This is a genomic window from Pseudomonas sp. BRG-100 (assembly GCF_000737955.1).
Classification (GTDB): Bacteria; Pseudomonadota; Gammaproteobacteria; order Pseudomonadales; family Pseudomonadaceae; genus Aquipseudomonas; species Aquipseudomonas synxantha_A.
On record NZ_JPRX01000001.1, the window covers coordinates 4,926,032 to 5,041,102 of the forward strand.

Below are 115,071 nucleotides of genomic sequence, written 5' to 3' on the forward strand. Positions count from 1 at the left end.
TCGCCAATGCCGGTGATATGGCCACCTGTGCCGATGCCGCTGACGAAGTAGTCCACGCGCTGATCACCGAAGGCGCGGATGATCTCCGGCGCGGTGGTGTCGCGGTGGGTCTGCGGGTTGGCGCCGTTGCGCTGCTGGTTGAGCATCACGAAGTTGGGGTTTTCCAACTGCAGTTCCATGCACTTTTCGCCGTGGGAGTTGTTGCCCAGGCGGCTGTCTGACAGCACCACTTTGGCACCATACAGGCGTAGCAATTTCTGCTTTTCGGTGCTGTAGTTGTCAGGGATCACCAGCACCACTTTATAGCCCAGGACATTGCCGGCCATCACCAGGCCAATGCCGGTGTTGCCGCCGCTGGGTTCGATGATGGTTTGCCCGGAGTCGCGGATCAGTACGCCACGGCGCTCGGCATCGAGGATCATGCCCAGGGCGATGCGCGCCTTGTGGCTGCCACCGGGGTTGAGGGATTCCAGCTTGGCGTAGACCTCGATGCCGAGGTCTTCGGAAAACTGGGCCAGGCGCACGATAGGCGTTTGGCCGATGACGTCGAGAATGGAGTTATGCAGCATCAGCAAGTCTCCACGATCAGTACAGAGGCATGTCGGGTTCGACGTCGCGAACCCAGTGCTTCATGCCGCCCTGCAGGACTTTGGTGTTCGCGAACCCGGCTGCCAGCAGGGTGCTGGCGGCTTGTTCGGCTCGGGTGCCCGCGTAGCAGATCAGGTAATGGGTGTTGTCGCGGCTGAGGTTGTCGAGTTGCCCATCCAGTTCGGCCAGGGGAATGTGCAACACGCCTGGCAGCTTGCACACTTCCAATTCGCTGGCGTCGCGCACGTCCAGCAATACATCGGCGCTGTTGGGGTGCTCAAGCACCTGCTTGAGGTTCTGAGGCTTGATGTAGCGTTCTGCCGCCAGCGACGGTTGGCTCGGTACGGCATCGGCACATGCCGTGGGGGCGGCGCTTTCGCTGCTGCGCAGCTCCGAGCAGCAGGGGCAGTCGAGGCGGCGCTTGAAGCGGATCTCGCTGAACTTCATCGCCAGCGCGTCAAAGCGCATCAAGCGGCCGGATAAAGGTTCGCCAATGCCGATCAGCAATTTGATCGCCTCGGTGGCCTGGATCATTCCTACCACACCCGGCAGCACGCCGATCACGCCGCCGGCGCTGCAATTGGGCGCCAGTTCTGCGGGCGGGGCCTTGGGAAACAGGCAGCGATAGCACGGCCCGCCTTTGTAGTTGAGCACGCTGATCTGCCCGTCGAAACGGTAGATGGCGCCATAGACCAAAGGTTTGCCCAACTGTACGCAAGCATCGTTGACCAGGTAGCGGGTATCGAAATTATCGGTACCGTCGATCACCAGGTCATAGGCGCCCACCAGTTCCAGAGCGTTGTCGGTGTCAAGCGCGGTGTTGTGCGCATTGATCCGGATATGAGGGTTTAGGTCCAGCAGGCGTTGTTTGGCGGACTCGACCTTGGGCATTCCCAGTGTGCTGTTGCCATGGACAATCTGGCGCTGCAGGTTGCTGCTTTCCACCACGTCAAAATCCACCAGCCCCAGGGTGCCGATGCCTGCCGCTGCCAGGTACAGGCTGATGGGCGAGCCCAGGCCCCCGGTGCCGATGACCAGAACTTTGGCTTTCTTCAGGTTCAATTGGCCTTCGCGGCCGACGCCCGGCAGGGTGATGTGGCGCACGTAGCGCTGCACTTCTTCGTTGCTCAGGGTGTCGATGTCCATGCCGCCTGAGGTGGCGAGCAACACTTCGATCCGGGATTTTGGCGGCAGGACTTCATCGGCTTCGATCAGCGCCTCCTCGGCGGTAAACAGGAAGTGTTCCTTGAGCTGGTTGTTCTTTTCATGGAACAGGTACTGACGCAATTGGGGGTGATTGGTGCAGAGATTTTCAATGACTTCGCGCAATGTCGATCCGACGCCCTCAAGGGTCGATTCCGGCAGCTTGGCCACGCGAACCAGAATGTCGGGGAAAGAGACAGCGTTCATGGACAACTCCGTGTGCAGGTCGTTGAAGGGTTGAGGTGCGAAATGCTTGCCATCCCAGGCAAACAGTTTTGAGCCCAGGACCTGGCTCTGGCGAACATCCACCACCAGATAGCTGACGGGGTAGATCGGCTCCCCCATGAACAGCGCCTTGTCCTGGTCTTCATCACTGAAATAGGCGCCGACATCCGGGTGGGAGTGATAGATCACCACCACCGGGTTGTCGCTGCGAAACGCCTTGTTCAGCAGCAGGGTATCGGCCACCGAGAAGGTGTAGCCGTTGGCCGCGCTGCGGGGGTACATCTGGGAGTTCTTGTGGTGCAGCTCGTTCTGGATATTGCTGCCCAGGTACACACTGCCGTCGGCGAAGACGAAGCCGCAGCACTCTTCTGGGTAGCTGCGGCTGGCGTGGGCGTAGATCTGTTCCAGGGCGGTGGGGCGGAGGACTTCCATGTTTCTCTCGCGTTGGTTGAGGGTCATTTTTTCTTGGCCAGGAGTTTTTCAACCGGCAGCTTGGTGATCGCAAAGCCGGCCAGCAGAATCGCCGAATACAGCATAAGGTCGCGGGAAATTTCCACGCCTTCGTACCAGGCACCGATGATCACCGCGAACACCGGGAAGATGATGAAGACGAACGACAGGATGATCGGGCTCAGGCGCTTGAGCAGCATGAAATACACAATAAACCCGCCTACCGAGGCCACCAGCCCGAGGTAGAACAGTGCAGTCCAGGAGCGCAGGGTGATGTCATTGAAGGCTGGCGTTTCAAACCACAGGCCGGCGACGAACAACATCAGCCCGGCGATGCCGATGGGCAGGGTGTTGTAGGTAATCACGCTGATGGCACTGCCTTTCTGCTTGGTAATCACGTAGCACAACGCGTGCATGATCGCGGCGCTCAGTATCGCCAACACCCCGAAGAACTCGGCGTGGTCCAGGTGCAGGCCCTGGCTCTTGATGATCATGTAGAGGCTGCCAAACCCGATACCGATGCCAACGACCTGGGAGAAGTAGATGCGCTCACGCAGGAACAGCGCCGAAAAGATCAGGATGAATACCGGCATGCAGCTGAACAGCAGGGCCGTCAGGCCGGATGACACGTGCATCTCGCCATAGTTGAGCAGGTAGTAGGGAACGCTGAAGTACGACAGGGTCACAAACACAAAGAACCAGCGGCTTTCCCGTGGGAACAGGATCGGCTCGCGACGCACCATGGCAAAACACAGGAACAGCGGAAACGCGATCAGAAAGCGCAGCCCGGCGGATGTCAGCGGCGGCACGCTCTCTACGGCGATCTTGATGCCCAGCCACGTAGTGCCCCAACTCAGGCACACGATCAGAAACATCAAGCTGGTCACCAGCCCGGCGAGCCACTGTTTTTGAGTTTTTGTTTTTGCAGTGTTTTCGAGAACGGCTGACATTGGCATCTTTTATTGCTTCCCTGAGCCGGAATTGAACTCTATATTGAACTTGTAATGAGTTATGTTTATCGGCGATTGAACCCGTAAAAGCACACTATTAGGGCGAAAGATGGCTGTCAAAACAAATATTGACATGGTGTCAATTATGCGTGAGGGCCTGTCCAATGGGCAGGGCGTGAAGTACAAGCGCCTGTCTGATGTGATGGAGCGGGGCATCCTCGAAGGCTTGATTGAGCCGGGACGAAAACTGCCGCCCCATCGGGTGCTGTCCGACAACCTGGGGGTGACCATTGGCACCATCAGCCGGGCCTACGGTGAGTTGGAGCGCCTGGGCTTGGTGGTTGCGCGGGTCGGTGACGGAACCTTCGTGCGCAAGCGTGGGATGGAGCGTCAACGTGATGAAGGCTTTCGCAATTTCAGCGAGGAGCCGCGCCAGTACTTCGACATGAGTCGCAACATGCACATTCCGGGGCAGGAAACGGTGTTTCTTGCCCAGAGCTTCCAAACGCTGTCGACCAACGCCAAGTTCCTGCAGGACATCAGCGCCTATACCCCCGACGCCGGCTTGCCGCGTTACCGTGAAGCCGGGGCGCAATGGCTGGTGCAGCGCGATTTTCATCCGATTCCAGAGCAGGTCATCTGCGTCAACGGCGGCCAGCACGGTTTGCTGTGCGCGATGATGGCGCTGCTGCGTGCTGGCGATACGGTAGTCACCGAGCAACTGACTTATCCTGGGCTGATTACGGCTGCGCGCATGTTGGGCGTGCGCCTGATTGGCCTGGAAATGGATGAAGAAGGCGTGTTGCCCACGGCGCTGGATGAGGTCTGTCGTAATCACCGCATTTCGGCGTTGTACTGCACGCCGACTATTCAGAATCCCACGACGGCGGTGTTGTCGGTGGCGCGTCGCGAAGCCTTGGCCAAGGTGTGTCGTGAGCACAACCTGCTGATTCTCGAGGACGAAGCCCACGGCGTGCTGGTTGAGGATCGCCCGCCGCCCCTCAGCTATTTCGCGCCTGAGCGTACGATTTTGATCAGCAGTCTGAGCAAAGCGGTGTCGGCAGGGTTGCGGGTAGGCTACGTCCACGCACCGCCCGCGCTGGTCAGTCGCATTTCCGCGGCGTTGCGCTCGACCTGCTGGATGGCGACGCCTGTGACCCTGGAACTGGCCACCCAGTGGATCGAAAACGGCACGGCGGAATATCTGTTGCGCCAACAAATCAACGAAATCAGCCGCCGCAAAACCTTGGTCGAGGATTTATTGACCGGGCTGGCGTATCGCACCCACCTCAACAGCCCGCATTTCTGGATCGAAGTGCCGGAGCCATGGCGTGCGTCGGAAATCGAGGCAGAGCTCAGGCAGAACAATTACCTGATCGCCACCGCCGAGGCGTTTGCCGTGGGGCAGACGGCGGTGCCGCAGTTTATTCGGGCGAGTATCTGCAATACTTCTGGCGATGATCAGTTACTGCGCGAGGGGTTTGATGCGCTGGCGACGGCGTTGGGGCAGGGGGGGGGGCGGTTTCATCTGTAAATCCGCGTTACCGTTCATCGCAGGCAAGCCAGCTCCCACAGGGGAACGCATTCCAACTGTGGGAGCTGGCTTGCCTGCGATAGCGTCAGATCAGGCGACAGAGATCACTTGAAGCGCCGCTCCACACCCTTCTCAACCAAAATCTTTGCCGAAATCTCTTCCACCGAAAAATGCGTGGAATTGATGTGTGCAATATTCTCGCGACGGAACAGATTTTCCACTTCACGCACTTCGAATTCGCACTGCGCATAGCTGGAGTAGCGGCTGTTGGGCTTGCGTTCGTTACGGATGGCGGTCAGGCGGTCCGGGTCGATGGTCAGGCCGAACAGTTTGTGCGAGTGGGCGCGCAGGGCGGCGGGCAGCGTCAGGTGCTCCATATCGTCTTCGGTCAGCGGGTAGTTGGCCGCACGGATACCGAATTGCATGGCCATGTAAAGACAGGTCGGGGTCTTGCCGCAACGCGACACGCCCACCAGGATCAGGTCGGCCTTGTCGTAGTAGTGGGTGCGGGCGCCATCATCGTTGTCGAGGGCAAAGTTCACCGCCTCGATGCGCTCCATATAGTTGGAGTTATGCCCGATGGAATGGGACTTTCCGACAGAGTATGAAGAATGCTCACTCAACTCCTGTTCCAATGGCGCCAGGAAGGTCGAGAAAATGTCGATCATGAAACCATTCGACGTTGCGAGAATCTCACGAATGTCTTGATTGACGATGGTGTCGAAAATGATCGGGCGAAAACCGTCTTTTTCAGCCGCCAGATTGATTTGTTGTACCATGGCCCGCGCTTTATCCACGCTGTCTATATAAGGCCGGGTGAATTTGGCGAAGGTAATGTTTTCGAACTGCGCAAGCAGGCTCTGGCCCAGTGTTTCGGCTGTGATGCCGGTGCCGTCGGAAATAAAGAAAGCAGATCGTTTCATTTGAGCCCTGGGCCTTAAGCTGATGGCGAATCTTGGATATGATAGGCGCGATTTTGCCGTCCCGCAGTGGGCCGCATTCTCACTTATTTTCCAGGTCCAGGCCACAAGCGCTGGCGTTAGCTCCTACTGAGCAACCCGCGTCCTGAGCTTTTCCAACACAGAAAGTGGAGAGATCACCTTGGTAGAGTACGTAGTTTCCCTCGATAAGCTCGGCGTCCATGATGTAGAGCATGTGGGGGGCAAGAACGCATCCCTCGGCGAGATGATCAGTAATCTTGCAGGCGCTGGTGTCTCGGTGCCCGGTGGTTTCGCCACCACGGCCCAGGCTTACCGAGACTTCCTCGAGCTGAGCGGCCTCAACGCCCAGATCCACGCCGCGCTGGATGCCTTGGACGTCGACGACGTCAACGCCCTGGCCAAGACCGGCGCCCAGATCCGTCAGTGGATCATGGAAGCCGAGTTCCCCGAGAAGCTCAACGAAGAAATTCGCACCGCCTTCGCCACCCTGTCCGCCGGCAACCCGGACATGGCTGTCGCCGTACGCTCCTCGGCCACCGCCGAAGACTTGCCGGACGCTTCCTTTGCCGGCCAGCAGGAAACCTTCCTGAATATCCGTGGCGTGGAAAACGTCATTCGCGCGGCCAAGGAAGTATTCGCCTCGCTGTTCAACGACCGCGCTATTTCCTACCGTGTACACCAGGGTTTCGACCACAAGCTGGTGGCCTTGTCTGCTGGTGTGCAGCGCATGGTGCGTTCGGAAACCGGCACTGCTGGCGTGATGTTCACCCTGGACACTGAGTCGGGCTTCCGTGATGTGGTATTCATTACCGGTGCCTACGGCCTGGGCGAAACCGTCGTACAAGGCGCGGTCAACCCTGACGAATTCTACGTGCACAAGCACACCCTTGAGGCCGGCCGCCCGGCCATCCTGCGCCGCAACCTGGGCAGCAAGGCGATCAAGATGATCTACGGCGACGAAGCCAAGGCCGGTCGCTCGGTGAAAACCGTTGACGTCGACAAGGCCGAGCGCGCGCGTTTCTGCCTGACCGATGCTGAAGTCAGCGAACTGGCCAAACAGGCGATGATCATCGAGAAGCACTACAAGTGCCCGATGGACATCGAGTGGGCCAAGGACGGTGACGACGGCAAGCTATATATCGTGCAAGCGCGTCCGGAAACCGTGAAGAGCCGCACTTCGGCCAATGTCATGGAGCGTTACCTGCTCAAGGAAACCGGCACCGTACTGGTGGAAGGCCGTGCCATTGGTCAGCGCATCGGTGCTGGCAAGGTGCGGATCATCAAGGACGTGTCCGAGATGGACAAGGTCCAGCCCGGCGACGTGCTGGTTTCCGACATGACCGACCCGGACTGGGAGCCGGTGATGAAGCGCGCCAGCGCCATCGTCACCAACCGAGGCGGGCGTACTTGCCACGCGGCGATCATCGCCCGTGAACTGGGGATCCCGGCGGTAGTCGGTTGCGGCAACGCCACCCAACTGCTCAAGGAGGGCCAGGGTGTCACCGTGTCCTGCGCCGAAGGCGATACCGGTTTCATCTTTGAAGGTGAACTGGGCTTCGACATCAAGCAAAACTCCATCGACGCCATGCCGGACCTGCCGTTCAAGATCATGATGAACGTCGGCAACCCGGACCGCGCCTTCGATTTCGCGCAGTTGCCGAACGCCGGGGTGGGCCTGGCCCGCCTGGAGTTCATCATCAATCGCATGATCGGCGTGCACCCAAAGGCCTTGTTGAACTATGACGGCCTGCCGCTGGACATCAAGGAAAGCGTCGACAAGCGCATCGCCGGCTACAACGACCCGGTGGGCTTCTATGTCGAGAAGCTGGTGGAAGGCATCAGTACGCTGGCCGCGGCGTTCTACCCGAAAAAGGTCATCGTGCGCCTGTCGGACTTCAAGTCCAACGAGTACGCCAACCTGATCGGCGGCAAGCTCTACGAGCCGGAAGAAGAAAACCCGATGCTGGGCTTCCGTGGCGCCTCGCGTTACATCAGCGAAGCGTTCCGCGACTGCTTCGAGCTTGAGTGCCGTGCCCTGAAGCGCGTGCGCAACGAGATGGGCCTGACCAACGTCGAGATCATGGTGCCGTTCGTACGCACCTTGGGCGAAGCAAGCCAAGTGGTCGATCTGCTGGCCGAAAACGGCTTGACCCGTGGCGAGAACGGCTTGCGCGTGATCATGATGTGCGAATTGCCGTCCAACGCCATCCTCGCAGAAGAGTTCCTGGAGTTCTTCGACGGTTTCTCCATCGGCTCCAACGACCTGACCCAGCTGACCCTGGGCCTGGACCGCGACTCCGGGATCATCGCTCACCTGTTCGACGAGCGTAACCCGGCGGTCAAAAAGCTGCTGGCCAATGCCATCCAGGCGTGTAACAAGGCCGGCAAGTACATTGGTATCTGTGGCCAAGGCCCTTCCGACCACCCTGACCTGGCCAAATGGCTGATGGAGCAGGGCATTGAAAGCGTCTCGCTGAACCCGGACTCTGTGCTGGAAACCTGGTTCTTCCTGGCGGAAGGCCAAGCGTCCGCTTAAAGTCGCAACGTCAAAAGTGCCGGTCACTCGTGAGGGTGACCGGCATTCTTATCTGTACTGGGCGGGAACTCCTTGCGGACGCCGCCCTTTTTTGTGCAAGAGCATTATGCAAAGCAGCAGCAACCTGTTTCCCGTCGCCTTGATCAGCGCTGAACGTCGTGGCGACCTGAGTGAAGACGTCTACCGGCTCAAGCCCGGCAATAGCCCTGATGGCACCGTCGAGCTGGCGGTTACCCGTTTGGGCCTGGCCGATGTCCCGGAAAACCGGGGCACGCCGATTATTTTGTTGCATGGCAGCTTTTCCAATCGGCGCTTCTGGTACTCGCCCAAGGGGATCGGCCTGGGCGCGTACCTGGCGCGCCGGGGTTTTGATGTGTGGATCCCGGAAATGCGCGGCCATGGGCTGTCCAAGCGCAACCATGAGTACGCCAGAAACCGCGTCGCCGATTACGCCCGCTACGATTTGCCGGCCATGGGGGCCTTTGTGCGTGAGCAAAGCGGGCAGGTCCCGCACTGGATCGGGCATTCCCTCGGTGCCACGACCTTGGCTGCGGCCCTGGGCGGGCAACATTTGGGGGCGCCTGAGGTGGCTTCGGTGGCATTGTTCGGCTGCCAGGTCAGCCGCACCCATTGGCCGTTGAAAATTCCACCCGTGGAGTGGGGTACTCGGTTGATCCTCAAGCGCCTTGCCCATGTGTCTGGCCCACGCTTCAAGCGCGGCCCCGAGGATGAGCCGGCGGGAGTGATGATCGAAGCGATGCGCTGGAATGGCCTGTTCGGCCGCTTCGGCGATGCCGAATGTGACTGGTGGAAGGGCTTGGCGCAGATCGATGTGCCGTTGCTCGCGGTCAGCGCGGCGGGCGATCGGCAAGACCCGGACTGGGCGTGTCGCAAGCTCTTCGAGCAGGTCGGCAGCGAGCATCGCCAGTATCTGTGCCTGGGGCGCGAGCAGGGTTTCAGCGAGGACTTCGGGCATGTGCAGATGCTGGTCAGCAAAGCCGCGCAGGCCGAAGTATGGCCATTGGTGGAACGGTGGTTGAACGACCCACTGACACCATTATTCGGGACTCGACCCCAAGTGGCCGCAGCAGTTTGAGCAAACGCTCTACCAAGGGCGTTTCACTCTTGAGTGGTTGCGGCTAAGATATGACGCGCTGGGCGCTTCTGGTCATATTCAGTCGCGCAACGTGTATTGCGTTGCGCTGATGCGGGTCCGATCATGGCGGCTCACCACTGGCAGGCACTTAAAGAATGCCTGTCGCGGCGCGTTTTTCTGATGTACACCGTGGATGTTCGATCTCTTCTTTGACGACAGGAGCTTCTCGATGAACCATTACGTGACCCCCGACCTGTGTGACGCCTACCCGGAACTGGTGCAGGTAGTGGAGCCGATGTTCAGCAACTTCGGTGGCCGAGATTCTTTTGGGGGTGAGATCGTCACCATCAAATGCTTCGAAGATAATTCCCTGGTAAAGGAACAGGCTGACCAGCCGGGCGCTGGCAAAGTGATGGTCGTTGACGGCGGAGGCTCACTGCGCCGCGCGTTGCTGGGCGATCTGATTGCCGATAAAGCTGCGAAAAATGGCTGGGAAGGGCTGGTGATCTATGGTTGCGTCCGGGATGTGGATGTTCTCGCCCAGACCGACTTGGGTGTGCAGGCACTGGCCTCCCACCCGATGAAAACCGACAAGCGTGGCCTCGGTGACCTGAACGTCGTTGTGACGTTCGCGGGTGTGACGTTCCGTCCGGGTGAGTACATCTACGCCGACAATAACGGCGTGATCGTGTCGCCCAGCCCGCTGAAAATGCCTGAATAAACCCAAGGAGTCTGGATGTTCGAGGAAGAGAACGCGCAATGGGGGCTGGTACATGCCCTGGTGCTGGATGGTAAAGGCGGTGCGCGTTCGATTGCCCGGACTGAGCTCGACGATCTGCAGTTGCAACCCCAGGAAAGCCTGTGGCTGCATTGGGATCGCAGCCATCCCCAGACCCAGACCTGGCTGCGCAAATCCAGCGGCCTGAGCGAATTTGCCTGCGACCTGCTGCTGGAGGAGAACACCCGCCCACGGTTGTTGCCGTTGCCCGACGCCGAATTGCTGTTGTTTCTGCGCGGGATCAATCTCAACCCCGGGGCAGAGCCGGAGGACATGGTTTCGGTGCGTATCTTCGCCGCCGCCAATCGTGTGATCTCCCTGCGTTTGCGCCCGTTGCGCGCCACCGATGAGCTATTGGTGCAACTGGCGGACGGCAAAGGCCCAAAAACGGCGTCTGAACTCATCCTTTATATGGCTCAGTACCTGACCAACAAAGTGCAGGATCTGGTTACAGGGTTGTCTGAAATCGTCGATTCCGAGGAAGAAAAACTCGATGCCGACGAACGGTATACCCCAGAGCACGGCAGCGTTTTGCAGATCCGTCGGCGCGCGGCCGGGCTCAAGCGGTTTTTGGCACCACAGCGGGATATTTTTGCCCAGCTGACGCGAATAAAATTGGCATGGTTTTGCGATGACGATGCTGACTATTGGAACGAGTTGCACAACAGTCTGACCCGTTACCTGGAAGAGCTGGAACTGGCCAGAGAGCGCGTGGGGCTTGTGCTTGAGGCCGAAGACCGGCGCTTGAGCCTGCGCATGAACCGCACCATGTATCGCTTCGGGATCATCACCGGGATCTTCTTGCCGATGAGTTTTCTCACCGGTTTGCTCGGTATAAATGTGGGTGGCATTCCGTTCTCCGAGAGCCCCTACGGATTCATGATTGCGTGCCTGTTGATGGTCTCGGTGGCCCTGGGACAATGGTGGCTATTTCGACGATTACGATGGGTTTGAGCTGAATATGACCTGAACGTAGGAAAGGGTCGATGTGACCCGATGAATTTTACCCTCGTCTTTTAATTCACTTGCGAGAGGTCTCTATGCACGATCCGTTCGAACAGTCTTTGCGTGACATGCTCAATGCTTCGCCATCCAACCGTGATGACGATGCTTGCCTGGGTCGCGTATTGAAAACCGCCAACCGTCAGGTCGGTGCGGGTGATCTGTTCGGGCTGCTCGGGCGTTGGTTGCCGGCATTGATGATGGCCCTGAACAACGGTTCGGCCCATGTGTCACCGGTTTCGCGCCGTAAACCTCTTGCTCGCACTGCTGATAAGGCTGATTGAATATGGAACTTGATCTCTGGACCCAGAGCCTGGTCACCGCGATGACCGCATTGTGGACCAAGGTTGCGAATTTCATTCCCAACCTGTTTGGTGCCCTGGTCCTGGTGTTGCTGGGCTTTGTCGTGGCCAAGTTGCTCGACACCCTGTTGTCCAAGCTGCTCGCCAAACTCGGGCTGGATCGCCTGATGGCCGGCACCGGTTTGACCAAATTGCTGGGTCGCGCCGGGCTGCAGGTGCCGATTTCTACCTTGATCGGCAAGATCGTCTACTGGTTTGTTCTACTTATTTTTCTGGTTTCTGCAGCGCAATCCCTTGGACTTGAGCGAGTTTCAGCTACGCTCGACATGCTGGCACTGTATTTGCCGAAAGTTTTCGGCGGCGCGCTGGTGTTGCTGGTAGGTGTTTTACTCGCGCAATTGGCCAATGGGCTGGTGCGCGGGGCCGCTGAAGGCGTGGGGTTGGACTACGCGGCAGGCTTGGGGCGAATCGCACAGGGGCTGGTGATCATCATCAGTATTTCCGTCGCGATCAGCCAGTTGGAAGTCAAGACTGACCTGCTGAACCACGTTATTGTGATTGTTTTGATTACCGTTGGTCTGGCCGTTGCACTGGCCATGGGTTTGGGAAGCCGGGAAATTGCCGGTCAGATTCTTGCGGGAATCTATGTGCGTGAGCTATATCAGGTTGGGCAACAAGTGCGTGTGGGCGAGGTTGAAGGGCAGATCGAGGAGATCGGCACGGTCAAGACGACAGTGCTGACCGATGACGGAGAACTGGTTTCGCTGTCCAACCGGATTCTCCTGGAGCAGCAGGTCAGTAGCCGCTAATCCGGCAAACCCTGCTAATGTACGCCGCCGCAAACCCGGGTGACCGGGTTGCAACGGACATTGACCTGACTGCCGGCACGACTTGTTTTGAATAAAGCCCAAACGCTGTCCACGCGCTATGACCCCCGTGAGCTCTCTGATGAGGAGTTGGTCGCGCGCTCGCACACGGAGCTGTTTCACGTAACACGCGCGTACGAAGAATTGATGCGCAGGTATCAACGCACTCTGTTCAACGTTTGTTCAAGGTATTTGGGGAACGATAGAGACGCGGACGATGTCTGTCAGGAAGTGATGCTCAAGGTGCTATATGGCCTGAAGAACTTCGAGGGCAAATCGAAGTTCAAGACCTGGCTGTACAGCATCACGTACAACGAGTGCATCACGCAGTATCGGAAGGAACGGCGAAAGCGTCGCTTGATGGACGCTTTGAGTCTGGACCCCCTTGAGGAGGCGTCTGAAGAAAAGGCGCCGGCACCCGAGGAGAAGGGCGGACTTGATCGCTGGTTGGTGCATGTGAACCCGATTGACCGGGAAATTCTGGTGCTTCGCTTTGTCGCAGAGCTGGAATTCCAGGAAATCGCTGACATCATGCATATGGGCTTGAGTGCTACAAAAATGCGGTACAAACGTGCTCTTGATAAATTACGTGAGAAATTTGCGGGCGAGACTGAAACTTAGTGCGTAGCAAATATCTCTTACGTGTAGGCAAGTTCTGTTAGACTTGTCGCCGAGTTGTCCCCCGGTTTGTGGGACTGCTTTACAATCACCAGATGGGGATTTAACGGATGAAACTGAAAAACACCTTGGGCTTGGCCATTGGTTCTCTTATTGCCGCTACTTCTTTCGGCGTTCTGGCACAAGGCCAAGGCGCAGTTGAAGGCGAGCTGTTCTACAAGAAGCAGTACAACGATAGCGTTAAGCACATCGAAGACGGCTTCAACCCAGGCGCTCGCATTGGTTACTTCCTGACCGACGATCTGTCGTTGAATCTGTCGTACGACAAGACCAACCACACCCGTTCGAACGACGGCACTGGCAACCAGAAGATCAAAGGTGACACTGGCAGCCTCGTTGCTCAGTACCACTTCGGTCAGGCTGGCGTTGATAGCCTGCGTCCATACGTTGAAGGCGGTTTCGGCCACCAGAGCCGTACCAACGTCAAGGCTGACGGCCACAGCGGTCGCGACCAGACCACTTTCGCCACCATCGGTACTGGCGTGAAGTACTACTTCACCAACAACCTGTACGCTCGTGCTGGTGTTGAAGCTGACTACGGTCTGGACAACGGCAAGTGGGACTACTCCGCACTGGTTGGCCTGGGCGTGAACTTCGGCGGTAACGCTGGCGCAGCTGCTCCAGCTCCTACCCCAGCACCAGCTCCAGAGCCAGTTCCAGAGCCAGAAGCTCCGGTTGCTCAGGTTGTTCGTGTTGAGCTGGACGTTAAGTTCGACTTCGACAAGTCGGTTGTTAAGCCTAACAGCTACGGCGACGTGAAAAACCTGGCCGACTTCATGGCTCAGTACCCAGACACCAACGTAGAAGTTGCTGGTCACACTGACTCCGTCGGTCCAGACGCTTACAACCAGAAGCTGTCCCAGCGTCGTGCTGACGCTGTTAAGCAAGTCCTGGTTAAAGATGGCGTAGCTCCTAGCCGCATCACTTCCGTTGGTTACGGTGAGTCCCGCCCAGTTGCTGACAACGCAACTGAAGCTGGCCGCGCTGTTAACCGTCGCGTAGAAGCAGCTGTTGAAGCCACCGCTAAGTAATTAGCCTGGCTTTACAAAAAAACCCGGCTTAGGCCGGGTTTTTTTCGCCTGGAATTTGCCTCAGGCACTGGCCGCCGTCGCCAGGCAAGCCGCCTGCGCAGCACCAGCAACGCTACCAATCACCAGGATAGCCGGGCTTTTCAGGGCGAACGCTTGCGCATCCTCATGCATCCGCGCCAGATCACTGCGGCATTCGCGCTGCTGGGGCAGCGAAGCATTTTCGATCATCGCCACGGGCATGTCCGGGGCCATGCCGCCTTCGAGCAACTGCTGACGAATCTCCTCCAGCTTCGCCACGCCCATGTACACCACCAGTGTGGTTCCACTTTCCGCCAGTGCGCGCCAGTTCAACGCGCTGTCGTCCTGAGTATGAGCAGTGACCAGCGTCACCCCACGGCTCACACCGCGTAACGTCAGGGGAATATCGCAGCTCGTCGCCCCGGCTAACCCCGACGTGATGCCGTTGACCAACTCCACCTCAATGCCACGTTCGCGCAGCCACAGCGCCTCTTCGCCACCGCGACCAAAAATGCACGGGTCGCCGCCCTTGAGCCGCACCACGCATTTGCCCTGGCGGGCATAACGCAGCATCAGGCGATGGATAAAATCCTGGGGCGTGGAGCGGCAGCCACCGCGTTTACCGACGGTAATCACGCGTGCATCGCCGCAGTGTTCGAGCACGGCCGGGTTGACCAGGTCATCAATCAGCACCACGTCCGCTTCATGCAGGGCTCTGACTGCCTTGAGGGTCAGCAACTCCGGATCACCGGGCCCAGCGCCTACCAGCCACACTTTTGCGCTCATGTTGTTCCCCTTACACACTGATGGCGATTGGCTGCGGTTTGCTGGCCAAAAGACGTTTGATTTCCGGCACGCAGGAGCCGCATTGGGTGCCGCAACCCAGTTCCCGTTTAAGTCCATCCAGGTCCAGGCCACGTCCAACGCCCGCACACACGGCGTTTTCGCTGACGTTCTTGCAGTTGCACACAATCTTGTTGCTGGCCGTTGCGGCACCGGGTGGCGCGCTTAAAGGTGCCAACAGCCAGCGTCGCAGTTGCTCGTCGGCGCGGCCTTCCAGCCACAGGCTTTGCAACCAGTGGCGGGCCAGGGTTTCGCCGGCCAGGCGCAGGGCGGTGATACGGCCTTTTTCGATTTTCACGCGCTTGCCGATCGAGCGGCGCGGGTCGTCGTAGGCCATGACCGGACCGTCGTTCAGGCCCAGCAAGTGGTCAATCCGAGTCAACAAATGCAGGTCCGGCGCCTCGGTATGGGCTGCCCGTACCAGCAACGCAGGGCGTTCACGGCCGGCCAGGCTAAGGCTGACGTAGGCAAATTCCTCACACAGCGGGCGCAGCGCTTCGAAATGCTGCTGCACATTGCCCTCGATCAACGCGAACAGCTGCCACGGCAGTTGCACGGCTTCCAGACGCACCCCGCTGTGCTTGAGTTCAGGCTGTTTGGACAGTGGGTCAAACGCCGGTTGGGTGATCACATTGACGCCGCCCTTGAGAAAGCGGTCGCCCCAATGCATCGGCAGAAATGCCTGGCCGGGCCGTACGCTGTCATCGCTGCTGACAGCGACGATCACGCTGCCGCGACGGCTTTTCAGGCTGACCAGGTCACCTTCCTGGAAGCGGTGGCGGCGAAGCTCGTCCGGGTGCAGGCTCAACAGCGCTTCACTGACATGCCCGAACAACTGTGCGGCCGTGCCGGTGCGGCTCATACCGTGCCACTGGTCACGCAGACGGCCGGTGATCAAGGTCAGGGGGAAGCGCGCGTCCCGTTGTTCCTTGGCCGCGCGGTAAGGGTCGGCCACAAACCGCGCCCGGCCATTGTCGGTGGGGAAGATGCCATCGCTATAAAGGCGCGCTGTGCCTGTCTGTGCGCCTGTGGGAAACGGCCATTGCTGCGGGCCGAGTTGGTCGAGCAGGCCATGGCTGATACCGGACAAGTCGAGGTCACGCCCTTGAGTGAGCCCCTTGAACTCGTCAAACAGCTGCGCCGGCTGTGCAAAGGCGAACAGGCTGGGCAACCCTGGCCGTAGGCGACGCTCCAGGCGCTGTGCGAAATCTACGGTAATTGCCCAGTCCGCCCGCGCCTCTCCCGGTGGGCTGATGGCGCGGCGTACGTGGGAAATACGCCGCTCGGAGTTGGTGACCGTGCCGTCTTTTTCGCCCCAACTGGCGGCAGGCAACAGCAGGTCGGCATAAGTGGCGGTTTCGGTGGTGCGAAAAGCCTCCTGCAACACCACGAACGGGCACGCCGCCAAGGCCGCACGCACGGCGTTCTGGTCGGGCAAGGATTGTGCAGGGTTGGTGCAGGCGATCCACAGGGCCTTGATCTTGCCTGCCTGCATCTGTTCAAACAGTTCGATCGCGGTAAGGCCGGCGGGTGCAGGCAGTTGCTCCACACCCCAATAGGTGGCCACTTCAGCGCGATGTGCCGGGTTGGACGCCTCGCGGTGGCCCGGCAGCAGGTTGGACAGGCTGCCGGTTTCGCGACCGCCCATGGCATTCGGTTGACCGGTCAGGGAAAACGGCCCGCACCCCGGCCTGCCAATGGTGCCCGTGGCCAAGTGCAGGTTGATCAACGCGCTGTTTTTTGCGCTGCCGGCAGTGGATTGGTTGAGGCCCATGCACCATAGCGACAAAAAGCTGCTGGATGTGCCGACCCACTGCGCACATAGGCGCAGTTGTTCGACGCTGATCCCGCACAACTGCGTGACCATCTGCGGCGTGTAGTCATGCACCAGGCGTTTGAGCTCGGCCAGGCCATCGGTGTGGGCCTGGATGAACGCACGATCAATCCAGTCTTCCCACAGCAGCAAATGCAAAATCCCGTGAAACAACGCCACGTCCGTCCCCGGCAAGATTGCCAGGTGCAGATCAGCCAAATCGCAGGTGTCTGTACGCCGAGGATCAATCACCAGCACTTTCATCTGCGGGCGCTGCGCCTTGGCCTGCTCCAGGCGTCGGAACAATACCGGGTGGGCGTAGGCCATATTGCTGCCGACGATCATCACGCAGTCGCTGTTTTCCAGGTCTTCATAACTGCACGGCGGCGCATCGGCGCCCAGGCTGCGTTTGTAGCCGACCACCGCCGATGACATGCACAGCCGAGAATTGCTGTCGATATTGTTGGTGCCCACCAACGCCCGGGCCAGCTTGTTGAAGCTGTAGTAATCCTCGGTCAATAGTTGCCCCGAGATATAGAACGCCACGCTGTCCGGGCCGTGTTCGGCGATGGTCTCGGCGAACACGTTGGCGGCGTGATCCAGGGCGGTGTCCCAGTCGGTACGGGTACGGGCCAAACCTTTGCCCAGGCGCAACTCCGGATACAGGGCGCGTGCGCTCACGTCGCCGGTCAGGTGCAGGCTGGCGCCTTTGCTGCACAATTTGCCGAAGTTGGCCGGATGGCTCGGATCGCCTTGTACCCCCAGGATCTGCTCGCCGTCATGCTCGATCAGCACGCCGCAGCCCACGCCGCAATAACAGCAGGTGGACGCAGTGGTCTGGCGGTTCATCAACCCGCGTCCCGCAGGGCCAGCATCACCCGGCCGTTTTCTACCCGGGCCTGATGATGGTGGGCGCAGCCGATATCCGGCGCCTGGGCTTCGCCGGACGCCAGGTCAATCTGCCAGTTGTGCAGCGGGCAGGCGACGCGCTTGCCATAGATTAAGCCTTGGGAGAGCGGGCCGCCCTTGTGCGGGCAACGGTCGTCAAGGGCGAAGACTTCGTCGTCACTGGTACGAAAAATCGCGATGTCGCCTTTGGGCCCACTGATGATGCGCGAGCCCAGGGTATTGATTTCATCAAGGGCGCAGATATCCAGCCAGTTCATAGCGACACCTCCAGTTGTTTGACCGGGATAACGTCGAACTCCTTTTTCAGCAGCGGCTGTTCCAGGCGTTCCTTCCACGGGTCCTGTTCGAATGACAGCGAGAACTGCAAACGCTCATTGAGCGCCTGGCGGCGGGCCGGGTCTTCCAGAACGGCCTTCTTGATGTGCTCCATGCCCACCCGTTGCAGGTAGTGCACCGTGCGTTCCAGGTAGAACGCTTCTTCGCGGTACAGCTGCAGAAATGCGCCGTTGTATTCGCGCACTTCATCGGCGGTCTTGAGCTTGACGAAAAACTCCGCGACTTCGGTCTTGATGCCGCCGTTGCCACCGATATACATCTCCCAACCGGAGTCGACACCGATAATTCCCACGTCCTTGATGCCCGCTTCCGAACAGTTGCGTGGGCAACCGGACACCGCCAGCTTGACCTTGTGCGGTGACCACATATTGAACAGGTCATGCTCCAGTTCGATGCCCAGTTGGGTGGAATTCTGCGTGCCGAAACGGCAGAACTCGCTGCCCACGCAGGTTTTCACGGTGCGGATGGATTTGCCGTAGGCATGGCCGGACGGCATGTCCAGGTCCTTCCACACCCCTGGCAAGTCCTGCTTCTTGATGCCGAGCAAGTCGATGCGCTGGCCGCCGGTGACTTTCACCATCGGCACGTTGTACTTGTCGGCCACATCGGCGATGCGGCGCAGCTCCGAAGGATTGGTCACGCCGCCCCACATCCGTGGGACTACAGAGTAGGTGCCGTCTTTCTGAATATTGGCGTGGGCCCGTTCGTTGATCAGTCGTGATTGCGGGTCGTCCTTGGCCTCGCCCGGCCAGGTTGAAATCAGGTAGTAGTTGAGCGCGGGGCGGCAGGTGGCGCAGCCATTGGGGGTACGCCAGTTCAGGTAGCGCATGGTGCTGTCGATAGTCAGCAAGTGCTGCTCGCGGATAGCCTGACGGATCTGCCCGTGATTAAGGTCGCTGCACCCACAGATGGCCTTTTCGCTTTTGGGTTTGACGTCAGCCGCGCCGCCCACGGTGTTGATCAGGATCTGCTCAACCAGCCCGGCACAGGAACCGCAGGAGCTGGCGGCCTTGGTGTGTTTTTTCACCTCATCGACGCTGAACAGCCCTTGTTCCTGGATTGCCTTGACGATGGTGCCTTTGCACACGCCGTTGCAGCCGCAGACTTCGGCGCTGTCGGCCATGCTCATGGCTTTGTCCTGGCCTTGATGGCCCACATCGCCCAAGGCGTTCTCACCGAACATCAGGTGATCGCGGATCTCGCCAATTGCGTGGTTCTCACGGATCTGGCGGAAGTACCAACCACCATCCGCGGTATCGCCGTACAGGCACGCACCGACCAGGATGTCGTCCTTGATTACCAGCTTCTTGTATACGCCGCCGATCGGGTCGGAGAGGGTGATGGTCTCGGTGCCTTCACCGCCCATGAAGTCGCCGGCAGAAAAGAGGTCGATGCCGGTCACCTTCAGCTTGGTCGAGGTCACCGAGCCTTTGTAAGTGGCAAAGCCCAGTTGGGCCAAGTGGTTGGCGCAGACCTTGGCTTGTTCGAACAGCGGCGCCACCAGGCCATAGGCGATCCCGCGATGGCTGGCGCATTCGCCGATCGCGTAGATGCGCGGGTCGTAGGTTTGCATCGTGTCGTTGACCAGGATCCCACGGTTGCAGGGGATGCCGGACTTCTCCGCCAGTTCGGTGTTGGGGCGGATACCGGCGGCCATCACCACCAGGTCGGCGGGGATGATGTCGCCATTTTTGAATTGCACCGAGCCGACGCGACCATTACCGGCATCATGCAAGGCCTGGGTTTGCTCGCACAGGCGAAACACCAGGCCACGGCTTTCCAGTTCGGTTTGCAGCAACTGGCCGCTGGTCTTGTCCAGTTGGCGTTCCAGCAGCCATTCACCGAGATGCACCACCGTCACGTGCATACCGCGCAGCATCAGGCCGTTGGCCGCTTCCAGGCCGAGCAGGCCACCACCGATCACCACCGCGTGCTTGTGGGTCTTGGCGGTGTCGATCATCGCCTGGGTATCGGCAATGTCGCGGTAGCCAATCACGCCCTGCAAGGTGTTGCCGGGAATCGGCAGGATAAACGGCGTAGAACCGGTGGCGATCAGCAGGCGATCGTACTCGGCCTCGGTGCCGTCTTCGGCGATGACTTTGCGCTTGACCCGGTCGATCTGCACCACCTTGCGGTTGAGCAGTAGCTTGACGTTGTTATCCAGGTACCAGTCGAGGTCGTTGAGCACGATCTCTTCGAAGGTTTGCTCACCGGCCAGCACCGGCGACAGCAGGATGCGGTTGTAGTTGGTGTGGGGCTCGGCGCCGAACACGGTGATGTCGTACAGCTCGCTGCTCAGCTTGAGCAATTCTTCAAGGGTGCGAACCCCGGCCATGCCGTTGCCGATCATCACCAGTTTGAGTTTTTTCATGTCGTTCTCCGCAATGGCTCGACAAATCATGCGCAAACAAAAAAAGGCGTCCCCGCTAGTCAGCTAGCGAGGACGCCTTTGTCCTGGTCCCGTTCTCTCGGGAAGCTCGACCCTTCGACGTTGAAGGGGCGGCTATATGTGGGTTGTTGGAAGACCTAATGCAGCAGCTGTGCCAAGTTGCATACCCCCAGTTTTATTGGGCGTTTAAACAGGAGAGAGGTGGATTTTGCTCGTTAGTGGTGCAGCAGCCAGTACAGCAGCACCAGATTGATCAACAGTGAGGCCACTGCCAGGGTTTGCCAGACCTTCAGCGGCTCGCGCTCCAGCAGCGGCCGTGGCCGTACGCTCAGTTCGCGGCGGTCGGCCTGTTCCAGTACCAGCAGCCATTCTTCGGCAGTTTCATAGCGCTGTGCGGGCAGGGCGGCCACGGCGCGCTCCAGGCTGTGGGGCAACCAATCCGGCAGATCAGGGCGATAGCGGCTGGCGCTGACAGGCTGGTTGAAACGCGGGCGTTGGAAGGCTTCGATTTCGCCGTAGGGGTAATGCCCAGTCAGCAGGTAATACAAGGTCACACCGACACTATACAAATCCTGTTGCGCAGTAGGATGCTCGCCTGCGAAAGCTTCGGGCGCGATAAAACTCGGGGTGCCGGGCAGTAAGTGGGCACGGTCTTCAGAAAGGCCAGGGCAGTAGGCCAGGCCGAAGTCCAGCACCCGCAGTTCCCCGTCATCGCCCAGCAGCAGGTTTTCCGGCTTGATGTCGCGGTGCAGAATCTGTCGGCGATGCAGCAGGCCCACGGCTCGCAGCAAGCGTTCGGCGATTGACTGCCATTGCGCCAGCGGCAGCGGGCCTTGTTGTTGAAACAGCTGGGCGAGGGTCTGCCCGGGGTATTCGCGCATCACGTAGTACAAATGCTGACGACCACTGGCGGCATGCACCTCCGGAAAGGCACGGCCAGCGACGCGGCGCAGAAACCATTCCTCCGATAACAAGGCTTGGGCGGCGTCGGTGTCATCGTGGCGCAAGGGCAAGGTCTTGAGCAGCCAGGGTTGCCGCTGCGCATCGTGCACGCGGTACAGCAACGATTGCCGACTCTGCGCGAGCACGCTTTGCACCTCCCAGCCTTCAAAGATCTGCCCAACCTTCAGCGGCGGCGGCGTTGGCCATTGCTGCAACTGCACCAAGGCGTCGCCGAGGGTGGCGGCGCCGAGTTGGTCGATGCGCACCAGCAAGGCGCTGGCGTTGTCTTGGCTGCCGGCCAGGTGGGCGGCGCTGACCAGGGTGCTGACGGCCAGGTCGAGGTCGTCTTGCTCACGCAGAATCGCGCCGATGCTGTGATCGCCCAACGTCGCCCACACCCCGTCGCTGAGCAAGAGGAAACATTCGCCCTCGCGCAATTGGCCGTCGAGGAAGTCCAGCACCAGGTGCTGATCCAGGCCAAGGGCGCGTTTGAGTACGTGCTGCATACCCGGCTGTTCCCACACATGGTCTTCGCTGAGGCGTTGCAACTCGCCGTCGAACCAGCGATATGCACGGCAATCACCGACATGGGCCAGCGTGAAGCGTTGGCCGCGAAACACCAGGGCGCTGAGGGTGGTGAGCAACGGTTGCCCACCACCGTTGGCTTGCAGCCAGCGATTTTGCGCGACCAACAGACGTTCGAGCGCCTGGGCCACCCCCCAGGTCTGCGGCGTGGCGTAGTAGTCCAGCGCCAGCGCCTGCAAGGTCGAGCGCGCGGCCAGGCCACCGTCGGCGCATTGGCTGACGCCATCGGCCAGTGCGCACAGGTAGCCTTTGCTCGCCGCCAGTTCCGCCATGGGCGTGACCACCCGCAGCGCGTCCTGGTTTTCACTGCGTGGGCCAATGGCGCTGGCCTGGGCGACGCTCAGTCGAAGGCTCATCAGACGCGGGCAGCGGTGACCGCAGCCGAGCCCCAGGTGGTTCTCCAGCGGCGCTTGACGCCATGCAGGCCAAACCAGGCCAGCACTCCGAGGCTGGCGAACAACCACAGCGCCAACTGGTAACTGCCGGTGCTCTGTTTGATCGCGCCCATGCCGGCGGCGAGGGCGAAGCCGCCGATGCCACCGGCCATGCCGATCAAGCCGGTCATTACGCCGATCTCAGTGCGAAAACGCTGCGGCACCAATTGGAATACCGCGCCATTTCCGGCACCCAGGCCGAGCATGGTGCAGACGAAAAGCGCCAGCGCCGCGTAGGAGCTGGGCAGGTTGAAACCCACTGCGGCAATACAGATCACCGCCACGCTGTACATGCCGAGCAGGGTCTTGATCCCGCCAAAACGGTCGGCCAGGGCGCCGCCCAGCGGGCGCATCAGGCTGCCACCGAACACGCAGGCCGCGGTGTAGTAACCGGCGGTCACCGGGCTCAGGCCGTATTGGTCGTTGAAGTAGCCGGGCAGGGCGCTGGCCAGGCCGATGAAGCCACCAAAGGTCACGCTGTAGAAGAACATGAACCACCAGCTGTCGCGGTCGCCCAGGGCCTTGAAGTAGTCGGCCATGGACTTGGCTTTCGGACGTTGTGGCGCGTTGCGTGCGAGCCAGGCGAATACGATCAGGGTAAGGACCAGCGGAATCAGCGCAAAGCCGAACACATTGCTCCAGCCGAACGCAGCCGCCAGCACCGGTGCCAGCAAGGCGGCAAATACGGTGCCGGAATTACCGGCACCGGCGATGCCCATGGCCTTGCCCTGGTGCTCTGCGGGATACCACTGCGATGCCAGGGGCAGAGCCACGGCAAAGGAGGCACCGGCCATGCCCAGAAACACGCCCAGCAGCAAGGCTTGCTCGTAACTGTGGATCCCCAGCTTCCAGGCGCAGAACAGCGCCACGATCACAATCACTTGGCCTATCAGCCCAGCGGTCTTGGGTGACAGCTTGTCGGCCAACATGCCCATCAGAAAACGCAGGACCGCGCCCGCCAGGATCGGCGTGGCCACCACCAGGCCGCGCTGCTGGGTGGTCAGGTGCAGGTCGGCGGCAATTTGCACCGCCAGCGGGCCCAACAGGTACCAGACCATGAAACTCAGGTCGAAATACAGGAACGCGGCAAACAGGGTCGGGGTATGCCCGGATTTCCAGAAGCTTGATTTCATCACGCACCTCAACGGTTGGGGGTCTGAAACGAAAAAACGCCGCCACCGGGTTCGCGAGGGCAAACCGGGTGGGCGACGTCTTTGTCGTGGAGGGGCAACCGCCGTTGGTTACCTGTGAGGATTCTTTAGCAAGAGCTGAGCCAGATCAGCCGAGCAACTCGCTCATGGCAATAATCTGCTCTGCCACCTGGATCAGTTTCTGCTGGCGACTCATGGCCTGACGGCGCATCAGGGTGTACGCCTCTTCTTCATTACAGCTCTTCATTTTCATCAGCAGGCCCTTGGCCAACTCGATGCGTTTACGTTCGGCCAATTGCAGGTCGCGGGCCTGCAACTGCGCGCGCAGGGCCTGGTCACTCTCGAAGCGGGCCATGGCCACATCAAGGATCGGTTGCAGGCGTTGGGCCTGAATGCCTTCGACGATATAGGCACTGACGCCGGACTTGATTGCCTGGCGCATCACATTCGGGTCATGCTCATCGGTAAACATCACGATAGGCCGGGGCTGGTCGCGGCTGACCAACACCACTTGCTCCATCACATCGCGGCCGGGTGACTCGGTATCGATCAGGATCACGTCCGGGCGCACTGTTTCGACGCGTGCGGGCAGGTCGATGGTCAGGCCGGATTCATCGATCACCTCGAAGCCGGCTTCGGTCAGGGCGGCCTTGAGGCGCCCGACCTTGCGCGGGGTGTCATTGATCAACAGGATTCGTAGCATCATTGAGCTCCTGTCAGCGCAGCGCTTGACGGTGGTTGTCATCGCCCAGGGCATTGAGGCGGAAGCTGCGGGCGTAACCGGCGGGGTCGGAGCCGTCCCAGATTTTGCCGTCGATCAATTGACTGCTGCGCATCGGCGCGTCGCCAACGCTGAGGCCCAGCGCATCGGCGGCCTGGCGATACAGTGCCAATTGCTGGACCTGGCAGGCGACGCCGAGGTAGTCAGGGTCTTCACGCAACAAGCCCCAACGCCGGAACTGGGTCATGAACCACATGCCGTCGCTGAGGTAGGGCAAATTCACCTCGCCACCGGCGAAAAAGCGCAAAGCATGGGGATCCTGCCACTGGTTACCCAAGCCGTCCTCGTAATGACCCAGCAGACGCGGCTCGATGCAGTCCAACGGGGCGTCGAGGTAGTCGCGAGCGCTGAGCAACTGCGCGGTGGAACGGCGGTTTTCAATGCTCTGTTCGATAAACCGGCTGGCCTCGAGGATCGCCATGACCAATAGGCGGGCGGTATTGGGAAACGCGTCGACGAACGCCTGGGTGCAGCCCAGGACCTTTTCCGGATGATTGGGCCAGATCGCCTGGGTGGTCGCCAGAGTAAAGCCTTGATGATGTTGCACTGCACTGGCACTCCAAGGCTCGCCGACACAAAAACCGTCGATGCGTCCGGCCTGCAGGTGCGCCACCATTTGCGGCGGCGGCACCACCACGCTGTTCACATCCTGCAATGGATGAATGCCTTGGCTCGCCAGCCAGTAATACAACCACATGGCGTGGGTGCCCGTGGGAAATGTCTGGGCGAAGGTCAGTTTTGTCCGGCTTTGGTGCACGTGGCGTTCCAGCGCTTCAGGAGTGACCACTCCCTGGTGTTGCAGGCCGTGGGACAGGTTGATGCTCTGACCGTTCTGGTTGAGGCCCATCAGTACGGCCATGTCGGTAGGCGCAACGCCGCCGATGCCCAGATGCACGGCATAGATCAGCCCGTACAGACCGTGGGCGGCGTCCAGCTCGCCACTGACCAGCTTGTCCCGCAGGTTGGCCCAGGATGATTGGCGCTTGAGGTTCAGTGTGAGGCCGTAGGGCTGGGCGAAGCCCTGGGTGGCAGCGACCACCAGCGACGCGCAATCGGTCAGGGCCATGAACCCCAGGTCAAGGCTGCTCTTTTCCGGGGCATCGCTGCCGTTTACCCAAGCCAGCGGATCGTTCATCAATACCTGCCTTTTCTGAAAAAAAAACGCGTCGTTTCCCGGCTTGGCGTGACAGGCCATTGCCGGGTAACGACGCCTTTGTCCGTAGGCCCGCGCCGCCTTTGGTGCGGGCCTGATACAAAGTGCGAAGCAAGGCACATGCCACGGGGGCGTGGTGCAGTCTGCCGTCAACTTTCCATCATGATTGAACCTCTTGCGCCTCGCAGTATGGCCGCTTCTTCAGGCCAGATCGCCCAGGAATACCCACGGTGCACACTGATTCCCCGAACCCCATGAACTGCCGCTGGCTGCACTGCGGGTTACTGTGTGCCGCCCTGTTGCTGGGTAGCCGCGCAGCCTGGGGCCAGGCCTACCAGGCGCAGGATGAAGGTCTGGATACTTTCTTTACCGCGCTCTCGGGGCCATTGGGCCTGCCTGTGGTCACCAGCCGTGCGGTGGCGCGCAGGCACATCAGCGGAACCTTCGACTTTGCAGCGCCGCAACGGGTCCTGGAAACCCTCGCTGAGCAGCAAGACCTGATCTGGCACCGCAGCGGGCAAGTGGTGCATCTCTACACCGCCGATGAGGTGCGTAGTTCTGCGGTAGTGCTGCGGCATATCTCGGTCAGTCGGCTGCGCGGCATCATGCGGCGTGCGGGGCTGGATGAGCCGCGCTACCCATTGCGTGAGAGCGGGGCACGTACGTTCTACGTTTACGGGCCACCGAGCTATGTCGATCATGTCTTGCGGCTGGCCAGCCTGATGGACCAGCCACGCCGCAAGCAGCCCGAAGGCGCAACGGCATTCGGCGTTGTCCAGGTGATCAATGCAGCTGTTCAGGACCGCCAGCAAGGAGAGGGTGCCAATAAGGTCCGCGTACCGGGTATGGCTGCCATGATCGAAGCCCGGCTATCCCCTGAGCAGAAAGGTCAATTGGCAGACGGTAGCCTGGTGTTGGTGGCCTATTCGGATACCAACAGTTTGTTGATCAAGGGCCAGCCTGCCCAGGTGAGTCTTATCGAAAAACTGGTGGCGGAGCTGGATAGCGCCACGGTCCAGGATGACGTTTCGTCAGGCCCTGACCCATTACCGCCACCTCCCGCGCCTGCGCAATTGAGCACAGCACAACATGAGCGTGTGCAGCGTGCGTTCCTGCGCACCGATCGTGAGTTTTCCCCATGAAAAAGGCGTTTGTCCATGCACCTGGAAATACTGCTGCAGGAGCAATTGATCAGCCGCAAGCGTTTGGCTGCGTTCGCACCGGGGAAGGTGCTGCCTCTGGATCCAGGGGCGACTCGATGTGTGGAGGTACGGGTCAATGGGCAACTGATGGCGTTGGGTGAGCTGGTGCAACTGGAGGATCGGCTGGGGGTTGAGTTGCAGGAGACGTATCAGGAATGGCTACCCCAATAAGTGCGTCAGGAGAATTGTCTGACCGAAAGTTTCCAAAAAAGGGCGCCCGAATGGGCTTTGTCCTAGCGCGAGCCGTAGGCCGGTTTTTTATAGTCGTGACATTGGCAGGTGAGCCGGTACGGAAACTAAGGATGTGAATGTCAGTAGTAAAAAGCAGAGGTGCGTATGGCCGTCGTGATTGATGAATCGACGACCTCCCTGGTCTTCGCTCGCTGGACCTTGCATGGCGATGGCCGGTTGACGGGCGGCGATGCGGATATTCAGTTGCCGCCCAAGGAGTGGCATGTGCTGCGATTGTTGCTGGCCTCCGGTGGCACGCTGATGACCAAGGATCGCCTGCTGGAGCTGGCCTGGCCCCGGGGAGAGGTGGCCGATGAGTCACTGACGCGCTGTATCTATTCCCTGCGCAAACATTTGAGGGCCGACAAAGGGTTTATCAAGACGATTTATGGCAAGGGGTATCGCTTTACGTGCCCGGTGCGGGTGGGGGAACCACCACGGGGTGTCGTGCATGTGTGCTCTGTGTGTGGCCAGGCCAGCAATGCTTAAGGTTTGGAGCGTGGTACTGCTGCTCAGTGGGCTGATGGGCAGTCACCAGGTACTGGCCTATTGCTGGGACGAGGCGGCCAGCCGGTACGATCTCGAACCGGAACTGTTGCAGGCTATCGCTGATGTCGAATCGGGTTTGCGCGTGCAGGCGATCAACTACGCCAACCGCAATGGCACGCGTGATATCGGCTTGATGCAGATCAACAGCATCCACCTGCCGCGTTTGCTCAAACAGGGCATTACCGAGGAGCGGTTGTTGAGCGAACCTTGTTTGTCGGTGCAAGTCGGTGCCTCGATTCTGGCCGAGTTTATTCAGCGTTTCGGCTACAACTGGATGGCGGTGGGTTCCTACAATGTTGGACCGGGCCCTGGCCCGCAGCGTGAGGCGTTGCGCCAGCGCTACGCCGAAAGGATCTGGGTGCGTTATCAGGCGTTGATTGCTCAGCGCCGATGACCGCAGCACGCCTCGCATGAGGCCCGCCACCCCGGCTATAATCGCGTCACCTTTTGCCGCCATCCGAGTCTAGCCCGCCCATGTATACCTTGGCCCGCCAGCTGTTGTTCAAACTCTCCCCGGAAACCTCCCACGATCTGTCCCTGGACTTGATCGGTGCCGGTGGCCGCCTGGGGCTCAATGGCCTGGTATGCAAGGCTGCGGCGAAAGTGCCGGTGTCGGTGATGGGCCTGGATTTTCCCAATCCGGTCGGCCTGGCAGCCGGCCTGGACAAAAACGGCGCGGCCATCGACGGGTTTGCACAGTTGGGGTTCGGCTTCGTTGAAATCGGCACCGTGACGCCACGGCCACAGCCGGGAAATCCCAAGCCACGCATTTTCCGCCTGCCGGACGCAGAGGCGATCATCAATCGCATGGGTTTCAACAACCTCGGCGTCGATCACCTGTTATCGCGGGTTCAAGCGGCAAAATACACAGGCATCCTCGGGATCAATATCGGCAAGAACTTTGACACGCCGGTGGAGCGTGCAGTGGACGATTACCTGATCTGCCTGGACAAGGTTTATGCCCACGCCAGCTACGTCACCGTCAACGTCAGCTCGCCCAATACCCCGGGCCTGCGTAGCCTGCAATTCGGTGACTCCCTCAAACAACTGCTCGAAGCCTTGCGCCAGCGTCAGGAAGACTTGGCCGTGCGTCATGGCAAGCGCGTACCCCTGGCAATCAAGATCGCCCCGGACATGAGCGATGAAGAAACCGTACTGGTGGCCCAGGCCCTGGTGGATGCGGGCATGGACGCAGTGATTGCGACCAACACCACCCTCAGCCGCGTGGGCGTCGAGGGGCTGGCCCATGGCGACGAGGCGGGCGGCCTGTCCGGCGCGCCGGTACGGGACAAGAGCACCCATATCGTCAAGGTGCTGGCGGCCGAGTTGGCCGGGCGTTTGCCGATCATCGCGGTGGGCGGTATTACCGAAGGCAAGCACGCGGCCGAGAAGATCGCGGCTGGCGCCAGCCTGGTGCAGTTGTACTCCGGCTTTATCTATAAGGGGCCGGCGTTGATTCGCGAGTCGGTGGATGCCATCGCTGCCCTGCGCTGACAATCTGCCAGGCAATAAAAAGGGCTCCATAAAGGAGCCCCTGGGCCGAAGCCCGCCGCCCGGATGGGGCGCGCGTGGTTAAGTCGTTACTCATTCAAAGATGTGTGTCGGAATAAAATGCCCCTGATTAGCCGACGGCGTGAAGTTCGTTGAGTCTGTGGATGCCCGCAGTGCCAGTCATACCGTCCCAATTGTCGCCGCGTCCTTCTCGCCAGCCGTTGATCCAGGCTTGGCGTACCGACGGTAGAGTAAATGGGCAAAGCTCACGGGATTTTCCATGAACGCCATATTGATATCCGCGTAAAAATGCTCTTTCCAACGGATCACGCTTAAGTCTTCTCATAGGGTGTTTCCCTCACTTGTTGACTGTCTAGATATCCTTCGGCCTTGTCCAAGGCCGGGCAGAGTTTTTCTGCCGTTGGTGGGCTCGCTGCCGGCGTGGCGAGCCGATGTGTCGGCGTCGTTACGGCGCCAACCTGTGTTGAGTTCTAACCAATAGGTCACATGTATTCAATGATCGTTTTGTCATAAGCACGTAACGATAACGATGCTATAGCCATAAGCTGGGATGGTTTTTCGCCCCTTTTATGCAGCAAAGCCAGCTATGATGTGCCCTGCACAGCGAAGCGGGTTAATCCTTTAGTGAGAATGCCCGCCTGTTGCAGTCGGTTATTATTCGACGAAGGGTCTGAATATTTCCTTTTGTTGCTTCACATTGTTTCTCTGCCCCGTCAAACAAGGCTCAACGGCCCGGAAAGCGGGGTGGGACGGCACATTCGTGCCACGCGAGCACTCTTCAAGAAAAGTGCTTGATTGAAAACCGAACCGGCGATGCGTCGCCGGTTCACTTATTGCTGAAAAGCCTGGAATGCCCCATGTCGGACCGTTTTGAACTCTTCCTCACCTGCCCCAAGGGCCTCGAAGGCCTGCTGATCGAGGAAGCCGTCGGGCTTGGCCTTGAGGAAGCCCGCGAGCACACCTCGGCCGTGCGCGGCATGGCCGACATGGAAACCGCCTACCGCTTGTGCCTCTGGTCGCGCCTGGCCAACCGCGTGTTGCTGGTACTCAAGCGTTTCCCGATGAAAGACGCCGAGGATCTTTACCACGGCGTGCTGGACATCGAATGGGCTGACCACATGGTCCCCGACGGTACCCTCGCGGTGGAGTTCAGCGGTCACGGCTCGGGCATCGACAACACCCACTTCGGCGCGCTGAAGGTCAAGGATGCGATCGTCGACAAGCTGCGCACCCCAACCGGCGAGCGTCCATCCATCGACAAGATCAACCCGGACCTGCGCATTCACCTGCGCCTGGACCGTGGCGAAGCGATCCTGTCCCTGGACCTTTCCGGCCACAGCCTGCACCAGCGTGGCTACCGCCTGCAGCAGGGCGCGGCACCGCTGAAGGAAAACCTGGCAGCGGCGATCCTGATTCGTGCCGGCTGGCCACGCATTGCTGCCGAAGGCGGCGCGCTGACCGACCCGATGTGCGGCGTCGGCACCTTCCTGGTTGAAGGCGCGATGATCGCCGCCGACATGGCCCCCAACCTCAACCGCGAGCTGTGGGGTTTCACCACGTGGCTGGGCCACGTCCCGGCGCTGTGGAAAAAGCTGCACACCGAGGCCAGCGAGCGTGCGGCCATTGGTATGAACAAGCCACCGTTGTGGGTCCGCGGTTACGAAGCCGACCCGCGCCTGATTCAACCCGCCCGCAATAACATCGAACGCGCCGGCCTGAGCCACTGGATCAAGGTGTACCAGGGCGAAGTGGGCACGTTCGAGCCGCGCCCGGACCAGAACCAGAAAGGCCTGGTGATCTGCAACCCACCCTACGGTGAGCGCCTGGGTGACGAAGCCAGCCTGTTGTACCTCTACCAGAACCTCGGCGAGCGCCTGCGCCAGGCCTGCATGGGCTGGGAAGCCGCGGTGTTCACCGGCGCGCCGGACCTGGGCAAGCGCATGGGCATCCGCAGCCACAAACAGTATTCGTTCTGGAACGGCGCGCTGCCGTGCAAATTGCTGCTGATCAAGGTCAACCCGGATCAGTTCGTCACCGGCGAACGTCGCACGCCGGAGCAGCGCCAGGCTGAGCGTGAGCAAGCGGCTTACGACCAGGCGCCGACCGAGCCCGTTGAGCGCCAGTACAACAAGAACGGCAACCCGATCAAGCCAGCCCCGGCCCCGGTGGTCGAACAGGCGCGCTTGAGCGAAGGCGGGCAGATGTTTGCCAACCGCCTGCAAAAGAACCTCAAGCTGCTGGGCAAATGGGCCAAGCGTGAAGGCGTGGATTGCTACCGTGTGTATGACGCCGACATGCCCGAGTACTCCATGGCCATCGACCTGTACCACGATTGGGTTCACGTACAGGAATACGCGGCACCAAAATCCATCGACCCGGAAAAAGCTTCGGCGCGCATGTTCGACGCCCTGGCAGCGATTCCCCAGGCCCTGAACGTCGACAAGAGCCGCGTGGTGGTCAAGCGTCGCGAGCGTCAGAGCGGCACCAAGCAATACGAACGCCAGAGCGCCCAGGGCAAGTTCACCGAGGTCAGCGAAGGTGGCGTGAAGCTGCTGGTCAACCTCACCGACTACCTGGATACCGGCCTGTTCCTCGACCACCGCCCGATGCGTATGCGCATCCAGAAAGAAGCGGCCGGCAAGCGCTTCCTCAACCTGTATTGCTACACCGCCACCGCCAGCGTCCATGCTGCCAAGGGTGGAGCGCGCAGCACCACCAGCGTCGACCTGTCCAAAACCTATCTGGACTGGGCGCGTCGCAACTTCTCCCTTAACGGTTTCTCCGACAAGAACCGCCTGGAGCAGGGTGATGTCATGGCGTGGCTGGAGGCCAGTCGCGATGAGTTCGATATGATTTTCATCGATCCGCCGACCTTCTCCAACTCCAAGCGCATGGAAGGTATCTTCGACGTGCAGCGTGACCACGTGCAGTTGCTCGACCTGGCCATGGCGCGCCTGGCGCCGGGTGGCGTGCTGTACTTCTCCAACAACTTCCGCAAGTTCCAGTTGGAAGACAACCTCAGCGAACGCTATGCGGTCGAAGAGATCAGCGACAAGACCATCGACCCGGATTTTGCGCGCAATGCGAAGATCCACCGGGCCTGGAAAATCACTGCTCGCTGATTAATATCAGCAGTTCTGAATGCGCCGAGTATCCAGTGTGGGAGGGGGCTTGCTCCCGATAGCAGAGTATCAGTCACCAATGGAATGGCTGATCCACCGCTATCGGGAGCAAGCCCCCTCCCACATTAAGCCCCTGCAGTTTTTAGGCTGGTCAAACACCCGACCAATGGCTATAACTTAAACCCCAGCCAACGTGACACCCCCGCACACTGGCGTTGTGAGTGTTGCCTATGCCGATGCAAGCTGTCCGCCCAAAAATCCTTGGTTTTATCAGTGAACAGGCGTCGGCTTGGCTGGTGGCATTGGTGGTGTTGTTGGCTGGCAGCGCGTTGACGATGGTTGTCGCGTGGGCGACTGCCGACCTGTATCAGCAACAGGTGCGCCAGCGTTTCCAGTTGCTGGTCAATGAGCGCTACACCCGCATCCAGGAGCGTTTTGAGGATCAGGAGCTACGCCTGGGTAGCCTGCAGCGTTTCTTCATCAACTCCGGCGATGTCTCCCGTGCCGAGTTCGACGGCTTCGCCCAGCCACTGCTGCTCAATGCGCGTGCCTACGCCTGGGCACCGCGCATATTTCGTGAGCAGCGCAGGGCGTTCGAGCGAGAGATTTCCCGTCAGCGTGGCATCCCTTTCAGCATCCGTGAACTCAATGGCTTGGGTGAGTTGGCGCCCGCGCCCGAGCGCGATGAATACGTACCGGTGTTGTACAGCCAGACGCAGAGCTTGCTGGGTTCGCCCTTGGGGTTTGACCTGCTGGCCCAGCCCTTGCGCCGTTCAGCCCTGGAGCGTGCGCAAAAAAACGCCAGGCCGGCAGTGTCACAGCCCATGCAATTGGTGGGCGTGGAGCCTGCCTACGCGGCCGGCGTGCTGCTGGTGGCGCCAGTGAGCAAAGCTGTTGGCAGCGAGCCCTACGGATTTGTCATGGCGGTGCTCAGCATGCGCCAACTGGTGGCCGATGGGTTGCCCAAACCGAATCGCGATAATCTGGTCATGCAGATCGTCGACACCTCCGATACGCAGCAACGGGTGTTGTATGCATCCAGCAATACGGTGGGCAACAGCGACCTGACGGCGACACGCCGCCTCACCCTTGGCGATCACGTCTATGCCCTGAGCCTGCGTGCCAGCGAGGTGTTCGACAAGGCCAATCATTCCTCGATGAATACCATTCTGGGCATGGGTGTGCTGCTCAGCGCCTTGCTCAGTGCCTTGCTCTACGTGCTGGTCAGCCAGCGCCAGCGTGCGCTGAAACTGGTGGAACAGCGCACCGTGCAGTTGCGCTTGCGTGAGCAAGAGTTGCGTGGGGCTCACGGGCAATTACGCAGTGTGCTGAATGCGGCGACTCAGGTCGCGATCATCGCCACCGATTTGCGCGGTGTGATCAACACCTTCAATGCTGGCGCCGAACAGATGTTGGGTTTCAAGGCAGAAGAGGTGCTGGGTCGCCTGACCCTGGAAAGCCTGCACCTGGCGGTGGAGCTCGAAGCGCGGGCTGTGCCGTTGAGCCTGGCGCTAGGCAAGCGTATTGCGCCGAGCCAGGCAATGCTGGTGGAGAGCCCTGACAGCCTGCATGAAGCTCGCGAGTGGACGCTGGTGCGCAAGGACGGTACCCAACTGACGGTCAACATGCTGGCCACCGTGCTCCTGGACGACTTTGGCCTGTGGGTCGGACACTTGGCAATTTACCTGGATATCACCGAGCAAAAGCGCGCCTATGAAGCCCTGGCCGCCCGGGACCGTCTGCTGAAAAAACTCAGTGCTCATGTGCCTGGCGGGATTTTCCAGTTCACCCAGGACCTGCAGGGCAATGGGCGTTTCATCTACGCCAGCGAAGGTATGCGCGATATCTATGAAATCGAACTTGGCGCATTACAGCAGGATGCAGGCAAGGTCATGGAACGCATTCACCCCTTGGACATCGAGCGGGTGCGTGCCTCGATACGTTTGTCGGCATTGCAATTGAGCCATTGGCGCGAAGAGTATCGCGTGCAATTGCCCCAGCGGGGCCTGCGCTGGATTCGCGGCGAAGCGACACCCGAGGAGCTGCCTGGAGGCGGTACGCTTTGGCACGGCTATGTGTCGGATATTTCCGATCTCAAACGGGTCGAGGAAGAACTGCGCGCGCTCTCCATCACTGACTCTCTGACGGGCATCTATAACCGGCGTTATTTTCAGGATCGGCTCAAGGGCGAGATGCTGCGGATCAACCGCACCTCGGGTGCGTTGTCGTTGATCATGCTCGATATCGATCACTTCAAGCGCATCAACGACCAGCATGGTCACGCCGTGGGCGACGGGGTGTTGCAGGAGTTGTGCAAGCGCATAGGCCAGCGCTTGCGCCGTACCGACGTGTTTTGCCGCCTGGGTGGGGAAGAATTCGTGGTGCTGTGCCCAAGCACCAATGGTGCCCAGGCCTATAGCCTGGCATCTCAGTTGTGGCAGTCGTTGCGCGATACGCCGATGGAACCGGTGGGCATCGTCACTGCCAGCTTTGGCGTGGCCAGTTGGCGGACCGATGAAGATATCGATGGGTTGCTGCTGCGCGCTGATTCGGCAGTGTATGTGGCCAAGCAGGCGGGCAGGGACCGGGTCGAGGCGTGTGGGAGCGAGCAAGCCCTACTGACTGTAGGAGCGAGCTTGCTCGCGAAAAAACCATAGACGCCGCGTGTACTCAGGAAACACGCGTGATCGTTGACGTTTTTCGCGAGCAAGCTCGCTCCTGCAGGGTAGTGTGATGCTTTACAGAACCGGCGCGGCTGCAACGGCCTTCGGCTGGCGATACAGGTCCAGGAGCACCTGGTCCAACACCGATGACGCGCCCCAAGGCTTGGAGTCGTTGAGAATCGCCACCACCGCCCAAGTGTTGCCGTTGTTGTCACGGCTGAACCCGGCAATGGCGCGCACGGTGTTCAGGGTACCGGTTTTCACGTGAGCTTCACCGCGCATCGCTGTGGTCTTCAGGCGTTTGCGCATGGTGCCGTCAGTGCCGGCGATTGGCATCGAACTGATGTACTCCGCCGCGTAGGGGCTTTTCCAGGCGGCTTGCAGCATGGCCGCCATTTCGCGAGCGCTGACCCGTTCGGCGCGGGACAGGCCGGAGCCGTTCTCCATTACCAGGTGCGGTGCGGTGATGCCTTTTTTGGCCAGCCATTGGCGCACGACGCGTTGCGCGGCCTTGGCATCGTCGCCATCGGCATCGTTGCGAAATTGCGCGCCCAGGCTCAGGAACAGTTGCTGGGCCATGGTGTTGTTGCTGTATTTGTTGATGTCGCGAATGATTTCCGCCAGGTCCGGCGAGAATGCGCGGGCCAGCACCTTGGCATCCTTGGGCACTGGCGCCTGGATATCGCGGCCCTGGATGGTGCCGCCCAGCTCCTTCCAGATCGCACGCACGGCGCCGGCGGTGTAGGTGGCGTGGTCGAGCAGTGACAGGTAAGTCTGCGAGCTGCAGCCATCAGCCAGTTGGCCGCTGACGGTCACGGTCACACTGCCGTCGGCGGCGGTCACCGGGTTGTAACGCACGTCACCGGTGCACTGTTTGGCGTTGGTGACTTTCACCTGGTTGTCGATGCGAATGCTGGCAATCGGCGGTTCGACCGACACGATCACGCGTCCCGAATCATTACGGGTCACGAAGCGCAGGGCCTTGAGGTTGACCAGCAAGGCATCGGGCTTGACCAGGAACGGCTTGTTCTCGTCGTTGCCGTCGTCATTGAAATCAGGCAACAGCGGCTGGTTGAAGAAGTTGCGATCCAGTACCAGGTCGCCGGTGACCTGCTGCACGCCATTGGCACGCAGGTCGCGCATCAGCAGCCAGAGCTTTTCCATGTTCAGCTTGGGATCGCCGCCGCCCTTGAGGTACAGGTTGCCGCGCAACACGCCACCGCTGAGGGTGCCGTCGGTGTAGAACTCGGTCTTCCACTGGTGGTTGGGGCCGAGCATCTCCAGGGCCGCGTAAGTGGTCACCAGCTTCATGGTAGAGGCCGGGTTCACCGATACGTCGGCATTGAATACGGTTGGCGTACCGGGGCCGTTCAGAGGCAGCATTACCAGAGACAACGCGGTATTGGGCAGTTTGGCTTTCTGCAAGGCCTGCGCGACGCTGGGGGGCAGGGCAGTATTGATGGGGGCGGCAGTGGCCGAAAGGGCCAAAGGCAAAAGGACACTGGCAAGTAATACAGAACGCAACGATTTGATCATAAGAAATAAAACCCTACTGCTGAGAAGGGTGAAAAAGGCGAGGGGTATATAAGAAAATCCCTCAATGGTCACGAAAGTGTCGGCATTATGCCCCAAGGTGGCTTCACTTGTAGCTGAACGATAGCCGCTAATCAGGTTTTTTTAACTGCCGATGCGCCGCCCGTCCCAGAGAGTCGGGCAATTGCCGCCTTAAACTGCTAAAGTGCCGCCCGTTATTACTTATGAGGATTGTTCCAATGGCGACTAACCGTTCCCAGCGTCTGCGCAAAAAACTGTGCGTTGATGAATTTCAAGAGCTGGGTTTCGAACTGAACCTGGACTTCAACGAAGGCCTGAGTGAAGAAGCTATCGACGCTTTCCTCGAAGCATTCATCAAAGAAGCCATGGAAGCCAATGGTCTGGGCTATGTCGGCGGCGATGACTACGGTCTGGTTTGCCTGCAGAAGCGTGGCTCGGTGTCCGAAGAGCAGCGCGCTGCTGTCGAAGCCTGGCTGAAAACCCGTTCCGAGCTGACCAAGGCTGAAGTCAGCCCGTTGCTGGACGTGTGGTATCCGGAAAAGCCGATCAACGCGGCTAAGTGATACTAAACAAAACGGCGACCTGAGGGTCGCCGTTTTTTTATGCCTTGCGCCAATTCAGAATCAACAGCGTCAACACCCCCGCCACAATCCCCCAGAACGCCGACCCGATGGAAAACAACGTCAAGCCTGACGCGGTGACCATAAAGGTGATCAGCGCCGCTTCGCGCTCCTTCGGCTCATTCATGGCAATGCTCAGGCCGTTGATGATCGAGCCAAACAACGCCAGCGCCGCAATCGATAGCACCAGTTCCTTGGGCAGGGCTGCGAACAATGCTGCCAGCGTGGCGCCGAATACCCCGGCAATCCCATAGAACACCCCACACCACACCGCAGCGGTGTAGCGCTTGTTGCGGTCTTCATGGGCGTGCGGCCCGGTGCAGATCGCCGCGCTGATCGCCGCCAGGTTGATGCCGTGGGAGCCGAACGGTGCCAACACCAGCGAGGCCAGGCCGGTGGTGGTGATCAGCGGCGAAGCCGGCACGGTGTAGCCGTCGGCCCGCAGCACGGCGACCCCGGGCATGTTCTGCGAGGTCATGGCCACCACAAACAGCGGGATACCGATGCTGATGGTCGCCGCCAGTGAGAAATGCGGTGTGGTCCATACGGGCGTCGCCACTTCCAGATGAAAACCGCTGAAGTCCAGCAACCCCATCAGCCCCGACAGCGCGGTGCCTATCAGTAGCGCGGCAAGCACGGCATAGCGCGGCGACAGGCGCTTGATGATCAGGTAGGTGAAAAACATCCCCAGTACCAGACCGGTGCGATGCTGCGCAGCGACGAAGATTTCGCTGCCGATCTTGAACAGGATCCCCGCCAGCAACGCCGCCGCCAGCGATGCAGGGATGCGCTTGACCAGTTTTTCAAAGCTGCCGGTCATCCCGCATAGGGTCACCAGCACTGCGCAGGTGATGTAGGCGCCGATGGCTTCGCCATAACTCACGCCGCCTAAACTGGTGATCAACAGCGCCGCGCCGGGTGTGGACCAGGCGATGGTGATGGGTGTGCGATAGCGCAGGGACAGGCCGATGCTGCATACCGCCATGCCGATGGAAATCGCCCAGATCCACGAAGAAATCTGTGCGGTGGTCAAACCGGCGGCTTGGCCGGCCTGGAACATCAGCACCAGGGAGCTGGTGTAGCCGGTCATCATGGCGATAAAACCGGCGACGATGGCCGAGGGGGAGGTGTCGGCCAGCGGGCGCAAGGGCGCTTGGGTGGCGTCGGTCATGGAAGGGTGTTCCTTTTACCTGGGATTTGCCGGTGACGGCGCAGATTCAAGCCTAAACTCAAACGTAACGAGTCATTGCAATACAGCCGGGGCCGCAAACAGCCGTACAGTGTGTTGGCGCATTGGGTTGTGTACAATGTGCGCTGTTTTTAGGTGATACTTGCCAGCGACCCGTAGTTGCCGTATTACCTTGAATTTGCCGTATTACCGTTAATTCGCCGCCGTTCTCCCTACCCGAGTGCCCATGAACGAACAGTTGCAACCTCTCAAGAAACAACCGCGAGCCGGCAAGACCGGTCGCAGCGGAACCCAGGACGATATCGTCTACGCGCATATCTTCGAGGCGATCCTCGAACAACGCCTGGCACCCGGAACCAAATTGAGTGAAGAGGCACTGGGCGAGATCTTTGGCGTTAGCCGCACCATCATTCGCCGCGCACTGTCGCGCCTGGCCCATGAAGGCGTGGTACTGCTGCGGCCCAATCGCGGCGCAGTGGTTGCCAGCCCCAGTGTGGAAGAAGCGCGCCAGGTGTTCATGGCCCGGCGTCTGGTGGAGCGCGCGATCACGGAGTTGGCGGTGCAGCACGCTACCGCTGAGCAATTGGCCGAGTTGCGCCAGATGGTCAATGACGAGCGCGACAGTTTCTCCCGCGGTGATCGCGGTGCCGGTATCCGTCTTTCGGGCGAGTTCCACCTGAAACTGGCCGAAGCGGCCAAGAACGCGCCGTTGATCAGCTTCCAGCGCAGCCTGGTGTCCCAGACCTCATTGATCATCGCCCAGTACGAAAGCGGCAACCGCTCGCACTGTTCCTACGATGAGCACACCCAGTTGATCGACGCGATCGAAGCCCGCGATGCGGTGCTGGCGGTGAACTTGATGATGCATCATATGGATCATATCGACAGCAAGCTCAACCTCGATGAAGAGAGCGCGTCGGATGATTTGCATGCGGTGTTTTCGCACCTTCTACAGACTAAAAAACCTGGGCGCACGTCTGTAAAGTTGTAAACCCAATCAAATGTGGGAGCCGGGCTTGCCCGCGATGCAGGCGCCGCGGTGTATCAGTTACACCGCGGTGATGCTATCGCAGGCAAGCCAGCTCCCACATTGGTTTTGTGGTGTCTCTGAGATCAGCGCTGGTGCACCAGCTGGCCGGCTGCATAGGTTTGCAACACTGCCCGATCATCCCCCAGCGTCATCAGCACAAACAACGTCTCGGCAATGTTATTGGCCTGCTTCAAGCGATAGCTGAGCAGTGGCGTGGCGTTGTAGTCCAGCACCAGGAAGTCCGCATCCGTCCCCGGCTGCAATGTGCCGATCCTGTCTTCCAGGCGCAACGCGCGCGCACCGCCCAGGGTCGCCAGATAGAGCGACTTGAACGGGCTCAACCGCGCTCCCTGCAACTGCATGACCTTATAGGCTTCATTCAGTGTTTGCAGGAGCGAGAAGCTGGTGCCGCCGCCCACGTCGGTGCCCAGGCCTACGTTCAATTTGTGTTTCTCGGCCATCGGCAAGTTGAACAACCCACTGCCGAGGAAGAAGTTCGACGTTGGGCAGAACGCCACCGCCGAGCCGGTCTCCGCCAGCCGTGCGCATTCGTCGTCACACAGGTGCACGCCGTGGGCAAACACCGAGCGCTCGCCGAGCAGTTTGTAATGGTCGTACACGTCCAGGTAGCCGTTGCGCTCGGGAAACAGCTCGTTTACCCACTCGACTTCCTGCTTGTTCTCACTGATGTGGGTCTGCATGTACAGATCTGGGTATTCGCCCAGCAATTGCCCTGCCAGCGCCAGTTGCTCAGGCGTGCTGGTGGGGGCGAAGCGTGGCGTAACGGCATAATGCAGGCGGCCTTTGCCGTGCCAGCGTTCGATCAACGCCTTGCTTTCCTGATAGCCGGATTCAGGTGTGTCGGTCAGGTAGTCCGGCGCGTTGCGGTCCATCATCACTTTGCCGGCGATCATGCGCAGGTCGAGTTTCTCGGCCGCTTCAAAAAACGAGTTCACCGATTGCGGGTGTACGCTGCCGAAGACCAGTGCGGTGGTGGTGCCGTTGCGCAGCAACTCCTTGATGAAGATATCCGCGACGTTATCGGCGTGGGCCTTGTCGGCGAACTGGCTTTCACAGGGGAAGGTGTAGGTGTTGAGCCAATCCAGCAATTGCTCGCCGTAGGCGCCGACCATGCCGGTTTGCGGCAGATGGATATGGGTGTCGATCAGGCCGGGGGTGATCAATGCGTCCTGGTAGTGCGTGATGTCGATGTCGGCGGGCAGCGTCGGCAGCAGGTCGCTGGCGTGGCCGAGCGCACTGATCTGGCCGTTATCGATCACCAGCAGGCCGTCTTCGAAATACTCGTAGGAGGCGTCGATGCCAACGATGGCAGGGTCGTCGATGCTGTGCAGGATGGCGGCGCGGTAGGCTTTGCGAGTCAAAGGCATGGTTATCTCAATTGATAGCTTGGCTGCGGCGCGAAGCCGGCAGCAGTTTGGCAATGGGTTCGGCGCCGGCAGTGTGCTGGCCGAAATTGGCGTTATAGGTGGCGATGATTTCGCCGGCGATGGAGATGGCGATCTCTACCGGCAACTTGCCCTTCACCTCGGTGAGGCCCATGGGGCAGCGCATGCGTTGCAACCGTGCGGTGTCGAAGCCGCGGTCACGCAGGCGGTGTTCGAATTTGACGCGTTTGGTTTTCGAGCCGATCAGGCCGAAGTAGGCGAAGTCATTGCGCTTGAGCAGGGCGGCGGTGAGTTCCAGGTCCAGCGCGTGATTGTGGGTCATGACGATGCAGTAACTGCCCGCGGGCAGGTCGGCAATTTCATCGACCGGTTCTTCACTGACGATTTTACGCACGCCTTGCGGGATGTGCTCCGGAAACTCCTGCTCACGGGAATCGATCCAGCGTACGCGGCAGGGCAAGCTTGCCAGTAACGGCACCAGCGCACGCCCGACATGGCCGGCGCCAAACACCGCGATCTGCGCCTGCACCTGGCCCATGGGTTCGAACAGCAATACCGCCACGCCACCGCAGCACTGGCCCAGGCTCGCGCCGAGGCTGAAGCGCTCCAGATGAGTGGTTTGCTGGCCGCGCACGAGCATGTCGTGAGCGAGCTGCATTGCCTTGTATTCCAGGTGCCCGCCGCCGATGGTGTCGAAGGTGCGCGCGGTACTGATCACCATCTTGGAACCGGCATTACGTGGCGTGGAGCCCAGCTCTTCGATGATGGTCACCAGTACGCAGGGTTCGCCCTGGTTTTGCAGGGTGGCGAGGGCGCTGATCCAGTTGTCCATGTCTACCTCAACATTTCTGCTGTTAGTTCGGCCGCTATCGCAGGCAAGCCAGCTCCCACATTTGATCGGGTTAGCACCTCAAAATGTGGGAGCCGGGCTTGCCCGCGATGGCAGCGCCTGGGTCTAGAGCGAAGCCAATTCAGTGTCAGCCTCGACAGCCTTCGCCGCCCGCAATTGCCGCATCTGCTCACACCCCCACAACACCCGCTCGGGCGTGGCCGGCGCATCGATCTTTGGTTGCTGGCGATAGTCAGCCAAACTCGCCACCGCATCTTTGATCGCGCACCACGAAGCAATCCCGAGCATGAACGGCGGCTCACCCACGGCCTTGGAATGGAATACTGTGTCCTCCGGGTTCTTGCGGTTCTCCACCAGTTTCACCCGCAGGTCCAGCGGCATGTCCGCTACGGCCGGGATCTTGTAGCTGGCCGGGCCGTTAGTCATGAGCTTGCCCTTGTTGTTCCACACCAGTTCTTCCATGGTCAGCCAACCCATGCCCTGGATAAAGCCGCCTTCGACCTGGCCGATGTCAATGGCCGGGTTCAACGAAGCGCCCACATCGTGGAGGATGTCGGTGCGCAGCATCTTGTATTCGCCGGTCAGGGTGTCGACGATCACTTCGCAACACGCGGCGCCGAACGCGTAGTAGTAGAACGGTCGTCCGCGCGACTGGCTGCGGTCGTAAAAGATTTTCGGGGTCTTGTAGAAACCGGTGCTCGACAGCGAGACCTGGCCGAAATACGCCTGCTGGATCAACGATTCGAACGTTAGGATGTGCTCGCGCACGCGCACATGGCCGTTGCGGAACTCTACGTCCGCTTCACTGACGTCGTACTTGCGCGCAGCGAACTCCACCAGGCGCTGCTTGATGGTCTCGGCGGCATTCTGTGCCGCCTTGCCGTTCAGGTCGGCGCCGCTGGAAGCCGCAGTGGGCGAGGTGTTGGGCACCTTGTCGGTGTTGGTGGCGGTGATCTGCACGCGGTCGATGTCCACCTGGAACACTTCGGCCACCACTTGCGCGACCTTGGTATTCAAGCCTTGGCCCATCTCGGTGCCACCGTGGTTCAGGTGGATGCTGCCATCGGTGTAGATATGGATCAGCGCGCCGGCCTGATTCAGGAAGCTTGCGGTGAAAGAAATGCCGAATTTCACCGGGGTCAGCGCCAGGCCCTTTTTCAGGATCGGGCTGTGGGCGTTATACAGGCGGATCGCTTCGCGGCGTTCGGCATATTGGCTGCTGGCTTCGAGTTCGGCGGTCATCTCTTCGAGCATGTTGTGCTCGACGGTCTGGTAGTAGTGGGTGACGTTGCGCTCGGTCTTGCCGTAGTAGTTGGCCTTGCGTACCGCCAGTGGGTCTTGGCCTAAATGGCGGGCGATGGCGTCCATCACTTCCTCGATGGCGACCATGCCTTGGGGGCCGCCGAAGCCGCGATAGGCGGTGTTGGAGGCCGTGTTGGTCTTGCAGCGATGGCCGTTGACCGTCGCATCGCCCAGGTAATACGAATTGTCGGCGTGGAACATGGCGCGGTCGACAATCGAGTTGGACAGGTCTGGCGAACAGCCGCAGTTACCCGCCAGTTCCAGGTTGATCCCGTGCAGGCGACCGTTGTCGTTGAAGCCCACGTCGTACTCGATATAGAACGGGTGACGCTTGCCCGTCATCAGCATGTCTTCAACCCGCGGCAAACGCATCTTGGTCGGCTGGCCGGTCAAGCGTGCTACCACCGCGCACAGGCAGGCGGGGCTGGCGGCCTGGGTTTCCTTGCCGCCGAACCCGCCGCCCATGCGACGCATGTCCACGACAATCTTGTTCATCGACACGTCAAGCACTTCGGCCACCAGCTTCTGCACTTCGGTGGGGTTTTGCGTAGAGCAATAGACGATCATGCCGCCGTCTTCGGTGGGCATTACCGAAGAGATCTGGGTTTCCAGATAGAAGTGTTCCTGGCCGCCGATATGCAGGGTCCCCTGGATACGGTGCTTGGCACTCGCCAGCGCAGACGCCGAATCGCCGCGTTGGTGCGTGTGGCTGTCGAGCACGAAATGCTTGTTGCGAAAAGCCTCGACCACATCCAGCACTGGCTCCAGGTCTTCGTATTCGATCACTGCCGCCATCGCCGCCTTGCGCGCGGTCTCCAGGTCACGGGCCGCCACGGCCAGCACCACCTGGCCGACGAACTGCACAGTGTCGATGGCCAGCAATGGGTCGCCGGGCATCAACGGCCCGATGTCTTTCAGGCCTGGTACATCTTCGTGGGTAATCGCAATGCGCACGCCGTCGAAGGCGTAGCAGGGCGCAGTGTCGATACTGAGGATGCGGGCGTGGGCACGGTCGGACAGGCGCGCATACAGGTGCAACTGGTTGGGAAATTCCAGGCGGTCATCGATGTACTGCGCTTCGCCGCTGACGTGCTTGGCGGCGCTGTCATGCTTGACGCTGCGCCCGACCCCGGAGGTGAGATCCCGGGCAAACAGTTCGGCAAGTTCGGCCTGGGTCTTTACGACGGCGTGATGGTTAGACATAAGCGGTCACCCGAGTCTCGATGTGCGGCGTTTGCAGTTCGATGAAGTATTTGCGCAGCAGGTTCTGCGCGCTGAGCAGGCGATACTCCTTGCTGGCGCGGAAGTCCGACAGCGGGGTGAAGTCCTGTGCCAGGGCGGCGCAGGCTTTCTCGACCGTGGCCGAGTTCCAGATGGCGCCCACCAGCGCGGCCTCGCAACTTTTTGCGCGTTTTGGTGTGGCAGCCATGCCGCCGAAGGCAACGCGCGCCGCGCTGATCACACCGTTGTCGATGTTGAGGTTGAACGCCGCGCACACGGCTGAAATATCATCGTCCAGGCGCTTGGACACCTTATAGGCACGGAACAGTGCGTGGCCCTTGGGCACGATGATCTTCTCGATGAACTCGCTGTCCTGGCGGGCGGTGACACGGTAATCGATGAAATAGTCTTCCAGCGCCAGCGTGCGGCGGGTGTTGCCTTTGCACAGTACGATCTGGGCGCCGAGCGCAATCAACAGTGGCGGCGAATCCCCAATCGGTGAGGCGTTGCCGATATTGCCGCCCAGGGTGCCCTGGTTGCGGATTTGCAGGGAGGCGAAGCGCTGCAGCAGTTCGCCGAAGTCCGGGTATTCATGGTGTAGCGCGGTGTAGCAATCGGAGAGAACGGTGGCCGCGCCGATCTCCAGGCGGTCGTCGAAATGTTCGATGCGCTTCATGTCTTCAATGTTGCCGACGTAGATCATCACCGGCAGGGTGCGGTGGAACTGGGTCACTTCCAGCGCCAGGTCGGTGCCGCCGGCCAGCAGGCGGGCTTGCGGATAGGCGTCGTAGAGGTCGGCCAGGTCGGCGACGGTCAAGGGCACCAAGCAGCGTTTGTCACCGCTGTTGAGCTCGCCGGTCTGAGTGGGCGCGATGCTTTTAAGGCGGGCGATGGTGTCGGCCTCGCGGCAGTCGAACTGATCCTGAGGCTTGTTGCAGCAGGCTTGTTCGGCGGCGGCCAGGATCGGGCGATAACCTGTGCAGCGGCACAGGTTGCCGGCCAGGGCTTCATGGGCTCTGTGGCTGTCGGGGGCGTCACTGTTTTTTTGCAGGGCAAACAACGACATCACGAAACCCGGGGTGCAAAAGCCGCACTGCGAGCCATGGCACTCAACCATGGCCTGTTGCACGCTGTGCAGTTGGCCCTGGTGCTTGAGATCTTCAACGCTGATCAGTTGTTTGCCGTGCAGCGACGACACGAAAGTCAGGCAGGAGTTGAGGCTGCGGTAACGAATCTGCTCGGTGCCTTGGCCATCGGTATGCAGCTCACCGACCACCACCGTGCACGCACCGCAGTCGCCGCTGGCGCAGCCTTCCTTGGTACCGGATTTGCCCACATGCTCACGCAGATAGTTGAGCACGGTCAGGTTGGGGTCCAGGGCGTGCTCGCTACGGAGTTCCTGGTTGAGTAAAAACTGGATCACGGAAGGCCTCGCAGACTCATTATTGTTGTTAACCGCTTTGCGCCGAATCTAGTCATGTCTGACTTTTCGGTCAATGGTTTTCTGACCTATGGGTCAAGAAAATGCGATCGCAACACTTTCAATTATGGTTCAGTCTTCTGGAACCGGTGTTTTTGGCGGCGTGTGGGCTGTTAACGTTGCTTATTTCATGCCAAATTCGCCACGGTGGGCGTAGCGCCATCAGCGGGCCAATGCGCTACACTGCCGCGCTTGTACCGATAGAAGATTTTGAAGGGAAAACATGACGTTCAAGGCGCCGGACAGTCTCGCCGAGCAAATCGCTCACCACCTCGCCGAACGTATCATTCGCGGCGAACTCAAGCCTGGGGAGCGGATCCAGGAACAGAAGGTCACGCTGGCGCTCAACGTCAGTCGCGGTTCCGTGCGCGAAGCCTTGCTGATCCTCGAACGCCGCCATCTGATCGCGATCCTGCCGCGCCGTGGCGCCCACGTCACCGAGCTCACCGCGCACAAGGTGCAGAGCCTGTGTACGTTGATGGGCGAGATGTACATCCTGCTCGGCAATGCAGTGGCCGAAGGCTGGCAGACCCAGGCCGATATGGCGCCGTTCTTGCAGATCCAGCAACGCCTGCAGCTGAGCTTGGAGCGCGAGGACATCCGCGCCTTCGTCGAAGAAAGCTTCAGCGTGATGCGCGCCGCGTATCCCTTCGCCAACAACCCTTATTTGCAGGAAACCGTTGAAAACCTGCAGCCGGCGATGAACCGCGCTTATTACCTGGCCCTGGATCAGCGCAAGGCGTCCATGAGCGAGTTCCAGGCACTGTTCGAGCAATTGCTCGCCGCGGTGCTCGCCCGTGATCTGGTGCAGATTCGCCTGGTGCTGTCGGCCTACTGCCAGCGCAGTAGCTCGCTGGTCATCGCTGCGTTGGCGGACGCCTAAGCGTGCGGCTCAAGTGCATCAAGTTGGCGGGGTTCAAATCCTTCGTCGACCCGACTACCGTGAACTTCCCCAGCAACATGGCAGCGGTAGTGGGACCCAATGGCTGCGGCAAGTCGAACATCATCGACGCCGTACGCTGGGTGATGGGCGAGAGCTCGGCGAAGAACCTGCGTGGCGAGTCGATGACCGATGTCATCTTCAACGGCTCCACCAGCCGCAAGCCGGTGAGCCAGGCCAGCATCGAACTGGTGTTCGACAACTCCGACGGTACCCTGGTCGGCGAATACGCCGCCTACGCAGAGATCTCCATTCGCCGCAAAGTGACGCGCGACAGCCAGAACAGTTACTTCCTCAACGGCACCAAGTGTCGCCGCCGGGACATCACCGATATTTTCCTCGGCACAGGTTTGGGCCCGCGCAGCTATTCGATCATCGAACAGGGCATGATCTCCAAGCTGATCGAAGCCAAGCCCGAAGACCTGCGCAACTTTATCGAAGAAGCGGCCGGCATCTCCAAGTACAAGGAGCGCCGCCGCGAAACTGAAAACCGCATCCGCCGTACCCATGAAAACCTCGCCCGCCTGACCGACCTGCGCGAAGAGCTGGAGCGCCAGTTGGAGCGTCTGCACCGCCAGGCCCAGGCCGCCGAGAAGTATCAGGAATACAAGGGCGAAGAGCGCCAGCTCAAGGCGCAACTGTCGGCCCTGCGTTGGCAGGCACTGAACGATCAAGTGGGCCAGCGCGAAGCGATCATTGGCACCCAGGAGGTCAGCTTTGAGGCGCTGGTGGCCGAGCAACGCAATGCTGACGCCAGCATCGAACGCTTGCGTGACGGGCACCATGAACTGTCCGAACGCTTCAATCTGGTGCAGGGCCGCTTCTATTCGGTGGGGGGCGATATCGCTCGGGTCGAGCAGAGCATCCAGCACGGCCAGCAGCGTTTGCGCCAGTTGCAGGATGACTTGAAGGAGGCCGAGCGCGCTCGCCTGGAAACCGAGTCGCACCTGGGTCATGACCGCACCTTGCTGCTGACCCTCGGCGAAGAGCTGGACATGCTCACCCCCGAGCAGGAAATCACCAACGCCGCCGCCGAAGAGGCCGCCGCCGCGCTGGAAGAATCCGAAACCACCATGCACGCCTGGCAGGAGCAGTGGGATACCTTCAACCTGCGATCGGCCGAGCCGCGTCGCCAGGCCGAGGTGCAGCAGTCGCGCATTCAGCAACTGGAAACCAGCATGGAGCGCCTGGCCGAACGCCAGCGTCGCCTGCAGGAAGAACGTGTATTGCTCGCCGCCGACCCCGAAGACGCGGCGATCATGGCGCTGAGCGAGCAACTGGCCGAAAGCGAAATGACGCTGGAAGAGTTGGAAGCCAGCGAGGAACAACAGGTGGAACGCCTGGAGCAATTGCGTCAGCAACTGCATACGGCAACCCAGGCGCAGCAGCAGGCCCAGGGCGATCTGCAACGGCTCAATGGGCGCCTGGCATCTCTTGAAGCCTTGCAGCAAGCTGCGCTGGACCCTGGCACCGGCACCGCCGAGTGGCTGCGCGACCAGCATCTGGCCGAGCGCCCGCGCCTGGCCGAAGGCTTGAAGGTAGAAGCCGGTTGGGAGCTGGCGGTGGAAACCGTACTCGGCGCCGATCTGCAAGCGGTGCTGGTGGACGATTTTGGCGGCTTCGACCTGGCCGGTTTCGCCCAGGGCGATTTGCGTTTGCTCAGCCCGGCGGCCGACGGCACGCGGGTACCGGGCAGCCTGCTGGACAAGGTCGAGGCGGCGATTGATTTGTCGCCATGGCTGGGCCAGGTCAAGCCGGTTGAGTCACTTGAACAGGCCCTGGCCCAGCGCGGTCAACTGAGCGCCGGCGAAAGCCTGATCAGTCGCGACGGTTATTGGATCGGCCGACATTTCCTGCGCGTGCGCCGTGCCAGCGAAGCGGAAAGTGGCGTATTGGCCCGCGGCCAGGAAATCGTCAACCTGATCGCCGAACGCGAAGAGCGCGAAGCCACCCTCGAAAGTCTGGAAACCGAACTGCAAACCCTGCGCGCCACCCAGCGCCAGCAAGAGACCGGCCGCGAACACCTGCGCCGCTTGTTGCAAGACGAAGCGCGCCAGCAAGGCGAATTGAAAGCCCAACTGTCGGCGAGCAAAGCCAAGGTCGAACAACTGACCCTGCGCCGCACCCGCCTTGACGAAGAAGTGGCCGAGATGGGCGAACAGCGCGCCCTTGAACATGAGCAGGTTGGCGAAGCGCGCCTGCAATTGCAGGAAGCCCTCGACAGCATGGCGCTGGATACCGAGCAGCGCGAGTTGCTGCTGGCCCAGCGTGACAGCCTGCGCGAACGCCTCGACCGCGTGCGCCAGGAAGCTCGCCAGCACAAGGATCACGCTCACCAGTTGGCGGTGCGCCTGGGCTCTCTGCGGGCCCAGCATGATTCCACGCGCCAGGCCCTTGAGCGCCTGGAGATGCAGTCCGAACGCCTCACCGAAAAACGTGAGCAACTGAGCCTCAACCTGGAGGAGGGCGAGGCGCCGTTGGAAGAGCTGCGCCTCAAGCTTGAGGAACTGCTCGACAAGCGCATGACCGTCGACGTAGAGCTCAAGACCGCGCAGATCGCCCTGGAAGATGCCGACCGCGAACTGCGTGACGCTGAAAAGCGCCGTACCATGGCCGAGCAGCAATCCCAATTGATCCGCGGCCAACTCGAACAACAGCGCATGGAGTGGCAAGCCCTCACCGTGCGCCGCAAGACCTTGCAAGACCAGTTGCTCGAAGACGGTTATGACCTGCATGGCGTGCTCAACACCCTGACCGCCCAGGCCAACGAGAAGGAAGCCGAAGAAGAACTTGAGCGGATTGCCGCACGCATTCAACGCCTTGGCGCCATCAACCTTGCGGCGATCGATGAGTACCAGCAGCAGTCCGAGCGCAAACGTTATCTGGATGCTCAGGATGCCGATCTGGTCGAAGCCCTGGACACCCTGGAAAACGTGATCCGCAAGATCGACAAGGAAACCCGCAACCGCTTCAAAGATACCTTTGATCAGATTAATGGCGGTTTACAGGCGTTATTCCCAAAAGTTTTCGGTGGTGGCAGTGCCTACTTGGAACTGACGGGCGAAGATCTACTCGATACAGGGGTAACGATCATGGCGCGGCCTCCGGGCAAGAAGAACAGCACCATCCATTTGTTGTCCGGTGGCGAAAAAGCCCTGACCGCATTGGCCCTGGTATTTGCCATCTTCAAGTTGAACCCGGCGCCGTTCTGTATGCTCGACGAAGTTGACGCGCCGCTGGATGACGCTAACGTTGGACGCTACGCTCGGTTGGTCAAAGAGATGTCCCAGACTGTGCAGTTCATCTACATCACCCACAACAAGATCGCCATGGAAATGGCGGACCAGTTGATGGGGGTCACGATGCACGAGCCGGGCTGTTCGCGTTTGGTCGCAGTGGATGTGGAAGAGGCGATGGCAATGGTGGAATCCTGAACCATGCCAGGAGAGAGAATTTACGGCACGTCGTAGGGCGATTTACCGGTCTGGCGAAAGTGGCAAATGGACATATTTGTTCAAGGCATTTTGACAGACGGTGTAAAGTTATCTTTGGTCGTGCTAGTTTAATGTCAATTTTTCGTATGCGTGGGCAAAACGTCAGTCAGAACATAGAGTTGGCGCCACGTTTTAAAGCGGTTTGCACGGTGCTAAACCCCTTATTTTTCAGCATTTTTTATTAGAGGCACGGGATTACATGGAAATCGGTCTGCGCGAGTGGCTGATCGTCATCGGCATCATTGTCATTGCCGGTATTCTTTTCGATGGCTGGCGCCGCATGCGCGGTGGCAAGGGCAAGCTCAAGTTCCGCTTGGACCGAAACCTGTCCAACTTGCCTGACGACGACGGCGCCGCCGAGCTGCTGGGGCCGCCCCGTGTGCTGGATACCCACAAAGAGCCGCAACTGGACGAGCATGATTTGCCGTCAATGAGCGCGCCGTTGCGGGAAGCCCGCGAGCCGTCCTCCAAGCGCGGCAAGCGTGGTGGCGCGGCGGTTGCCGAGCCGCATCAAGGCGACCTGAACCTGGACGTCGATGACGGCCCGAGCTTCAGCAGCCGTGATGACGACTTCCCCGACGAGACCCCGACCAAAAGCGCGCCACGCCAATCGGTAAACGATCAGCCGGCCGCCGAGGAAGTCCTGGTTATCAGTGTGATCTGCCGCGATGCCGGCGGCTTCAAGGGCCCTGCGCTGTTGCAGAACATCCTTGAGAGCGGCCTGCGCTTTGGCGAGATGGATATATTCCACCGTCACGAGAGCATGGCCGGTAATGGCGAAGTGCTGTTCTCCATGGCCAATGCGGTCAAACCCGGCACTTTCGATCTGGACGATATCGACCTGTTCAGCACCCCGGCGGTGAGTTTCTTCCTCGGTTTGCCAGGCCCGCGTCACCCCAAGCAAGCGTTTGATGTGATGGTGGCCGCAGCTCGCAAGCTGTCCCAGGAATTGAACGGCGAGCTCAAGGACGACCAGCGCAGCGTCCTGACCGCCCAGACCATCGAGCATTATCGTCAGCGCATCGTCGAGTTCGAGCGTCGTGCCCTGACACAGAAACGCTGAGGTTCGATCATAAGCGTTGTCTGTAGAATCCATGCACTAACATATTGAGCAGCTTCGGCTGCTCTTTTGCTTTATGAGAGAACACCCATGACCGCCGCCCACACCCGCATTCTCGAACTGCGCGCTGAACTGGATCAGCACAACTATCGCTACCACGTGCTTGACGAGCCGAGCATTCCGGACGCCGAGTACGATCGCTTGTACCACGAGCTCAAGGCCCTGGAAGCCGAGCATCCGGAGCTGGTGACGCGTGATTCACCGACACAGCGGGTCGGCAGTGCGGCGCTGTCGGCATTCACCCAGGTCAAGCATGAGATCCCGATGCTCAGCCTGGGCAACGCCTTTGATGAAACCACCATGCTGGAGTTTGATCGCCGGGTGACCGAGGGCCTCGACCTGCCGGTAGGCGATCTGTTTGGCGCGGGTGCGGCAGTGGAGTACAGCTGCGAGCCAAAGCTCGATGGCCTGGCGGTCAGCCTGCTGTATCAGGACGGCGAACTGGTACGCGGCGCTACCCGGGGTGACGGCACTACCGGTGAGGACATCAGCGTCAACGTGCGCACCGTGCGCAATATTCCGCTCAAGCTGCACGGCAGCGGCTGGCCGGCTACTCTGGAAGTCCGTGGCGAAGTGTTCATGTCCAAGGCCGGGTTCGAACGCCTGAATGCCTCGCAGCTGGAAGTTGGCGGCAAGACCTTCGCCAACCCGCGCAACGCCGCGGCGGGCAGCCTGCGCCAACTGGACTCGAAGATCACTGCCAGCCGCCCGCTGGAATTCTGCTGCTATGGCATCGGCCAGGTGACCGCGGATATCAGCGATACCCATATCGGCAACCTCAAGCAGTTGCAGAAGTGGGGCATGCCGATCAGCCACGAACTGAAGTTGGCCAAGGGTATCCAGGAGTGCCTGGACTACTACCGCGACATTGGCGAGCGCCGTAATTCGCTGGGCTATGAAATCGACGGCGTGGTGTTCAAGGTCAACAGCATCGCGTCCCAGCGTGAACTGGGCTTCCGCGCCCGCGAGCCGCGTTGGGCGATTGCGCATAAATTTCCGGCGATGGAAGAGCTGACCGAGTTGCTCGACGTGGAATTCCAGGTTGGCCGCACCGGTGCTGTGACCCCGGTGGCGCGCTTGAAGCCGGTCAAGGTGGCTGGCGTGACGGTGTCCAACGCGACCCTGCACAACATGGACGAAGTGGCGCGCCTGGGGCTGATGATCGGTGACACGGTGATCATCCGCCGCGCCGGTGATGTGATTCCGCAGGTGGTCTCGGTGGTCACCGAGCGTCGCCCGGAGCACGCCCGTGCGGTGCAGATCCCCGAGAACTGCCCGGTGTGCGGCTCCCATGTGGAGCGCACGCAACTGGTCAAGCGCAGCAAAGGCAAGGAAACCGTCAGCGAAGGCGCGGTGTACCGTTGCGTCGGGCGCCTGGCCTGTGGCGCGCAGCTCAAGCAGGCGATCATCCATTTCGTCTCGCGGCGTGCCATGGACATCGACGGCCTGGGCGACAAGACCATCGAGCAATTGGTGGATGAGAAACTCATCGGTTCGCCGGCAGACCTCTACAAGCTCAAGTACGAACAGATCATCGACCTGGAAGGCTTTGCCGATATCTCCAGCAAGAAGCTGATCAGCGCCATCGAAAACAGCAAGACCCCGACCCTGGCGCGTTTTATCTACGCCCTGGGTATTCCCGATGTGGGCGAAGAGACCGCCAAGGTGCTGGCACGCTCGCTGGCGTCCCTGGAGCGTGTGCAGAAGGCTTTGCCTGAAGTGCTGACCTACTTGCCCGACGTCGGCCTGGAAGTGGCGCACGAGATTCATAGCTTCTTTGAAGACAGCCATAACCAGGATGTGATCGGTGCACTGTTGTCGCCGGACGAATGCGGCCTGCAATTGCAGGAGCAAGGCGAACTCAGCGCAGAATTCGCCGCCAGCACCACCTTGGGCGGCTTGCTCGACAAGCTGCATGTACCTTCCGTCGGGCCGGGAGCTGCGCAGAAACTGGCAGACAAGTTCGGTTCGCTGGAAGGCGTGATCAAGGCCGATTGGCTGGATATGCGCCAGGCCCTGCCCGAGAAGCAAGCCAAGGCCGTGCGCGAATTCTTCGACAACCCTGACAACGCCCATCATGCCCTGGCCATCGAGCAGCAGCTCAAGGACTTCGGCATGCACTGGCAGAGCGAGAAAAAGGTCGTTGAAGGCTTGCCCGAAGCCGGGCACACCTGGGTACTCACCGGCTCCCTGGAGTTGATGAGCCGCGACGTCGCCAAGGACAAGCTCGAAAGCCTGGGCGCCAAGGTGGCCGGTTCCGTCTCGGCGAAAACCCACTGCGTGGTCGCCGGGCCGGGAGCCGGTTCCAAATTGGCCAAGGCCAGCGAGCTGGGCCTTAAAGTGCTGGATGAGGAGGCCTTCGTCGCCTTCCTGGCCAGCCACAACATCAGCGTCTGACCTCTTCCTGTGGCGAGGGAGCTTGCTCCCGTCGGGCTGCGCAGCAGCCCCTCAAGAAAGCGGAACGATCTCGAGCGAGAAATGATCTAGTCTCTGTCACCCCAGGGAGAGCCCGCCATGTTCCGTTACTTCGAGCAACTCAGTTCGCGCATCGCCGCCCCGTTCATGGCTCAAACCTCGCGCAACAGCAAGGTGTGGCAATGCCGCTGCGGCCAGTCTTTATTCTTTCGCAACAGCCAATGCCTGGCCTGCCAGGCGGTGCTGGGTTATCTGCCGCAGCAAAGCCGTTTGTCTTCCCTGCAACCCGGCCCTGTCGTTGACACTTGGCTGGCGGATGACGCACTCGATGCCGGGGCCTGGCGTCGCTGTGCCAACCTCGACTCACCGGCCGCGTGCAACTGGCTGATCCCCGCCCACACCACTGCGTCGCTGTGCGTGGCCTGTAGCCTGAATCGCACTATTCCTGATCTATCCATCCCGGAAAACCCCGAACGCTGGCGCAAGGTCGAAACTGCCAAGCGTCGGCTAGTGGCACAACTGATCAGCCTGGGCCTGCAGGTGGTGCCCAAGAGCGTTGACGAAGACACCGGGCTGGCCTTCGACTTCATCGGGACTGACCTGGCAGGCAATGCGCCGACCACTGGCCATGCCAACGGCCTGATCACCCTCGATATCAAGGAAGCCGACGATGCTCACCGCGAAAAAGTCCGCGTACAGATGCGTGAGCCTTACCGCACCTTGCTCGGTCATTTTCGCCATGAAGTCGGCCACTATTACTGGGATCGGCTGATTGCCAACAGCCACTGGCTTGACGCTTTTCGCACCTTGTTCGGCGATGAGCACGCCAGTTACGCCGAAGCGCTCGACCAGCATTATCAGAACGGCCCGCGTCCGGACTGGCAGCAAACCTGCGTCAGCGCCTACGCCACCATGCATCCCTGGGAAGACTGGGCTGAAACCTGGGCCCATTACCTGCACATGATGGACGCGGTGGACACCGCGTTGGGCTTTGGCATGAGCGCCCGCGAGATGGACCTGGACTACCAACCGTTCCCGCTGACAACGCTGTATGACCCGGCACACCCCGGCGGCCCGGCGTTCCTCTCGTTCGTCAATGCCTGGATCGAGCTGGCCGGTATGCTCAACGAACTGTCCCGCGCCATGGGCCAGCCGGATTTCTACCCCTTCGTGCTGCCGCCGGGGGTGATAGCCAAGTTGCACTTTATCCACCTGGTCATCCAGGAAGAGGGTGGCAGAGCGGACGAGGTTCTGCAGGCTCAGTGATTGCCCCTGTGGGAGGGGTAATTGCAGAGGGCCATGGCAAGTACTTGAAGCTTCTCATTTTTTACGGTTGTAACTTCCGATCAGATCGGTACAATGGCGCGGCTTGCCGAGAGGCTTGCGTCGTTATGGTGACCCCATCGGTCCCCCCGCAACGATTACCCGTGAACCTGGTCAGAGCCGGAAGGCAGCAGCCACAGCGGGAACATTGTGTGCCGGGGTGTGGCTGGTGGGGTTGCCTCCATAACGCTCCCTTCTGTTTTACCTATTCCTGAATCCATATAGTCAGCCAGTCATCTGTGACCCTTATCGCACAGTGCACGACGGCCACTCCACGACTAGTGGCATACTCCCAAGCGTGTCTTTCCCCTGGCTACGAGGCTGTATGCACTCGGAACATTTTGATTTGTCCAGCCCTGTGTTCTTGCCGATCACCGAGCAAACCTGTGTGGGTTTGTTGAGCGGTGAGGGTTTCGATGCGCTCGTAGCCCTGAGTGAGCCGGAGTTGGCGGCGGTGCTGGTGATCCAGAACCTGGCGCAGGTGCCCGAAAGCGACCTGAGCGCCAATGGTGCCGAAAAAGTGTTGGCCAAGCTGATTGACTGGGCGGTAGAGGCCAGCCATTCGGCAAGCGTCTCCCTACTCTCCGAGGCGCAGCGGCTGTTCGACCAAAGGAAGCTGTACTTCGGCCTCAATGTGGTCAAAAGCCTGAAGCTGCGTTTTCTGTTAGCGGAGGAAGTGCAGGCGCGCGACTATCTGTTGCCCAGCGGCAAGTGGGACGTAGAGTACAAAGTCCGCCATCTCAAGACCAATGATCCCTTCAGCAAGCAGATGGTCACGCCCAGGCATCGCGAGCGCTGGTTGAGTGCCGAGCAAGACAAGTTGGTCAGAACCTTCCGTGCCAACTTGAACGAAGACCTGCATGTTCAGGGCTATGCAGGTATCGGCAAGAGTCACCTGCTGGTGGCCCTGATGGAGCATCTGCGCCCGGAAAAGACCTTGTTGCTGGCACGTACCCCGGCAAAGCTGGAAACCCTGCGTGCCCGTATGGTGGGCGTACGCGAGCGAAAGGCCGGGCATACCTTCCATGCATTCGCCCACGCCTTGATGCAGGGTCCCAGGCCCAAGCCGCTGACTGCGCAGGTGAGGGCGCCGAGCAAGCAGGCACTGGCTCAGGAGCTGAATATCTTCGGCTTTCGTGGCCTGCAAGGGCAGGCTGTGGTCGACGTTTGCCTCAACGTATTGCAAGCCTACTGCCGCTCCTGGGAATACAGCCTGTCGGCGAAGCACTTGCCGCATTTCAAACAGCCGCTGTCCAGCGTTGATGCCAGGGCACTGCTCGAATATGCCAGCCGGCTATGGAGCTATCTCGAAGCGAATCCGGCCTGGGGCAGCCAGACTGGGTTTGAAGCCTTGCTGATGATCAAGCGCGCCAGCCTCGCCGGCTGCGTGGTGCCCGAGCGCTATACCCACGTCCTTATCGACGAGAGCCAGGATATTCCGGCGCCGCTGCTGCAAATCATCGAGCGGGGCCGGCAGGTGCTGATAACCCTGGGGGATGAGTATCAGCAGGCCAGTGGAGTCATGGTCAGGCGCGCCCGTGAGGTGCGCCATACGGATGTGTGTTACTCCGTGCGCTCCGGACGCAATGTCGAGCGCCTGGTCAATCCCTTGATCAGCCAGCATTCGGATAAGAACAAAGTGCTTTTCGAGGGGGCTCGGGATGCCGACGTCGGTATCGAGTTTTATCCGCTGGGCTTTGTACCGCCGCAAGGCTGCGTGGTATTGACCGCATCCCACTGGGACACAATGAAGTGGGCCATCCAGTTGAGCGAAGCCCGTTGTGCGTTCAGCCTGGCCGGTAAAGAAGCGCAGCAGTCGCTCAAGTACTTTATGGACACCGTGGTCGCGTTGTTCAAGCCTGACTTCTACAGCAGCGAGTTCAATGACAGCGGGCCCCACCCGTTTTTCAGCGATATGGCCGATTGGCAGCAAGTACGCGAGGCCTGCCAGTTCGATGAGGCGTTTCTCTGGGTCGAAGCTGAGCTGCAAAAAGGCTTTAATCTGGCGGATGTCACGCGCTTGAACAGGCAAAGCGGCCATCCGGATGAGCGCTGCCTCTTGATGTTGGCGCAAGACGCCGGTGGCATGGAGTTCAACCGGGTGTTGCTCACACCAGCGTTGTTGACCAACGTAAAGTTCCAGGATGCCTACGCGTTCGACCAGCGACTGTGTGCGGTGTATATCGCAATTTCGCGAGCAACCCAGCAGCTCTATCTGCCCTACGATGTGGTTGAGTGGCTCGACTATCACAAGTATCAGAAAACCCGCGAATTACACGGTTACTGAAGGATTTAATCCAGCTGTTTCACAACTTTGGAAAAGCCCTCTGGACAACCCCCAGACCGCCTTGTTAGCTTGCGCCGGCCACTTGTTTCAGAGCATGACAAGGGCATGGACTTGATATTGAAGTGCTATCGCTTCTCTAACTTACAAGGATGTCTGTCATGAAAAGCCTGCAAGGGTTGCCTCGACTTATCAGTGCCTCAGTCGGCGCTCCCGGCAAAGCCCGCAACTTGCCCGCCGATGTGCAGTGCATCCAATATTTATTCAACCTGATCATTCCCAAAATGGGCTTTGCCTTGCTGGAAAACGGCAAGTGCGATGGCCAGTTGGTGCAGTGCATCAGCCAGTATCAGTTCCGCCATCTCAAATATGCTCATCCCGATGGGGTGATCGACCCCACGGGGCGTACGTTCAACAGCTTGATCGAGGAAGCGGTGAAAGTACCCGTACGGGCCTTCCCGACCATGCGTATTCCGAGCTTTCTCAACGCATTGGGCAATAACAACGTCGATGCGGTGCAAGCCACGGTCAATGTCTACCTGAACCAGGTGCGTGCGGTGATCGAGGCCGAGCGGCGCAACCGCCAATTAATGCTGCAGGCCACCTGCGACGGCGGCACGACGCTGAGCGATACGGACTTCCAGAATGCTGCCAAGCAATTGGGAAACGGCATCTCGGTGAATGTGGTCAAGGCGTTCGCCACCATCGAGTCGGGCGGGAAAGTGGGGTTCGGGCCGGCCAAGCTGCCGATCATCGCCTTCGAAGGTCATCACTTTCGCAAGTACACCAAGCATATCTACGACCAGTCGCACCCGCTGCTGTCGTACGTCTACAAGAAAAAAGCCGGGCCGCAGTGGCAGACCAACAACAAGGACCAGGTCAAGGCCTGGGAAACCATGGCCACCGCTTTTGCTCTCGACCAGGAAGCGGCACTGATGTCGGCGTCCTGGGGGATGTTTCAGGTCATGGGGTTCAACTTCGCGTCGTGCGGGTTCAAGACGGTGTTCGAGTTTGCAGCGGCGTTAAAAGTAAACGCTGGTAATCAACTCAAGGCCTACCTCAGTTTTTGCAGCAAGAGCACGGCGCTGATGAGTGCGATGAAAAACAAGGATTTCACAGCCATGGCTCGTAACTATAACGGCGAGGACTACGGCAACTATGACGTGCTGATGAAACAAGCCTACGAAGCCTTTGAAGGGAAGAAATAAGATGATTCGTTTTCTGGCGATGGGAATGCTGTCGTTGTGCGCCGTGGCCCCCGCGTTTGCTGGTTCGGCCGCTTTGCATTCAGGCAAGTACGAAGGGTTGATGCTGGCGGTGACGCCCGGTAACCAGGTTGAAGGCTTTTATTCCGAAGCGATGGGCGAGGGCGTTAGCCGCCGTTGCACCTTCTACCTGCAAGGCAAGCCAGAGACGCTTACCACCTGGCTGGATGCTGCCTACCCTGGGAGTGTGGCAGTGGCGTCCGACGGTGTGGTCCTGACAGTGGAGCAGGGCCGGCAACACCCCGGCTGCATCAACGTGTTGATGCCGGAAATCGCCACGGGCCTGGACCTGACCCAGACTGCCAGCAAAAAGTGGATCGGGCTGGTGACGGTGTCTGCCGACAAGGCTTACCTGTTGAAAACTCCGGGGGGCAAGGCGGTCAAGCGTCCCTATATCGTCAAGGGTGACGTAGTGGGTGTGCTGGCGTTCAAGGACGGCTGGGCGCAGGTGGAGTTTATCAATGCGCACGACCGTTCCTTCACGGGCTGGATCAGCCAGGGCCAGTACGCACGGTTGGCTGCACCGAAGCTCTGAGAAGCTCTGAAATGTGGGAGGGGGCTTGCTCCCGATGAGGAAGCGTCAGCTAGCACCTATATTGATTGACCCACCGCTATCGGGAGCAAGCCCCCTCCCACATTTTGGCGGTGTTAGCCGAAGGTTTCGCGCAGTAGCCCGGAGAATGCATCCCGTGCAAGATGCCGCTGGGTATCTTTGTGCCAGAACAGCAAGTTGTCTACCGCTGCCAGTTCGTCGAACCGATACGATGCCAGCTGATTGGCCTGCTCATAACGCGCCAGGATGCCCTCCGGCGCCAAAGCCACGCCAATCCCCGCGCTGACGCAGCCGATGATCGTGCCCCAGCTGGTATAGCTGGCAATCGCTGGCTTGAAGTCCTGGGGCTTGAGCCAGTTTTCCAGTGCTGCGCGGTAGGGGCAGCCGGGCGGCCACACCAATAATGTGCGGCCAGCCAGGTCTTCGGGGCTGTGGATGGGCGCGCTGCACGCGCTGGCGATCAGTACCAGGCGTTCGCTGTAGACCACGCTGTGCTCCAGCTTCGTGTGTTTGCCACTGGCGGCCACGAGGGCCACATCCAGACGATGGTGTTGCAGGTCGTCCAATAGTTGCGCCCAGGCGCCGGTCACCAACTCCAGGCTGACCTCGGGATAACGCCGGTGATACTCCGCCAACAGCGGCGGCAGGCGGCCGCTGGCGCTGGATTCCACCGCGCCGATGCGCAAGGTGCCACGGGGAATCGCGCTGGCATCCACCGCACGCTTGGACTCATCCACCAACGCCAGGATGCGCTCGCAGTAATCCAGGAAGATCTCACCCGCAGCACTGATCGCCAGCCCGCGGCCGGCGCGGATAAACAACGGTGTGCCCAACTCACTTTCCAGCTGCTTGATGCGGGTGGTGATGTTGGACGGCACACAGTGCAGTTGCAGGGCGGCCTGGGCCACGCTGCCGGTTTGCGCCACGGCTCGCACCATTTTCAGTTGGGCCAGTTCCATTGCTCAGTTCCAGTGATTTCAGAAGTCAGAAACGCTTAATTGTCCTACGCCTGGCCCGGGCCAAGACTGACGGCACTCCTTCTTTTATGGATGCCATCGATGAGTACCCCGTCACCGCTCAAGCTTACGCTAGTCATTGCCAGCGTCATCCTCTGTTGGGCTTATTCACCCATAGGCGTGCATATGGGGCTGCACAGCTACAGCCCTGGCCAATTGGCGCTGCTGCGTTTCTTGATTGCGTCGCTATTCATGGCGGCTGTGGCCTGGGTAGTCGGCATTGGCCGGCCCCAGGTGCGCGACCTGCCGTGGCTGCTGGTGCTGGGTTTCTTCGGGGTGTTCCTGCACCACACCAGCCTCAATCACGGGCAGCAATGGGTGACAGCGGCGGCGTCGAGTGTGTTGGCACAGTCGGCGCCGCTGTTCAGTGTGTTGATCGCTTTTTTCTGTTTGCAGGAGCGCGTCAGCATCTGGCGTTGGAGCTGTGTACTGTTGGGGTTGGCCGGCGTGCTGGTGGTGATCTGGGGCGATCATGGTGTAGGCGATATCGACCCGCGCGGCTTGTTGATCCTGCTGGCGGCCTGCTCATGGAGCGTGTACTTCGCCATCCAGAGGCATTTCGCCCATCGCTACAGTCCATTGACGATGGCGTGCTACATGGTCTGGTCCGGCACCTTGATGCTGTGCGTGAACCTGCCGGGCCTGCCTGCCGCTATCGTGCAGGCGCCGTTGCGGGAGAACCTCGCGGTGCTGGTGTTGGGTATTTTTCCCAGTGCGTTGGCCTATCTGGCCTGGGGTTATGTGCTCAAGCACGTCGAAGTCAGCCGCGCTTCGGTGGCGATGTACCTGATTCCGCCGGTTGCCATGGTGATGGCCGCCACGCTGCTCGGTGAACAGGTGACCCTGCAGGTGATGCTGGGTGCGGTGATCGTGCTGACCAGCGTCGCCGCTATCAGCCTGGAGGGACGCTGGCGCTCAATCGTGCGGCCGGGACACCCGCAGACGCCATCTGGACGGGCAATCAAGCCAGCTTCGTCAGATTAGACGAGCGTGCCGGATGCAATTTCCCCCCTGCTCCGCTAGCATTACCGGCTTCCGCTTCCCAGTTGCGACGGTTTTCGATGAGTTATCAGGTTCTTGCACGTAAATGGCGCCCGCGCTCGTTCCGCGAAATGGTCGGCCAGACCCATGTGCTCAAGGCTCTGATCAATGCCTTGGACAGCCAGCGGCTGCACCACGCCTATCTGTTCACCGGTACTCGCGGGGTGGGCAAGACCACCATTGCGCGCATCATCGCCAAGTGCCTGAACTGTGAGACCGGTATCACGTCAACGCCTTGCGGCACCTGTTCGGTCTGCCGCGAGATCGACGAAGGGCGTTTCGTCGACCTGATCGAGATCGACGCCGCAAGCCGCACCAAGGTCGAAGACACCCGCGAGCTGCTCGACAACGTGCAGTACGCGCCGAGCCGTGGGCGCTTCAAGGTCTACCTGATCGACGAAGTGCACATGCTGTCCAGCCACTCCTTCAATGCGCTGTTGAAAACCCTGGAAGAGCCGCCGCCCTACGTTAAGTTCATCCTGGCCACCACCGACCCGCAGAAACTTCCTGCAACCATTTTGTCGCGGTGCCTGCAGTTCTCGCTGAAGAACATGACGCCCGAGCGCGTGGTCGAGCATTTGACCCATGTGCTGGGTGTCGAGAACGTACCGTTCGAAGACGACGCCCTGTGGTTGCTGGGCCGCGCTGCCGACGGTTCGATGCGCGACGCCATGAGCCTCACCGACCAGGCCATCGCTTTTGGCGAAGGCAAGGTGATGGCTGCCGATGTGCGCGCCATGCTCGGTACCCTGGACCACGGCCAGGTCTTCGACGTGCTGCACGCGCTGATCGAGGGCGACGCCAAGGCATTGCTTGAGGCCGTGCGCCACCTGTCGGAGCAAGGCCCGGACTGGAATGGCGTACTCTCGGAAATCCTCAATGTGCTGCATCGCGTCGCTATCGCCCAGGCCCTGCCGGAAGGCGTGGATAACGGCCATGGCGATCGCGACCGCGTGTTGGCCCTGGCCCAGGCATTACCGGCCGAGGATGTGCAGTTTTACTACCAGATGGGCCTGATCGGCCGCCGCGACCTGCCCCTGGCGCCGGACCCGCGGGGTGGCTTTGAAATGGTGCTGCTGCGGATGCTGGCGTTCCGGCCGGCGGATTCGGCAGACGCGCCGAGACAGCCGCTAAAGCCAGTGGGGATCAGCCAGGCCACAGTTGATTCCGCCAAACCAGTGGCTGGCGCGGCCGTTGTCGCGCCAGTAGTGGCTGCGCCTGCGCCGGTGGCGCCGGCACCTGAGCCCGAACCTGCGCCGGCTGCAGTGGCACCTGTGGTTGAGCCCGAGCCGGTTATCGAGCCCGCCCCCGTGGTCGACCTGCCCTGGAACGATCCGGTCGAAGCAGAGACTGAGCCCGAGGCTGAGCAACAGCCCGCCGTAGAACCTGTACTGGAAACTGCCGGCGAGCAGCCGGAGCTGACGCCGATGCCTGCGCCGACCCCGGACAGCGTGGTGCCGGATGCCCCTGAGTGGGTATCGGCGCCGGTTCCCGAGCCGACGGTAGCCCAGGTCGAGGCCGCGACCCCCGGCATCGACCTGGACGACGAACCGCCGCTGGACGAAGACTACATCGAGCCGGACATGGATTCGGCCTACAGCTACCTGGACGAATTGGCCAGCGAGCACACCGCCGAGCCAGCGCCCGAGCCCGAGGCAGAACCGGCTGCGGCCCCGGCCACCGGCCTGGCCCTGCAATGGCTGGAATTGTTTCCGAAATTGCCGATCTCCGGCATGACCGGGAGTATCGCCGCCAACTGCACACTGATCTCCATCGAGGGCGACCATTGGCTGCTGCACCTGGATCCGGCCCACAGCGCCTTGTTCAATGCGACCCAGCAGCGTCGGCTCAACGATGCGCTCAACCAATACCATGGGCGCACGCTGACCATCGCCATCGAACTGATCAAGCCCGAGCAGGAAACCCCGGCCCAGGCCGCGACCCGTCGGCGTCTGAACCGCCAGCGCGAGGCTGAGGATTCGATCCACGCTGATCCGCTTATCCAACAAATGATGCAACAGTTCGGTGCGGTCGTCCGCCACGATACTATTGAACCTGTCGAAGCCCCGGTGCCCCAAGCGTCATGACACCGGGCTATTTATTGATCCACGTACTTTTGAGGTGATTCCCATGATGAAAGGTGGCATGGCCGGCCTGATGAAGCAGGCACAGCAGATGCAGGAAAAAATGGCCAAGATGCAGGAAGAACTGGCCAACGCCGAAGTCACCGGTAAAGCCGGTGGCGATATGGTCAGCGTGGTGATGACCGGTCGTCACGACATCAAGCGTGTCAGCATCGACCCGAGCGTGTTGCCTGGCGTGGGCGAAGATGACCTGGAAATGCTCGAAGCGTTGTTCGCCGCAGCCGTCAACGATGCTGTGCGCAAGATCGAAGCCAATAGCCAGGACAAAATGTCCGGCGTGACGGCTGGCATGCAGCTGCCACCGGGCATGAAACTGCCGTTCTGATACAAACGTTGGCTAGACTCAAATGCCGGGCATTGCGCCTGGCATTTTTTTTGCGCGCACGAAACATCGAACCCCGGCCCGTTGCCTATGGTCTGCACCCTATACCGCTGAATTCTCATCGATAAAAGGAGCCCCGCTGATGCCTCAAGAAATGACGCTCAACCAACGCATCGTTCTGGTCTCACGCCCTCAAGGCGCACCCACGCCGGAAAACTTCCGCCTGGAACGTGTAAGCCTGCCGGATCTGGCAGACGGTCAGGTGCTGCTCAAGACGCTGTACCTGTCTTTGGACCCCTACATGCGTGGACGCATGAGTGACGCGCCGTCCTACGCCGCACCCGTGGAAATCGGCGAAGTGATGACCGGCGGTGCTGTCAGCCGTGTCGAGCAATCACGCAACCCGAAATTCGAGGTAGGTGATCTGGTGGTCGGTGCCACCGGCTGGCAGAGCCACAGTATCTGCGACGGCAAGAACCTGATGCCATTGCCCAAGGGGCTTGCGAGCCCGTCGATGGCTCTGGGCGTGTTGGGTATGCCAGGCATGACCGCTTACATGGGCCTGATGGATATCGGCCAGCCGAAAGCCGGGGAAACCCTGGTGGTGGCGGCTGCGTCCGGCGCGGTGGGCTCGGTGGTGGGGCAGGTGGCCAAGCTCAAGGGCTTGCGCGTGGTGGGGGTTGCTGGCGGTGCCGACAAGTGCCGCTATGTGGTGGATGAGCTGGGCTTTGACGCCTGTATCGACCACAAGAGCGCAGACTTCGCCCATGAGTTGGCCCTGGCCTGTTTCAAAGGCGTGGACATTTATTTCGAAAACGTCGGCGGTAAGGTCTTCGATGCGGTGCTGCCGCTGCTCAATGCCAAGGCGCGCGTGCCGCTGTGCGGGTTGATCGCCGGCTATAACGCCCATGAAACCCCCAGCGGCCCTGATCGCCTGCCGGCACTGCAACGCACCTTGCTGACCAAGCGTGTGCGTATCCAGGGCTTTATCGTGTTCGACGACTATGGCGACCGCCAGCCGGAATTCCTCAGCGCCATGGCGCCGTGGGTGCGCGATGGCAAGATCAAGTTCCGCGAGGATGTGGTCGATGGCCTGGAGCAAGCGCCTGAAGCCTTTATCGGCTTGCTGGAGGGACGCAACTTCGGCAAGTTGGTGGTGCGCGTCGCGCAAGATTGAGTATTTGACGCTAATCCGGGGCGCGGGTATAAACCGCGTCTCGTTGTTTTGTCGGACCCTTCGCCCATGAGCTTCAGCCCCCTGATTCGCCAACTGATCGACGCCCTGCGCACCTTGCCAGGTGTTGGCCAGAAAACTGCCCAGCGCATGGCGCTGCAACTGCTGGAGCGTGATCGCAGTGGCGGCACCCGCCTGGCCCAGGCTCTGAGCCAGGCCATGGAAGGCGTGGGCCACTGCCGTCAGTGCCGCACCCTCACCGAAGAAGAACTTTGCCCGCAATGCGCCGACCCCCGTCGCGACGACACGTTGCTCTGCGTGGTGGAGGGGCCGATGGATGTGTATGCAGTGGAGCAGACCGGTTATCGCGGCCGCTACTTTGTGCTCAAGGGCCACCTGTCGCCGCTCGACGGTTTGGGGCCGGAAGCCATCGGTATCCCGCAACTGGTCGCGCGCATTGAAGAGCAGGGCACCTTTAGCGAAGTGATCCTGGCGACCAACCCGACGGTGGAAGGTGAAGCCACGGCGCATTACATCGCCCAACTGCTGACCAACAAGGGCTTGATCACTTCTCGGATTGCCCATGGCGTGCCGTTGGGGGGCGAGTTGGAGTTGGTGGATGGCGGTACCTTGGCGCACTCGTTCGCAGGCCGCAAGCCGATCGCCCTTTAACGCCCATTGCAGCCCCCAATGTGGGAGCTGGCTTGCCTGCGATAGCATCACCACGGTGTAACTGAAAAACCGAGGCGCTTGCATCGCGGGCAAGCCCGGCTCCCACATTGGTTTTGTGGTGTCGGTGAAAATCGTGTACAGCTTGATAACCAAGCAAGCGCTTGGTAAGTTCGTTCCATCTCGCCATGGAGCTTGCCGATGTCTGCCTATCAGGAATACTTCGACCCCAGCCACCAATTGGTCCGCGACAGCGTGCGCCGGTTTGTCGAGCGCGAGATGTTGCCGGGCGTCGAGCACTGGGAGGAGGCTGAGAGCTTTCCTCGTGAGCTTTACCTCAAAGCTGGAGCGGCGGGCATTCTCGGGATCGGCTACCCCGAGGCATTGGGTGGGAGCCACGAAGGCGATCTGTTCGCCAAGGTCGCCGCCAGCGAAGAACTGATGCGTTGCGGTTCCGGTGGTGTGGTGGCCGGGCTCGGCTCCCTGGATATCGGTTTGCCGCCCATCGTCAAATGGGCCCGGCCTGAAGTGCGGGAGCGTATAGCGCCCCTGGTGCTGGCCGGCGAGAAAATCATCGCCCTGGCGGTTACCGAACCGAGTGGCGGCTCTGATGTCGCCAACCTGCACACCCGCGCCGTGCGTGACGGTGAGCACTACCGTGTGAGCGGTGCCAAGACCTTTATCACCAGCGGCATTCGGGCGGATTTCTATACTGTGGCGGTGCGCACCGGCGGGCCGGGCTTCGGCGGTATCAGCCTGTTGCTGATTGAAAAAGACACCCCCGGTTTCACCGTTGGCCAGCCGCTGAAGAAGATGGGCTGGTGGGCGTCGGACACGGCCGAGTTATTTTTCGACGACTGCCACGTGCCCGTCGGCAACCTCATCGGCGCTGAAAACATGGGGTTTGCCTGCATCATGGGCAACTTCCAGAGCGAGCGCCTGGCGCTGGCGCTGATGGCCAACATGACCGCGCAACTGGCCCTGGAAGAAAGCCTCAAGTGGGCCGCCCAGCGCGAAGCGTTCGGTAAACCCATCGGCAAGTTCCAGGTGCTCAAGCACCGCCTGGCGGAAATGGCCACTGCCGTGGAAGTGTCCCGCGAGTTCACTTACCGTCAGGCGGCGAAGATGGCCGCTGGCAAGAGCGTGATCAAGGAGATTTCCATGGCCAAGAACCTGGCCACGGATACAGCTGACCGGGTGACCTATGACGCGGTGCAGATGTTGGGCGGGCAGGGGTACATGCGGGGTAGCCTGGTGGAGCGGCTGTATCGGGATAATCGCATTCTGTCGATTGGTGGGGGGACGCGGGAGGTGATGAACGAAATCATCAGCAAGCAGATGGGGCTTTGACCTGCGGTGTTCTTTCGGGCCTCATCGGGAGCAAGCGCCCTCCCACATTCTTGATTGTGTTCACAAGTCAAAATGTGGGAGGGGGCTTGCTCCCGATGGGGGCGGCCCTGCTAACGACTACCTTTCAGTCAGCCCAAACTGCGTCAGGCAAAACGTGGGAATCCCCATGTCTTCCAACCGCTGCGAACCACCCAGTTCCGGTAAATCAATAATCGCCGCCGCTTCAAAGATCTGCGCGCCCATGCGCCGTACCAGGTTGGCCGCAGCAATCAGGGTGCCACCCGTGGCGATCAGGTCATCGAATATCAGCACCGAATCACCTTCGCACAGGCTGTCGGCGTGTACTTCCAGGAAGGCTTCGCCGTACTCGGTCTGGTAACCCTCGGCCAGCACGTCCGCCGGCAGCTTGCCTTGCTTGCGAAACAGGATCAGCGGCTTGTTGAGCTGGTAGGCGATGATCGAACCGATCAGGAAACCGCGGGCATCCATCGCACCGATATGCGTGAAATCGGCTTCGACATAGCGCTGGGCAAAGCTGTCGGCTACCAGGCGCAGGGCGCGGGGTGATTGGAACAGCGGGGTGATGTCACGAAAGATAACCCCAGGCTTGGGGAAGTCGATGACAGGGCGAATCAGGGATTTGATGTCGAACGAATCGAAGGTCATCGTCGCAGAGTCCTGGGCGGAAAACGGACTCGAAGTATACCTGCGGCCTTGCCGATTGGCGCGGCCGCAGTGTCTGGATCAGACCTCCAGTGAGCCCCCGGCCAATGCGCAAAGCTGGATCGGGTCGAGGATATGCACTTCCTTGCCCTCGGCAGCAATCAGCTGGTTCTGCTGGAAACGGGTAAACACGCGGGACACGGTCTCAACTGCCAGGCCCAGGTAATTGCCGATTTCATTACGCGACATGCTCAGGCGGAACTGGTTGGCCGAGAAACCACGGGCACGGAAGCGCGCCGACAGGTTGACCAGGAATGTCGCGATGCGCTCGTCGGCGGTTTTCTTCGACAGCAGCAGCATCATTTGCTGGTCGTCACGAATCTCGCGGCTCATCACGCGCATCAATTGGCGGCGCAGTTGTGGCAATTGCAGGGCCAATTCGTCCAGGCGCTCGAAAGGAATTTCGCACACCGACGTCGTCTCCAGGGCCTGGGCCGACACCGGGTGAATCTCGGTGTCCATTCCCGACAGCCCGACCAACTCGCTGGGCAGGTGGAAGCCGGTGATTTGTTCTTCGCCGCCGTCGCTGAGGCTGAACGTCTTCAATGCGCCCGAACGTACTGCATAGACGGAATCAAACTTGTCGCCCTGGCGAAACAAAAATTCGCCTTTTTTCAATGGGCGGCCGCGTTTGACGATGTCGTCCAGCGCATCCATGTCTTCCAGATTCAACGAAAGTGGCAGGCAGAGGGGAGCCAGGCTGCAATCCTTGCAATGGGCCTGGCTGTGAGCGCGCAGTTTAACTGGCTCGGACATTTCTTAAATCCTTGTGGGAAAACACACATAAGACGTAAGGGTAACGCACTGGGGTGTATGGAGGCCAGCGTGTACAAAAAACCTGTCGGTATATAAAGATCTGGCTAAAACCGCCGATAGTACTGCTATCGACTACAAATACGGCGACTCAAAACATGTTAGCCCTCAGTACTCAACTCGCTTCGCGTACTCAGATCCAGGCACAGCCCGAAACCAAGAAAGCTGCCGATTCCGATGTTGCCGCGATTCCGACAGCGGATGAAGCCAAGCCTGCCGTTTCGGTGACCATTTCCGGCGCCGCGATGAAAGCTGCCGCGGCGGAAAAAACCTCAAACAGTGACATCGACGAAAGCGGCCTGGCGGACAACGTCAAGAATCTGCTCAAGATGATTCGTGAGATCAAAAAGCAGATTGCCGAGAAACAGGCTGAGATGGCAGCGGTAATGGCCGACAGAAGTCTCAGCCCTGAACAGGCCCGTGCCCGGCTCTCCGGGCTGCAGTCAGCGTTGAGCGCGCTGCAAGCCAGCTTGACCAGCGCCCAGGCATCCCTGACCAAGGCGATGAAAGACATGAGCGCGGGTGATGCGGTCAAGGCCGCGAGCCTGGCCATGAAGTAAGAACGTCTAGATGACCCGCGAAAATCGTTGCCTGTTCTGGTGCTCCAGATAGGCATCGAACACCATGCACACTGAACGCACCAGCAAGCGCCCGGCCGGCAGCACACGAATGCCCCGGGCGTCCAACTCGATCAGGCCATCGGTGGCCATCGTCTCCAATTGCGGCCATAGCTCGGCGAAGTAGCCGCGAAAGTCGATGTTGTACGCCTGTTCGATCGCCTCGAACCCCAGGCTGAAATTGCAGATCAACTGCTGGATAACTTCCCGTCGCAGACGATCGTCAGTGGTGCAGACCAAACCACGGCTGGTTGCCAGTTGTGCGCCCGCCAAGGCGTTCTGGTAGTGGGTGAGGTCGCTGCTGTTCTGGCAATACAAGTCGCCAATCTGGCTGATCGCCGAAACGCCCAACCCAATCAGATCGCAATGCCCGTGGGTGGTATAGCCCTGGAAGTTGCGCTGCAGCTTGCCTTCCTCCTGGGCGATGGCCAGTTCGTCGTCCGGCAGGGCGAAGTGATCCATGCCGATATAGCGGTAGCCGGCCTGGGTCAGTTGTTCAATGGTGGTTTGCAGCATCAGCAGTTTTTCGGCCGGCGAGGGCAGCTCGTCGGTGTTGATCCGCCGTTGGGGCATGAAACGTTCCGGCAGATGGGCGTAGTTGAATACGGACAAGCGGTCCGGCTGCAAGCGGATGACTTCTTCCACAGTGCGCGCAAAGTTCAGCGGTGATTGCTTGGGCAAGCCGTAGATCAAATCGATATTGATCGAGCGAAATTGCAGGGTACGTGCCGCATCGATCACTGCGCGGGTCTCTTCCAGGCTTTGCAGGCGATTGACCGCTCGTTGCACCTCGGGGTCAAGGTCTTGCAGGCCGATGCTTACGCGGTTGAAACCCAGCTCGCGCAGCAGGCCCATGGTGGCCCAGTCGGCTTCGCGAGGGTCGATTTCGATGCCATAGTCGCCCGAATCATCATCGAGCAAATTGAAATGCTGGCGCAGGCAATTCATCACCTGGCGCAGTTCGTCGTGGCTGAGAAAAGTCGGTGTGCCGCCGCCAAAGTGCAATTGCTCCACTGGCTGCTTCGGATCGAGGTGGCAGGCCACCAGCTGGATTTCCTGCTGCAGGCGCTGCAAGTAGGCCTGGGCGCGACCACGGTCCTTGGTGACCACCTTGTTGCAGGCGCAGTAGTAGCAAATGTTGGCGCAGAACGGTACGTGCACATACACCGATAACGGCCGTACCGCCTTGCGGCTTTCGCGCAGGGCATGGAGCAGGTCGAAGGTGCCGACCTGGCTGTCCAATTGGACGGCGGTAGGGTAGGACGTGTAGCGCGGCCCCGCCAAGTCGTAGCGGTGAATCAGATCTGTGTCCCAACGAATGGCGTCGAGCATGCGGGCGGTCCCCCGGATTGGCTAGTGGGCCGAGTCTAGGGGCAGGGCTGGCAAGGCATGTTGATTTGCATCAACGGGGAGCGGCGCTATGCCACAGGGGCTTTCAATGACCCATGAGCCAGTGCTGATGCGGGCCCGGCAAGGTCCAGATACCGAAGATGATCACCAACAGGCCGCCGGCCATGCGCACGCTGCGTTTACGCAAGAGCGCGGTGACACGCTCCGCCGCCAGCCCGGTGGCCAGCAGCACCGGCCAGGTGCCGAGGCCGAACGCGAGCATCAGCAACGCGCTGTCCAGCGCATTGCCCTGGCTCGCGGCCCACAGCAGGGTGCTGTAGACCAAGCCGCACGGCAACCAGCCCCACAGCGCGCCCAGCAGCAAGGCGCGCGGCAGGCTCGACACCGGCAGCAAACGGTTGGCAACGGGCTGTATATGCCGCCACAGGCCGCGTCCGAGGCTTTCGATGCGGGTCAGGCCGCTCCACCAACCGGCCAGGTACAGGCCCATGCAAATCAGCAGTAACCCGGCGAGTACGCGCATGAACATCGCCGCCGGGCTGTTGGCCACCGCCCAGCCGGCCAGGCCGATCAGCAGCCCTGCCGTGGCATAGCTGAGGATGCGCCCCAGGTTGTACGCCAGCAGCAGGCGAAAGCGGCGGCTGCGTTGCTCCTTGGGGATCGCCAGGGTCAGGGCGCCCATCAGTCCGCCACACATGCCCAGGCAATGGCCGCCGCCCAGCAGGCCGAGGATCAGCGCCGAGACTAGCAGGGGCGCCAGCTCAAGCATGGGGTGGATCTTTGGGCGGTTGTTCGGGGCTGTTGGCTTGGTCGATGGCGGCCAGGTGGTTCGGGTCCTGGTCGTCGAACAACACGCTGTGGGCGGGGCCATCGAGATCCTCGTACTGGCCGCTGTCCACGGCCCAGAAGAAGATGTAGATCGCCACACCCACTAACAGCAGCGCCGCCGGAATCATCACGTATAGAGCTGGCATCTGCACTCCATGCCCACGCGGCTCAGGCCGGCAGCGGGCGGGTTACTGGGGCGGTACCTTTAGCGTGCGCGCTCGGCAGGCGAGTCAGGCGCAATGCGTTAAGGACCACGGTCAACGAACTGAGGGACATACCGATGGCTGCCCAGATTGGTGTGATCCAGCCCAGGGCGGCAAACGGCAGCATAAGGCCATTGTACAGCCCGGCCCACAGCAGGTTTTCAATGATCACTCGACGGGTGCGCCGCGCCAGGCTGAAGGCCTGCACCAAGGCATCCAGGCGGTTGGACAACAGCACCGCGTCGGCGCTGGTTTTCGCCAGGTCAGTGGCCGAGCCCATGGCCACGCTGATATCGGCGGCGGCCAGCACCGGCACATCATTGACGCCATCGCCCAACATCAGCACCTTGCGGCCTTGCCTGTGCAGGTTTTGCAGCACCTGCAACTTGTCATCAGGGCGCAGGCCGCCGTGGGCTTCGTCGATGCCCAGCTCAAGGGCCACACTGGCGACCATCGGTGAGCTGTCGCCCGAGAGCAGCAGCGTACGCCAGCCGCGTGCCTTGCACGCTGCGAGCAGGGCAGGGGCGTCGCTGCGCAGGCGGTCGTCGAGTACGAACCAGGCGAGGGCGCCGCTGTTGTCACCCAACAGCAGCCATTGCCCGGCTTCGTCCGGTGAGGCGGGAATCGCGCAGCCACTGAGTTCGCAGACAAAACCCGGTTGGCCAATACGCAACAGGCGGTCCCCCACCCGACCCTCCAGGCCCAGGCCAGGGGTGCTCAACACTTCATCAGCGGCCAGTGGCGCACGCCCAAAGGCACGAGCAATCGGGTGTTCCGAGCGGTTCTCCAGGGCGGCGGCGAGGCCCAGGCACTGGTCGCTGTCCAGCGCGCCCAGGGGCTGGATGGCGCGCAACGCCAGGCGTCCTTCGGTGAGGGTGCCGGTCTTGTCGAAAATCACCGTGTCGATCTGGTTCAGGCCTTCAAGCACATGGCCGCGGGTCAGTAGCAACCCCAGGGTGTGCAAGGTGCCGGTGGCAGCGGTCAGGGCGGTTGGGGTGGCCAGGGACAGTGCACACGGGCAAGTCGCCACCAGCATCGCCAACACAATCCAGAATGCGCGTGACGGGTCCAGTTCCCACCACAGCAGGCCGATCAGCACGGCGGCGATCAGCGAGCAGAGCAGGAACCACTGCGCGGCACGGTCGGCGATTTGCGCCAGGCGTGGTTTCTCGGCCTGGGCGCGCTCCAGCAGGCGCACAATGGCGGACAGACGCGTGTCGTGGCCCAGGGCGCGCACCTCGATGGTCAGTGCGCCCTCGACATTCAGCGTGCCAGCCGTAACGCTGTCGCCGACCCGCCGCGGCTGTGGCAGGTACTCGCCGGTCAGCAGGGATTCATCGATGCTGGATTGGCCGTCGAGGATCACGCCATCCGCCGGCAGCACCGCGCCGGGATGCACCAGGACACGATCACCCAATGCCAGTTCACTGAGCAGGATGCGTTCGCTCTGACCATCACCTTGGAGGCGCAAGCAGGAGGCGGGCAACAGGTTGACCAATTGAGCGGTGGCCGCTGCGGTGCGCTCCCGGGCGCGGCGCTCAAGGTAACGCCCGGCCAGCAGGAACAGCGCAAACATGCCCACGGCATCGAAATACAATTCGCCCACGCCAGTGATCGCGGTCCAGATGCCCGCCAGGTACGCACCGCCAATTGCCAGGGATACCGATACGTCCATGGTCAGGTGTCGCGTGCGTATGTCACGCAGCGCCCCTTTGAAGAACGGCGCGCAGCTATAGAACACGATGGGTGTGGTGAGAAACATCGCAACCCAGCGCAGGATCACGTGCAACTCCGGGCTCAGGTCGATATTGAATTCCGGCCAGGTCGCCATGGTTGCCATCATCGCCTGGAACCACAGCAAGCCGGCAACCCCCAGTTGACGCAGGGCCAGGCGATTTTCGCTGGCCAATTGTTCGGCGGCGCGGTCGGCCTGGTAGGGGTGGGCGGCGTAGCCGATATGGCGCAGTTCGCTGAGCAGTTGGCTCAACGGCAGTTGCCCATCGGCCCAGCGCACGTGCAAGCGATGGTTGGACAGGTTCAGCCGCGCCTCGGCCACCGCGGGCAGGCTGCGCAGGTGTTTCTCGATCAACCAGCCGCAGGCGGCGCAGCTGATGCCTTCCATCAACAGGGTGGTTTCGGCCAAGTCGCCTTGATGGCGCACAAAGGGTTTTTGCACATCGGCGCGGTCGTACAGCGCCAGCTCATCCACCAGTTGCACCGGGAGCGCCTCGGGGTTGGCCGAGGCTTCGCTGCGGTGCTGGTAATAGCTTTCCAGCCCACCGGCCACAATCGCTTCGGCCACGGCCTGGCAGCCGGGGCAGCAGAGTTCGCGGCGTTCGCCGAGGATCCGGGCGGTGAACCGGCTGCCGGATGGGACGGGCAGGGCGCAGTGGTAGCAGGGGATTGGGCTGGTCATGGGCGCTGCTATTTTTTCAGGTCTTCGGCACCCTGCAATGGTTCGTCACCCAACAGCAAGTCTTTGTCGTGGCTGACCTCTTCTTCCTCGAACATCCTCCAGGTGTTGCTGCCTTCCACGCCAAGCAGTTCCACGAAACGCCGGCCTTCAACCTTGTCGGTGACCTGGCCGATGTAGCGGCCCTGCTCGCTATCACTGCGGGCCAGGACGATCTTGCGATCCTTCTCCGGCTGGGTCGGGGAAATCAGGTTCAGTTCCAGGGTTGCAGGGCCGCTGTTACCGGTCAGGTGCAACTCGACTTCGCCGGTCAGTTCATCCAGGTGCAACTTGGCACGCAGTTGCAGGGTCTGGGCCAGGCGTTCACGGTCCAGGGAGCGGTTGATGCCTTTGCCGGCCTCGTAGTAATTGTCGTTGACCAGGTTGTCCGGGTTGTTGACCGCGATGGTCACCATGGACAGGGTCAGCGTCACCGAGCAGGCCAGGATCGCGATGATGATCCAGGGCCAGAGGTGCTTGTACCAAGGGCTTGCAGCAGTGGTTGCGGGCATTCTTGTGTTCCCTGTTTAACGAACTTGTGGGCCGATGAATCGGCTCTTGGCTTCAATATGAACGCTGGTGTCATCGGCATCTTTGAGGATGAAAGTCACCTCGTTGGTGCTCGACGGCAGTTGCTCCGGCGCACTCGACAACTCCACCGGCATACTGACGATATCGCCGGCGGCCACCTTGATTTCGCGTCGCCCCTGCAACTTGAGGTCCGGCAGGCCGGCGGCGTCGAGCACGTAGGTGTGGTCGTGCTGGTCCTTGTTCATGATCTTCAGGCTGTAGACGTTTTCGATGCGCCCTTCGGCGTTTTCCCGGTACAGCACGCGGTCCTTGCTGACATCGAAACCCACCAGCGAGCGCATGAAGAATGCGCCGACCAGCAAGCCGATCATGGTCAGCAGCACCAGCGCATAGCCGATCAGCCGTGGGCGTAACTTATGGGTCTTCTGACCGGACAGATTGTGCTCGGTGGTATAGCTGATCAGGCCGCGTGGGTAGTCCATCTTGTCCATGATGTTATCGCAGGCATCGATACAGGCGGCGCAGCCGATGCACTCGATTTGCAGGCCGTCGCGGATATCGATGCCGGTCGGGCACACCTGCACGCACATGGTGCAATCGATGCAGTCTCCCAGGCCCTGGGCCTTGTAGTCGACGCCCTTTTTACGCGGGCCGCGCACTTCGCCACGGCGCGGGTCATAGGAAACGATCAGGGTGTCTTTGTCGAACATTACGCTCTGGAAGCGCGCGTAAGGGCACATGTAGATACACACCTGCTCGCGCAGCCAGCCGGCGTTGCCGTAGGTGGCGAGGGTGAAGAAGCCGACCCAGAAATACGACCAGCCGTCGGCCTGGCCGGTGAAGAAATCGAACACCAGCTCGCGGATCGGCGAAAAGTAGCCGACGAAGGTCATGCCGGTGGCGAAACCGATCAACAGCCACAGCGTGTGTTTGCTGAACTTGCGCAGGAACTTGTTGGCGCCCATGGGCGCCTTGTCCAGCTTGATGCGCTGGTTGCGGTCGCCTTCGGTGACCTTTTCGCACCACATGAAGATCCACGTCCACACGCTTTGCGGGCAGGTATAGCCGCACCACACCCGTCCGGCGTACACGGTGATAAAGAACAGGCCAAAGGCCGCAACAATGAGAATGCCCGAGAGCAGGATGAAATCCTGGGGCCAGAAGGTGGCGCCAAAAATGAAGAACTTACGCTCCGGCAGGTTCCACCACACCGCCTGGTGGCCGCCCCAGTTCAGCCACACGGTGCCGAAGTAAAGCAGGAACAGGCCGGCGCCACCGAGCATGCGCAAATTGCGGAACAGGCCGGTGAAGGCACGGGTATAGATTTTCTCTCGCGAGGCGTAGAGGTCGACGCTATTGCTCGCGTTTTTGGCAGGCGGGGTAACGTCATGTACCGGTATCTGGTTGCTCATCATTGCATCCCACGGCGGTGGAGATTTGCCTCGGCCAGTACGTGCCAGCCAGGGTCAAATGGGGGGTGTTGCAGTGGCCTAATGATACGCCCCCGATGTTGTGCAAAGGGTGCGACCTTTGGTCGCGTTGGGAGAAATCAAATGATGGTGTACGTGACCTGGATCAATTGACTTGTGAAGTATGGACGGTTTTGGTGGGTGTGCCGGTCATTCGTCCCTCGGGTCAATCAGTGGCGCGCCGCTGGGCCAGAAGTCGCTGATGTGGCGTGAGCAGGGTGAGTCACGGAAAAGCGCAGATTCAAGTTTGGCGATATTTTTATATTGCCGTGTCAGGCTGGCTCGGCTGTTTTATAGCCATGGCATAAGCTGTAAATATATAGGCAAGCATCAAGTGCGATTGGTTGTTTACTACTTGCTGCGCATGAAGTTTTCACTGGTGGCCAGTCGCCAAGTATGTATGCATGCATTTACATGTTTTTGCTCTGCGGATTGAACTGTTTGGTAAGTGGTATTCACTAATGGGTGTGTGGTTTTTTTTGCTGGTCTTATCTATTTTTTCGAGGTGTTAGATGATAAGTGATAATGTTTTTAATGCTTCAGATTTCGAGGTTTTTAATCTGCGCTCTATCTTGGGTCTGCCACCTTCAGATCATGCTGTACCCGCGAGCGCGATGACGTTGCGTAGTTTTGCCGTTCAACCATCCTTTTCTGGCAATCGAGTGCCTGATGACTCGAAGGTGATAGAGGGCGAGGTGGTGGAACGACTGCTGCAAAACTTCAACGTGTTTGAAGATCCAGGTTCTCCAGGACGCATTACGGTTGGGAGTTTGGTTGAAGTGCTTTGCGGGTTTAAGCCTGAGGTGTCGGAAAGGAACGTCGAGTTGGTTAAGATGATTTTTCTAATGCCCGGACTTTTGAATAAGCTTTGTAGTGCCCATGGTGTTGATAAAGTAGGTGCTCCCTCATCGGAGGGCAGTATTGATAAGTTTGATTTGGAACGGCTGGATAATTTTCATGCGCCGTTGCGTAATCGCCGACGGGAATTTAATAAGATGTTTAAGTATTAATCTCAGCGACCAGAGCGAATGATCTGTTGCAGTTGGGGGACTTTGTCTGGATCAATTGACTTGTGAAGTACGGACGGTTTTTGCTCGCAAGACGGTCATTCGCCCCATGGATTGATCAGCGCAACGCCGCTGGACTTGAAGTCGCTGACGTTGCGTGTGACCACGGTAAGCCCATGAACCAGAGCGGTTGCGGCAATCGACGAGTCACTCGCAAGCCAGAAACAAAATAGCCCCGCCAGTTTTCGCTGGGCGGGGCTTTTTTGTGTGCGAGGATTTATTGCTCTTCTGCCTTCTTATCCCCATGGGACAGGCTGTACACGTACGCCGCCAGCAAGTGCACTTTGTCATTGCCTTGCAGCAACTCCTGCGCTGGCATCTGACCTTGGCGGCCATAACGAATGGTCTGTTGCAATTGCGCGAAGCTTGAGCCGTAGATGAATGCGCCCGGGTGCGTCAGGTCGGGGGCGCCCATGGCTGGCGTGCCTTTACCGGCCGGGCCGTGGCACGCCACGCAGTTGGCGGCGAAAAGTTTCTCGCCGTTGGCTACATCTGCCTTGGCGCCTTCGGGCAGCTTGCGGCCATCGAGGTTGGTCACCACAAAGCCTGCTACGTCAGCCACGCCTTGCTCGCCGATGACTTCGGCCCAGCCTGGCATTACTGCGTGGCGGCCTTGCATGATGGTTTGCTTGATGGTCTCCGGCTCGCCGCCCCAGCGCCAGTCAGCGTCGGTCAGGTTAGGGAAACCGTAGGCGCCCTTGGCGTCGGAGCCGTGGCACACCGAGCAGTTGGAGGCAAACAGCCGGCCGCCCATCTTCAGGGCTTGCGGGTCCTTGGCCACCTCTTCAATGGGCATCGATGCGAATTTGGCGAAGATCGGCCCGAACTTGGCTTCCGATCTGGCCATTTCCTTTTCCCATTCGTGCACGCCGGTCCAGCCGGTCTGGCCGTTGGCAAAGGCGGTTTGCTTGTCGTTGTCCAGGTAGTTATAGCCCGGCAGCAGGCCCTTCCAGTTACCCAGGCCGGGGTAGAGCACCAGGTAGCCGAGGGCGAAGACGATGGTGCCGACAAACAGCATGAACCACCATTTGGGCAGTGGGTTGTCGTACTCCTCGATGCCATCGAACGAGTGGCCGACGGTCTCGTCCGTCTGCTCGGTGCGCTGGCCCTTGCGGGTCGACAGCAGCAGCCAGGTCAGGGCGAAGATGGTACCCAGACTGAGGACTGTGACGTACAGACTCCAGAACGTAGTCATTCTTTGTTACTCCTAGAAGCTTGCTCGACGTGCTTGATGGCTTCGGGATCATCTGCAAAGGGCAGCATGGTCGCGTCGTCAAACTCCGACTTGCGCCGCGGGCTGAACACCCACAGCGCCAGGCCGACAAAGGCCACCATCACCACAACGGTGCCCAGGCCACGAATCATCCCGATATCCATGTAGGTCACCGTTTGCTTTTGATGATGGTGCCAAGGCCCTGCAGGTAGGCCACCAGTGCGTCCATTTCGGTCTTGCCCTTCACAGCGGCCGCTGCACCGGCGATGTCTTCGTCGGTGTAGGGCACGCCCAGGGTGCGCAAGACTTCCATCTTCTTCGCGGTGTCCTTGCCGTCGAGCTTGTTTTCCACGAGGAACGGGTACGCCGGCATTTTCGACTCCGGCACCACGTTGCGCGGGTTGTACAAGTGCGCACGCTGCCAGTCATCGGAGTAACGCCCGCCGACCCGGGCCAGGTCCGGGCCGGTGCGCTTGGAACCCCACAGGAACGGGTGGTCCCACACGCTTTCACCGGCGACCGAATAGTGGCCGTAGCGTTCGGTTTCGGCGCGGAACGGGCGGATCATCTGCGAGTGGCAGCCCACGCAACCGTTGGCGATGTAGACGTCGCGGCCTTCCAGTTCAAGGGCGGTACGCGGCTTCATGCCTTCGACCGGCTTGTTGGTCACGTCCTGGAAAAACAGCGGCACGATCTGGGTCAGGCCGCCGATACTCACGGCGATGACCATGAAGAAGGCCAGCAGGCCGATATTCTTCTCGACTACTTCATGCTTCATCAGTGGGCTCCCACAACGGCGATCTTGGCGGCGGCTTCGGCTTGCGCCGGGTCGGAGGCACGTACGGTGCGCCAGACGTTGTAGGCCATCAACAACATGCCGCTGGCAAAGAATGCACCGCCCAGGGCACGCACGATAAAGCCCGGGTGGCTGGCTTGCAGCGCTTCGACGAAGGAGTAGGTGAGGGTGCCGTCATCATTGATCGCACGCCACATCAGGCCCTGGGTGATGCCGTTGACCCACATCGAAGCGATGTAGAGCACGGTGCCGATGGTCGCCAGCCAGAAGTGCGCATTGATCAGCCCGACGCTGTGCATCTGAGCGCGGCCGAACAGTTTGGGGATCATGTGGTACAGCGCGCCGATGGAGATCATCGCTACCCAGCCCAGTGCGCCGGCATGTACGTGGCCGATGGTCCAGTCGGTGTAGTGGGACAGCGAGTTGACGGTCTTGATCGCCATCATCGGCCCTTCAAAGGTCGACATGCCGTAGAACGCCAGCGACACCACCAGAAAGCGCAGGATCGGGTCGGTGCGCAGCTTATGCCAGGCGCCCGACAGGGTCATCATGCCGTTGATCATGCCGCCCCAGCTTGGTGCCAGCAGGATGATCGACATCGCCATGCCCAGGGACTGTGCCCAATCCGGCAAGGCGGTGTAGTGCAGGTGGTGGGGGCCGGCCCAGATGTACAGGGTGATCAGCGCCCAGAAGTGCACGATGGACAGGCGATAGGAGTAGATCGGGCGCTCGGCCTGCTTGGGCACGAAGTAATACATCATCCCCAGGAAGCCGGTGGTGAGGAAAAAGCCTACGGCGTTGTGGCCGTACCACCATTGAATCATCGCGTCCGTCGCGCCAGAGTAGGCCGAGTAGGACTTGAACAGGCTGACCGGCAAGGACGCGTGGTTGACGATGTGCAGCATCGCCGTGACCAGGATGAACGCCCCGTAGAACCAGTTGCCCACATAAATGTGCTTGGTCTTGCGCTTGACGATGGTGCCGAAGAACACCACCGCGTAGGTCACCCAGACGATGGCGAGCAGAATCGCGATCGGCCATTCCAGCTCGGCGTATTCCTTGGTGGTGGTGTAGCCCAGCGGCAGGCTGATGATGGCGCCGACGATAACCGCCTGCCAGCCCCAGAAAGTGAACGCGGCCAGGCTATCCGAGATCAATCGCGTCTGGCAGGTGCGTTGCACCACGTAGTAGGAGGTGGCAAACAGTGCACAGCCACCGAAGGCGAAGATCACCAGGTTGGTGTGCAGCGGGCGCAAACGACCGAAGGTCGTCCAGGGCAGGTCGAAATTCAATTGCGGCCAGACCAGTTGCGAGGCGATGAACACCCCGAGCCCCATGCCAAGGATCCCCCAGGCCACCGTCATGATGGCGAACTGGCGGACTACCTTATAGTTATAAGCAGTCGGACTGATTGCTGTGCTCATTCTAAGGTTCCACGGTTTAGGTTTTTTTATAGGTAAAATCGGTCGCAAGTATGTAGAAAGCGAGGGGCCATTGCAACGCAATGGCTGACCTGTATCAATGCGTTCCACGCCAGATTCTGCGCCCTTTCCATGTTTGGCGTAAGGATTAAATCCGAAATAGAAAGCTGATCAAGTGGACAGGAATTTTAGGGGGCGCAACGGATACCGTCGCCTACGCCAGAATTGCTCCACTGTGGGAACAAGCGTAGACCCGAATGGGAGGGGGGGAAAGTTGGGTGTTGCGAGGGTGCGACACTTGGTCGCGACTTATGCCTGTGGCGAGGGAGCTTGCTCCCGCTGGGCTTCGCAGCGGCCCCAAAATCTTGGGAGCGCTTCGCACTCCAGCGGGAGCAAGCTCCCTCGCCACAGGTAGAGCTTTTACTGCGGTTGGCTGTCTGGCGTTGCACCATCAGTATTATGGGACAGGCTATACACGTACGCCGCCAGCAGATGCACCTTGTCATTACCCTGCAGCACTTCCTGGGCCGGCATCTGGCCCTGGCGACCATGGCGGATGGTCTGCTGCAACTGCGCCAGGCTGGTGCCGTAGATAAACCCGCTTGGTTCGGTCAGGTTCGGCGCGCCCATGGCTTCCACGCCGTGGCCTTGTGGGCCATGGCAAGCCACGCAGGTGGTGCTGAATGCGGCTTGGCCCGCGGCCAGGTCAGCGGTGTTGTCCGCCGGCAAGGGCAGCTTGGCCAGGTCGTGGCGCACATAGGCGGCGATGTTTTTCACCCCGTCCTCGCCCAGCACTTCACCCCAGGCCGGCATGGCCGCGTGGCGACCGGCCATGATGGTAGCCTTGATCGCTTCGGCCGAACCACCCCAGCGCCAGTTGCTGTCTGCCAGGTTCGGGAAGCCATAGGCGCCCTTGGCATCCGAGCCGTGGCACACCGCGCAGTTGGAGGCGAACAGGCGACCGCCCATCTTCAACGCTTGTGGGTCCTTGGCGACTTCTTCCACGGGCATCGCCGCGAACTTGGCGAAGATCGGCCCGAACCTGGCGTCGGCCTTGGCCATTTCCTTGTCCCATTCCTTGGTCTGGGTCCAGCCATCTTCATAGCCCGGCAGCACGCCTTTCCAGTTGCCCAGGCCCGGGTAGAGAATCAGGTAGCCGACGGCAAATACCAGCGTGCCGGCGAACAGCATGAACCACCACTGGGGCAGCGGGTTGTCGTACTCCTCGATACCGTCGAAGGCATGGCCCATGGTCTGGTCGACGCTGCCCTTGGTTTCGCCCTTGCGGGTGCCGACCAACAGCCAGGTCAGGCCGATCAGGCTGCCGAGGGTCAATACGCAGATCCATGTACTCCAAAAAGTAGTCATGGCCGAGTGCTCCTTGTTACTGGCTCTGCTTGAGCGTCGGTTGGGGAGGGTTCATCGGCAAACGGCAGCATGGTCGCATCGTCAAACTCCGACTTGCGCCGTGGGCTGAACACCCACAGCGACAGGCCGATAAAGGCGATGGCGACCACCAGCGTGCCGAGGCCGCGGATGGTGCCTGCATCGAATTCAAATCCCATGGCTCACCTCTTGCTCTTGATGGCAGTGCCGAGCACTTGCAAGTAGGAAACCAGCGCGTCCATCTCGGTCTTGCCCTTGAGGCTGGCGACCGCGCCGTTGATGTCGTCGTCGGTGTACGGCACGCCGAGGGTGCGCATCACTTTCAATTTGGTCTCGGTGTGGCTGCTGTCGACGGCGGCGGTGACCAACCACGGATAGGCCGGCATTTTCGACTCCGGCACCACGTTGCGCGGGTTGTACAAATGCGCGCGGTGCCAGTCGTCCGAGTAGCGCGCGCCGACGCGGGCCAGGTCCGGCCCGGTGCGCTTGGAGCCCCACAGAAACGGGTGGTCCCACACGCTTTCGCCGGCCACCGAGTAGTGACCGTAGCGCTCGGTCTCGGCGCGGAAAGGGCGGATCATCTGCGAGTGGCACTGCACGCAGCCTTCGCGGATGTAGATGTCGCGGCCCTCCAGCTGCAGCGCGGTGTAGGGCTTCATGCCTTCCACCGGCTTGTTGGTCACGTCCTGGAAGAACAGCGGGACGATCTGGGTCAGGCCGCCGATGCTCACGGCGAGCACCATCAGCAGCATCAGCAGGCCGACGTTTTTTTCAATCGTTTCGTGTTTCATCATCGACTCCTCAGGCCATCTGCGCTGCGGCGCTGATTTCGGCTGGCTGCGCCGAACGCACGGTGCGCCACGTGTTGTAAGCCATCAGCAACATGCCGGTGAGGAAGATCGCACCGCCCACCAGCCGCACGATGAAGCCAGGGTGGCTGGCCACCAGGGTTTCGACGAAGGAGTAGGTCAAGGTGCCGTCTTCGTTGACCGCACGCCACATCAGGCCCTGGGCGATGCCGTTGACCCACATCGAGGCGATGTAGAGCACGGTGCCGATGGTGGCCAGCCAGAAGTGCGCGTTGATCAGGCCGAGGCTGTACATCTGCTCGCGACCGAAGACTTTCGGGATCATGTGGTACAGCGCGCCGATGGAGATCATCGCCACCCAGCCCAGCGCCCCGGCGTGTACGTGGCCGATGGTCCAGTCGGTGTAGTGGGAGAGAGCGTTGACGGTCTTGATCGCCATCATCGGACCTTCGAAGGTCGACATGCCGTAGAAGGCCAGGGACACAACGAGGAAGCGCAGGATCGGGTCGCTGCGCAACTTATGCCAGGCACCCGAGAGGGTCATCATGCCGTTGATCATGCCGCCCCAGCTTGGCGCCAGCAGCACCAGTGACATCACCATGCCCAGGGACTGCGCCCAGTCCGGCAAGGCGGTGTAGTGCAAGTGGTGAGGGCCGGCCCAGATGTACAGGGTGATCAGCGCCCAGAAGTGCACGATCGACAAGCGATAGGAATACACCGGACGCTCGGCCTGCTTGGGTACGAAGTAGTACATCATCCCCAGGAAGCCTGCGGTGAGGAAAAAGCCTACCGCGTTGTGCCCATACCACCATTGCACCATGGCATCCGTCGCACCGCCGTACAGCGAGTAGGACTTGGTCAGGCTGACCGGGATTTCCAGGTTATTGACGATATGCAGGATGGCCACGGTGATGATGAACGCACCGAAGAACCAGTTACCGACGTAGATGTGCTTGGTCTTGCGCTTCATGATCGTGCCGAAGAACACGATGGCATAGGCGACCCAGACGATGGTGATCAGGATATCGATCGGCCATTCCAGCTCGGCGTATTCCTTGGAACTGGTGTAGCCCAGCGGCAGGCTGATTGCGGCCAGCAAAATTACCAGCTGCCAGCCCCAGAAGCAGAACGCAGCCACTTTTGGTGCGAACAGCTGAGTCTGGCAGGTGCGTTGTACCGAGTAGAAGGAGCTGGCGAACAGCGCGCAGCCACCGAAGGCGAAAATCACCGCATTGGTGTGCAACGGGCGCAGGCGGCCGAAGCTGGTCCAGGGTAAATCGAAGTTGAGCGCAGGCCAAACCAATTGGGCGGCGAGAAAAACCCCGAGCCCCATGCCGACGATGCCCCACACCACCGTCATAATGGCGAATTGGCGGACCACCTTGTAGTTATAGGCGGTACTTAAAGTAGTGTTCATGGTTCCCCATCCACGGTTCAACCCAAGCAAGTGCGGCACTTGGGCTGGAGTTATAGGCAGACTAAAAAGCGAGGCAAGCATGGGCAAAGAGCACAAGGCCAGTATTGACGGGGATCAATGGGCGCAGTGTGTGCGTGAACGCGGCTGGCTGTGGGATGTCGCCACGGGCACGGCTTCGGGCGAGCCGGTCACGCTGATTCTGGCCCACGGCGCCGGGGCACCGATGGACTCGGCGTTCATGAACGACATGGCGGCACGCCTTGCCGGGCATGGCGTGAACGTGGTGCGCTTCGAGTTCCCGTACATGGCCCAGCGCCGTATGGATGGCGGCAAGCGCCCGCCGAATCCGGCGCCGAAACTGCTGGAGTGCTGGCGCGAGGTGTATGGCGAGGTGCGACGTCATGTCGCTGGGAAACTGGCAGTTGGCGGCAAGTCCATGGGTGGGCGGATGGCCAGTTTACTGGCCGATGAACTGGGCGCCGATGGGTTGGTGTGCCTGGGCTATCCGTTCTATGCGGTGGGCAAGCCAGAGAAACCCCGGGTGGAGCACTTGGCTGCGCTTACGACGCCAACGTTGATTGTGCAGGGCGAGCGTGATGCCTTGGGCAATCGGGCAGCGGTGCAGGATTATGAGTTGTCAGAGAGTATTGAAGTGATGTGGTTGGTGGCGGGCGATCATGACTTGAAGCCGTTGAAGGCTTCGGGGTTCAGCCATGAGCAGCACTTGGAGGCGGCGGCGGTGCAGGTGGCTGAGTTTCTCAGGGCCTGTTAGGGCCCTATCGGGGGCAAGCCAGCTCCCACATTGGACTGGGTTCACCTATTTCTATCGGTGAATACCGTCCAGTGTGGGAGCTGGCTTGCCTGCGATAGCGGTTTATCGGTTAAAACGTTCCACCAGCGAGTACTGGGTATTGGCGGTATGCGTCAACTCCTCACTCAACTGCGCCGAGTTCATCGCCTGCTCTGAAGTTTGATCTGCCAACAGCGCGATGGTGCTGATATTGCGGCTGATCTCCTCGGCCACGGCGCTTTGCTCTTCGGTAGCAGCGGCAATCTGGGTGGTCATGTCGGTGATATTGGCCACCGCCTCACTGATGCCCACCAACGCCTGATCCGCTTCCATCACCCGCGCTACACCCTCTTCAGCCTGGCGATGCCCGGCGTCCATGGTTTGCACAGCCGCAGCCGCCGTGTGTTGCAGCTTGGCGATCAGGGTATGGATCTGCCCGGTGGATTCGGCCGTACGCTGCGCCAGTTGGCGCACTTCATCGGCGACCACCGCAAATCCACGGCCCATCTCACCGGCACGCGCGGCTTCGATAGCGGCATTGAGCGCCAGCAGGTTGGTCTGGTCGGCGATGCCTTTGATCACATCGACCACACCGCCGATTTCATCGCTGTCCTTGGCCAGTTGGGTGACGGTCACGCCCGTCTCGCCCACGGCCACCGACAGCCGCTGAATCGCCTCGCGGGTTTCCCCGGCGATATCTCGGCCGCGACCGGTCAGGCGGTTGGCTTCCTGGGTGGCATCGGCGGTGCGCTGCACATGGCTGGCGACTTCCTGGGTGGTCGCGGCCATCTGGTTGACGGCGGTGGCTACCTGTTCGGTTTCCACGCGCTGACGTTCCAGGCCGCTGGAGCTGCTGTGCGCCAGGGTGTTGGACTGCGCCGCTTGGTCGTTGAGGTGCTCGGCGGTGTCCTGCAGACGGGTCAGGCAGGTCTTCAGGCGCGCTTCCTGGCTGAGGATCGACATTTCCAGTCGGGCCTGGGCGCCACGGCTGTCGGTGTACATCTGCGCGATCAACGGATCGGAGGTGGTCTGCTCGGCCAGCCGCAGCAAGCGCTTGAGGCCGCGCTGCTGCCAGCTCAGGCCCAGCAGGCCCAACGGCACCGATAGCGCCGCAGCCAGGGCAAAGCCCCACTGGGAGGTGAGGGTGGCGCCGATCATGAAGCTCAGTTGGCTGACCAGGATAAACGGCAGCCAGTCCTGTAGCACCGGCAGCCATTTGTCGCGCTGGGGGATGGCCGACTTGCCCTGGTTGATGCGTTGATAGAGCGCCTCGGCCCGGCGGATCTGCTCGGCGGTGGGCTTGATGCGCACCGATTCGTAGCCGATCACCTGGTTGCCGTCGAACACCGGAGTCACATAGGCGTTAACCCAGTAATGGTCACCGGTCTTGCAGCGATTCTTGACAATGCCCATCCATGGCAAGCCTTGTTTGAGCGTGGACCACATGTGCGCGAACACGGCCGAGGGCACATCCGGGTGGCGCACCAGGTTGTGCGGGGCACGGATCAGTTCGTCGCGGGTGAACCCACTGATTTCGACAAACGCGTCGTTGCAGTAGGTAATGACACCCTTGGCATCTGTGGTGGAGATCAACCGTTGCTGAGCGGGGAAGGTACGTTCGCGCTGGGTAACGGGTTGGTTATTACGCATGATTGTTCAATCCGCAAGGCTTTCAGGGGGTATCGGCCATGGCGGGCATTTATTTAACTTATTTTTGCAACAATTCTGGGAGCAGTGGGCTGGCTGTGGTGAGGGAGCAAGCTCCCTCGCCACAACAACTCGCTCCTACAGCAAGAAAGGCTCAGCCGGCCAGCATCGGGTAGGTGAACAGCCCGAAGTGCAGCAGATTCAAGCCAAAGTGCGTGGCAATCGCTGCGCCGAGCCCGCCAAAGCGATACGCCAGGCCGTAACCGACCCCGGCAATACTCGCCAGCATTACCCATTGCCAACCCGCACCAAAATGCGCCAGGCCGAATAACAGCGAGGCCAGCAGCAGCACGAGGTTCTCGCCGTAGGGCAGGTGTTTGAAGCGCTGGCTCAGGCCGCCCTGAACATAGCCACGAAACAGCGCTTCTTCCACCAGCGTCACCAGCAGCAGGTTATTGAGTACCCACAGCCATGCCTGGTCCGGCCATTTGGGGGCCCAACTGATCATCCCCATCAGGGCCGCGCCACCCAGGGCAGCGATGGCGGTCAGGGTCAGTGCCAGGGCGGTGACGCAGATCGACAGGCGCAATGAACGTCGCGCCACAATCCACGGGCAGGCCAGCAACAGCCAGAAGCCGATCAGGGGTTTGTCCTGGTTCAGGTACATCGAGAAGGGCACTGAGTCCGGGGTAAAACGCTGGGGTGCAATACCTCGGCCATTGTAGAAACCCGGCAGCCAGTGCATCGCCAGCCCCAGGGCCAGGACGATAAACAAGCCGTGGCCCAGGTAGCGTGCCCAAGGAGTGCGTTGCTGGCGTACGGCGTAGCCGGCCACCAGCAACAGCGCCACTGACACCGCCGCCAGTATGCCCAGTTGGCCGTAGATCAAGGCCGTGACATAGCCAATGCAAAGTAGTGTGAGGTACAGCCAGGGCAGAGCAATCATGTGAAATCCTTAACAAAAACCGGGCGGCATTATAGCGAGAGGTCTGGTTCGGGGGCATGAAAACGCCTCTACGTACAAGGTAAGGGGGAAAGGATTGCAAAGTATGTTTGCGGCTGGTTATAGTCGTCGCGTCTTTCTCCCTTCAAAAAGATCAGCACATGCCAGCTTCCCAGCGCATAGCGGTAGTCGATTCAGCGGTCAACGCTGTGGTCGTGCCGTGCGGCGCAAAGCAGCCTGCGCAGATCAGTCACTACCCCCCACCTGTCAGTAGCACGCCTGTGTACGCAGTCGTATCACCGCCGGGCGTTGGCATTTCGGGCTGATCAGCTGTTTGCTGTTGCCCTGTGCCTGCCTGAAAAAAACCTACTGAAATTCAGTCCTTACTGAATCGGCTTTTTTGCCTGATAACAGGTGGTAACTCATGTCTGTTCTTTCGAAACAATCCGTGGCCGCGGCGGCCTCGACGAGCTTGTTTGTCTTGCTGTGGAGCAGCGGGGCGATCTTCTCCAAGTTGGGCCTGGCCCATGCTTCGCCCTTTGCCTTTCTGCTGATCCGCTTTGCCATCGCCCTAGTGGGGTTGGTGGTGCTGGTGCCGATCCTCAAGTTGAAGCTGCCACGTCCCGGCAAGCCCATGCTGTATGCGGCGGCGACGGGCCTGGTGTTGTTGGGGGCCTACCAGATTTTCTATCTGCTGGCCCTGGACCTCAAAGTCACCCCCGGGGTGATGGCGACCATCATGGGCGTCCAGCCGATCCTCACCGTGGTGCTGATGGAGCGTCAGCGCTCGTTACGCCGGCTGTTCGGCCTGGGGTTGGGCCTGGCCGGGTTGATCATGGTGGTGTACCAGGGCATCGGGCTGGCGGGCATGTCCCTGTCCGGGATGCTGTTCGGGCTGCTGGCGCTGGCGAGCATGACGTTTGGCTCGATCATGCAAAAGCGCATCACCGACAACCCCTTGGGCACGTTGCCGTTGCAATACCTGGCCGGGATGCTGTTGTGTGCGGTGTTCGTGCCGTTCCAGCCCTTCCATTTCGAGCACAGTTGGGGCTTTTACCTGCCGGTGCTGTGGATGGGATTGGTGGTGTCAGTGCTGGCGACGCTGTTGCTGTATAGGCTGATCGCCCGCGGCAACCTGGTGAATGTCACCAGTTTGTTCTATCTGGTGCCAGCGGTGACGGCGGTAATGGACTACCTGATCTTCGGCAATCGCCTTGCGCTGTTAAGCGTGCTGGGAATGGCGTTGATCATCGTCGGCTTGGTGTTTGTATTCCGTAAACACTAAAACCTATCCCTGTAGGAGCAAAGCTTGCTGTGGCGAGCAAGCTTGCTTGCGCTGGGGGGCGAAGCACCCCCAGGAGCAAGGGCGCGCTCCTATAGTTTTTGCGGGCGCAGTACCAACCACAACGCCCCGGCAATCAGCACCCCGCCATACAGGTGAGCCATGGACAGCGGCTCATCCAACAGCAACGCCCCCCACAGCACGCCGAACGGCGGAATCATAAAGGTCACGGTCATCGACTTGACCGGGCCAATGGATGACAGCAGGCGGAAGTACAAAATGTAGGCGAACGCCGTACACACCAGCCCCAAGCCCAGCAGCGACGCCCACACCTGCCAGCCGCCCCAACTTGCCGGTGGATGGCTGATGGCGCTGTAGGCAAAGAGCGGCAATAGAAACAAGGTAGCGCCGAGCATACTGCCCAAGGCCGACAGGCGACTGTCCAGCCCGCCGCGCTGATCCAGCCAGCGTCGTGCCAGGAAACCGGCAAAACCGTAGCAGGTGGTCGCCAGCAGGCACGCCAACGCGCCCATCAACAATTGCAGATCAAAGGCCACCGGCCCCGCGCGCGTGAGCACGGCGACGCCAAACAGCCCCAAGGCAACCCCCGCTATTTTTGACGGTGTCAGACGCTCGCTGAAAAACAACCCGCCAATCAGCACGCCCATCAGCGGCGTGGTGGCGTTGAAAATCGCCGAATAACCCGCCGGCAGTACCTGCGCTGCCACTGAATACATGGTCGCCGGAATCCCGGAGTTGATCACCCCCAACAGCAAAACGGTCTTGAACTTGCCCTGGAAATCCCAGCTCACGCGCAGCATCGCCAGAATCACCAGCAACCCGGCGGCGGCAATCGACACGCGGAAAAACGCAGTCGGCACTGTGCCGATTTCCGGCGCAATGATGCGCATGAACAGGAAACTCGCGCCCCAGATGGCAGCCAGTCCCAGCAAGTAGAGGGTGTCAACAGGTCTCACGGAAAACTCCTACGCCAATCAGGCGGGGAGTGTTGCCCAGTGCTCAGGCCGACACAATCGCTAACTACGACGGCCCCTTAAAAATCCTCCTTCTCCTGCCAGCGTTCACTGGCTAAGCTCTGAGCTTCCCGCTACCCGTTCGAGGTTTCCCGCATGTCGCAGCCCGCCCTCGCTATCGCCCGGATGATCCTCGACGGTTTCGACGATTACCGTGAGCACTTTCGCCAGATCACCGATGGGGCCCGCGAGCGTTTCGAGAAGGCCCGGTGGCAGCAAGGGCAGGCGGCGTCTGCGGCACGCATCAACCTGTATGAAGAGAAAGTTGCCGAGGTCACTGCCCGCCTGCGCGCCGGTTTCGAAGCGAGTGCGTTGCAGGACATCGAGCTGTGGCCCCTGGTGAAAAGCGCTTATATCGGCCTGATCGACCTGCGCTTTGACGATGAATTGTCCGAGACCTGGTACAACTCGATCTTCTGCGGCCTGTTCAGCCATGACCTGATCAGCGACGGCTGCATGTTCATCCACACCACCCGGCCGAGCCTGCGCCGGGCGCGGGCGGCGCAAACCCGGGTCTACACGCCGGCCGGTAAAATATCAGACATGCTGGCGCAGATTTTCTCTGACTACAGCTTCAGCGAGCCTTACGCCGACCTTCCTGCCGACCTGCGTCGCCTCGAAGCCCAGCTGCGGGAAAACCTGCCGGATTGGGTGTGCAAGGACCCGGACCTTAAGGTCGAGCTGTTTTCCTCCGTGCTCTACCGCAACAAAGGCGCCTATCTCGTAGGGCGCATTTATACCCGCGACGAACAGTGGCCGTTGGTCATCCCGTTGCTGCACCGCGAAGGGCGCGGCATCCAGATCGATGCGTTGATCACCGACGAAGCCGACGTGTCGATCATCTTTTCGTTCACCCGCTCCTATTTCATGGTCGACGTGCCGGTGCCTGCCGAATTCATCGGTTTTCTCAAGCGCATCCTGCCGGGCAAGCACATTGCCGAGCTGTACACCTCCATTGGTTTCTACAAGCACGGCAAGTCCGAATTCTACCGCGCACTCATCAACCACCTGGCCACCACCGACGATCAGTTCATCATGGCCCCCGGCGTGCGCGGCATGGTCATGAGCGTGTTCACGCTGCCGGGATTCAACACCGTGTTCAAGATCATCAAGGATCGCTTTTCACCGTCGAAAAACGTCAACCGCGCCACGGTGATCGAGAAGTACCGGCTGGTTAAGAGTGTCGACCGGGTAGGGCGCATGGCCGACACCCAGGAATTCGCCGACTTCCGTTTCCCCTTGAGCAAGTTCGAGCCCGAGTGCCTGGCCGAGCTGCTGGAAGTCGCGGCCGGCACGGTCGAAGTGGAAGGCGACAGCGTGCTGATCCGCCACTGCTGGACCGAGCGGCGCATGACCCCGCTCAACCTCTACCTCGACAACGCCAACCCCGCCCAGGTGCGCGAAGCCCTGGAAGACTACGGCCTGGCAATCAAGCAACTGGCGGCGGCGAATATCTTCCCTGGCGACATGCTGCTGAAAAACTTCGGCGTCACCCGTCATGGCCGCGTGGTGTTCTACGACTACGATGAAATCTGCTTTCTGACCGAAGCCAACTTCCGCCATATTCCCGCACCGCGCACCCCCGAGGACGAAATGGCCTCAGAGCCCTGGTACTCCATCGGCCCGCTGGACGTATTCCCCGAAGAGTTCCCGCCGTTCCTGTTTGCCGACGCTGGCCAGCGCAAGTTGTTCGATGAGCTGCATGGCGAGCTGTACAACGCCGATTACTGGAAGGGCCTGCAGGACGCGATTCGCGCCGGCAAGGTTATCGACGTATTCCCCTATCGCCGAAAAGACCCGCTATAACGCTTTCTCTTGTGGGAGGGGGCTTGCTCCCGATGACGGTGAATCAGTCAACACCTTCATTGGCTGACCCACCTTCATCGGGAGCAAGCCCCCTCCCACATGTTTGACCTGCCAGATAAGTCGATTTTCTGCCACACTTGCCGGCCGCGCATAACATAGATGACCGTCGAAGTAGCTGATGACTGACCAAGCACCCACCATCGACCAACTGCTCAAAACCCTCGATCACGCCATGCTCGCCGACCGCCACCGCTTGCGCCGGCAGTTGCTTGAGCTGCGCAAGAAACCCGATGAGGACAAGCTGGCGCAGTGGGTGGCGCGGATGCAGGCATCCTGTGCCCAGGTCACGGCGCGGCGCGCCAGCCTGCCGGTGATTCGCTACGACGACAGCCTGCCGATTGCCGCCAAGCGCGATGAGATCAAGGACGCGCTGCTCAAACACCAGGTGTTGATCATTGCCGGCGAGACCGGCTCGGGCAAGACCACCCAGTTGCCGAAAATCTGCCTGGAAATCGGCCGCGGCCAGTACGGCCTGATCGGCCACACCCAGCCGCGCCGGATCGCAGCGCGCAGCGTCGCCAGCCGTGTCGCTGAAGAGCTGGCCACGCCATTGGGCGCCTTGGTCGGCTATCAGGTGCGTTTCGAAGACCAGAGTGATTCCAACACCCTGATCAAACTGATGACCGACGGCATCCTGCTGGCCGAAACCCAGAACGACCGTTATCTGGAACGCTACGACACGATCATCGTCGACGAAGCCCATGAACGCAGCCTGAACATCGACTTCCTGCTCGGCTACCTCAAGACCCTGCTGCCGCGTCGCCCTGACCTGAAAGTCATCATCACCTCGGCGACCATCGACCTGGAGCGCTTTTCCAAGCACTTCGACGATGCGCCGATTGTCGAGGTCTCGGGCCGTACTTTCCCGGTGGACACCTGGTATCGCCCACTGACCCTGGAACAGGACGAAGAGGGCAACCGCGTCGAGGATGACTTGACCGTCGACCAGGCGATCCTCGCCACCCTCGATGAAATCGCCGCCTATGAGCGCAGCGAGCGACGCAACCCCGGCGATGTGCTGGTGTTTCTGCCCGGAGAGCGCGAGATTCGTGATGCCGCCGACATGCTGCGCAAGGCCCAGCTCAAGCACACCGAGATTTTGCCGTTGTACGCACGGCTGTCACCGGCCGAGCAACAGCGCATTTTCCAATCCCACCCAGGCCGGCGCGTGGTACTGGCGACCAACGTTGCGGAAACCTCGCTGACGGTGCCGGGCATTCGCTATGTGATCGACAGCGGCACGGCGCGCATCAGCCGCTACAGCTACCGCGCCAAGGTGCAGCGCCTGCCGATCGAGGCGATCTCCCAGGCCAGCGCCAACCAGCGTAAAGGCCGTTGCGGCCGGGTTGAGCCGGGCATTTGCGTGCGCCTGTACAGCGAAGAAGATTTTATCGGGCGCCCGGAATTCACCGACCCGGAAATCCTGCGTACCAACCTCGCCGCCGTGATCCTGCAGATGCTGCACCTGCGCCTGGGCGAAATCACCGATTTCCCGTTTATCGAACCGCCAGATGGCAAGGCGATCAGCGACGGTTTCAACCTGCTGCAGGAACTCTCGGCGGTGGACCGTAACAGCCAACTCACGCCGTTGGGCCGCCAGCTTGCACGCTTGCCGGTGGACCCGCGCATGGGCCGCATGTTGCTCGAAGCGGCCAAGCTGGGCAGCTTGCAGGAAGTGCTGATCGTGGCCAGCGCCATGTCTATCCAGGACCCGCGCGAGCGGCCACCGGAGCGTCAACAGGCCGCCGACCAGGCCCACGCTCAGTGGAAAGATCCGGATTCGGACTTCGCCGGGCTGGTCAACCTGTGGCGCGGCTTTGAAGAGCAGCGCCAGGAACTGACCGCCAGCCCGCTGCGCAACTGGTGTCGCAAGAACTTCCTCAACTACCTGCGCCTGCGCGAGTGGCGCGACTCCCATCGCCAGTTGAGCCTGATCTGCCGCGACATGCAGCTGAACATCAATAAAGAGCCTGCGGACTTCCCCAAACTGCACAAGGCGGTGCTGTCCGGCCTGCTCAGCCAGATCGGCCAGAAGACCGAAGACGGCGATTACCTCGGTGCGCGGCAGCGGCGTTTCTGGATCCACCCCTCGTCCGGTATCGGCAAGAAGCGCCCGCAATGGCTGATGACTGCCGAGCTGGTGGAAACCACCAAGCTCTATGCGCGCATGGTGGCGAAGATCGACGCCGATTGGATCGAGCCGCTGGCCGGGCACCTGATCAAGAAAAACCACTTCGAACCCCATTGGGAGAAGAAGCGCGGCCAGGTGGTGGCGTTTGAGCAGATCACCCTCTTCGGGCTGATTGTGGTCGGGCGTCGGCCGGTGCATTACGGGCCGATTGACCCGGTGGTGTCTCGCGAGTTGTTTATTCGTGAGGGCCTGGTGCGCGGTGAGATTCAATCCCGTGCCAAGTGCCTGGCGGCCAACCAGCTATTGCTGGAGCAGCTTGACGAACTGGAGGCAAAGGCACGCCGCCGCGACATCCTCGCCGACGAAGAAACCCTCTACGCGTTCTACGATGCGCGCCTGCCAGCGGAGATTCACCAGACCGCCACGTTCGACAGCTGGTACAAGGTCAACAGCCAGAAAGACCCGCAACTGCTGATCATGCGCGAAGAAGATGTGCTGGCCCGCGAGGCCAGTGAGGTTACCGTTGCGCATTATCCGGACACCTTGCACCTGGGTGACCTGGCGTTGGCCTTGAGCTACCACTTCGAACCCAACCACCCTCGCGATGGCGTCACCCTGCGTGTACCTGCGCCGTTGCTGCCGGCGTTGCCGGCCGAGCGCCTGGAGTGGCTGGTGCCGGGCGTGATCGAAGCCAAATGCATCGCGTTGGTACGCAACCTGCCCAAGGCATTGCGCAAGAACTTCGTGCCGGTGCCGGACTTCGTCAAGGCGGCGCTGCAACGCATCGAATTCGGCCAGGGCTCGCTGCCCCAGGCGCTGGGGCGCGAGTTGCTGCGCATGACCGGTGCGCGGGTCAGCGATGAAGCCTGGGCTGAAGCGGCGCAGCAGGTAGAAAGCCACCTGAAGATGAACCTGGAAGTGGTCGACGGCCAAGGCAAGTTCCTTGGCGAAGGTCGCGACCTGGCCGAACTGACCGCACGTTTTGCAGAGGCCAGCCAGGCCGCGTTGGCCGTACCGCAAACCGCGAAAAGCCAACAGCCGGTAGAAGCCAAGGTGTTCGCGGCGGTGGCTGAAAAGACCCAGCAAAACATCGCCGGCCTGTCGATGACGGTGTACCCGGCGCTGGTGGAAGAGAACGGCACGGTCAAGGAAGGGCGTTTCTCCACCGCCGCCGAAGCCGAGTTCCAGCATCGCCGCGCGTTGCAGCGCCTGCTGATGCAACAACTGGCGGAACCGGCGAAATTCCTGCGCGGCAAATTGCCGGGCCTGACCGAGCTGGGCTTGATGTACCGCGAACTGGGGCGTATTGACGCGTTGGTGGAAGACATTCTGCTGGCCAGCCTCGACACCTGTGTACTTGATGGCGAAGACAGCCTGCCGCGTGATGGCGCGGGCCTGGCTGCCCTGGCCGAGCGCAAGCGTGGCGGTTGGACCGAACACGCCGAGCGCCTGGCACGCCTGACCCTGGAGGTGCTGAAACTCTGGCACGGCCTGCAAAAGCGCTTCAAAGGCAAGATCGACCTGGCCCAGGCGGTGGCCTTGAATGATATCAAGCAGCAACTGAGCAACCTGGTGTACCCAGGTTTTGTGCGCGAAACCCCGGCGCAATGGTTCAAGGAGCTGCCGCGCTATCTCAAGGCTATTGAACTGCGCCTGGAAAAACTGCCGAGCCAGGTGCAAAAGGACCGCGTGTGGAGCAGCGAATTGGGCGGCCTGTGGGCTCAATACCAGAACCGCTTGAACAAACACGCCCAGGAAGGCAAGCGTGACCCACAGTTGGAGCTGTACCGCTGGTGGCTGGAGGAATACCGGGTGTCGTTGTTTGCCCAGCAGTTGGGCACCAAGGTACCGATTTCCGATAAACGCTTGAGCAAGCAGTGGAGCCAGGTAGAGCCCTGAACCTTTCCGGGTTTCCCGATCCGGGCAGGGCCAAATGTGGGAGGGAGCAAGTCGAATCGTCGCACCGCCCCTCCCACATTCAAGGTGTTTGTCTGGCCTATAGCGCCAAATCTCCAGGGTTGTGGCAAACTTCGCGGTTACAAGATTGAATAAAGCGTCGCCAGTTTGATGCCTGCTGGACGGAATCAAACGACTTTAAGTTTGGTACGACGGTACCAATATCTTCTGCCTGACAGATTTAGAGGAACGACCGTGCATAACGTCGTCATCAGCGGCACTGGCCTGTACACCCCGGCCAACAGCATCTCCAACGAAGAGCTGGTGCAGTCTTTCAATGCCTATGTGCAACAGTTCAACGCAGACAACGCCGCCGCCATCGAGCGTGGCGAGGTGCAGGCGCTGACGGAGTCGAGCGCGGCATTCATCGAAAAGGCATCCGGCATCAAGAGCCGTTTTGTGATGGACAAGGACGGCATCCTCGATCCGCAGCGCATGGCGCCACGCCTGCCCGAGCGTAGCAACGACGAATGGTCGGTGCTCTGCCAGATGGCGGTCGGTGCCGCCGAACAAGCCCTGCAACGCGCCGGCAAGACCGCCGCCGACATTGATGGCGTGATCGTTGCCTGTTCCAACCTGCAACGTGCCTACCCGGCGATTGCCATTGAAGTCCAGGAAGCCTTGGGTATCCAGGGCTTCGGTTTTGACATGAACGTGGCGTGTTCTTCGGCCACCTTCGGCATCCAGAACGCGGCCAACAGCATCCAGTTGGGCCAGGCCCGGGCGATCCTGATGGTCAACCCGGAAGTCTGCACCGGCCACCTGAACTTCCGCGATCGCGACAGCCACTTCATCTTCGGTGACGCCGCCACTGCGGTGATCCTGGAACGCGCTGACCTGGCGACGTCCGAGCACCAGTTCGATGTGGTGAGTACAAAGCTGCTGACCAAGTTCTCCAACAACATCCGCAACAATTTCGGCTTCCTCAATCGCACGGCGGAAGAAGGTGTCGGTGCCCCCGACAAGCTGTTCGTGCAGGAAGGCCGCAAGGTGTTTCGCGATGTCTGCCCGATGGTGGCCGAATTGATCGGCGCGCACCTGGCGGAAAATCAGTTGAGTGTGACCGATGTGAAGCGCTTCTGGCTGCACCAGGCCAACCTGAGCATGAACCACCTGATCGTGAAAAAGCTGCTGGGGCGCGACGCGTCGGTGGAAGAAGCGCCAGTGATCCTCGATACTTACGCCAATACCAGCTCGGCCGGCTCGGTGATTGCGTTTCACACTTACCAGGATGACTTGCCCAAGGGCTCGGTTGCCGTACTCAGCTCCTTTGGCGCCGGGTATTCGATTGGCAGTGTGATCCTGCGCAAACGCTGATTGTGTGGGGGCTGGCTTGCGTGCGATGGCATCACTGTGGTGTGACTGATACACCGAGGTGTCTGCATCGCAGGCAAGCCAGCTCCCACAGGACCGGGTGTGCACTTTTAAATAGAGGTTTGAATGGCAGCAGCGGACGACGCGCACCTGCTTGAACGCCTGCTCAAGGGTGAGCAGCGGGCCTACAAGGAATTGGTCACCACTTACCAGAGCGCAATGCGGGCGGTGGCCTACGCCATCGTCGGTCAGCGCCACGCCGACGAAATCGTGCAAGACGCCTGGGTTTCGGTCGTACGCAACCTGGCCAGATTCGAAGGGCGATCGAGCCTCAAGACATGGTTATTGACCATTACCGCCAACGCCGCCAAGGGACGTTACAAACAGAATCGTCGGGAAGTGCTGCTCGACGATTTGCCTTCGCCCCACGGCACCATTGGTGATGATCGCTTCAGCCCGGATGATGGCCATTGGGCTGTCGCCCCGTATGCCTGGCACCAGGACACCCCTGAAGCGCTGCTGACCGAAGATGAACTGCGCAAATGCCTGGAGCATACGATTCTGAGTTTGTCCGAACTGCAAAGCAGCGTGCTGGTGTTGCGTGAACGCCAGGGTCTGGAACTGGAGGAAATCTGTAATCTTCTGAGCCTTTCGCTCTCCAACGTTCGTGTGCTCCTGCATCGAGCACGGCTTAAAGTCTTTGCTACGGTGGAGCATTTTGAGGAGACGGGCGAATGTTGACCTGTAAAGAGCAAGTAGCGCGCTCCAGTGACTATCTGGATGGTCAATTGACCTTCCGTGAACGTCTAATGGTGCGTCATCACTTGATGTTCTGCCCGAACTGCCGACGGTTTATCCGGCAGATGCGCCTGTTGCAGGCGACGCTCAAGCGTATGCCGCAGGAGCCGGTGGACGGTGCTGATGCGCTGGCTGAACAGATGGCAGCCGAGCGCCGTAAGGATATGTAGGAGCGAGCTTGACACAGCAAGCTCGCTCCTACAGTAACGGTTAGAACTTGGCTTCAGCATCCAGCTGCAGGGTGTTGGTGTTGGCATCCCGCTGGGTACGGCTGGCGTAGTCCGCCTTGGTCAGGAAGTAGGTGGCGCCCAGGGCGAAGTTCTTGTCGATGTCGTAGCTGACCTTCATCTTGTGGCCGCGCGAACCGGTGGTACCGTTGGCGAAGTCCGAATCGGTGAACGCGCCTACGACGGCATTACGCTGAACATCGCGGTAGTTGTAGTCCAGGTTGAAACCGAACACCTTGGACTTGGCACCCAGCAACCACGCGGTGTCCTGGTCGGTCACGGCATCGTTGTTTTTCACGTATTGGCCGTAGAACGACAGTGGCACTGCCAGGCCGCCGATGTCTGCCTGGGCAAAACCTTCATACAGGCGGAACTCGTTGTTGGCCGAGTTGCCGTTGACCGCCAACGCGCAAGGCGTGGTGGTGGTTGTGCAGCGGCTGTCCTCGTCATTTTTGTAGGCGTAGACGCTGCCGCCCAGGGTCATTTTCAGGTTGTCGGTGACCGAGAAACGCGTACCCAACTGGCCGGACGTCAGGCGCAGGTCGTGGCGGAACTGCACGCCGTCGCCGTCGACGTTGTCCTTGAGGTTGTAGTTACCCAGGCTGCCGAACAGTTCGGCGCTGCTGCCCAGTGGGTATTTGTAGGTGACGGCCAGGCCTTCAGGGTTGATATCGCTATCCCAGATCACGTCGCCCATGTTTACCCAAGGCTGAAGCATCTTGCCGCCGATCACGTGCAGGTTCTTGATCTGGTCCGGGTGGTAGTCGATGTAACCGAGGTCCAGCCAGATCGATTTTTTATCGAAGTAGCCGTCCTGATCCTGGTTGGTAGAACGCGCATCGTCACCACCGCCGGTGGCGATACGGATACCGGTGTCCACCTGCGGGTTGATTTCGGTGTAGGCACCCAGGCGGGCGCGGATACGTTGACGGTCTTTGTCACGCCCACCGTTGTTGGGTTCGCCATCAATCTTGATGGTTTCCTGGCGGAAGCGTACATCACCCTTGAATTGAGTCTTGGCGGCCCAGGCCAGCTTTTGGTCGAAGCTGCTCAGCTCGTTGGTTTTTTTCGCAGTGGCTGCGATCTGCTCGTTGGTCTCTTGCTGAGCTTGGCGTGCGATCTGCTGTTCTTTCTGGTCCTTGGCCAGTTCCGCTTGCAGTTCTGTGTACTGCGACGCGGTGATCTGGCCGTTGGCCTTGAGCATGTCGAGCAATTTAGCGTCGACTGCAGCGCTGGCCGGTACGCTCAGGGCCAGCAACAGGCCGCCACACAGGAGCGCCGCAGTTTTAGTGGAAGCAAGACGCATATCAATCTCCGAAAGTGAGGAGGGATGGCAAACCATCCAGGACACAACCGACCCATGACGGACGGAAAAAATGTCGCCCGGTAGATCCGGACGCTCTAAAAACTGGCGTCAGTATCGCGGCCGTTTATGACGGAGTAGTGGCTAAGTGATTTCATGTAGATGACAGCTTGTAACGGGAAGGAACTAACGCTTGGGCGTTCTGTCGGCGCGTTTTGCAGATGTACGCCAGGCTGCGATAAGCGATACTGCCCAGGCTTTCATGCCGCGAAACAATGAGGATGTCGATGCCACTGCAACGCCTGGACAGCCTGTCCGCAATCGCTGCTCACACTTGGGATGCCCTGGTGCCGCAGGCCCAGCCTTTTGTGCGGCATGGGTTTTTGAGCGCGCTGGAAGACAGCGCCAGCCTGGGCCCGCAAACAGGCTGGCAGGCGGAACATCTGCTGCACTGGGAAGGCCCGCGTTTGGTGGCGGCATTACCCAGTTACCGCAAGTGGCACTCTTATGGCGAGTACGTGTTCGACCATGGCTGGGCCGAAGCCTGCGAGCGTGCCGGCATTGATTACTACCCGAAGCTGCTGACAGCCGTGCCGTTCAGTCCGGTCAGCGGGCCGCGTTTATTGGCCGCCAGTGCCGAAGACGGCTTTGAGTTGCTCAAAAGTTTGCCGGGTTACCTGGAAATCGAAGGGCTCTCCAGCGCCCATATCAATTTCACCGACGCTTTGGCCGACGACGCCTTGGCCCGGCAGCCCGACTGGATGCAACGCCTGGGCTGCCAGTTTCATTGGCAGAACCGTGGCTATCGCGACTTCCAGGACTTCCTTGATGCCTTGAGTTCACGCAAGCGCAAGCAAATGCGCAAAGAGCGTGAACAAGTGGCCGGGCAGGGCATCGAGTTCGAGTGGCTGCAAGGTCATCAATTGAGCGAGGCCCAATGGGATTTTGTTTATGCCTGCTATGCCAACACCTATGCGGTGCGCCGCCAAGCGCCCTATCTGACACGGGCGTTTTTCAGCCTGTTGGCCGAACGTATGCCCGAGGCGATCCGCGTGGTGCTGGCCAAGCAAGGCCCGCGTCCGGTGGCCATGGCGTTCAGCTTGATCGGTGGCGACAGCTTCTACGGCCGCTACTGGGGCTGCCTGGGGGAGTTCGACCGGCTGCATTTCGAAACCTGTTTCTACCAGGGCATGGACTACGCCATCGCCCACGGCCTGCAACGCTTCGATGCGGGGGCCCAGGGCGAGCACAAATTGATTCGCGGGTTTGAGCCGGTGATCACGCGGTCCTGGCACTACCTGCGCCATCCGGGGCTCAAGAGTGCCGTGCACGACTTTCTTGAACGTGAACGGGTGGGGATTCTGGCGTATGCCGAAGAGGCGAGGGCGGCTTTGCCTTATCGGCAACCTGACAGCAAGTGAAACACCTTGTAGGAGCGAGCTTGCTCGCGAAGAACGCTTAGGCGAAGCGGGCTGCATCTGGAAGCCTGCGTCATCGTTGACGTTTTTCGCGAGCAAGCTCGCTCCTAGAGGGGTTTGGTCAGGCAGGCTTTTCTGCGCCCAACCATCGGTACGTAATGCCACCGATCACCGCGCCCAGGATCGGCGCAAGCCAGAACAGCCACAACTGTTCAAGCGCCCAGCCGCCGACAATCAACGCGGGCCCCGTGCTGCGGGCCGGGTTGACCGAGGTGTTGGTGACCGGGATCGAGATCAGGTGGATCAGCGTCAGCCCCAGGCCAATGGCGATGGGGGCAAAGCCCGCGGGGGCACGGCGGTCGGTAGCGCCCAGGATGATCAGCACGAACATCGCCGTCATCACCAGTTCACAGACCAATCCTGCTGCCATCGAGTAACCACCGGGTGAGTGTTCTCCATAGCCGTTGGAGGCCAGACCACTCGCCAGTTCAAAGCCGGGTTTGCCGCTGGCAATAAAGTACAGCAGCACAGCGGCGATGGTGGCACCGATCACCTGAGACACGATGTAGGCTGGCAACTCTCTGGCCGGAAATCTTCCGCCCACTACCAGCCCCACCGAAACGGCCGGGTTGAGGTGACAGCCGCTGATGTGCCCGATGGCAAACGCCATGGTCAGCACTGTGAGCCCGAAGGCCAGGGCCACGCCGAGCAGGCCGATTCCGACATTGGGGAACGCTGCGGCCAGCACCGCACTCCCGCAACCGCCCAACACCAGCCAAAACGTACCCAGCCCTTCCGTTACGGAACGTTTGAACAGTGACATGAACACTTCCTTAGATTGCTCTATCTGATTAACGGTCTGTGAAGCTTCCCTGCCGCCTAAATCAGGGCCCTCCTGGGGCCTGATTGCAGTACAGCAGGATTGTGTCGCAAGACCAGTTCGATAGAGAAAACTGTCAGAATTGTTCGGAATTGCCCGGGCACCTATCCAATGAAATCAGTCTATTCCGACGAATCCACCGGTCTGGTGCTGCCATAACCGCGAATAAAGCCCGCCCTGCGCCAGCAACTCGGCATGGCTGCCGCTTTCGGCAATCTGGCCTTTCTCCAGCACTACCAAGCGGTCCATTCGTGCGATGGTCGACAACCGGTGGGCGATCGCAATCACGGTCTTGCCCTGCATCAGAGTTTCCAGGCTCTCCTGGATTGCCGCTTCCACTTCCGAGTCCAATGCCGAGGTGGCTTCGTCCATGATCAGGATCGGTGCGTCCTTGAGCAGCACGCGGGCGATGGCGATACGTTGACGTTGACCGCCAGAGAGTTTCACCCCGCGCTCACCGACATGGGCGTCCAGCCCGGTGCGGCCCTCGGAATCCGACAACAGCGGGATGAACTCATCGGCGCGAGCCTTGTGCACCGCAGCCCAGAGTTCTTCCTCAGTTGCGTCGGGCTTGCCATACAGCAGGTTGTCACGGATCGAACGGTGCAGAAGCGATGTGTCCTGGGTGATCATGCCGATCTGTGCACGCAGGCTTTCCTGGGCCACTTCGGCGATGTTCTGGCCGTCGATCAGGATGCGGCCGCCTTGCAGGTCGTAGAGGCGCAGCAGCAGGTTGACCAGGGTCGACTTGCCCGCGCCGGACGGGCCGATCAAACCGATCTTTTCCCCGGCCTTGATGTTGAGGTTGAGGCCGCCAATGATCCCGCTCTTCTTGCCGTAGTGGAAATCCACCTGCTCAAAGTGCACTTGGGCATTGGGGACTTTCAGGCGCGGGGCGTTTTCACGGTCGGTCACGGCCAGTGGCTGGGCGATGGTTTTCAGGCCGTCCTGCACGATGCCGATATTTTCGAAGATGCCATTGACCACCCACATGATCCAACCGGACATGTTGACGATGCGGATAACCAAGCCAGTGGCCAAGGCAATCGCACCGACGGAAATCAGCGACTGCGTCCACAACCACAGGGCCAGGCCGGTGGTGGTCACAATCAGCAGGCCGTTCAAGATACAGATCACGGTGTCCATGCTGGTGAGCACACGGGCGGCCAGTTGGGTTTTTTCGGTCTGCTCGATGATCGCTTGCTTGGCGTATTCCTGTTCATTCTGCGTATGGGCGAACAGTTTCAAGGTGGTGATATTGGTATAGCCGTCGACAATTCGGCCCATCAATTTGGAGCGCGCCTCCGAGGAAATCACCGAGCGCTCCTTCACGCGCGGTACGAAGTAACGCAGGGCCAGGCTGTAGCAGATGATCCAGGTGATCAGCGGGATCATCAGCCGCCAGTCGGCCTCGGCAAACAGCACCAGGGCACTGATGGCATAGATCGACACGTGCCAGATGGCTTCTGCCGTCGCCACTGCCGAATCACGCAAGGAGTTGCCGGTTTGCATGATCCGCTGGGCGATGCGCCCGGCGAAATCGTTCTGGAAAAAGTTCAGGCTCTGCTTGAGCACGTAGCTGTGGTTCTGCCAGCGAATCAGGCTGGTCATGCCGGGGTTGATGGTCTGGTGCACCAGCAAGTCATGCAGGCCGTTGAAGACCGGGCGCAGCAGCAGGGCGACCACGGCCATCCAGATCAGCTCGGCGCTGTGGATCTGGAAGAAATTCGCCGGTGGTGTGCCCTGGGCCAGGTCGATGATGCGGCTCAGATAGCTGAACAGCGCCACTTCGATAAGCGCACCGACCAGCCCCACCACCAACAGTGCGGCGAAGCAGGGCCAGACCTGGCGCAGGTAATAGAGATAGAAGGGCAGGACTTTTTCGGGAGGGGCCGCGCTGGGAGCGTCGCGGAAAATATCGATCAGTTGTTCAAAGCGACGATAGAGCATTGGGTTTGACGCCCGCCGGGCGGGCTCTCCTTTCAAATGCGCGCGGTGCCGTGTGGGCACCACGCGAAGCTACCTGCAGACCTCAGTCGATGCGCTTGGCCGACTTGATCAACACAGGATCGATTGGCACGTTCTGCATGCCTTGTTTGGTGGTGGTCTGGGAGTTGACGATGATGTCGACCACATCCATGCCCTTGACCACTTTGGCGAACACGGCGTAACCGGCATCGCGGCCCGGGTCGAGGAAGGCATTGTCGGCTACGTTGATGAAGAACTGGCTGGTGGCCGAGTTCGGGTCATTGGTGCGGGCCATGGACAGCGTGCCGCGCACGTTATGCAGGCCATTGCTGGCTTCGTTCTTGATCGGTGCTTCAGTCGGTTTTTGCGACATCTGCTGGGTGAACCCGCCGCCCTGGACCATGAAGCCCGGGATCACGCGGTGGAAAATCGTGTTGGTGTAGAAACCCTTGTCGACATAGGCGAGGAAGTTCTTGGTGCTGATCGGCGCCTTGACCGGGTCCAGTTCGATTTCAATGTCGCCATTGGTGGTGGAGATCAATACGTGGGGCGCCTTGGCCGGTTCGGCCGCCATCAGGTTGGCAGCGAACAGAACAGAACCGGCAAAGAAGGCGATTTTTTTCAGCATGGGTCAGTGATCCTGGGTAGTGGTTTCGACTGTCTTTAGAAAATCGAGCAAGGTTGCGTTAAAGACTTCGGGTTGATCCAAGGGCGTGGCATGGCGGGAATCTTCGATCACCACCAGTCGCGCATCGGGCAGCAGTTTTACATAGATTTCTTTCTGCGCCACGGGGGTGTAGTCGTGGTCGGCGCTGATGACCAGGGTTGGACAGGTAATTCGCGAAAGTTGTTCCTGCACGCCCCAGCCCACAATCGCGTCGAAGCTGGCGAGATAAGCACGTTTGTCGTTGCTTGCCCAGCGTTCGGCCATCTTGCGGCGCAGGTCTGCCTGGGCAGGTTTGGGAAACAGTCGTTCGCCCAGGGCGTTGCCGATGGTGCGCAGGCTGAGTACGCGGGCCAGGGTCCAGCGTTTGGCCCACTGCCAATAGTCACCTGCGCTGCGCACCTTGACTTCGGGCGCGCTGTTGACGATGCACAGGCTTCTGACTCGCGCGGGGTCGTCCACCGCCAGTTGGAAGGCGATCATGCCGCCCATGGATAAACCCACAACGTGGGCTGGCGGCAGGTCCAGGTGCTCGATCAGGGCGAGCAGGTCGAACGTGAAGCCCTGGATGCTGTAGCGCTCGCGGGGCTTATCGGAGCGGCCATGCCCACGCACGTCGACCACGATCAGGCGATAGTGCCGAGCCAGTACCGGCACTTGCAGCTCCCAATCCTGGCTACTGGAGCCCAGGCCGTGGATCAGGATCAGCGGCGTGCCGTGGCCGTATTCCTCGTAGTGCAGGCTGCAGCCTTCGTGGTCGAACCAGGCCATGGATGAACTCCGTTTCAGGCTTGTCGGGGAGCGGCGAAAGGCGCGTCCAGGGGAGCGGTGTCAAACGTGCGCAGCAGCTCCACGAGAATCTGCGTCGCCGGCCCCAGGGGTTTGTCTTTGTTGGAGTAGAGATAGAACGTCGGGTGACGGCTGCCGCCTTGTTCCAGGGGCAGTTGCTTGAGTACGCCTTCGGCCAGTTCGCGCTCGATCATGTGCCGTGGCAGCCAGGCAAAGCCCAGGCCGCTGCCCACGAAGGCGGCGGCGGTAGCCAGGCTGCCGACGGTCCAGCGCTGTTCGGCGCCCAGCCAACCCACGTCGCGCGGTTGCTGGCGGCCGGAGTCGCGGATGACCACCTGCATCTGGCTTTCCAGGTCCTGGAAACTCAGCTCGCGATTCATGCGGTGCAACGCATGTTCGGGGTGGGCCACGGCGATAAATTCCACATCGCTCATTTCGGTGCCCAGGTAACCGGGGATACTGAAACCGCAAATTGCCAGGTCGGCTACGCCTTCGATCAGCAGTTCTTCGACGCCGGACAACACCTCTTCACGCAAGCGCACGCGGCAGCCGCGACTTTGCGGCATAAACGCAGTCAGGGCGCGCACCAGGCGCGCATTGGGATAGGCCGCATCCACTACCAGGCGCACTTCGGCCTCCCATCCCTGTTCCATATGATGGGCAAGGTCCTCAAGTTGACTGGCGTTCTTCACCAACTGCCGGGAGCGACGCAGCAGCACTTCACCGGCCTCGGTCAGCACCGCCTTGCGCCCGTCGATGCGCAGCAGCGGCACGCCGAGTTGATCCTGCATACGAGCCACGGTGTAGCTCACCGAGGATTGCGAACGGTGCAGCGCTTCAGCCGCCTGGGCGAAGCCGCCATGGTCAACCACGGCCTGCAACGTGCGCCATTGATCGAGGGTAACGCGGGGCGCTTTCAACATGAGCTCCTCTTGTCCTAAGCTGGCAGTCCTTATTGGAGACTGCCGAATGAGAAAATTGTGTTGTGTGTTGCTGGCGCTGCTGCCGATGAGCGTATTTGCCTACCCTATCGACGTGACGAAAAAGATCGATGGCGTCAGCATTGATTACACCGCCTCCGACGTGGACGCAGACATCAGCTCGATTCAGCTGAACAACTACGGCACCCAGGATGCTGTGTGTTCGGTAATCTTCACCAACGGCCCGGAATCGCCGCGCCGTCGCACCGTGAGCGTGCCAGCAGGCAAAAGCACCAACACCACGGTCAAGTTCAACCGCTCCATCATCAAGATGCGCATTGCCTTGGACTGCAGCCCCAAATAAAGCGATAGCGGAGCCTTTCTACAGGAGTACTCCGCTTATAAACAAATTTATAGATGGGTTATAGCAGTTTTTTGCGCTTTTTTATCGAATGAGCCCTGGTTAATCTTTTCTCCATCGACTTACAACATTCACCGATGGAGCCTACATAGCCATGTCCAACGTTCTGATCATCGAAAGCAGTGCGCGCCAGCAGGATTCTATCTCTCGCCAGCTCACGCAACAGTTCATCAGCCAATGGCGGGCTGCCCACCCAGCCGATCAGATCACCGTGCGCGACGTGGCACTCAACCCGGTTCCACACCTGGACGCCAACCTCCTTGGCGGCTGGATGAAACCTGAAGATCAGCGTAACGACAGCGAGCAGGTATCCCTGGAGCGTTCCAACGCATTGACCGACGAATTGCTCGCCGCCGATGTGTTGGTAATGGCTGCACCGATGTACAACTTCGCCATCCCCAGCACCCTCAAAGCCTGGCTGGATCACGTCCTGCGCGCCGGCGTAACGTTCAAGTACACCGCCACCGGGCCGCAGGGCTTGCTGACCGGCAAACGTGCCATTGTGCTTACCGCCCGTGGCGGCATTCACACCGGGGCCACCTCGGACCACCAGGAACCCTACCTGCGCCAGGTGATGGCCTTTATCGGCATTCACGACGTGATCTTCATTCACGCCGAAGGGGTGAACCTGAGCAGCGACTTTCAGGAAAAAGGCATCAACCATGCCAAAGCCCTTCTCGCACAGGTGGCGTGATCCGTTAATCGCCAGATAATCGCGGGCTGTTTATATAACGCCACGCCAACCCTTCAAGTACGCGTATCGAACCTCCCTTTGCACTTGTTGCTCCTGAGTGCTCCTGCCCGACTGCCGCTTTAGCGAGGTCGGGTTTTTTTTGCCTTGAGTTTCTTCAAGGCTGGAAAAGCTTTAATGTCGCGCCCATTCGAAACGAGGCGCGCATGGGCTATTTACTGGTTGTCACCCTGATTCAGGCATTTTCCTTCAGCTTGATCGGCGAATACCTCGCCGGTCACGTCGACAGCTACTTCGCAGTGCTGGTGCGCGTGGTGCTGGCCGGGCTGATCTTTATCCCGCTGACGCGCTGGCGCTCGGTGGAGCCTGCGTTCATGCGCGGCATGTTGGTGATCGGTGCATTGCAGTTCGGCGTGACCTACGTATGCCTGTACTTGAGCTTTCGCGTGCTGACGGTGCCGGAAGTGCTGCTGTTCACCATCCTCACACCGCTGCATGTGACCCTGATCGAGGACGCGCTTAATCGGCGCTTCAATCCTTGGGCACTGGTCGCGGCCCTGGTGGCGGTGGGCGGTGCGGCGGTGATTCGTTTCGATCAGATCACCCCGCACTTCCTGATGGGATTCTTGCTGCTGCAATTGGCCAACTTCACCTACGCCGCCGGGCAAGTCATGTACAAGCATCTGGTGGCGCGTTATCCCAGTGACCAACCGCACTTCCGGCGTTTCGGTTATTTCTACCTGGGCGCCTTGCTGGTGGTGTTGCCGGCGTTCCTGCTGTTCGGCAAGGCTGACTTCTTACCGCAAGCGCCGCTGCAATGGGGCGTGCTGGTGTTCCTTGGTTTGGTCAGCACCGCGCTGGGCATGTACTGGTGGAACAAGGGCGCCTGTCTGGTCAATGGCGGTACCCTGGCGGTGATGAACAACCTGCATGTACCGGTGGGGCTGCTGTTGAACTTGCTGATCTGGAATCAGCATGAGCCGCTGGGCCGACTGGCCCTGGGCGGCCTGGTGATTCTGGGCGCGGTGTGGATCAGTCGGCTCGGCGCACGCCAGGCGCGGGCGGCGCTGTCATCGTGATCACCACTTTGCCTTTGGCGCGGCCTTGTTCGACATAGCTCAGGGCTTGGGCTGTGGACTCGAAAGGGAAGGTGCGGTCGATCACCGGCTTGATAATGCCGGCTTCCACCAGCGCGGTCAGTTCATCCAATTGGGCGCCGTTGGCGCGCATGAAGAGGAAGTCATAACGCACGCCTTGTTTGCGCGCTTTGCGGCGTATACCGCTGCTCAACACACCCATGACCAGGCCCAATAGCCACGACAGCTGCTGCTCTCGAGCAAACGCCTGCGTCGGTGGCCCGGAGATGGAGATGAGTTGACCGCCCGGTTTGAGAATGTCGAGTGACTTTGCCAGTGCGTCCGGACCGAGACTGTTCAAGACGACGTCATAATCATTGAGCAGGGTTTCGAAGTTTTGCTGCTTGTAGTCGATCACTAGATCGGCACCCAGTGCCTTGACCCACTCGACATTGGCGGTGCTGGTCGTCGTTGCGACAAATGCGCCCAAATGCTTGGCAAGCTGGATGGCGATACTGCCGACTCCGCCGGAACCGGCATGAATGAAGACCTTCTGGCCTTTTTTCAGCCTCGCTGTTTCAACCAGTACTTGCCATGCCGTCAATGCGACCAGAGGCAGGGAGGCGGCCTGCTCCATCGTGATGTTTGCAGGTTTGCGTGCCAGTGCGTCCTCGCGTACTGCAATCAGCTCGGCGAACGTGCCGATACGCTGCTGTGGAGGGCGGCCATACACTTCGTCACCCGGCTTGAAGCGTCGCACCGCGGCCCCGACGCTGAGTACCACGCCAGCCAGGTCATTGCCCAGTATCAACGGCAATGCATACGGCAGAATCAGTTTGAATTCGCCCTTGGCGATTTTTGCATCCAGAACGTTGACGCTGCTGGCATGTACTTGAACCAGCACGTCATGCTCACCCACCACTGGTGTTGGCGCTTCGGTGATGCGACCGGTCTGTTTGCCGTAACGTTCGATGGAAAATGCCTTCATGGTTCAACGCTCATCGCTTCGAGAGGAAGGGCAGGCGCATAGAGCGCGCCTGCAACCGGTTGATCAGGCTTGGGTCAGGTACCGCTCGGCAACGTCGGACTGCTTGATCTGCGACAGCAAGCCTTGTCGGGCTGCCTGCAAGGCATCCCAGCGTGCGCCGTCCTGCAAGGGCGGGATGGTCACGGGCTCACGACGGTCGAAACCGACCAGCGCCGCATCGACCAGGTCACCTACCTCCATCACATCTGTGAGAGTGTTGATGTCAATGCCCGCCCGGTCCCAGATCTCGGTACGCGTAGCGGCCGGTAGCACGGCTTGCACATAGACACCTTTGGCGCCCAACTCCAGGCTCATGCCCTGGGACAGGAACAGTACGAATGCCTTGGTCGCGCCATATACGGTCATGCCGAACTCCGGCGCCAGGCCCACCACCGAGCCAATGTTGATGATAGCGCCGTTGCCGGCTGCCGCCAGGCGTGGGGCAATGGCGCTGGCAAGCCGTACCAGCGCGGTGGTGTTGAGCGCGACCAACTGAGCGACACTGTCGGTGGACTGTTCGATGAAGCTGCCGGACTGTGCGGCGCCGGCGTTGTTGACCAGCGTGCCGATGCTGGAATCTTCGCGCAGACGTGCTTCGACCGCTGCCAGGTCAGCGATCTGGGTCAGGTCAGCGGGGAGGATATCAACCGTGATGGCGTGCTCTTCACGCAGACGTGCAGGGAGCGCTTCCAGGCGCTTGGTATCGCGGGCGACCAGAACCAGGTCGTGACCACGCTGGGCAAAACGTTCGGCGTAGGCGGCACCAATGCCGGTCGAGGCGCCAGTGATGAGAACGGTCTTGGAAGTGCTCATGGTGTGATGCTCAGTGAGTGCAGGGAGGTTTTATGATGTCGATCATAATCAAAGCTGTCAACGGTTTTGATTATGATCGACATCATAGTAAGATCCCTCTATCGCAGGGCAGCAGGAGCGCATAGAAATGAAGATCACCAAGACGCAATCACAGAACAATCGAGCGCATATCGTCGCGACGGCTTCCGCGCTGTTTCGTGAACGTGGTTTCGATGGGGTGGGTGTGGCCGAATTGATGGCTGCCGCTGGTTTTACCCAGGGCGGCTTCTACAAGCACTTCGGCTCCAAGGCGGATTTGATGGCAGAAGCGGCCGCCAATGGCCTGGCGCAGTCGCTCGCCAGCAGCGTGGAGATGGAGGCGGGGGAGTTTTTCGAGGTTTACCTGTCCAGGCAGCACCGCGATCATCGCGGCGGCGGGTGCACGTTGGCGGCGTTGTGTGCAGACGCTGCGCGTCAATCGGACACGCTTAAGGAGACTTTCGCCAACGGGCTGGAAAACACGCTGCAAGCCCTGGAGGCAAAGTACAACACGACGCAGGACGAGCCACAGCAAGACGTGCGCGCGAAAATGCTCAACAGGATGGCCCATGCCATTGGCGCAATCTTGTTATCGCGGGCGTGCCCGGATGATTCCGCTTTGGCTGATGAAGTGCTTGAGGTTTGCCGCCGGGAGATTACGGCATCACTGCCGTAATCCCGTTCGGATCACTTCACGCCGTTTCGATGGCGGGTAGTTGCGCGGCCCCGGCCAACGCCGGCAGTACGCCGGCGCGCAGGTCATTACCGCTTGGCTGCTGATACAGGCTCAGCCCGAACTCCGGCAACACTGCCAGTAGATAATCGAAAATATCCCCCTGGATCCGCTCGTAATCCGCCCACGCGGTGGTGCGGGTAAAGCAGTAGATCTCCAGCGGCACGCCTTGGGCGGTGGTTTGCATCTGGCGCACCATGCAGGTCATGTTCGGCTGGATGTCCGGGTGGCTTTGCAGATACGCCAGGGCATAGGCGCGGAACGTGCCGAGGTTGGTCATGCGCCGGCGGTTGGCCGACAGTTGCGCGCTGTGGCCCTGGGCCTCGTTCCAGGCCTTGAGTTCGGCCTGTTTGCGACCGATGTAGCCGGTGAGCAGGTGCACCTGGGTCATGCGCACTTCTTCGTCATCGCGCAAAAAGCGCACGCCGCTGGCATCGATATACAGGCTGCGCTTGATGCGCCGCCCGCCGGAGGCCTGCATACCGCGCCAGTTCTTGAACGACTCGGACATCAGGCGCCAGGTCGGGATGGAAACGATGGTTTTGTCGAAATTCTGCACCTTGACCGTATGCAGGGTGATGTCCACCACATCGCCGTCGGCGCCGACCTGGGGCATTTCGATCCAGTCGCCGACCCGCAGCATGTCGTTGCTGGTCAATTGCACGCTGGCGACGAACGACAGCAGCGTGTCCTTGTACACCAACAGAATCACCGCCGACATCGCACCCAGGCCCGACAGCAGCAGTAGCGGCGAACGGTCGATCAGGGTGGCGACGATGATGATTGCGCCAAACACGAACAACACCATTTTTGCCAACTGCACATAACCCTTGATCGAGCGGGTGCGTGCGTGTTCGGTGCGTGCGTAGATATCCAGCAGCGCATTGAGCAGGGCACTCATGGCCAGCACCATAAACAGAATGGTGATCGCCAGGGCCACATTGCCGATAAACAGAATGGCGGTCTTGCTCAGGTCAGGTACCAGGTACAGGCCGAACTGGATCACCAGGGACGGCGTCATTTGCGCCAGCCGATGGAAGACTTTTTTATGTCGCAGATCGTTCAGCCAGTGCAGGGCCGGTTGCCGGCCAAGCAATTTGACCGCGTGCAGGATGAGGTAACGCGCTACCCGTCCAACCAGCAATGCCACCACCAGCAGCACCAGCAAGCCGAGGCTGGAATGCAGGACCGGGTGTTCATCGAGGGCGCCCCAAAGGTCTTGGACGTTGAGCCAGAGCTGTTTGATATCCATGAGTGAACCGATTCTTCTGTAAGACAACACGGGGCGATTAGAGCATTTAAGTGCAACAAAGTTGACGCTCTGGACAAAATCGCTCACAAAAAAGCAGCTGATTAGCCCTGTTCGCGTAAAGAAACTCGGTTTGGCCGCCCGAAACCGGTAACCTATGGCGCTGATATTTTGTATTTCTTCGAGGTAGCACCCGTGTTTTCCCAATTCGCCCTGCACGAACGCCTGCTCAAAGCCGTGGCCGAGCTTAAATTTGTCGAGCCTACGCCTGTGCAAGCAGCGGCCATCCCGCTCGCGCTCCAAGGGCGTGACCTGCGGGTGACGGCTCAAACCGGCAGCGGCAAGACCGCCGCTTTCGTCTTGCCGGTTCTGAATCGTCTGATTGGCCCGGCCAAGGTCCGCGTCAGCATCAAGACCCTGATCCTGCTGCCGACCCGTGAGCTGGCCCAGCAGACCCTCAAGGAAGTCGAGCGCTTCTCGCAGTTCACCTTCATCAAGTCCGGCATCATTACCGGCGGCGAAGACTTCAAGGTCCAGGCTGCCATGCTGCGCAAGGTGCCGGACATCCTGATCGGTACCCCGGGGCGCATGATCGAGCAACTCAACGCCGGCAACCTCGACCTCAAGGAAGTCGAAGTACTGGTGCTCGACGAAGCCGACCGTATGCTCGACATGGGCTTTGCCGATGACGTGCAGCGCCTGGTTGCTGAATGCGTCAATCGCCAGCAGACCATGTTGTTCTCCGCCACCACCGGCGGTTCAACCCTGCGCGACATGGTTGCCAAGGTGCTGAACAACCCTGAGCACTTGCAGGTCAACAACGTCAGTGACCTGAACGCCACCACGCGTCAGCAGATCGTGACCGCTGACCATAACGTGCACAAAGAACAGATCCTCAACTGGTTGCTGGCCAACGAGACCTACCAGAAGGCCATCGTGTTCACCAACACCCGTGCCGCCGCCGACCGTATCTACGGGCGTCTGGTCGCGCAGGAATACAAGGCGTTCGTGCTGCACGGCGAGAAAGACCAGAAGGACCGCAAGCTGGCCATCGACCGCCTCAAGGCTGGCGGCGTGAAGATCCTGGTAGCCACCGACGTCGCTGCGCGTGGCCTGGACGTTGATGGCCTGGATCTGGTGATCAACTTCGACATGCCCCGCAGCGGCGACGAATACGTGCACCGTATCGGCCGTACCGGGCGTGCCGGCAACGATGGCCTGGCCATCTCGCTGATCTGCCACGGCGACTGGAACCTGATGTCGAGCATTGAACGCTACCTCAAGCAGTCGTTCGAGCGCCGTACCATCAAGGAAGTCAAAGGCACTTACACCGGGCCGAAGAAGGTCAAGGCGTCGGGCAAGGCCGTTGGCGTGAAGAAGAAAAAGACTGACGCCAAGGGCGACAAAAAGAAAACCGGCGCCAAATCGCCGACCAAGCGCAAGATCGCCAACCGGCCGAAGACCGACAACCTGTCGCTCGTCAGCAAGGATGGCATGGCGCCGCTCAAGCGCCGCAAGCCAGAAGCACCGGCTGCCGAATAAGCAGCCAGGCAGAAAAAAACCGGACAATGTCCGGTTTTTTTTCGCCATCAGTTTTTGGCTTTGGAGGCGGCTTCTTTCAGTTCTTTGAGCCGGGCGTCGATCAGTTGGCATTTATCGGGAAACTCGGCGCTTTCGGTGTCCAGGTCCATTTTCTGCAATTGGGCATTCATCTCCTTGGCCTTCTGCGGATTCTGTTCCGTTAGCTGGGTCACTTGCTTGGCCAGTTCTTCGCGTTTGGCCGTGGCCTCTTCAGGCGTGCAAGCCCAGGCGGGCAGGGCGCTCAACAGTGTGGCGGCAATCGCCAGGTTCATCAGGGTTTTCATGGTCGGACCTCCTTGGCGGTATAGGCAGTTGAGGCGGCGAACGTCTGGAAAGTTCAGAGAAATGACGCCCGTCTATCCGGGTGAACGGCCAGTGCCCCCACGTGTCACTACCTATGACGGGCTAATTTTTCATCGGCCTGCAGGAGGAATCAGGATGACGACTTACAACTGGGATCTGATCGAACGTCTGCTACACGAAGTGCAGAACGGCGAGGGCAGCTTCGCCCCGCGTAAATACGCCGAGCAGGAAGCCGCTGATAAGGCTACGGCTGGCGAGGACACCGGGAACCTGGACGCGCTGAAAAAAACCGCTGCGGACTACGAGGCGTTGTTGTTCAAGCGCGGGTTTATTGAGTCGCGCCCCGAAGAGGAAGGCGGCAATGGTGAAAACTTCATCTTGACCGCGCGCGGTGCAAGCCTGTTGGCGTTGATCGACAGTTCGATTCCTGGCCATGAGCACCCCCGTCAAGTGATGAACGAGCAGGAGGACGCGCTGGAGGAGGCGACCTTCGATCAAGTCTCTTCCAAAGCTGCGATTGCCGGTGGCTCTATCTAACCCCTGAATCCAATGTGGGTGGGAGCCCTGCTCCCCTCCCTATTGATTTGCGCCGGCCTTGAGGCATTTAAGCGCTTTGAAATCGCCTCGTACGCCGTCGATTTTTTGCCTCAGCTTCTGACGCTGTTGCTCGGTGCTCTCAGCCATCAGGTCCACGATCAGACTGCGCGCCGCCGCTTCGGTCTGGGTATAGGCAGCGCGGTATTCAGGCGTCCATAGGCTCTCCCTGTCCACCAGCAGACGTTGCATTTTCTGCGGGAAGTCGGCGTCGTGGCGGTGCTCGACGGCCTCGATAAACTGCGCCTGCCAATGGGCGCGGTTGCCGATCCACGCCTGGTTCTGTTCGCCCAAAGCGTTGGACCACGCCGTTACGCGGTTTTGCTGGCTGGCGCTCAGCGGGCCGATCCAGGCATCCAGGCGCTTGCTCATGCGCTGGGCGCGTTCCTTGATCTGCTGGGCCAGCGGCGGTTTGAGGTATTCATCCTGGCGTTTGCGCAGGTCTTTGGCCAGGGCGTCGCTCATGTCCTTGACCTGTTGATCATCCAGACCCTGCAGCAACTGCACGGCGGACGGGGTGATCTCCCGCGCGATCTCGGCAATCGCCTGCTTGGCTTCCACGGTTCGGGTTTGCAGCGCGGCGTCAGTGATTTGCTGGCTGTCGACCATCTGCTGCAGGTGGTCCAGCCAGTCCAGGTAGCCCGGTAATTGCGTGGTGCAATGCCAGGCCAGGTGTTCCTTGAGGGTGTCGTTGAACCAGCTCTTCTGCCCGGCATTCATGTCCAGGTAGTCGTTGAGGGTCCAGGGGATGATCACGTCGAGATTACGGTAGGCCAGGCCCACGCGATTGCAGCCGGCGAGCACCAGGCTCAGGGTCAGCAGTACCACCAGGAGTTTGAGCCGGCGCAACATGGGCGAGTCCTTGCACGGATGGGATTAATGCATGTGAACCTGCGCGGGGTGCGACAGTTCAGCCCATCAATAAAACGGCCGGACGGCCTTCAAGGTCAACAGGCCGTCGCATT

99 protein-coding genes, 1 other RNA gene and 1 pseudogene (2 of these 101 only partly in view) are annotated in these 115,071 nt (G+C 60.3%); 49 read left to right on the top strand and 52 right to left on the bottom strand.

All coding sequences use genetic code 11. The annotated features are described in order from the left end of the window. The 3 genes in view from JH25_RS05550 to JH25_RS05540 are tightly spaced (at most 23 nt apart) and all read right to left on the bottom strand, a layout consistent with a single transcriptional unit that may run on beyond the window. Positions 1-569, bottom strand: partial view of a PLP-dependent cysteine synthase family protein gene (locus tag JH25_RS05550; RefSeq protein ID WP_032879915.1) — the 5' portion only. 346 nt of this gene lie to the left of the window's left edge; 569 of the gene's 915 nt are visible here — the first part of the coding sequence; it begins with the start codon at positions 567-569; its stop codon lies off the left edge, out of view. A 16-nt stretch (positions 570-585) separates the two neighbouring features. Further along, positions 586-2,448, bottom strand: a complete 1,863-nt coding sequence (gene moeB, locus JH25_RS05545; protein ID WP_032881259.1) for a molybdopterin-synthase adenylyltransferase MoeB — start codon at positions 2,446-2,448, stop codon at positions 586-588. Positions 2,449-2,471: 23 nt separating this feature from the next. Continuing rightward, on the bottom strand, positions 2,472-3,416 hold the full coding sequence (locus JH25_RS05540; RefSeq protein ID WP_032879916.1) for a DMT family transporter: 945 nt from the start codon (positions 3,414-3,416) through the stop codon (positions 2,472-2,474). Positions 3,417-3,525: 109 nt separating this feature from the next. Between JH25_RS05540 and JH25_RS05535 the strand changes: the two genes are divergently transcribed. Continuing rightward, a complete protein-coding gene (locus JH25_RS05535; RefSeq protein ID WP_005790387.1) occupies positions 3,526-4,950 on the top strand; it encodes an aminotransferase-like domain-containing protein in 1,425 nt (474 codons plus the stop codon). A gap of 104 nt (positions 4,951-5,054) precedes the next feature. Here the strand turns inward: JH25_RS05535 and ppsR are convergent, their stop codons facing one another. Then, entirely contained in the window at positions 5,055-5,873 is an 819-nt protein-coding gene (gene ppsR / locus JH25_RS05530; protein ID WP_003193298.1) for a posphoenolpyruvate synthetase regulatory kinase/phosphorylase PpsR, read from the bottom strand. A 178-nt stretch (positions 5,874-6,051) separates the two neighbouring features. On the opposite strand from ppsR, the gene ppsA reads away from it, so the two are divergent. The 8 genes from ppsA (at position 6,052) to JH25_RS05490 (ending at position 14,180) form a co-directional block, all read left to right on the top strand. Beyond that, complete coding sequence (gene ppsA, locus JH25_RS05525; protein WP_005790384.1) at positions 6,052-8,427, top strand: phosphoenolpyruvate synthase; 2,376 nt, start codon at positions 6,052-6,054, stop codon at positions 8,425-8,427. A 106-nt stretch (positions 8,428-8,533) separates the two neighbouring features. Then, a complete protein-coding gene (locus JH25_RS05520; protein WP_032879918.1) occupies positions 8,534-9,523 on the top strand; it encodes an alpha/beta fold hydrolase in 990 nt (329 codons plus the stop codon). A 229-nt stretch (positions 9,524-9,752) separates the two neighbouring features. After that, a complete protein-coding gene (gene rraA / locus JH25_RS05515; RefSeq protein ID WP_005790380.1) occupies positions 9,753-10,244 on the top strand; it encodes a ribonuclease E activity regulator RraA in 492 nt (163 codons plus the stop codon). 15 nt (positions 10,245-10,259) lie between these two features. After that, positions 10,260-11,255 carry a zinc transporter ZntB gene (locus JH25_RS05510; protein WP_005790378.1) on the top strand — a complete coding sequence of 332 codons (996 nt, stop codon included), beginning with the start codon at positions 10,260-10,262 and terminating at the stop codon, positions 11,253-11,255. Between the two features lie 86 nt (positions 11,256-11,341). Continuing rightward, a complete protein-coding gene (locus JH25_RS05505) occupies positions 11,342-11,587 on the top strand; it encodes a hypothetical protein (RefSeq protein ID WP_005790375.1) in 246 nt (81 codons plus the stop codon). Positions 11,588-11,589: 2 nt separating this feature from the next. Next, a complete protein-coding gene (locus tag JH25_RS05500) occupies positions 11,590-12,414 on the top strand; it encodes a mechanosensitive ion channel family protein (RefSeq protein WP_003193288.1) in 825 nt (274 codons plus the stop codon). A gap of 87 nt (positions 12,415-12,501) precedes the next feature. Then, the gene (gene sigX / locus JH25_RS05495) at positions 12,502-13,092 is read left to right on the top strand and encodes an RNA polymerase sigma factor SigX (protein WP_003193286.1); all 591 of its coding nucleotides are present in this window, start codon (positions 12,502-12,504) and stop codon (positions 13,090-13,092) included. A 107-nt stretch (positions 13,093-13,199) separates the two neighbouring features. Then, positions 13,200-14,180 (top strand): OmpA family protein, encoded by a 981-nt coding sequence (locus JH25_RS05490; protein ID WP_005790371.1) that lies wholly within the window; start codon positions 13,200-13,202, stop codon positions 14,178-14,180. 60 nt (positions 14,181-14,240) lie between these two features. On the opposite strand, the gene cobA is transcribed toward JH25_RS05490, so the two are convergent. The 8 genes from cobA to JH25_RS05450 form a co-directional block, all read right to left on the bottom strand. Then, positions 14,241-14,984: a uroporphyrinogen-III C-methyltransferase gene (cobA, locus tag JH25_RS05485; RefSeq protein WP_032879920.1), complete on the bottom strand. Its 744-nt coding sequence runs from the start codon at positions 14,982-14,984 to the stop codon at positions 14,241-14,243. Positions 14,985-14,994: 10 nt separating this feature from the next. After that, positions 14,995-17,703 carry a nitrate reductase gene (locus JH25_RS05480; RefSeq protein WP_032879921.1) on the bottom strand — a complete coding sequence of 903 codons (2,709 nt, stop codon included), beginning with the start codon at positions 17,701-17,703 and terminating at the stop codon, positions 14,995-14,997. Further along, entirely contained in the window at positions 17,703-18,020 is a 318-nt protein-coding gene (nirD, locus tag JH25_RS05475; protein WP_005790365.1) for a nitrite reductase small subunit NirD, read from the bottom strand. Before nirD ends, JH25_RS05480 begins: the two co-directional genes overlap by 1 nt. Continuing rightward, the gene (nirB, locus tag JH25_RS05470) at positions 18,017-20,470 is read right to left on the bottom strand and encodes a nitrite reductase large subunit NirB (RefSeq protein WP_032879922.1); all 2,454 of its coding nucleotides are present in this window, start codon (positions 20,468-20,470) and stop codon (positions 18,017-18,019) included. The genes nirD and nirB overlap by 4 nt, the downstream gene beginning before the upstream one ends. A 233-nt stretch (positions 20,471-20,703) precedes the next feature. Next, entirely contained in the window at positions 20,704-22,371 is a 1,668-nt protein-coding gene (locus JH25_RS05465) for a bifunctional protein-serine/threonine kinase/phosphatase (RefSeq protein WP_032879923.1), read from the bottom strand. After that, positions 22,371-23,582, bottom strand: coding sequence for a nitrate/nitrite transporter (locus tag JH25_RS05460; RefSeq protein ID WP_032879925.1), 1,212 nt, complete (start codon positions 23,580-23,582; stop codon positions 22,371-22,373). The genes JH25_RS05465 and JH25_RS05460 overlap by 1 nt, the downstream gene beginning before the upstream one ends. Positions 23,583-23,727: 145 nt before the next feature. Continuing rightward, positions 23,728-24,303 carry an ANTAR domain-containing response regulator gene (locus tag JH25_RS05455; RefSeq protein WP_005790358.1) on the bottom strand — a complete coding sequence of 192 codons (576 nt, stop codon included), beginning with the start codon at positions 24,301-24,303 and terminating at the stop codon, positions 23,728-23,730. A 13-nt stretch (positions 24,304-24,316) separates the two neighbouring features. Next, on the bottom strand, positions 24,317-25,516 hold the full coding sequence (locus JH25_RS05450; RefSeq protein WP_032879926.1) for a CmpA/NrtA family ABC transporter substrate-binding protein: 1,200 nt from the start codon (positions 25,514-25,516) through the stop codon (positions 24,317-24,319). 248 nt (positions 25,517-25,764) lie between these two features. On the opposite strand from JH25_RS05450, the gene JH25_RS05445 reads away from it, so the two are divergent. From JH25_RS05445 to JH25_RS05425, 5 genes are all read left to right on the top strand, one after another. Further along, positions 25,765-26,676: a secretin N-terminal domain-containing protein gene (locus JH25_RS05445; protein ID WP_081883331.1), complete on the top strand. Its 912-nt coding sequence runs from the start codon at positions 25,765-25,767 to the stop codon at positions 26,674-26,676. A 15-nt stretch (positions 26,677-26,691) separates the two neighbouring features. Continuing rightward, positions 26,692-26,907 (top strand): FliM/FliN family flagellar motor switch protein, encoded by a 216-nt coding sequence (locus JH25_RS05440; protein WP_005790352.1) that lies wholly within the window; start codon positions 26,692-26,694, stop codon positions 26,905-26,907. Positions 26,908-27,072: 165 nt separating this feature from the next. After that, positions 27,073-27,456 (top strand): winged helix-turn-helix domain-containing protein, encoded by a 384-nt coding sequence (locus JH25_RS05435; RefSeq protein ID WP_032879928.1) that lies wholly within the window; start codon positions 27,073-27,075, stop codon positions 27,454-27,456. Beyond that, positions 27,449-27,910, top strand: a complete 462-nt coding sequence (locus JH25_RS05430; RefSeq protein ID WP_032879930.1) for a transglycosylase SLT domain-containing protein — start codon at positions 27,449-27,451, stop codon at positions 27,908-27,910. Before JH25_RS05435 ends, JH25_RS05430 begins: the two co-directional genes overlap by 8 nt. 80 nt (positions 27,911-27,990) lie before the next feature. After that, positions 27,991-29,010 carry a quinone-dependent dihydroorotate dehydrogenase gene (locus JH25_RS05425; protein ID WP_005790346.1) on the top strand — a complete coding sequence of 340 codons (1,020 nt, stop codon included), beginning with the start codon at positions 27,991-27,993 and terminating at the stop codon, positions 29,008-29,010. 127 nt (positions 29,011-29,137) lie between these two features. Here the strand turns inward: JH25_RS05425 and rmf are convergent, their stop codons facing one another. Continuing rightward, on the bottom strand, positions 29,138-29,353 hold the full coding sequence (gene rmf / locus JH25_RS28305) for a ribosome modulation factor (protein WP_002553055.1): 216 nt from the start codon (positions 29,351-29,353) through the stop codon (positions 29,138-29,140). Between the two features lie 532 nt (positions 29,354-29,885). On the opposite strand from rmf, the gene rlmKL reads away from it, so the two are divergent. Together rlmKL and JH25_RS0127345 are read left to right on the top strand one after the other, a co-directional pair. Then, positions 29,886-32,150: a bifunctional 23S rRNA (guanine(2069)-N(7))-methyltransferase RlmK/23S rRNA (guanine(2445)-N(2))-methyltransferase RlmL gene (gene rlmKL / locus JH25_RS05420; RefSeq protein ID WP_032879931.1), complete on the top strand. Its 2,265-nt coding sequence runs from the start codon at positions 29,886-29,888 to the stop codon at positions 32,148-32,150. A 230-nt stretch (positions 32,151-32,380) separates the two neighbouring features. Beyond that, positions 32,381-34,807, top strand: a complete 2,427-nt coding sequence (locus tag JH25_RS0127345; protein ID WP_032879933.1) for a sensor domain-containing diguanylate cyclase — start codon at positions 32,381-32,383, stop codon at positions 34,805-34,807. A gap of 81 nt (positions 34,808-34,888) precedes the next feature. Here JH25_RS0127345 and dacB read toward each other — a convergent pair whose 3' ends face one another. Continuing rightward, positions 34,889-36,349: a D-alanyl-D-alanine carboxypeptidase/D-alanyl-D-alanine endopeptidase gene (gene dacB, locus JH25_RS05415; RefSeq protein WP_005790339.1), complete on the bottom strand. Its 1,461-nt coding sequence runs from the start codon at positions 36,347-36,349 to the stop codon at positions 34,889-34,891. 236 nt (positions 36,350-36,585) lie between these two features. On the opposite strand from dacB, the gene JH25_RS05410 reads away from it, so the two are divergent. After that, positions 36,586-36,930: a YggL family protein gene (locus JH25_RS05410; protein ID WP_003193255.1), complete on the top strand. Its 345-nt coding sequence runs from the start codon at positions 36,586-36,588 to the stop codon at positions 36,928-36,930. Between the two features lie 37 nt (positions 36,931-36,967). On the opposite strand, the gene JH25_RS05405 is transcribed toward JH25_RS05410, so the two are convergent. After that, a complete protein-coding gene (locus tag JH25_RS05405) occupies positions 36,968-38,158 on the bottom strand; it encodes a benzoate/H(+) symporter BenE family transporter (RefSeq protein WP_032879937.1) in 1,191 nt (396 codons plus the stop codon). 244 nt (positions 38,159-38,402) lie between these two features. On the opposite strand from JH25_RS05405, the gene JH25_RS05400 reads away from it, so the two are divergent. Beyond that, positions 38,403-39,167, top strand: coding sequence for a GntR family transcriptional regulator (locus JH25_RS05400; protein WP_005790335.1), 765 nt, complete (start codon positions 38,403-38,405; stop codon positions 39,165-39,167). Between the two features lie 122 nt (positions 39,168-39,289). Here the strand turns inward: JH25_RS05400 and guaD are convergent, their stop codons facing one another. The 4 genes from guaD to xdhA all read right to left on the bottom strand — a co-directional run bounded on the left by guaD (position 39,290) and on the right by xdhA (position 45,408). Next, entirely contained in the window at positions 39,290-40,594 is a 1,305-nt protein-coding gene (gene guaD / locus JH25_RS05395) for a guanine deaminase (protein WP_032879939.1), read from the bottom strand. A 7-nt stretch (positions 40,595-40,601) separates the two neighbouring features. Continuing rightward, on the bottom strand, positions 40,602-41,444 hold the full coding sequence (xdhC, locus tag JH25_RS05390) for a xanthine dehydrogenase accessory protein XdhC (protein ID WP_032879940.1): 843 nt from the start codon (positions 41,442-41,444) through the stop codon (positions 40,602-40,604). 123 nt (positions 41,445-41,567) lie between these two features. Then, on the bottom strand, positions 41,568-43,967 hold the full coding sequence (xdhB, locus tag JH25_RS05385) for a xanthine dehydrogenase molybdopterin binding subunit (protein WP_032879941.1): 2,400 nt from the start codon (positions 43,965-43,967) through the stop codon (positions 41,568-41,570). Next, a complete protein-coding gene (xdhA, locus tag JH25_RS05380; protein WP_032879942.1) occupies positions 43,960-45,408 on the bottom strand; it encodes a xanthine dehydrogenase small subunit in 1,449 nt (482 codons plus the stop codon). The genes xdhB and xdhA overlap by 8 nt, the downstream gene beginning before the upstream one ends. A 280-nt stretch (positions 45,409-45,688) precedes the next feature. On the opposite strand from xdhA, the gene JH25_RS05375 reads away from it, so the two are divergent. The 9 genes from JH25_RS05375 (at position 45,689) to JH25_RS05340 (ending at position 58,841) form a co-directional block, all read left to right on the top strand. Further along, a complete protein-coding gene (locus JH25_RS05375) occupies positions 45,689-46,348 on the top strand; it encodes a GntR family transcriptional regulator (RefSeq protein ID WP_005790326.1) in 660 nt (219 codons plus the stop codon). Positions 46,349-46,350: 2 nt separating this feature from the next. Further along, positions 46,351-49,839 (top strand): chromosome segregation protein SMC, encoded by a 3,489-nt coding sequence (gene smc / locus JH25_RS05370; RefSeq protein WP_032879943.1) that lies wholly within the window; start codon positions 46,351-46,353, stop codon positions 49,837-49,839. Between the two features lie 259 nt (positions 49,840-50,098). Continuing rightward, positions 50,099-50,962: a cell division protein ZipA gene (gene zipA, locus JH25_RS05365; protein WP_005790323.1), complete on the top strand. Its 864-nt coding sequence runs from the start codon at positions 50,099-50,101 to the stop codon at positions 50,960-50,962. Positions 50,963-51,049: 87 nt separating this feature from the next. After that, positions 51,050-53,416 carry an NAD-dependent DNA ligase LigA gene (gene ligA / locus JH25_RS05360; RefSeq protein ID WP_032879944.1) on the top strand — a complete coding sequence of 789 codons (2,367 nt, stop codon included), beginning with the start codon at positions 51,050-51,052 and terminating at the stop codon, positions 53,414-53,416. Between the two features lie 117 nt (positions 53,417-53,533). Beyond that, entirely contained in the window at positions 53,534-54,700 is a 1,167-nt protein-coding gene (locus JH25_RS05355; protein ID WP_032879945.1) for a zinc-binding metallopeptidase family protein, read from the top strand. Positions 54,701-54,835: 135 nt separating this feature from the next. Beyond that, an RNA gene (gene ffs, locus JH25_RS28310) (signal recognition particle sRNA small type) lies at positions 54,836-54,932 on the top strand. Between the two features lie 150 nt (positions 54,933-55,082). Next, on the top strand, positions 55,083-57,044 hold the full coding sequence (locus tag JH25_RS05350; protein WP_032879946.1) for an AAA family ATPase: 1,962 nt from the start codon (positions 55,083-55,085) through the stop codon (positions 57,042-57,044). A 158-nt stretch (positions 57,045-57,202) separates the two neighbouring features. After that, the gene (locus tag JH25_RS05345) at positions 57,203-58,249 is read left to right on the top strand and encodes an N-acetylmuramidase family protein (protein ID WP_032879947.1); all 1,047 of its coding nucleotides are present in this window, start codon (positions 57,203-57,205) and stop codon (positions 58,247-58,249) included. A 1-nt stretch (position 58,250) separates the two neighbouring features. Beyond that, positions 58,251-58,841, top strand: a complete 591-nt coding sequence (locus JH25_RS05340) for a hypothetical protein (protein ID WP_032879948.1) — start codon at positions 58,251-58,253, stop codon at positions 58,839-58,841. A gap of 113 nt (positions 58,842-58,954) precedes the next feature. Here the strand turns inward: JH25_RS05340 and JH25_RS05335 are convergent, their stop codons facing one another. After that, positions 58,955-59,818, bottom strand: coding sequence for a LysR family transcriptional regulator (locus JH25_RS05335; protein ID WP_032879949.1), 864 nt, complete (start codon positions 59,816-59,818; stop codon positions 58,955-58,957). Between the two features lie 99 nt (positions 59,819-59,917). Here JH25_RS05335 and JH25_RS05330 point away from each other — a divergent pair, with 99 nt between their 5' ends. From JH25_RS05330 to JH25_RS05305, 6 genes are all read left to right on the top strand, one after another. Then, positions 59,918-60,859 (top strand): DMT family transporter, encoded by a 942-nt coding sequence (locus JH25_RS05330; protein ID WP_032879950.1) that lies wholly within the window; start codon positions 59,918-59,920, stop codon positions 60,857-60,859. Positions 60,860-60,936: 77 nt separating this feature from the next. Then, on the top strand, positions 60,937-63,003 hold the full coding sequence (gene dnaX / locus JH25_RS05325; protein WP_032879951.1) for a DNA polymerase III subunit gamma/tau: 2,067 nt from the start codon (positions 60,937-60,939) through the stop codon (positions 63,001-63,003). Positions 63,004-63,046: 43 nt separating this feature from the next. Continuing rightward, entirely contained in the window at positions 63,047-63,385 is a 339-nt protein-coding gene (locus JH25_RS05320; protein ID WP_003193199.1) for a YbaB/EbfC family nucleoid-associated protein, read from the top strand. Positions 63,386-63,524: 139 nt separating this feature from the next. Then, positions 63,525-64,559, top strand: a complete 1,035-nt coding sequence (locus tag JH25_RS05315) for an NADP-dependent oxidoreductase (protein ID WP_032879952.1) — start codon at positions 63,525-63,527, stop codon at positions 64,557-64,559. A gap of 66 nt (positions 64,560-64,625) precedes the next feature. Beyond that, the gene (gene recR, locus JH25_RS05310; RefSeq protein WP_005790294.1) at positions 64,626-65,228 is read left to right on the top strand and encodes a recombination mediator RecR; all 603 of its coding nucleotides are present in this window, start codon (positions 64,626-64,628) and stop codon (positions 65,226-65,228) included. A 198-nt stretch (positions 65,229-65,426) separates the two neighbouring features. Then, positions 65,427-66,575 (top strand): acyl-CoA dehydrogenase family protein, encoded by a 1,149-nt coding sequence (locus tag JH25_RS05305; RefSeq protein WP_032879953.1) that lies wholly within the window; start codon positions 65,427-65,429, stop codon positions 66,573-66,575. Positions 66,576-66,692: 117 nt separating this feature from the next. On the opposite strand, the gene JH25_RS05300 is transcribed toward JH25_RS05305, so the two are convergent. Both JH25_RS05300 and fnr read right to left on the bottom strand, forming a co-directional pair. Beyond that, positions 66,693-67,241, bottom strand: a complete 549-nt coding sequence (locus JH25_RS05300; protein ID WP_005790291.1) for an adenine phosphoribosyltransferase — start codon at positions 67,239-67,241, stop codon at positions 66,693-66,695. 78 nt (positions 67,242-67,319) lie between these two features. After that, positions 67,320-68,054: a fumarate/nitrate reduction transcriptional regulator Fnr gene (gene fnr / locus JH25_RS05295; RefSeq protein ID WP_005790290.1), complete on the bottom strand. Its 735-nt coding sequence runs from the start codon at positions 68,052-68,054 to the stop codon at positions 67,320-67,322. Positions 68,055-68,209: 155 nt separating this feature from the next. On the opposite strand from fnr, the gene JH25_RS05290 reads away from it, so the two are divergent. Then, on the top strand, positions 68,210-68,671 hold the full coding sequence (locus JH25_RS05290) for a hypothetical protein (RefSeq protein ID WP_032879954.1): 462 nt from the start codon (positions 68,210-68,212) through the stop codon (positions 68,669-68,671). 6 nt (positions 68,672-68,677) lie between these two features. Here JH25_RS05290 and hemN read toward each other — a convergent pair whose 3' ends face one another. The 6 genes from hemN to ccoG all read right to left on the bottom strand — a co-directional run bounded on the left by hemN (position 68,678) and on the right by ccoG (position 75,504). Further along, complete coding sequence (hemN, locus tag JH25_RS05285) at positions 68,678-70,060, bottom strand: oxygen-independent coproporphyrinogen III oxidase (RefSeq protein ID WP_032879955.1); 1,383 nt, start codon at positions 70,058-70,060, stop codon at positions 68,678-68,680. A gap of 103 nt (positions 70,061-70,163) precedes the next feature. Then, positions 70,164-70,847 (bottom strand): sulfite exporter TauE/SafE family protein, encoded by a 684-nt coding sequence (locus tag JH25_RS05280; RefSeq protein ID WP_032879956.1) that lies wholly within the window; start codon positions 70,845-70,847, stop codon positions 70,164-70,166. Then, positions 70,840-71,052, bottom strand: a complete 213-nt coding sequence (gene ccoS, locus JH25_RS05275; RefSeq protein ID WP_032879957.1) for a cbb3-type cytochrome oxidase assembly protein CcoS — start codon at positions 71,050-71,052, stop codon at positions 70,840-70,842. The genes JH25_RS05280 and ccoS overlap by 8 nt, the downstream gene beginning before the upstream one ends. 22 nt (positions 71,053-71,074) lie before the next feature. Then, entirely contained in the window at positions 71,075-73,525 is a 2,451-nt protein-coding gene (locus JH25_RS05270; protein ID WP_032879958.1) for a heavy metal translocating P-type ATPase, read from the bottom strand. 8 nt (positions 73,526-73,533) lie between these two features. Next, on the bottom strand, positions 73,534-74,073 hold the full coding sequence (locus tag JH25_RS05265) for a FixH family protein (RefSeq protein WP_032879960.1): 540 nt from the start codon (positions 74,071-74,073) through the stop codon (positions 73,534-73,536). 15 nt (positions 74,074-74,088) lie between these two features. Next, on the bottom strand, positions 74,089-75,504 hold the full coding sequence (gene ccoG, locus JH25_RS05260; RefSeq protein ID WP_032879961.1) for a cytochrome c oxidase accessory protein CcoG: 1,416 nt from the start codon (positions 75,502-75,504) through the stop codon (positions 74,089-74,091). Between the two features lie 569 nt (positions 75,505-76,073). Here ccoG and JH25_RS05255 point away from each other — a divergent pair. After that, complete coding sequence (locus JH25_RS05255) at positions 76,074-76,571, top strand: hypothetical protein (RefSeq protein ID WP_146097863.1); 498 nt, start codon at positions 76,074-76,076, stop codon at positions 76,569-76,571. A 95-nt stretch (positions 76,572-76,666) separates the two neighbouring features. On the opposite strand, the pseudogene JH25_RS29130 reads toward JH25_RS05255, so the two are convergent. From JH25_RS29130 to ccoN (JH25_RS05215), 9 genes and pseudogenes are all read right to left on the bottom strand, one after another. Then, positions 76,667-76,780 (bottom strand): annotated as a pseudogene (locus JH25_RS29130) (VapC toxin family PIN domain ribonuclease); the annotation flags it as partial. 65 nt (positions 76,781-76,845) lie between these two features. Beyond that, on the bottom strand, positions 76,846-77,823 hold the full coding sequence (gene ccoP, locus JH25_RS05250) for a cytochrome-c oxidase, cbb3-type subunit III (protein WP_005790276.1): 978 nt from the start codon (positions 77,821-77,823) through the stop codon (positions 76,846-76,848). Next, a complete protein-coding gene (locus JH25_RS05245) occupies positions 77,820-78,005 on the bottom strand; it encodes a CcoQ/FixQ family Cbb3-type cytochrome c oxidase assembly chaperone (protein WP_005790274.1) in 186 nt (61 codons plus the stop codon). The genes ccoP (JH25_RS05250) and JH25_RS05245 overlap by 4 nt, the downstream gene beginning before the upstream one ends. Before the next feature lie 5 nt (positions 78,006-78,010). Next, a complete protein-coding gene (gene ccoO, locus JH25_RS05240) occupies positions 78,011-78,619 on the bottom strand; it encodes a cytochrome-c oxidase, cbb3-type subunit II (RefSeq protein WP_003193167.1) in 609 nt (202 codons plus the stop codon). Continuing rightward, positions 78,619-80,061, bottom strand: coding sequence for a cytochrome-c oxidase, cbb3-type subunit I (gene ccoN, locus JH25_RS05235; protein WP_032879964.1), 1,443 nt, complete (start codon positions 80,059-80,061; stop codon positions 78,619-78,621). The genes ccoO (JH25_RS05240) and ccoN (JH25_RS05235) overlap by 1 nt, the downstream gene beginning before the upstream one ends. A 417-nt stretch (positions 80,062-80,478) precedes the next feature. Beyond that, positions 80,479-81,426, bottom strand: a complete 948-nt coding sequence (ccoP, locus tag JH25_RS05230; RefSeq protein WP_032879965.1) for a cytochrome-c oxidase, cbb3-type subunit III — start codon at positions 81,424-81,426, stop codon at positions 80,479-80,481. Beyond that, positions 81,423-81,623, bottom strand: coding sequence for a CcoQ/FixQ family Cbb3-type cytochrome c oxidase assembly chaperone (locus JH25_RS05225; RefSeq protein WP_032879966.1), 201 nt, complete (start codon positions 81,621-81,623; stop codon positions 81,423-81,425). Before JH25_RS05225 ends, ccoP (JH25_RS05230) begins: the two co-directional genes overlap by 4 nt. A 3-nt stretch (positions 81,624-81,626) precedes the next feature. Beyond that, positions 81,627-82,235 carry a cytochrome-c oxidase, cbb3-type subunit II gene (gene ccoO, locus JH25_RS05220; RefSeq protein ID WP_003193159.1) on the bottom strand — a complete coding sequence of 203 codons (609 nt, stop codon included), beginning with the start codon at positions 82,233-82,235 and terminating at the stop codon, positions 81,627-81,629. Between the two features lie 10 nt (positions 82,236-82,245). Further along, positions 82,246-83,670 (bottom strand): cytochrome-c oxidase, cbb3-type subunit I, encoded by a 1,425-nt coding sequence (ccoN, locus tag JH25_RS05215; protein WP_005790268.1) that lies wholly within the window; start codon positions 83,668-83,670, stop codon positions 82,246-82,248. A gap of 79 nt (positions 83,671-83,749) precedes the next feature. On the opposite strand from ccoN (JH25_RS05215), the gene JH25_RS05210 reads away from it, so the two are divergent. Next, the gene (locus tag JH25_RS05210) at positions 83,750-84,442 is read left to right on the top strand and encodes an alpha/beta family hydrolase (RefSeq protein ID WP_032879967.1); all 693 of its coding nucleotides are present in this window, start codon (positions 83,750-83,752) and stop codon (positions 84,440-84,442) included. Positions 84,443-84,544: 102 nt separating this feature from the next. On the opposite strand, the gene JH25_RS05205 is transcribed toward JH25_RS05210, so the two are convergent. Further along, entirely contained in the window at positions 84,545-86,110 is a 1,566-nt protein-coding gene (locus JH25_RS05205; RefSeq protein WP_032879969.1) for a methyl-accepting chemotaxis protein, read from the bottom strand. 151 nt (positions 86,111-86,261) lie between these two features. After that, complete coding sequence (locus JH25_RS05200; RefSeq protein WP_032879970.1) at positions 86,262-87,053, bottom strand: CPBP family intramembrane glutamic endopeptidase; 792 nt, start codon at positions 87,051-87,053, stop codon at positions 86,262-86,264. A 421-nt stretch (positions 87,054-87,474) separates the two neighbouring features. Here JH25_RS05200 and JH25_RS05195 point away from each other — a divergent pair, with 421 nt between their 5' ends. Next, positions 87,475-88,335 (top strand): DMT family transporter, encoded by an 861-nt coding sequence (locus tag JH25_RS05195; protein WP_032879972.1) that lies wholly within the window; start codon positions 87,475-87,477, stop codon positions 88,333-88,335. Between the two features lie 89 nt (positions 88,336-88,424). Here JH25_RS05195 and JH25_RS05190 read toward each other — a convergent pair whose 3' ends face one another. Continuing rightward, a complete protein-coding gene (locus tag JH25_RS05190; protein ID WP_032879973.1) occupies positions 88,425-89,309 on the bottom strand; it encodes a DMT family transporter in 885 nt (294 codons plus the stop codon). Positions 89,310-89,462: 153 nt separating this feature from the next. Between JH25_RS05190 and aceK the strand changes: the two genes are divergently transcribed. The 5 genes from aceK (at position 89,463) to JH25_RS05165 (ending at position 97,601) form a co-directional block, all read left to right on the top strand. After that, a complete protein-coding gene (gene aceK / locus JH25_RS05185) occupies positions 89,463-91,172 on the top strand; it encodes a bifunctional isocitrate dehydrogenase kinase/phosphatase (RefSeq protein ID WP_032879975.1) in 1,710 nt (569 codons plus the stop codon). Positions 91,173-91,350: 178 nt separating this feature from the next. After that, positions 91,351-95,262 (top strand): ATP-dependent RNA helicase HrpA, encoded by a 3,912-nt coding sequence (hrpA, locus tag JH25_RS05180; protein ID WP_032879976.1) that lies wholly within the window; start codon positions 91,351-91,353, stop codon positions 95,260-95,262. Positions 95,263-95,514: 252 nt separating this feature from the next. Beyond that, positions 95,515-96,636, top strand: a complete 1,122-nt coding sequence (locus tag JH25_RS05175; protein ID WP_005790250.1) for a beta-ketoacyl-ACP synthase III — start codon at positions 95,515-95,517, stop codon at positions 96,634-96,636. Positions 96,637-96,759: 123 nt separating this feature from the next. Further along, positions 96,760-97,374, top strand: coding sequence for an RNA polymerase sigma factor (locus tag JH25_RS05170; protein ID WP_005790248.1), 615 nt, complete (start codon positions 96,760-96,762; stop codon positions 97,372-97,374). Then, the gene (locus JH25_RS05165; protein ID WP_032879977.1) at positions 97,368-97,601 is read left to right on the top strand and encodes a zf-HC2 domain-containing protein; all 234 of its coding nucleotides are present in this window, start codon (positions 97,368-97,370) and stop codon (positions 97,599-97,601) included. The genes JH25_RS05170 and JH25_RS05165 overlap by 7 nt, the downstream gene beginning before the upstream one ends. Before the next feature lie 40 nt (positions 97,602-97,641). On the opposite strand, the gene JH25_RS05160 is transcribed toward JH25_RS05165, so the two are convergent. Continuing rightward, positions 97,642-98,964 carry a putative porin gene (locus JH25_RS05160; RefSeq protein WP_005790244.1) on the bottom strand — a complete coding sequence of 441 codons (1,323 nt, stop codon included), beginning with the start codon at positions 98,962-98,964 and terminating at the stop codon, positions 97,642-97,644. 284 nt (positions 98,965-99,248) lie between these two features. Here JH25_RS05160 and JH25_RS05155 point away from each other — a divergent pair, with 284 nt between their 5' ends. After that, a complete protein-coding gene (locus tag JH25_RS05155) occupies positions 99,249-100,382 on the top strand; it encodes a GNAT family N-acetyltransferase (RefSeq protein ID WP_032879978.1) in 1,134 nt (377 codons plus the stop codon). A 118-nt stretch (positions 100,383-100,500) separates the two neighbouring features. On the opposite strand, the gene aqpZ is transcribed toward JH25_RS05155, so the two are convergent. From aqpZ to JH25_RS05130, 5 genes are all read right to left on the bottom strand, one after another. Further along, the gene (aqpZ, locus tag JH25_RS05150) at positions 100,501-101,202 is read right to left on the bottom strand and encodes an aquaporin Z (RefSeq protein WP_032879979.1); all 702 of its coding nucleotides are present in this window, start codon (positions 101,200-101,202) and stop codon (positions 100,501-100,503) included. Positions 101,203-101,376: 174 nt separating this feature from the next. Next, positions 101,377-103,209, bottom strand: coding sequence for an ABC transporter ATP-binding protein (locus tag JH25_RS05145; RefSeq protein WP_032879980.1), 1,833 nt, complete (start codon positions 103,207-103,209; stop codon positions 101,377-101,379). Positions 103,210-103,291: 82 nt separating this feature from the next. Continuing rightward, on the bottom strand, positions 103,292-103,855 hold the full coding sequence (locus JH25_RS05140) for a peptidylprolyl isomerase (protein WP_032879982.1): 564 nt from the start codon (positions 103,853-103,855) through the stop codon (positions 103,292-103,294). Positions 103,856-103,858: 3 nt separating this feature from the next. After that, complete coding sequence (locus JH25_RS05135; protein WP_032879983.1) at positions 103,859-104,662, bottom strand: alpha/beta fold hydrolase; 804 nt, start codon at positions 104,660-104,662, stop codon at positions 103,859-103,861. Positions 104,663-104,676: 14 nt separating this feature from the next. Beyond that, positions 104,677-105,600 carry a LysR family transcriptional regulator gene (locus JH25_RS05130; RefSeq protein ID WP_005790234.1) on the bottom strand — a complete coding sequence of 308 codons (924 nt, stop codon included), beginning with the start codon at positions 105,598-105,600 and terminating at the stop codon, positions 104,677-104,679. A gap of 49 nt (positions 105,601-105,649) precedes the next feature. Here JH25_RS05130 and JH25_RS05125 point away from each other — a divergent pair, with 49 nt between their 5' ends. The 3 genes from JH25_RS05125 to JH25_RS05115 all read left to right on the top strand — a co-directional run bounded on the left by JH25_RS05125 (position 105,650) and on the right by JH25_RS05115 (position 107,791). Further along, positions 105,650-105,964 carry a hypothetical protein gene (locus tag JH25_RS05125; protein WP_032879985.1) on the top strand — a complete coding sequence of 105 codons (315 nt, stop codon included), beginning with the start codon at positions 105,650-105,652 and terminating at the stop codon, positions 105,962-105,964. Between the two features lie 151 nt (positions 105,965-106,115). Continuing rightward, positions 106,116-106,715 (top strand): FMN-dependent NADH-azoreductase, encoded by a 600-nt coding sequence (locus JH25_RS05120; RefSeq protein WP_032879986.1) that lies wholly within the window; start codon positions 106,116-106,118, stop codon positions 106,713-106,715. A gap of 203 nt (positions 106,716-106,918) precedes the next feature. Continuing rightward, positions 106,919-107,791: a carboxylate/amino acid/amine transporter gene (locus tag JH25_RS05115; protein ID WP_005790229.1), complete on the top strand. Its 873-nt coding sequence runs from the start codon at positions 106,919-106,921 to the stop codon at positions 107,789-107,791. On the opposite strand, the gene JH25_RS05110 is transcribed toward JH25_RS05115, so the two are convergent. Together JH25_RS05110 and JH25_RS05105 are read right to left on the bottom strand one after the other, a co-directional pair. Next, on the bottom strand, positions 107,745-108,776 hold the full coding sequence (locus JH25_RS05110; protein WP_032879988.1) for an NADP-dependent oxidoreductase: 1,032 nt from the start codon (positions 108,774-108,776) through the stop codon (positions 107,745-107,747). The two genes, JH25_RS05115 and JH25_RS05110, sit on opposite strands and share 47 nt — an antisense overlap. Positions 108,777-108,839: 63 nt before the next feature. Further along, positions 108,840-109,628 (bottom strand): SDR family NAD(P)-dependent oxidoreductase, encoded by a 789-nt coding sequence (locus JH25_RS05105; protein ID WP_032879990.1) that lies wholly within the window; start codon positions 109,626-109,628, stop codon positions 108,840-108,842. Between the two features lie 127 nt (positions 109,629-109,755). Here JH25_RS05105 and JH25_RS05100 point away from each other — a divergent pair, with 127 nt between their 5' ends. Beyond that, complete coding sequence (locus tag JH25_RS05100; RefSeq protein WP_032879991.1) at positions 109,756-110,322, top strand: TetR/AcrR family transcriptional regulator; 567 nt, start codon at positions 109,756-109,758, stop codon at positions 110,320-110,322. Between the two features lie 16 nt (positions 110,323-110,338). Here the strand turns inward: JH25_RS05100 and JH25_RS05095 are convergent, their stop codons facing one another. Beyond that, positions 110,339-111,631 (bottom strand): mechanosensitive ion channel family protein, encoded by a 1,293-nt coding sequence (locus JH25_RS05095; protein ID WP_032879992.1) that lies wholly within the window; start codon positions 111,629-111,631, stop codon positions 110,339-110,341. 192 nt (positions 111,632-111,823) lie between these two features. Here JH25_RS05095 and JH25_RS05090 point away from each other — a divergent pair, with 192 nt between their 5' ends. Beyond that, positions 111,824-113,170 carry a DEAD/DEAH box helicase gene (locus JH25_RS05090; RefSeq protein ID WP_005790219.1) on the top strand — a complete coding sequence of 449 codons (1,347 nt, stop codon included), beginning with the start codon at positions 111,824-111,826 and terminating at the stop codon, positions 113,168-113,170. Positions 113,171-113,217: 47 nt separating this feature from the next. Here JH25_RS05090 and JH25_RS05085 read toward each other — a convergent pair whose 3' ends face one another. Continuing rightward, positions 113,218-113,493, bottom strand: a complete 276-nt coding sequence (locus JH25_RS05085; RefSeq protein ID WP_032879994.1) for a hypothetical protein — start codon at positions 113,491-113,493, stop codon at positions 113,218-113,220. Between the two features lie 154 nt (positions 113,494-113,647). Between JH25_RS05085 and JH25_RS05080 the strand changes: the two genes are divergently transcribed. After that, the gene (locus tag JH25_RS05080) at positions 113,648-114,049 is read left to right on the top strand and encodes a hypothetical protein (protein WP_032879995.1); all 402 of its coding nucleotides are present in this window, start codon (positions 113,648-113,650) and stop codon (positions 114,047-114,049) included. A gap of 39 nt (positions 114,050-114,088) precedes the next feature. Here the strand turns inward: JH25_RS05080 and JH25_RS05075 are convergent, their stop codons facing one another. Together JH25_RS05075 and JH25_RS05070 are read right to left on the bottom strand one after the other, a co-directional pair. Then, on the bottom strand, positions 114,089-114,958 hold the full coding sequence (locus JH25_RS05075; RefSeq protein WP_032879996.1) for a DUF6279 family lipoprotein: 870 nt from the start codon (positions 114,956-114,958) through the stop codon (positions 114,089-114,091). Positions 114,959-115,024: 66 nt separating this feature from the next. Next, a protein-coding gene (locus tag JH25_RS05070) for a TorF family putative porin (RefSeq protein WP_005790212.1) crosses the window boundary here: on the bottom strand, positions 115,025-115,071 show its 3' portion. 676 nt of this gene lie beyond the right edge of the window; only the last 47 of its 723 coding nucleotides appear in the window; its start codon lies off the right edge, out of view; it ends in the stop codon at positions 115,025-115,027.

Excerpts from the sequence above, each read along its gene's own strand:
- ppsR (WP_003193298.1), bottom strand. The coding sequence starts at position 5,873 with ATGAAACGATCTGCTTTCTTTATTTCCGACGGCACCGGCATCACAGCC.
- JH25_RS05510 (WP_005790378.1), top strand. The coding sequence starts at position 10,260 with ATGTTCGAGGAAGAGAACGCGCAATGGGGGCTGGTACATGCCCTGGTG.
- dnaX (WP_032879951.1), top strand. The coding sequence starts at position 60,937 with ATGAGTTATCAGGTTCTTGCACGTAAATGGCGCCCGCGCTCGTTCCGC.
- JH25_RS05200 (WP_032879970.1), bottom strand. The coding sequence starts at position 87,053 with ATGATTGCTCTGCCCTGGCTGTACCTCACACTACTTTGCATTGGCTAT.
- JH25_RS05435 (WP_032879928.1), top strand. The coding sequence starts at position 27,073 with ATGGCCGTCGTGATTGATGAATCGACGACCTCCCTGGTCTTCGCTCGC.
- xdhB (WP_032879941.1), bottom strand. The coding sequence starts at position 43,967 with ATGTCTAACCATCACGCCGTCGTAAAGACCCAGGCCGAACTTGCCGAA.
- JH25_RS05300 (WP_005790291.1), bottom strand. The coding sequence starts at position 67,241 with ATGACCTTCGATTCGTTCGACATCAAATCCCTGATTCGCCCTGTCATC.
- JH25_RS05320 (WP_003193199.1), top strand. The coding sequence starts at position 63,047 with ATGATGAAAGGTGGCATGGCCGGCCTGATGAAGCAGGCACAGCAGATG.
- JH25_RS05080 (WP_032879995.1), top strand. The coding sequence starts at position 113,648 with ATGACGACTTACAACTGGGATCTGATCGAACGTCTGCTACACGAAGTG.
- JH25_RS05115 (WP_005790229.1), top strand. The coding sequence starts at position 106,919 with ATGGGCTATTTACTGGTTGTCACCCTGATTCAGGCATTTTCCTTCAGC.
- JH25_RS05335 (WP_032879949.1), bottom strand. The coding sequence starts at position 59,818 with ATGGAACTGGCCCAACTGAAAATGGTGCGAGCCGTGGCGCAAACCGGC.
- JH25_RS05430 (WP_032879930.1), top strand. The coding sequence starts at position 27,449 with ATGCTTAAGGTTTGGAGCGTGGTACTGCTGCTCAGTGGGCTGATGGGC.
- hemN (WP_032879955.1), bottom strand. The coding sequence starts at position 70,060 with ATGCTCGACGCCATTCGTTGGGACACAGATCTGATTCACCGCTACGAC.
- JH25_RS05155 (WP_032879978.1), top strand. The coding sequence starts at position 99,249 with ATGCCACTGCAACGCCTGGACAGCCTGTCCGCAATCGCTGCTCACACT.
- JH25_RS05085 (WP_032879994.1), bottom strand. The coding sequence starts at position 113,493 with ATGAAAACCCTGATGAACCTGGCGATTGCCGCCACACTGTTGAGCGCC.
- JH25_RS05210 (WP_032879967.1), top strand. The coding sequence starts at position 83,750 with ATGGGCAAAGAGCACAAGGCCAGTATTGACGGGGATCAATGGGCGCAG.
- JH25_RS05270 (WP_032879958.1), bottom strand. The coding sequence starts at position 73,525 with ATGACCAGCCCAATCCCCTGCTACCACTGCGCCCTGCCCGTCCCATCC.
- JH25_RS05245 (WP_005790274.1), bottom strand. The coding sequence starts at position 78,005 with ATGGATATCGGGATGATTCGTGGCCTGGGCACCGTTGTGGTGATGGTG.
- JH25_RS05195 (WP_032879972.1), top strand. The coding sequence starts at position 87,475 with ATGTCTGTTCTTTCGAAACAATCCGTGGCCGCGGCGGCCTCGACGAGC.
- fnr (WP_005790290.1), bottom strand. The coding sequence starts at position 68,054 with ATGTCCGAGCCAGTTAAACTGCGCGCTCACAGCCAGGCCCATTGCAAG.
- ccoG (WP_032879961.1), bottom strand. The coding sequence starts at position 75,504 with ATGAGCAACCAGATACCGGTACATGACGTTACCCCGCCTGCCAAAAAC.
- ccoS (WP_032879957.1), bottom strand. The coding sequence starts at position 71,052 with ATGCCAGCTCTATACGTGATGATTCCGGCGGCGCTGCTGTTAGTGGGT.
- JH25_RS05410 (WP_003193255.1), top strand. The coding sequence starts at position 36,586 with ATGGCGACTAACCGTTCCCAGCGTCTGCGCAAAAAACTGTGCGTTGAT.
- JH25_RS05120 (WP_032879986.1), top strand. The coding sequence starts at position 106,116 with ATGTCCAACGTTCTGATCATCGAAAGCAGTGCGCGCCAGCAGGATTCT.
- ccoO (WP_003193159.1), bottom strand. The coding sequence starts at position 82,235 with ATGAAACACGAAACGATTGAAAAAAACGTCGGCCTGCTGATGCTGCTG.
- cobA (WP_032879920.1), bottom strand. The coding sequence starts at position 14,984 with ATGAGCGCAAAAGTGTGGCTGGTAGGCGCTGGGCCCGGTGATCCGGAG.
- nirB (WP_032879922.1), bottom strand. The coding sequence starts at position 20,470 with ATGAAAAAACTCAAACTGGTGATGATCGGCAACGGCATGGCCGGGGTT.
- JH25_RS05440 (WP_005790352.1), top strand. The coding sequence starts at position 26,692 with ATGCACCTGGAAATACTGCTGCAGGAGCAATTGATCAGCCGCAAGCGT.
- JH25_RS05490 (WP_005790371.1), top strand. The coding sequence starts at position 13,200 with ATGAAACTGAAAAACACCTTGGGCTTGGCCATTGGTTCTCTTATTGCC.
- JH25_RS05460 (WP_032879925.1), bottom strand. The coding sequence starts at position 23,582 with ATGAAATCAAGCTTCTGGAAATCCGGGCATACCCCGACCCTGTTTGCC.
- JH25_RS05405 (WP_032879937.1), bottom strand. The coding sequence starts at position 38,158 with ATGACCGACGCCACCCAAGCGCCCTTGCGCCCGCTGGCCGACACCTCC.
- JH25_RS05350 (WP_032879946.1), top strand. The coding sequence starts at position 55,083 with ATGCACTCGGAACATTTTGATTTGTCCAGCCCTGTGTTCTTGCCGATC.
- JH25_RS05480 (WP_032879921.1), bottom strand. The coding sequence starts at position 17,703 with ATGAACCGCCAGACCACTGCGTCCACCTGCTGTTATTGCGGCGTGGGC.
- JH25_RS05075 (WP_032879996.1), bottom strand. The coding sequence starts at position 114,958 with ATGTTGCGCCGGCTCAAACTCCTGGTGGTACTGCTGACCCTGAGCCTG.
- JH25_RS05520 (WP_032879918.1), top strand. The coding sequence starts at position 8,534 with ATGCAAAGCAGCAGCAACCTGTTTCCCGTCGCCTTGATCAGCGCTGAA.
- ligA (WP_032879944.1), top strand. The coding sequence starts at position 51,050 with ATGACCGCCGCCCACACCCGCATTCTCGAACTGCGCGCTGAACTGGAT.
- recR (WP_005790294.1), top strand. The coding sequence starts at position 64,626 with ATGAGCTTCAGCCCCCTGATTCGCCAACTGATCGACGCCCTGCGCACC.
- rraA (WP_005790380.1), top strand. The coding sequence starts at position 9,753 with ATGAACCATTACGTGACCCCCGACCTGTGTGACGCCTACCCGGAACTG.
- JH25_RS05535 (WP_005790387.1), top strand. The coding sequence starts at position 3,526 with ATGGCTGTCAAAACAAATATTGACATGGTGTCAATTATGCGTGAGGGC.
- JH25_RS05105 (WP_032879990.1), bottom strand. The coding sequence starts at position 109,628 with ATGAGCACTTCCAAGACCGTTCTCATCACTGGCGCCTCGACCGGCATT.
- JH25_RS05450 (WP_032879926.1), bottom strand. The coding sequence starts at position 25,516 with ATGAACGATCCGCTGGCTTGGGTAAACGGCAGCGATGCCCCGGAAAAG.
- JH25_RS05280 (WP_032879956.1), bottom strand. The coding sequence starts at position 70,847 with ATGCTTGAGCTGGCGCCCCTGCTAGTCTCGGCGCTGATCCTCGGCCTG.
- JH25_RS05505 (WP_005790375.1), top strand. The coding sequence starts at position 11,342 with ATGCACGATCCGTTCGAACAGTCTTTGCGTGACATGCTCAATGCTTCG.
- aceK (WP_032879975.1), top strand. The coding sequence starts at position 89,463 with ATGTCGCAGCCCGCCCTCGCTATCGCCCGGATGATCCTCGACGGTTTC.
- ccoP (WP_005790276.1), bottom strand. The coding sequence starts at position 77,823 with ATGACTACGTTCTGGAGTCTGTACGTCACAGTCCTCAGTCTGGGTACC.
- JH25_RS0127345 (WP_032879933.1), top strand. The coding sequence starts at position 32,381 with ATGCCGATGCAAGCTGTCCGCCCAAAAATCCTTGGTTTTATCAGTGAA.
- JH25_RS05330 (WP_032879950.1), top strand. The coding sequence starts at position 59,918 with ATGAGTACCCCGTCACCGCTCAAGCTTACGCTAGTCATTGCCAGCGTC.
- moeB (WP_032881259.1), bottom strand. The coding sequence starts at position 2,448 with ATGGAAGTCCTCCGCCCCACCGCCCTGGAACAGATCTACGCCCACGCC.
- rmf (WP_002553055.1), bottom strand. The coding sequence starts at position 29,353 with ATGAGAAGACTTAAGCGTGATCCGTTGGAAAGAGCATTTTTACGCGGA.
- nirD (WP_005790365.1), bottom strand. The coding sequence starts at position 18,020 with ATGAACTGGCTGGATATCTGCGCCCTTGATGAAATCAATACCCTGGGC.
- JH25_RS05340 (WP_032879948.1), top strand. The coding sequence starts at position 58,251 with ATGATTCGTTTTCTGGCGATGGGAATGCTGTCGTTGTGCGCCGTGGCC.
- xdhC (WP_032879940.1), bottom strand. The coding sequence starts at position 41,444 with ATGGACAACTGGATCAGCGCCCTCGCCACCCTGCAAAACCAGGGCGAA.
- JH25_RS05165 (WP_032879977.1), top strand. The coding sequence starts at position 97,368 with ATGTTGACCTGTAAAGAGCAAGTAGCGCGCTCCAGTGACTATCTGGAT.
- JH25_RS05375 (WP_005790326.1), top strand. The coding sequence starts at position 45,689 with ATGACGTTCAAGGCGCCGGACAGTCTCGCCGAGCAAATCGCTCACCAC.
- JH25_RS05355 (WP_032879945.1), top strand. The coding sequence starts at position 53,534 with ATGTTCCGTTACTTCGAGCAACTCAGTTCGCGCATCGCCGCCCCGTTC.
- JH25_RS05500 (WP_003193288.1), top strand. The coding sequence starts at position 11,590 with ATGGAACTTGATCTCTGGACCCAGAGCCTGGTCACCGCGATGACCGCA.
- JH25_RS05315 (WP_032879952.1), top strand. The coding sequence starts at position 63,525 with ATGCCTCAAGAAATGACGCTCAACCAACGCATCGTTCTGGTCTCACGC.
- ccoN (WP_032879964.1), bottom strand. The coding sequence starts at position 80,061 with ATGAGCACAGCAATCAGTCCGACTGCTTATAACTATAAGGTAGTCCGC.
- JH25_RS05290 (WP_032879954.1), top strand. The coding sequence starts at position 68,210 with ATGTTAGCCCTCAGTACTCAACTCGCTTCGCGTACTCAGATCCAGGCA.
- guaD (WP_032879939.1), bottom strand. The coding sequence starts at position 40,594 with ATGCCTTTGACTCGCAAAGCCTACCGCGCCGCCATCCTGCACAGCATC.
- JH25_RS05140 (WP_032879982.1), bottom strand. The coding sequence starts at position 103,855 with ATGCTGAAAAAAATCGCCTTCTTTGCCGGTTCTGTTCTGTTCGCTGCC.
- JH25_RS05345 (WP_032879947.1), top strand. The coding sequence starts at position 57,203 with ATGAAAAGCCTGCAAGGGTTGCCTCGACTTATCAGTGCCTCAGTCGGC.
- JH25_RS05455 (WP_005790358.1), bottom strand. The coding sequence starts at position 24,303 with ATGCTACGAATCCTGTTGATCAATGACACCCCGCGCAAGGTCGGGCGC.
- JH25_RS05100 (WP_032879991.1), top strand. The coding sequence starts at position 109,756 with ATGAAGATCACCAAGACGCAATCACAGAACAATCGAGCGCATATCGTC.
- JH25_RS05205 (WP_032879969.1), bottom strand. The coding sequence starts at position 86,110 with ATGCGTAATAACCAACCCGTTACCCAGCGCGAACGTACCTTCCCCGCT.
- ccoO (WP_003193167.1), bottom strand. The coding sequence starts at position 78,619 with ATGAAGCATGAAGTAGTCGAGAAGAATATCGGCCTGCTGGCCTTCTTC.
- JH25_RS05465 (WP_032879923.1), bottom strand. The coding sequence starts at position 22,371 with ATGAGCCTTCGACTGAGCGTCGCCCAGGCCAGCGCCATTGGCCCACGC.
- JH25_RS05135 (WP_032879983.1), bottom strand. The coding sequence starts at position 104,662 with ATGGCCTGGTTCGACCACGAAGGCTGCAGCCTGCACTACGAGGAATAC.
- zipA (WP_005790323.1), top strand. The coding sequence starts at position 50,099 with ATGGAAATCGGTCTGCGCGAGTGGCTGATCGTCATCGGCATCATTGTC.
- JH25_RS05305 (WP_032879953.1), top strand. The coding sequence starts at position 65,427 with ATGTCTGCCTATCAGGAATACTTCGACCCCAGCCACCAATTGGTCCGC.
- JH25_RS05125 (WP_032879985.1), top strand. The coding sequence starts at position 105,650 with ATGAGAAAATTGTGTTGTGTGTTGCTGGCGCTGCTGCCGATGAGCGTA.
- JH25_RS05170 (WP_005790248.1), top strand. The coding sequence starts at position 96,760 with ATGGCAGCAGCGGACGACGCGCACCTGCTTGAACGCCTGCTCAAGGGT.
- JH25_RS05145 (WP_032879980.1), bottom strand. The coding sequence starts at position 103,209 with ATGCTCTATCGTCGCTTTGAACAACTGATCGATATTTTCCGCGACGCT.
- JH25_RS05265 (WP_032879960.1), bottom strand. The coding sequence starts at position 74,073 with ATGCCCGCAACCACTGCTGCAAGCCCTTGGTACAAGCACCTCTGGCCC.
- JH25_RS05255 (WP_146097863.1), top strand. The coding sequence starts at position 76,074 with ATGATAAGTGATAATGTTTTTAATGCTTCAGATTTCGAGGTTTTTAAT.
- aqpZ (WP_032879979.1), bottom strand. The coding sequence starts at position 101,202 with ATGTCACTGTTCAAACGTTCCGTAACGGAAGGGCTGGGTACGTTTTGG.
- JH25_RS05095 (WP_032879992.1), bottom strand. The coding sequence starts at position 111,631 with ATGGATATCAAACAGCTCTGGCTCAACGTCCAAGACCTTTGGGGCGCC.
- JH25_RS05425 (WP_005790346.1), top strand. The coding sequence starts at position 27,991 with ATGTATACCTTGGCCCGCCAGCTGTTGTTCAAACTCTCCCCGGAAACC.
- ccoN (WP_005790268.1), bottom strand. The coding sequence starts at position 83,670 with ATGAACACTACTTTAAGTACCGCCTATAACTACAAGGTGGTCCGCCAA.
- JH25_RS05110 (WP_032879988.1), bottom strand. The coding sequence starts at position 108,776 with ATGAAGGCATTTTCCATCGAACGTTACGGCAAACAGACCGGTCGCATC.
- JH25_RS05540 (WP_032879916.1), bottom strand. The coding sequence starts at position 3,416 with ATGTCAGCCGTTCTCGAAAACACTGCAAAAACAAAAACTCAAAAACAG.
- rlmKL (WP_032879931.1), top strand. The coding sequence starts at position 29,886 with ATGTCGGACCGTTTTGAACTCTTCCTCACCTGCCCCAAGGGCCTCGAA.
- ccoP (WP_032879965.1), bottom strand. The coding sequence starts at position 81,426 with ATGACTACTTTTTGGAGTACATGGATCTGCGTATTGACCCTCGGCAGC.
- hrpA (WP_032879976.1), top strand. The coding sequence starts at position 91,351 with ATGACTGACCAAGCACCCACCATCGACCAACTGCTCAAAACCCTCGAT.
- JH25_RS05160 (WP_005790244.1), bottom strand. The coding sequence starts at position 98,964 with ATGCGTCTTGCTTCCACTAAAACTGCGGCGCTCCTGTGTGGCGGCCTG.
- JH25_RS05400 (WP_005790335.1), top strand. The coding sequence starts at position 38,403 with ATGAACGAACAGTTGCAACCTCTCAAGAAACAACCGCGAGCCGGCAAG.
- dacB (WP_005790339.1), bottom strand. The coding sequence starts at position 36,349 with ATGATCAAATCGTTGCGTTCTGTATTACTTGCCAGTGTCCTTTTGCCT.
- JH25_RS05225 (WP_032879966.1), bottom strand. The coding sequence starts at position 81,623 with ATGGGATTTGAATTCGATGCAGGCACCATCCGCGGCCTCGGCACGCTG.